An 86,104-nucleotide genomic window follows, 5' to 3' on the forward strand; every position below is an offset into this window, starting at 1 on the left:
CGGCCGGCATTCCGACCTCGGCCCGGCCACCGCAAGGGCTCCCGGGGGTCACGCGCTCACGATGGATACAACGACCGAGGCCCCCGACCCATGCCCACCGACCCAGTGACCCGCCCCACCCCAAACCCCCGCAAACCAGACGAGACCGGCCCGGACGCGCTGACCCGGGGATCGCACACCATCCCCGAACCGCACAGGATGCCCGAACCGGACACAGCGCCGGAACCGCCCACCATGCCGGAGCCGCACATCCTGTCGGAATCGGACTCCGCGCCGGAGCCGCACATCCTGTCGGAACCGGACTCCGCACCCGAACCGCACGAGATGGCCGCATCGTGATCAGGACCCCATGGCGTTTTCCGGCTGCTTTACGGTCCATGAGGTTCTGATCACCATGGCTTAGCGTCGTGAACGGCAGCGGCGTTCGCGCAGGCGCTCTCGGGAGCGACGGGGCTTGTCGGCCCACCGGGCGCTCGCCGCAGAAGGGCTGGCGCTATGGGAGTGGTCCCGCGCGAGGGCAGCGGGGCCTGGGTGTCACGTCGGCGTACCGGCCGGGCCGGTCGGGCGCCTTTCGGAATTCTGGGGCGTGGCGTCCATCGGGGTGAGCCGGTCGGCTCGGGCACGCAGGTAGCGCTGCTCCGGGAGGCTGAAGGTGCGCTGGGACGCGAGCAGGTAGTCCTCCCGCGCGGCTGCCGTGTCTCCGGCGAGTTCCCGCAGGTGGGCGCGGGTGGCCGCGAGGCGGTGGTGGCGGGCCATCCGGTCGTCGGCGGCCAGCGCCGACACCATGGCCAGGGCGGCGTCCGGACCGTCGGTCATCGCCACGGCGATCGCGTGGTTGAGCGTCGCCATGGGATTGGGCGCGATCCGGCACAGCAGGCGGTACAGGAACTCGATCTGCCGCCAGTCGGTGTCGGCCACGTGGGGCGCCCCCACGTGCACGGCCGCGATGGCCGCCTGTAGCTGGTACGGGCCGAGCGGGCAGCGCAGCATCGCGTCGGTGACGAGCCGGGTACCTTCCTCGATCAGGTCGGCGTCCCAGCGGAGCCGGTCCTGTTCGCCCAGCGGGACCAGGCCGCCCTCGGCGTCGGTACGGGCCGCGCGTCGGGCGTCGGTCAGCAGCATCAACGCGAGCAGGCCGGCGACCTCACCGTCGTCGGGCAGCGAGCGGTGGATCGCCCGGGTCAGCCGGATGGCCTCCGTGGCCAGGTCGGGTCGGTGCAGGTCGGGGCCGGAGGTCGCGGTGTAGCCCTCGTTGAAGATCAGATAGAGCACGTGCAGGACGGCGCCCAGCCGTTCGGCGTACGCCGGTCCGCTCAACGTCGTGCCGGCGGCCCGGATCCGTTGCTTGGCGCGGCTGATGCGCGGACCCATGGTGGCCTCGGGCACCAGGAAGGCGCCGGCGACCTCGGCCGTGGTGAGACCGCCGACGGCGCGCAGCGTCAGGGCGACCTGCGAGGCCGGGGTGAGCGCGGGATGGCAGCACATGAACAGCAGCGTCAGGGTGTCGTCGTGGTCGCGCGGCATCTGCTCGTCGGGGCCGGGGGCGACCATCGCCTCGGGCAGTTCCCGGCTCGCGCTGGCCGCCTCCCGGTCCCGGCGGGCCCGTTCGCTGCGGATCTGGTCGATGAACCTGCGGGCGGCGACCGTCACCAACCAGCCGCGCGGGTGCTCCGGCACCCCGTCGACCGGCCACTGGACCGTCGCCGCCAGCATGGCCTCCTGGAGCGCGTCCTCGCAGGCGTCGAAGTCGTCATACCTGCGCAGCAGCGCGCCGAGGACCCGCGGTGCCAGCTCACGCAGCAGGCGCCCGAGATCCTCGCCGCCCACCCGGCCGTCGCGTGCCTGCAGCCGGCCACGGCCCGCCCGCCCGTCGTCGCGGTCGCGGCCTACCAGCGCGTCGCGGCCCGCCCGTCCGTCGTCGTGGGCAGCGGTGGGAACGCCGGTGGACCGGTCGGCGAGCACCTGGCCGCCGACCGGTACGCCCGACTCAGCTCGTCGCCGCCGCACCGCTCACCCGTACCGAGGCCGCTTCGGCCCCCGAGGAGAAGATCACCTGACGGATCTCGACGCCGAGACCCTCCACCCTGGCGTCCGGGATCAGCGCGGCCAGCTCGACGGCCCGGTCCCGGTCGGCGCACTCGATGAGGTAGTAGCCGCCGAGGTACTCCTTGGCTTCCAGGTACGGGCCGTCGCTTACCGTGGGCGCGCCTCCACGGACCCGGACGACGACGCTCTCGGCCGGCTCGGCCAGCGCGGTCGTCCCGAGCATCTCGCCGGACTCGCGGATCGTCTCGATGAACTCCTCGTGGCCCTTCATCACCTCGTTGCGTTCGTCCTCGGTGAGCGCCTCCCAGATCTGCGGGTTCATGTGCATGATCAACAGGAACTTCACGTCTGATTCTCCTCGCCCGTGGGCGTCCCGGTGACGCCGCTCGCTCAGTGGTCGTCGCCGGTCCGCCGGTCTTGACATCGTCCCCGATCCGCGACGCGAGAACGCCGCGCCGCTCCGGCCGCGTACGGAAGGGAAGAACGGGGAACGCGGGTGACGCCACCCCGGACGGCCCTCATCGTGCCGACGGCGGGGTGGTTGCGACCATGGCGGGCATGGAGATCTGGAACAACCCGTCCTGCTCGAAGTGCGCCGCCGCCCGTACCGCCCTCGACGAGGCAGGGGTCGGCTACGTGGTGCGCCCGTACCTGGACCGGCCGCCGAGCGCCGCGGAGCTGACCGAGGTGCTGCGCCGGCTCGACGCGCGCCCCTGGGACGTCTGTCGTACGCGGGAACCCGCCGCGGTGGCCCTCGGCATGGCCGACTGGCCACGGGACGAGGCGGCGGAGCCGCGCTGGATCGAGGCGATGGTGGCCGCCCCGGAGCTGATCCAGCGGCCCCTGCTGCTGCTCGACGACGGGGGAGCGCTCGTGGGACGTACCGCGGAGGCCGTGGCGGAGGCGGTGCGCCGCACCGGCGCGACGCCCGGCACCGGTGCGGAGCCCGGCCCGTCGCCGGCCGCGTCGTCGGAGGGGTCCACGCCCGCCGGGTAGCGCGTTTCCCGGCGGGTGCGGCGGGAATGCGCCGGTCACCGGCGAACGCCGGACGTCGTGGAGGAGGGGTCGGATGCCGCAGCAGGGCGTGTCCACCGCGAAGCGGCTCACCCCGGTCGCAGGGGCGCCCCTGTGGTGCGACGCGCGGGAGTTCGGGCTGCGCGGCGACGGCGTGACGAACGACCAGCCGGCACTGTCGGCCCTGGTCGACCGCCTCGGCGAGGGATACGCCGCCGACGGGCGGGCCCGGGTCATCCACTGCCCGCCGGGGATCTACTCGATCCGTGACGCCGGGACGGTCTGGCGCAGCGGGGTGTCGCTGATCGGCTCCGGTCCGGGGGCGACGCGGTTCCTGCTCAGCAACGAGGGCAACCGGGCGAACCCGACGCCGTTGGCCTTCTGGACGACGGTGCAGCACGGCGCGAGCCGCGACCGGTACATCGTCGACTGCACCTTCGCGGACTTCGAGATCGACGGCTCCGGCGTGGCGATGGTCGAGTACAACTACCTCGCCAAGGGGCTCGGCCTCCAGTACGTGGTGCGCGGCGTCTTCCGCAACCTCTACATCCACCACACCGGCGCCACCGGGCTCGGCTGCGACTTCCTCCAGGACAGCCTGATCGACGGCGTGGTCGTGGTCGGGTGCGGGCGGCTCGACAACGGCGAGGAGATGGGCGGCGCGGGCATCGGCGTCGGCATCGGCGGGTGGGGCGACGTGGAGCGTCTCACGATCGCCAACTGCACCGCCCTCGGCAACGGCACCAACGGGATCTTCCTCGAACTCCAGAAGGACTACTGGACCCCGCCACGCGGCTACCGCATCATCGGCTGCCACAGCCAGGCGAACCGCTTCGGCATCTCCGACTGGGGCGCCGACGGGCTGATCGTCTCCGCCTGCACCCTGACCGGCAACCTGGACGCGGGCTTCGACGTCTCCGGCAACGGCACGGCGGGAGTCGCCGGCCGGGGCGGCATCATCAGCGACTGCGTGATAGACCGCAACGTCCGCGACGGGATCAGCATGGGCAACACGCCCGGCCCGTACACGGTGCGCGGGAACCGGATCAGCGCCAACGGGGAGTACGGCTACCACGAGCACGACCTGGGACACGGCTACCGGGGTGCGGCGGCGGGCGTGGTCGTCGACGGCAACGACTTCTGGGACAACGGCCTGGACGCGATCCGGATCGACCGGCCGATGACCGACGCGGTCGTGGTGGGCAACCGGATCCGCAACAACGGCCGCCGGTGCGCCCCGGCCGCCACCGGCCAGGGCGAGTCGGTGCGCTACCACCACCGGTCCGTCACCGACCTGGCGGCGCACTGGCCGCACGACGGGCACCGGGGCAAGGTGGTACGGGTCGGCTCACGCACGGCGGTGGTGGTGTCGAACACCGACACCGCCCTGACGCTCGCCGAGGTGCGGGCGGACTCGTCGACCGGCTGGAACGAGGACACGCCGCCGCCCGGCGCGTCGTACGAACTGCCGGCGGCCCCACCGGTCAGGGCCGGCATCACCGTCAACGCGCCGTTCGACTCCGCCACGGTGCGCGGCAACCGGATCTGGGACCACCGCGACGAGCAGACCCAGACGTACGGGCTCTGGATCACCCCGGCGGGCAGTTGCGTGTCCTGCCGGATCGAGGACAACGACCTCGCGGGCAACGCCGTCGGGGCGGTGCGGCTGGACACCCCGCCCGTCGGCGGGCGCTGGGACCGCAACCACCACGACGTCGACTGACGTCGGCGGGGCTCAGCGCGCGTCGTCGGCGGGCGCCGTCGCCTCCGCGTGCCGGTCGCGCAGCCGGGCCCGGATCTCCTCCGGGGTGTACGCCCGACGCCGCCGTTCCGCCCGGGCGATGACCACGCCCGACGCCGCCACGCCGGCGAGGCCGGCCAGCCCGAGCACCTTCCACCACCGCATCCCTTGCCGCATCGGCCTAGGGTAGACCCCCATGAGCATCAGCCTGGACGAGGCCGTGGACCTGACCCGTACCGGTGACGTGTGGGTCTTCCGGGGCCGCAGCGTGCCCGACCGGGCCATCCAGTTGACCACGAACAGCCCGGTCAACCACGTCGGCATGGCGGTCGTGCTGGACGACATGCCGCCGCTGATGTGGCACGCCGAGCTGGGCAGGTCGCTGCCGGACATGTGGACGGGCACCCACCAGCGCGGCGTGCAGCTGCACGACCTGCGCGACGCGGTCTGCGTCTGGGCCAACCGGTACGGCCAGCGGGCCTGGCTGCGCCAGCTCGACCCGGCGGCCGACGCGGAGATGGAGAAGGCGGTGCTGCGCACCGTCGCCCGGCTGGACGGCACCCCGTTCCCGTCCACCGCCCAGCTCGCCTGGCGCTGGCTGCGGGGCCGGGTCCCGGCGGTGCGCGTGCCGACCCTGCGCGGCCAGGTCCCGGCGGTGCGCGTGCCGGCCCTGCGCCACCGCGACGGCCACCGCCCCGAGGCCCCGGCGCCCGAGCGCGCCGGAGCCGCCGCACGCGAGCGTGCGCTGGAGACGGCGTACTGTGCGGAGGTGGTCGCGGTGACCTACGAGGCGATGGGCCTGCTCCCCGCCGGGCGACGCCCCAACTGGTACGACCCGGGTCGGTTCTGGAGCGGCGACGACCTCGGCCTCGCGAACGGCGCCCAGCTCGGGGCCGAGATCGAGGTACGCATCCCGCCGCGCTGAGGTTTGGTCCGTGGTCCGGCCGGCAATTGCTGTCCCCGTGAGAGCATCCACCGATCTGGACACGCTGACCGACTTCTTCGACCGGTACGGCGTGGCGCTGACCACCGGCGACGTGGCCGCCATCGCCGGCTGTTACGCGCTGCCGGGGATGGTGGTCGCCGACACGTACAGCTTCTCGTTCACCTCGCCGGCAGCGGTGGCGCTGTCCTTCGTCGGCGCGGCCCCCGACTACCAGGAGCGCGAGCTGGTCGCGGCGCACGCGGCCATCGAGGACGTGCAGCCGATGTCGGCGCTGCTGACCATGGTGGCCGTGGAGTGGGAGTTCCTGGACAGCCGGGGCCGCAGGGTGCCCGGCGAGCGCTACCGCTACCTCCTGCGCTCCACCGACGACGGTCCGGTCATCTGCACCGTCCTGCGTACCTCCTGACCGCCGACGCGACCGCGACGCCCGAAGGCCGTGGCGGCGGCCCGCATCGCCGCGTCGCCCGTGTCGGCACCGGCCGCGTGGGAGCCGGCGCGCGGTCGCGCCGTGCGCGGACGGTCGCACCATGTCGCCGTCGACCGCTACGCTGCCCGGGACGACCGCGGGAGGATGGGCATGCCCGAGACGCGCCGAGCACCGAGCAGGTCCTACGGCACGACCGCCGTCGCGTCGTCGCCGTGGATCGTGGTGTCCGTCGGCGTCGTGGTGATGGTGGTCCTGCTCGCCATCGCGCTGGGCACCTACCGGGGGCGCGGTCCCGCGTTCGACGCACAGCCCGCCCCGCCGCTGCCGACCGTCGGCCTGGCCGACCCGGAGCCGTCGGCGACCAGCGCCACGGCCACCCGCTCGCCCCGGGCGACGGCCTCGCCGTCCGCGCGTGCCACCGCCCGCCCCACTCCGACGCGGTCCAGGCCCGAGCGCAGCAGCCGCCCGCCGTCGCCGACCCCCAGCGGCAGTGGCGCGGCGCTGATCGCGCCGCCACCGTCGCCCGCGTCGCCGCTGACGGGCCGCTACCGGGTGGTGGAGTCGTACGCGGACGGCTTCGTCGGGGAGCTGCTGGTCGGCAACACCTCGTCGACGGGTCGGGAGTGGACGGCGCGGCTGACCTTCCCGGGGGCGCGGCTGGGCAGCGCGTGGATCGAGGGCGCGCCACAGGGGACGGCGCAACGGATCGACGACGGTTTCACCTACCGCAGCGGCGGCGACCTGCCCGGGGGCGCGTCGGCCACCCTGCGCTTCTACGTCCAGGGCACCCAGAGCCGCCCGACGAGCTGCTCGGTCGACGGCGGCGCCTGCCGCGTCTAGCCCACCCCACCCTCCCCGGCCCGGCGCGAACCTCGCCGGGCCGTTTCCTTTGCAAGCCATCTGCCGTGTTACGACTTTGTTTGCAAGGCATTGCAGAACGTTTCGGCAAGGGTTAGCGTGCGGGCCAGTCAGCGACCAGAGGAAGGCGTCGATGAAACCCCCGCCGTTACCGCGCAAGGCCCTGCTCGCCCTCGTCTCCCTGCTCATCCTCACCCTCGTCGGCACCCCGATGGCCGTGCGGCAGCTCGCCGCCGACGCCCCCGACGGCACCGGCCCGCTGCTCACCGCCGGCGCCACGCAGTGGCGCGCCGAGCCCTCCGCGGAGGCGCTGCTCTCCGCCGGTGACCCGCAGGCCCGCGCCGAGCAGTTCTACTTCGTCCTGCCGGACCGGTTCGCCAACGGCGACCGGCGCAACGACACCGGCGGCCTCACCGGCGACCGCCTCTCCACCGGCCTCGACCCCACCGACAAGGGCTTCTACCACGGTGGCGACCTCAAGGGCGTCATGGACCGGCTCGACTACATCGAGGGGCTCGGCACGACGGCCATCTGGCTCGCCCCCATCTTCAAGAACCGTCCGGTGCAGGGCACCGGGGCCGACGTCTCCGCCGGCTACCACGGCTACTGGATCACCGACTTCACCCAGGTCGACCCGCACTTCGGCACGAAGGAGGACCTGAAGCGGCTGGTCGCGCTCGCGCACCGGCGGGGCATCAAGGTCTACCTCGACGTCATCGTCAACCACACCGCCGACGTCATCAAGTACGCCGAGGACAAGTACACCTACGTGGACAAGGCGACGTCGCCGTACACCGACGCGCAGGGGCGCCCCTTCGAGGACCGCAACTACGCCGACGGCAGCCGGGGCTTCCCGAAGGTGGACACGACGTCGTTCCCGTACACCCCGACGTTCGCGACCCCGGCCGACGCGAAGGTCAAGGTCCCGGCGTGGCTCAACGACCCGACGATGTACCACAACCGGGGCGACTCCACCTTCGCCGGCGAGAACAGCGAGTACGGCGACTTCTTCGGCCTCGACGACCTGTGGACCGAGCGCCCCGAGGTGGTGCGCGGCCTGACCAAGGTCTACTCCGACTGGGTGGCCTCCACCGGCGTCGACGGCTTCCGGCTGGACACCGTCAAGCACGCGAACCTCGAATTCTGGCCGCAGTTCAGCCAGGGCGTCGAGCGCGCCGCCGCGCGCGCCGGCAAGAAGGACTTCTTCATGTTCGGCGAGGTCTACAGCGCCGATCCGGAGATCACCTCGACGTACGTGCGGCGCGGCGGCCTGCCGGCCACCCTCGACTTCGCCTTCCAGGAGGCGGCGCGCGGCTATACCGCCGGCGACGGCTCCGCCAAGGCGCTCGCCGACGTGTACGCCCGCGACGACCTCTACCGCGCCCGCGACACCGACGCGCGCCGGCTGACCACCTTCCTCGGCAACCACGACATGGGCCGGATCGGCTCGTTCATCGCCGGCGGCGGCACCGACCCGGCCACCCACCTGCGCCGCGACCAGCTCGCCCACGAGCTGATGTTCCTGACCCGCGGTCAGCCGGTGGTCTACTCCGGCGACGAGCAGGGCTTCACCGGCCCGGGCGGCGACAAGGACGCCCGGCAGGACATGTTCGCCTCGAAGACCCCCGACTACCTCGACGACGACCTGCTCGGCACCGACCGCACCCACGCCAGCGACCAGTTCGACCGCGCCCACCCGCTGTACCGGGCCATCGCCGAGCTGGGCGCGCTGCGTCAGGCGCACCCGGCCCTGCGCGACGGCGTGCAGGTCGGCCGCTACGCCGCCGACGGCCCGGGCGTCTTCGCGTTCTCCCGGATCGACCCGAAGCAGCGCACCGAGTACGTCGTCGCGGTGAACAACGCCGCGACGGCGCAGACTGTCACCGTGGACACCTGGTCGGCCGGCGCCACCTTCACCGGCGTCTACGGCGCATCGTCCGCCCCGGTCGCCGGCGCGGACGGCAAACTCACGCTGACCGTGCCGCCGCTGTCGGCCGTGGTGCACCGTGCCGGCACCCCGATCGCGGCGCCCGACGCCGCGCCACGGATCACGATCACCGCCCCCGCACCCGGCGAGCCCGTCGCCACGAAGGCCGCCGTCACCGCGCAGGTCACCGGCGACCCGCTGGCCACGGTCACCGTCGCCGCCCGGGTCGCCGGCGGCAGGTGGACGCTGCTCGGCAGCGCCGAGACGGCCCCGTACACGGTGCACCACGACCTGACCGGGCTGGCCGGCGCTACGCGGATCGAGTACAAGGCCGTCGTCCGCGACGGAAAGGGCCGCACCGCGACCGCCCGGTCCACCGCGACCGTGGGCACCCCGGCGCAGTCCGCGTCCCGGGAGTGGGCCGTGGTGCACTACCAGCGCCCGGCGGGCGGCTACGACGACTGGGGCCTCTACGCCTGGGGCGACATCGACCCGGCGTACGCGACCGAGTGGCCCAAGGGGCAGCCGTTCGCCGGCGAGGACTCCTACGGCCGGTTCGCCTGGGTGAAGCTCAAGCCGGGCGCGAAGTCCGTCGGCTTCCTGGTCGTGGACAAGGCCGGCACCAAGGACGTGGAACAGGACCGGACGATCGACGTGACGCGCACCGGCGAGGTCTGGGTCAAGCAGGGCGACCCGGCGACCTACCCGAGCCGGGAGGCCGCCACCGGCGAGCCCGACCCGCCCGTGGCGGACGGCACCGCCGTCATCCACTACCGCCGCGCCGACGGCAACTACGACGGTTGGGGCCTGCACGTGTGGGACGGCGCCGCCAACCCGACGGACTGGGCCGCCCCGCTCGCCCCGGCCCGGATCGACTCCTTCGGCGCGGTCTTCCGGGTGCCGCTGGCCGCCGGGGCGACCGGACTCAGCTACATCATCCACAAGGGGGACGAGAAGGACCTGCCGACCGACCAGCGGCTCGACTTCGCCGCCGCCGGGCGGGAGGTGTGGCTGCTCGCCGGCACGCCCGGGCGGCTGCTGCCGTCCACCGCGTCCGGCGCCGCCCGGGACGTCGACATCACGAAACAGAAGGCGCACTGGATCGACCGCTCCACCGTCGCCTGGCAGGCCGGGCCCACCGACGGCAGGACGTACGCCCTGGTGGCCGCCCCGACCGGCGGGGTGACCGTTGCCGACGGCGAGCTCGTCGGGACGTACGCCACGCTGCCGTTGACCGCGCAGCGCAACGGCCTCACCGAGGCCCAGCGCGCGGCCTTCCCGCACCTGTGGGCGCACGGCGCCTTCACCCTCGACCGGCGGGACCTGGCGAAGGTGCCGGCGGCCCTGCGCGGGCAGCTCCTCGTGACCGAGCGGGACGCCGAGGGCGCCCTGCTCGCCGCGACCGGCGTGCAGATCCCCGGCGTGCTCGACGACGTCTACGCCCGCGCCACCAGCGCGCGACTCGGACCGACCTTCGCCGGCAGGGTGCCGACGCTGTCGCTCTGGGCGCCGACGGCGCGGCAGGTGTCGTTGCAGCTCTTCGACTCGCCGACCGCGACGCCGCGGACGGTGGCGATGCGCCGCGACGACCGCACCGGCGTCTGGTCGGTGCGCGGCTCCCGCGACTGGACCGGGCGGTACTACCGCTACCAGGTCCAGGCGTGGCAGCCGGCGACGCAGCAGCTGGTCACCGCCTCGGTGACCGACCCGTACTCGCTGGCGCTCGCGCCGGACTCCACGCACAGCCAGATCGTGGACCTGACCGACCCGGCGCTCGCCCCGGCGGGCTGGGCGAAGCTGCGCAAGCCGGCGGCGGTGCCGTCGACGAAGGTGCAGATCTCCGAGCTGTCGGTGCGGGACTTCTCCGTCGCCGACACCACCGTGCCGGCCGGACGGCGGGGCACCTACCTCGCCTTCACCGACCCGGGCACCGCCGGCATGAAGCACCTGAAGGCGCTCGGCGACGCGGGGGTCACCCACCTGCACCTGCTGCCCGCGTTCGACTTCGCCACCATCCCCGAGCGCCGCGCCGACCAGCGGCAGCCGGCCTGCGACCTGGCCGCGTTGCCGCCGGACTCCGAGCAGCAGCAGAAGTGCGTCGCGGCGGTCGCCGACACCGACGGCTACAACTGGGGGTACGACCCGCTGCACTACACCGTGCCGGAGGGCGGCTACGCCGTCGACCCGGCCGGGGCGAAGCGCACGACGGAGTTCCGGCAGATGGTGGCCGGCGTCAACGGCGTCGGGCTACGCGTGGTGATGGACGTCGTCTACAACCACACCTCGGCGGCGGGCGCCGATCCGAAGTCGGTGCTCGACCAGATCGTGCCCGGCTACTACCACCGCCTGCTCGACGACGGCGCCGTCGCCACCTCGACCTGCTGCGCCAACACCGCCCCCGAGCACGCCATGATGGGCAAGCTCGTCGTGGACTCCCTGGTCACCTGGGCCCGGGCGTACAAGGTGGACGGCTTCCGGTTCGACCTGATGGGCCACCACCCGAAGGCGAACATCCTGGCCGTACGCAAGGCGCTCGACGAGCTGACCGTCGCCCGCGACGGCGTGGACGGCAGGAAGATCCTGCTCTACGGCGAGGGCTGGAACTTCGGCGAGGTCGCCGACGACGCCCGGTTCACGCAGGCCACCCAGGCCAACATGGCCGGCACCGGGATCGGCACCTTCAATGACCGGCTCCGCGACGCGGTGCGCGGCGGCGGGCCGTTCGACGCCAACCCCCGCGTGCAGGGCTTCGCCTCCGGTCTGTTCACCGACCCCAACGGCGACGACGTGAACGGGTCCACGGCCCAGCAGCGGGCCCGCCTGCTGCACCAGCACGACCTGATCAAGGTGGGGCTCACCGGCAACCTGCGCGGGTACCGGTTCACCGACTCGTCGGGCCGGCAGGTCACCGGCGCGCAGGTCGACTACAACGGCTCGCCCGCCGGCTACACCGCCGCGCCGGGGGAGGCGGTCACCTACGTCGACGCGCACGACAACGAGATCCTGTACGACGCGCTGGCGTACAAGCTGCCGCAGGACACCCCGGCGGCGGACCGGGCGCGGATGCAGGTGCTGGCGCTGAGCACGGTGGTGATGGGGCAGGGGCCCGGGTTCGTCACCACCGGCACCGAGCGGCTGCGCTCGAAGTCGCTGGACCGCAACTCGTACAACTCCGGCGACTGGTTCAACCAGATCCGCTGGGACTGCGCCCAGGGCAACGGCTTCGGCGCCGGCCTGCCGCCCGAGCAGGACAACCGGGACAAGTGGCCGTACGCGAAGCCGCTGCTGGCCGACCCGGCGCTGGTCCCGGACTGCGCGGCGATCGACCTGGCCGACGCCCGCTACGCCGAGCTGCTGAAGATCCGGGGCTCCTCGCCGGTCTTCGGGTTGACCACGGCGGAGCAGGTGCAGAAGCGGGTCGCCTTCCCGCTCTCCGGCGCGGCCGAGACCCCTGGCGTACTCACGATGACGCTGGACGGCCGGGGCCTCGACGGGCGGTGGAAGTCGGTGACGGTGGTCTTCAACGCCACGCCCGAGACGGCGACGCAGCGGCTGACCGGGCTGCGCGGGGCGGACGTGGCACTGCACCCGGTGCTGCGGACCTCGGCGGACGAGGCGCTGCGGACGGCCTCCTTCGACCGGGCCAGCGGCACGTTCACGGTGCCGGCGCGCAGCGTGGCGGTCTTCGTGCAGCAGTAGTCGTGTCACACGTGTCCGGCCCCCTCCCGCCGAGCGGAAGGGGGCCGGACCGTTCTCTGTGTCAGCCGATGCCGTTCCCAGCTGATACCGCGTGACTGTCGTCAGTTGGCGCAGCCGGTGACGTTGGTGCAGTTGCGGGGTTCGTTCTTCTTGATGATGGTCTTGTTGTCGAGGTTGACGGCGGTGGCGTTGCCGTTGTTGTAGATGCCACCTGCGCCGGCGGTTTCGGAGGCGAAGTTGCCGACGATCTTGCTGTCGCGGATGGTGAGGACGGCGTTGTTGTCGTTGTAGATGGCGCCGCCCTGTTCGGCGTGGTTGCCCTTGAACTCGCTGTCGTAGAGGTTGAGGGTTTCGCCGTTGAACAGGCCGCCGCCGTTGTCGCCGGCGGTGTTGTCGGTGAAGGCGGTGTGCTTGATGGTGGCGATGTTGTCGCTGTCGTGGTAGATGCCGCCGCCGTCGTCGGTGGCCTTGTTTCCGGCGATGATGACGTATTCCAGCAGCATGGTGGAGTCGCCGTCGTTGTGGATGCCGCCGCCGTCGTCGCAGGCGGTGTTGTGGGCGATCTTGGTGCGGGTGATGGTGAGGCGGGCGTCGTCTTCGCTGTGGATGCCGCCGCCGTCGTTGCTGGCCTTGTTGTTGGTGATCTGGCTGTAGGCGATGGTGGCGATGCCGTCGTCCTCGTTGGCGATGCCGCCGCCGTTGCCGCTGACCGCGCTGTTGCCGGTGGCGGTGTTGCTGTCGATGCGGGTGTCGTGGACGGTCAGTACGCCTTCGTTGTAGATGGCGCCGCCGTTGCCGCCGTTGCCGACGCCGCGGGCGTGGTTGTTGGCGAGGACGCTCTTGTCGATCTCGACCGTGCCGAAGTTGGCGATGGCGCCGCCGTTGCCCTGGTTGCCGACGCCGGTGACCCGGTTGTCGATGAGTTTGGTGTGCTTCAGGGTGGCCTCGCCGCCCTCCTGGACCAGCAGGGCGCCGCCGTTGGCGCCGCTCGGCGGTGGCGGGGGCGCGGTCACCTGGCCGCCCTTGAGGGTGAGGTCCTTCAGCGTCAGGTCGCCGCCGGAGGCGACCTCGAAGAACCGGAACAGTGCGGTGCCGTCGTGGAAGAACGTCGAGTTGTTGCCCAGGATCGTGATCCGCTCGTCGATGACGGGGAAGGCGTTGTTCCCGGTCTCCTCGGTGAACCGGTAGGTGCAGTCCTTGGCCAGCTTGAACGCTCCGCCGTTGTCCTCGTTGGCCCTGTTCACCGCCTCGACCAGCACGTCGGTGTCGCACGGCAGTTCCTTGGCGTCCTTGCCGTCACGGCCGTCCTTGTCCTTGCCGTCGCGGCCGTCCTTGCCCTGCCAGTCCTTGCCGTCCTTGCCCTGCCAGTCCTTGCCCTGCCAGTCGTCCCGGCCACCGCGGGCGTCCTGCCCCTCCTGGCCCTTGCCGGTCTCGCCCGCCCGGTCGTCGCGACCGGCGGCGTCATCCTTGGTGACCTGCTCGGCCGTGGACCACTTCAGGTCGGTGAGACGGTCGACCCCGACGGCGCCCGCGCTGCTCGCGACGGTGACGCCGGCGAGGCTGACCACGCCGGTCAGCCCGGCGACGCCGGTGGCGAGCCACAGCTTGCGCCGGCTCTTCGGCGCGGTGTTCTCGGCGTTCTTGCGAAGGTAGTTGGACATCGGAGCTCTCTGCTCTCTCCTCGTACCAGACAGGGCTGCTCCGCCACTGCGGGCTGCCCTGGCTACAAATCGGTTGTAGCTACTGAGGACCACCGTATGAGAATCTTTTTCCCTTCACGGTCATATCCGAAAGGAACCCACGTTAGGGGTATCGCGGGTCAAGGCGTGACGGTCCGGACGGCGAGGAGTGCGCCCCGCAGTCGTGCCGAACCGGCGGCTACGCCACGAGTCGCCTCAATCGCCCCGGAACCCGGGCACCTTTCCAGCCCCGGGGCGGATTCGTCCCGGACCGGCGCCCGCACGGAAGGGATCCCTCCCCCGGGCAGGGGAAGGGATCCCTTCGTTATGTGGTGGTTCAGTTGGCGCAGCCGGTGACGTTGGTGCAGTTGCGGGGTTCGTTCTTCTTGATGATGGTCTTGTTGTCGAGGTTGACGGCGGTGGCGTTGCCGTTGTTGTAGATGCCACCTGCGCCGGCGGTTTCGGAGGCGAAGTTGCCGACGATCTTGCTGTCGCGGATGGTGAGGACGGCGTTGTTGTCGTTGTAGATGGCGCCGCCCTGTTCGGCGTGGTTGCCCTTGAACTCGCTGTCGTAGAGGTTGAGGGTTTCGCCGTTGAACAGGCCGCCGCCGTTGTCGCCGGCGGTGTTGTCGGTGAAGGCGGTGTGCTTGATGGTGGCGATGTTGTCGCTGTCGTGGTAGATGCCGCCGCCGTCGTCGGTGGCCTTGTTTCCGGCGATGATGACGTATTCCAGCAGCATGGTGGAGTCGCCGTCGTTGTGGATGCCGCCGCCGTCGTCGCAGGCGGTGTTGTGGGCGATCTTGGTGCGGGTGATGGTGAGGCGGGCGTCGTCTTCGCTGTGGATGCCGCCGCCGTCGTTGCTGGCCTTGTTGTTGGTGATCTGGCTGTAGGCGATGGTGGCGATGCCGTCGTCCTCGTTGGCGATGCCGCCGCCGTTGCCGCTGACCGCGCTGTTGCCGGTGGCGGTGTTGCTGTCGATGCGGGTGTCGTGGACGGTCAGTACGCCTTCGTTGTAGATGGCGCCGCCGTTGCCGCCGTTGCCGACGCCGCGGGCGTGGTTGTTGGCGAGGACGCTCTTGTCGATCTCGACCGTGCCGAAGTTGGCGATGGCGCCGCCGTTGCCCTGGTTGCCGACGCCGGTGACCCGGTTGTCGATGAGTTTGGTGTGCTTCAGGGTGGCCTCGCCGCCCTCCTGGACCAGCAGGGCGCCGCCGTTGGCGCCGCTCGGCGGTGGCGGGGGCGCGGTCACCTGGCCGCCCTTGAGGGTGAGGTCCTTCAGCGTCAGGTCGCCGCCGGAGGCGACCTCGAAGAACCGGAACAGTGCGGTGCCGTCGTGGAAGAACGTCGAGTTGTTGCCCAGGATCGTGATCCGCTCGTCGATGACGGGGAAGGCGTTGTTCCCGGTCTCCTCGGTGAACCGGTAGGTGCAGTCCTTGGCCAGCTTGAACGCTCCGCCGTTGTCCTCGTTGGCCCTGTTCACCGCCTCGACCAGCACGTCGGTGTCGCACGGCAGTTCCTTGGCGTCCTTGCCGTCACGGCCGTCCTTGTCCTTGCCGTCGCGGCCGTCCTTGCCCTGCCAGTCCTTGCCGTCCTTGCCCTGCCAGTCCTTGCCCTGCCAGTCGTCCCGGCCACCGCGGGCGTCCTGGACACCCCTCTTGTCGTCTTTCTCACCGGAGCCCAGGTCGGCTGTGCCAGCGTCGCTGACGTTCTGCCGCAGGGTCGACGACTGCGCGTCCGACAGCCGGTCCGCGCCGCCGGACTTGTCCTCGCGGGCGGCCAGGCCGCCCAGTGCCGCCAGGCCGACCACGCCGGCAACGCCTGCAGCCACCCAGAGTTTGCGCCGCCCTCGGGCCGGTGCGCCCGTGGGGGCGCCACCGTCGGGAGTCGTTACGTCATTGGACATCAGAGCCTTCCGCCCTTTCCTGCTGTCAGACGGGGTCGCACCATCTGAAGCGGCGCGACTAGCCACAAATGGGTTTGTAGCCTCTGATAGCCACCGTATGAGAAGGATCCTCGCGAGATGCCCTAATCCGAGAAAACCCCGTATTCCCCTCACTCTGGACGTGACGCGGCAACCCGGACGGTCCGAGCAGGAAGGGGGTGAGCAGCGCAAACGACGACGGGACCCGCGCCGGTGGCGGCGGGTCCCGTCATGTGGTCGTACCCCGGGATCAGCCGGGCAGGCGGGGACCCGCCTCGCGCTGCTCGGCCAGCCAGGTCTCCACCTCGTCGGCGGCGCGCGGCAGCCCGGCGGAGAGGTTCACCGCGCCGGTCGCGGTGACCAGGATGTCGTCCTCGATCCGGATGCCGATGCCGCGCAGCTCCTCGGGCACCAGCTCGTCCTCGGGCTGGAAGTAGAGCCCGGGCTCGACGGTGAGCACGTAGCCCTCGCCCAGCGTGCCGTCGCGGTACTTCTCCTTGCGGGCGTTCGCGCAGTCGTGCACGTCGATGCCGAGCATGTGACTGGTGCCGTGCAGCGTCCAGCGCCGGTAGACCGTCGACCCCCCGTCCATGGCCTCGTCGACGCTCACCGGCAGCAGGCCCAGGTCCGACAGCGCCTGCGCGAGCACCCGCATCGCCGTCAGGTGGACCTCCCGGAACGCCACGCCGGGCCGGATCGCGTCGATGCCGGCCTGCTGCGCGGCGTGCACGGCGTCGTAGACCTGACGCTGGAGCGGGGTGAAGCGGCCGTCGACCGGCAGCACCCGGGTGACGTCGGCCGTGTAGAGGTGGCGGTTCTCCACGCCCATGTCCATCAGCAGCAGCTCGCCGGGCCGGGTGGTGCCGTGGTTGTGCACCCAGTGCAGGATCGTGGCGTGCTCGCCCGCGCCGACGATCGAGCCGTAACCGACGTCGTTGCCGTCGTGCCGGGCGCGCAGCGCGAAGATCCCCTCCAGCAGGCGCTCCGAGACGCCCCGGTCCGCCGGCAGGGCCCGGGCCACGTCCTCGAAGCCCCGTACGGTCGCGTCGACCGCGTCCTGGAGCTGGGCGATCTCCCACTCGTCCTTGACCAGCTTCAGCTCCGAGATCGCGATCGCCAGCTCCCGGTCGCGGGCCGGCTGGCCCTCGGCGCGGTGGCCGTCGTACGGGCGCACGGCGGTGTCCACCCGCGCGTCGAAACCGCGCAGCACCCGGGTACGCCCCGGCGCCAGGTCGGCCAGCGTCCCGTCCAGCTCGGTCAGGTCCGCCGTGGGCAGGCCCAGCTCGGCCGACTTCTCGGCCAGGGTGTGCCGTCGGCCCACCCACAGCTCGCCGTGCCGGCTGCGGAAGAACTCGTCGGTCCGCCGCGACGAGCGGGGCCGCATGTACAGGGTGGCGTCGTGGCCCGACCCGTTCGGCCGCAGCACGAGCACGCTGTCCGGGTCGTGGTCGCCGGTCAGGTAGGCGAAGTCGCTGCCCGGCCGGAACGGGTGGTCGGTGTCGTTGGCGCGTACCTTCTCGCCGCCGGTCGGGATCACCAGGGTCTCGCCCGGGAAGGCCGCCGAGAGCGCGGCCCGGCGCTTGGCGTGGTTCGGCACCTCGGGCCGCGGGCCGACCGGCAGGGTGGTGTCCCGCCAGCCCTGCCGCATGAACGCCAGGAACGCCTCGGGGAAGTCCGGGTCGTGCGACTCGGTGCCGTCCGCCGGCCTGCTGTCGGTACGTCCCTCGGCCATGCTGCGCTCCCTCCGCGTCGTCGCAGGTCAGACGGTACCGCGCGCCGCCGGGGGCCGGCCGGGCCGGGACCGCCGGCAGTGTCGTGGGCGACGGATGCCACCCGTCCGGGGCGTCCACCGCCGGTCGTCGGCTGCCGACGTCCTCCCGCCCGGGCGCACGGTGCCGCGACGGGGAGAGCCCAGCGGTGCCGCGACGGCCGCTCGGGCCGCGTGGAAAGATGACGACCATGTGCGGACTCCTGGCCTTCTTCAGTGCGCGCGGCGACGCCGCCGCCCACCGCGACAACATCGCCGGGGCGTTGGAATGCCTGCACCACCGCGGACCGGACGAGACCGGTGTCGAGGTGGTCGGCGACGCCTCCGGCCGGTACGCGGACGGGGTGTTCGCGCACAAGCGGTTGGCGATCATCGACGTGGCCTCCAGCCAAGAGCCCCTGTCCTACGCGAACGGGCGCTACCTGCTCACCTTCAACGGCGAGATCTACAACTACATCGAGCTGCGCGAGGAGCTGATCCGGACCTTCGGCGCGCAGTTCGCCACCGCCGGTGACGGCGAGGTGATCGTCGCCGGCTACCACTTCTGGGGCGAGCAGGTGCTCACCCGGCTGCGCGGCATGTTCGCCTTCGTCATCTGGGACCGGCAGGAGCGCCGCGCGTTCGGCGGGCGGGACTACTTCGGCATCAAGCCGCTGCACTACCTGGAGACCGCCGACGGCCTCTACCTGGCCTCGGAGAAGAAGGCGCTGCTGCCCTTCGCCCACTCCAACTACCAGGGCGACGCCGGCATCGACACGGCCAACCTCAGCCACTACCTGACCCTGCAGTACGTGCCCGAGCCCGGCACCCTGCACAAGGGCATCAGCCGGATCGGCTCGGGCGAATACCTGACCTGGTCCCCGGGCGGGCGCATCGACGTGCGCCGGTGGTACCGGCCGGTTTTCCGGCCCACCCCGGTCGACGACGAGCAGCGCCTCTACCACGAGATCCGGGAGACGCTGCGCGAGAGCGTCCGGATGCACATGCGCTCCGACGTGCCGGTCGGCTCGTTCCTCTCCAGCGGCATCGACTCGACCGCCGTGGTGGCCCTGGCCCGGGAGTTCAACCCGAACATCCTCACCTTCACCGTCGGCTACGACGTGCCCGGCTACTCGGAGATCGACGTCGCCCAGGACTCGGCCCGGCACCTCGACGTGACCACCATCCCGACCAAGATCGGGCCGTACGACATGATCGAGGCGCTGCCGAAGATCGTCTGGCACCTGGACGACCCGGTGGCCGACCCGGCCCTGGTGCCCCTCTACTTCGTGGCCAAGAAGGCCGCCGAGCACGTCACCGTGGTGCTCTCCGGCGAGGGCGCCGACGAGTTCTTCGGCGGCTACACCATCTACCGCGAGCCGCTGTCGCTGAGCTCGGTCAACGGGCTGCCCGACGGGGTGCAGAAGGGGCTGCGGGCGGTCTCCAAGGCCATCCCGCAGGGGGTCAAGGGCAAGAGCTTCCTGGAGCGCGGCACCACCCCGATCGAGCAGCGCTACTACGGCAACGCCCGGATGTTCACCGAGGAGGAGAAGCAGCACCTGCTGCGCCGCTACGACCCCTCGGTCCGCTACACCGACGTCACCGCGCCCATCTACGCCGAGTGCACGGAGCTCGACGACGTCACCAAGATGCAGTACGTCGACCTCTACACCTGGCTGCGCGGCGACATCCTGGTCAAGGCCGACCGGATCTCGATGGCGCACTCGCTGGAGGTGCGGGTGCCCTTCCTGGACCGCGCGGTCTTCGACGTGGCGTCGCGGATCCCGGTGGACCTCAAGCTCCCGCCCCGCTCCGACGCCACCAAGTACGCGATGCGCCAGGCGCTCCAGGGCGTGGTGCCGCCGGCCATCGTCAACCGCAAGAAGCTGGGCTTCCCGACCCCCACCCGGGTCTGGCTGCGCGGCGAGATGTACGAGTGGGCCCGGCACGTGCTGTCCACCTCCGGCGCCGGTGACCTGCTCGACCTGTCGTACGCGATGCGGCTGCTGGAGGAGCACAAGCGGGAGGAGGCCGACCACTCCCGCAAGGTGTGGACGGTGCTGATCTTCTGCATCTGGCATGCCATCTTCGTCGCCAAGACCCTCGACCCGGGCATCCAGCGCAACCAGTCCGCCCTGCTCACCAAGCCGGTGGTCGGCTCCATGGTCCGCTGACCCGCCCCGCCGGCCCTCCGCCGGCCATTTCGCCGATCAAGAGGTTTGCGTCCCCGCTGCGGTTGCCGGGGACGCAAACCTCTCGATCGTTCAGCGGGGGTCGTCCCGCGGGGGTCAGCGGCCGGAGCAGGTGACCGTGGGCAGGGTGTTGGTGCCGTTGGTGGTGGCGACGAAGCCGAAGGTCGTGGTGCCCTCCGGGGGGATCGCTCCGTTGTACGGCGCGTTGGTCACGGTGACCGAGGAGCCGGACGTGCTCAGCGTGCCGCTCCACAGGCTGTTGATGCTCTGCCCGCTGGGCCACGTCCAGTTGGCCGTCCAGCCCGACCACGTCGACGCGCTGTGGTTCATGATCATGACCTCGCCCTGGAAGCCGCCGTTCCAGGCGCTGATCACCTTGAAGACCGGCATACAGTCACCGCTGTGCGGCGGCGGCGTGGTCGGGTTCGGCGGCGGCGTGGTCGGGTTGGGCGGGGGAGTGGTCGGGTTGGGCGGCGGCGTGCCGCCCGGGCCGACGCCGGTGACCTCGCCGTTGCCGCCGTCGAAGGTGACGTCCGAGCAGCCGAAGAAGTTCTCCTGGCTGTCGGAGCGCACCCAGCGCGAGTAGATGAGGTGCCGGCCGCTCTTGTTGGTGGGCAGGTTGCCGCTGAAGTAGTAGTGCCCGTCGTTGGTGCCGCTCGAGCCGCGCTGCGGCGGGTTGGTCACCGTCAGGAACGGCTCCTCCAGGTCGCTCCAGGCCAGCGGACGGTCCGGGCTCCAGCTGTCCTTCGTGACGTAGAAGTAGAACGTGCCGGGGTGGTGGGCCCAGTTGCTGTAGCGGAACTCCATCCGGGCCCCGGCCGTCAGGTGGGTCAGCGGCCAGTCGGTGCGGGCCAGGTCGTAGCCCGCGAAGCCGGGGTTGCCGCCGCTGCACAGCTTGCCGTCCGGGATGAAGCCGACGGTCCGGCCGCCGGCGTCGGAGCGCAGCACGCTGAACCAGTTGTAGAGCGAGTTGGTCCCGCTCTGGGCCACGGCGGCGGAGCAGGCGGGGTTGTTCGGCTTGATCTCGCCGGTGCTGGTGAGACCGTCCTTCCAGCAGAGGTAGGTGCGGCTGCCGGGGGCCATCGGGGTGCCGTGCGCGGCGGCGGGGTCGGGCCCCGCCGTCAGGACGACGGCACCCGCGAGAAGGGTCGCGGCCGCGGTGAGCAACGCGGCCGTACGCGATCGGTGGGACACGGGTTCTCCTCACTCGCGGGACGCGGGCGCCCCGCGGGCAACGCGCGGGGGCGGCGCTGGCCGCCCCGCTGCGACGCGGGCAAGACGGTCGCGGCGGACGTGCCCCGGCGCGGATGGCCGGCGGACGTGCGCCGTCGGCGGCCCGACTGGCGGGCCGGTGCCCTCGCGTGGATGTGAGACCCGGCGCCGGCGGCGCGGCAGCCCCCCGCACCGCCCGGCAAGCGCCATCCCACCACGGACGGCGGTGGCGCGCAATAGCCGATGCTCGATGTGTCAGTAGCGCTCGACGAGGTGTTGCCGGCCGGGCGGCGGTTCGTAGGGCTCCGGCCAGAACTCGGTCACCTCGCGGACGAGGCCGGCCTCGTCGAGGTCGAGGAAGCTCGCGACGGGAAGCTCCTCGCCCTGGTGGGCGCAGGTGAGCCAGGTGGCGGCATGCCGGCCCGAGGCGACCGCCCGCGTCACCGTGAGGTGCCAGCCGTCGGGGTACTCCTGGTTGAAGCGCAGGAAGGACTCCCGGCCCACGATCCGCTCGCGGGTCTGTGGCAGGTGGTAGACCACGTCGTCGGCGAGCAGCCGGCCGAGGGCCGCCCAGTCCCGCGCCTCCAACGCCGCCCAGTAGGCCGATACCGTGGCTTCAGCGCTCGTCATGGCGCATGACTGTGCCAGGCTGGTACGACAAGATCGTTCGGCGCGCGCCGTGGACGGAGGCCGGAATGGGATACGCGGTGGTGCTCGGCGAGGCACTGGTCGACCTGCTCGACACCGAGCGCGACGGTGAGCCCGTCTACCGGCAGGCGGTCGGCGGTGGACCGCTCAACGTGGCGGTCGCCGTCGCCCGGCTCGGCGGCGCGGTGCAGTTCGTCGGGTCGCTCGGCGACGACGTCCTGGCCGGGCGGATCCGTGCCTTCCTGACCGGGGCGGGCGTCGGCCTCGCCGGGGCGGTCACCGTCCCCGCCCCGACCGCGCTGGCGGTGGCCACCTTCGCCGGGGCGGAGCCCGACTTCCGGTTCTACGGCGAGCCGCCCTCCTACGGGCTGCTCGGCCCCGACGACCTCGACGCCGGGCTGGTCGCCGGCGCCGACGTCGTCTACTGCGGGTCGATCGTGCTGCTCCAGCCGCCGGTGCTGGCCGCCGCGCGCCGGGCCTGGGGGCTCGCCTCCGGGCTGCGGGTCTTCGATCCGAACGTCCGTCCCCGGCTGCTCCACGGGCCGGCCGCGCTGGCCGGGCTGCGCGAGGTGGTGGCGGAGTTCGCCGCCGGCGCCCACCTCGTCAAGCTGAGCGCCGCCGATGCGAAGCTGCTCTATCCCGGCGAGCCGGAGGAGGGCGTGGCGGCGTACCTGCGGGAACTCGGCGCCGGCACCGTCGTGGTCACCCTCGGCGCCGCCGGCGCGGTGCTCGCCGCCGCCGGTGCCGATCCGGTACGCGTACCCGCGCCGGAGGTCGACGCGGTCGACGCCACCGGCGCGGGCGACTCGGTGATGGGCGCGCTCGTCGCGGACCTGCTCGTCGACGGCGAGCCCACGGACCCGGCGGCCTGGCCCGAGCGGGTGGCCTTCGCGCTGCGGGTCGCCGGCCTGGTCTGCGAGTCACCCGGCGGGGCGACCGCCATGCCCACCCGCGCCGAGGTCCTCGCCCGCTTCGCCCGCTAGGCCGGCGTGCGAGCACGCAGGGCCCGGACGGACCAGTCGAGGGCCGGCGCCAGGCTCTCGGGTGCCTGCCAGCCGTTCACCACGGAGAGCAGCCGCAGATAACGCTCCCTGCGTGGGTCGTTCGCGGACTCCAGCCTGGCCAACAGCCGGCACCGGAGAGCGGCGTCCTCGGGGCGGCCGCAGAACTCCGCGTACCGGGCTAGGACCGCTTCGACGACCGCGTCGGCCTTGGGTGAGGCCGGGTCGACGCCAGCCCGCCGGACCGGTTCGGTCTGGTCACGGACCATGGCGACGGGGTCGCGGCGGACGCCGGTGGTGCGGCTGTGGGCGCGGTCGGCCGCGTGCTGCTCGGCCATCCGCCGCATGCTCGCGCGGAAGTCCGGGTCCCGGGACAGCTCGGCCAGTTCCACCCACGCCTCGACCTGCTCGACGTCGGCGTCGTCGGGCAGCTCGGGGGTCATCGAGCGCATGATCCCGGCGAACCCCGGGTCGGTGTCCAGCCCGCCGAAGGCCGCGTCGAGGAACTCGGCGACCAGGCGTCGCCGTTCGTGCTCGGAGAGTCTGGCCAGTCTGTGCACGAGTTCCATCTCCTCCGGGTCGGACGCGCGCCTGGCCACCACCGTGAGTACCGCCTGTTGGAGCCGCAGCGCCCTGACCTGTGTCGCCAGCGCCTCGGCGTGCGTCGCGGCGACCTCGGCGAGGGGGACCTCCCGCTCCACGACCCTGCGGATGGTGGCGAGGTCGAGCCCCAGCTCGCGAAGCGTACGCACCAGGTTCAGGCGCACGACGGCCGCAAGGTCGTAACGGCGGTGGCCGGTCGGGCCACGGTCGGTCGGCGGCACGATTCCCCGGTCGGAGTAGAACCGGACGGTCTTGACCGTCAGCCCGGTACGTCGGGCCAGCTCCCCGATCGAGTAGCGCGTGTCGCTGGTCATGTCCCCACCCTCGCGCCTCCTCCTACGGGAGACGCAAGCCCCCGCCGCCAGGCCGTCGCCGTCAGGCGGTGCCGTCGAGTTCGGCGTAGCCCCGGCGGGCGGCGTGCAGGGCGGCGCGGGCGCCGAAGGGCGCCTCGGCGGCGACGCGCTCGGGCGGGGCGCCGCCGGTGTGCCCGGCGCGGATGAGCCAGGCCAGCTCGACGAGCTGGGCGTGCTGCGCGCGGACGAACCCGGCGTCCACCGGCTCGCCGTGCCCCGGCACGACCACGGTGGCCGGGGTGGTCGTGCGCAACAGCTCCGCCACCGTGTCGGGCCACTGCAACGGGTACGACTCCTCGAAGGCGGGCGGGCCGCTCTGCTCCACCAGGTCGCCGGCGACCAGCACGTCGGCGTCGGGCACGTGCACCACCAGGTCGCCGGCGGTGTGCCCCCGACCCGGGTGGCGCAGCACCACGCGCCGGCCGCCCAGGTCGAGCACGGCCTCGCCGTGCACGGTGTGCGTCGGTGCCAGCAACACGGTCCCGGCGACCTCCTCGGCCAGCGCGGGCTGCGTGTCGCGCAGCTCCGCGTACGCCTCCCGGCGCAGCCGGTCCGGCTCGCGCATCGCCTCGGCGGCGATCTCGTGCGCGTAGATCGGGCGGGGCGGTTCGGCGGCGAGCGTCGCGTTGCCGAAGCAGTGGTCGAAGTGGTGGTGGGTGTTGACCACCGTCCACGGGTGCGGGGTGACCGCCCGCGCGGCGGCGGCCAGCTCGGCGGCCTGCCCGGCGGTGGAGAGCGTGTCGACCAGCAAGGCCGCCTCGTCGCCGACGACGAGGGTGACGTTGACGTGCAGCGACGGCTCGCGCAGCACGTGCACCCCGTCGGCGACCTGCACGAAGCGGGCGGTCACGACGACCGCGCGGCGCGTTCCACGAAGCGCTGCCGATCGACCAGCACCCGCTCCACCCGGCCCTCGGCGACCGTCTCGTCGCCGTCGCTGACGCTCACCTCGAAGTGCAGCCGCCGCCCGTCGACCGCGCTCAGCCGCGCCTGCGCCACCACCGTCCGCCCCACGGGAGTGGCCGCGCGGTGGTCGAGCTCGACCCGGGTGCCGACGGTCGTCGACCCGCCCGGCATCCGGGTGGCGGTGGCCGCCACCGTGGCCGCCTCGGCGAGGGCGAGCACGCGGGGCGTGCCCAGGACGGGCACGTCGCCGGAGCCGACCGCCTGGGCGGTGTCGGCGTCGGTGACGGTCAGCTCCACCCGGGCGGTCAGCCCCGGGGTCAGCGCGGATTCCGGCTGCTCCTGCATGGCCAAAGCCTAGACGAGACGGCACCGGGCGGCGGGTCGCCCGGGAGGGACCGCGGTGGTCGGCGTCGGTCGATGCCGCCCACGCCGTTAACCTTGACCGCGATGTCTGTCGCGACCGACCCCCAGCCCCCCGCCCGGACCGAGCCGCCCGCCTCGCCCGACGGCGGGCGTCGCCGCGTGGTCGCGATGACGGTGTGGGGGGTCGCCTTCGTCGCCGGCTGGCTCGGCATCGGCCTGCCGACCGACCCGGCGTACGCGTTCCTGTGGATCTGGGCGGCGACGATCGCCTGGAACAGCAGCCGGCCGTGGCGCAGCCACCTGCGCTTCGCGCGGGACTGGGTGCCGGTGGTGCTGCTGCTGGCCGTCTACAACCTGTCCCGGGGCTTCGCCGACAACGGCGCCACCCCGCACGCGTACGAGCTGATCGTCGCCGACCGGGTCATGTTCGGCTGGGCCACGGGCGGGCAGGTGCCGACGACCTGGCTCCAGGAGCACCTCTACCGGCCCGAGGTGCACTGGTGGGACGTCGCCGTCAGCTGGGTCTACTTCTCCCACTTCGTGGTGGCCCTGGCCGCCGCGGCGGTGCTCTGGCTGCGGGACCGGGGGCGGTGGGCGGCCTTCATGCGCCGCTGGGGCTTCCTCTGCGCCACCGGCCTGATCACCTACTTCCTCTACCCGGCCGCCCCGCCCTGGTGGGCGGCGCAGAACGGCCTGCTGGAGGAGGTCGCCCGGATCTCCACGCGCGGGTGGAAGGCGTTCGGCATGCACGGCGCCGGCAACCTGCTCAACGCCGGGCAGATCGCCTCCAACCCGGTGGCCGCGATGCCCTCGCTGCACACCGCGTTCGCGCTCTTCGTGGTGCTGTTCTTCCTGCGGCAGACCCGCCGCCGCTGGTGGCCGCTGCTGCTGGCGTACCCGCTGGCGATGACGTTCACCCTGGTCTACTCGGGCGAGCACTACGTCATCGACGTGCTGGTCGGCTGGGCGTACGTCGGGATGACCTTCCTCGCGGTCGGCCTGGCCGAGCGCTGGTGGGCGGCCCGCAAGGCCCGCCGGGCCCCGGCGGAGCCCGACGCCGCGCCGACCGACCCGCAGGCCTCCGCCGAGCCGCCGCCGGTGACGGCGGCGCGCTGAGCGGTCCGGGCGACCTCAGCCCGCCCGACGGGCGGCGTGCGCGCGGGCCGTCAGCTCCGCCGCCAGGGCCCACGCCTCGGTGACGTCGCGGTCCCGGGCGGCGGCGCCGGCGCCGCCCGCGGTGTCGGCGTGCACCGTCGCCAGCCGCAGCCGCCGCTGCGCCGGCCCCTGCACGACCCGCACGCTCTGGATCCGGGCGTACGGCACGAGCGCCACCTGCCGGGTGAGCAGGCCGGAACGGACGGCGAAGACCCGGGGGTCGAGCCCGGCGCCGAGCACGCCCCGGCTCAGCGGGTTGAGCCAGCGGGCCCGCGTCGGCGGCGGGCTCAACGGCAGCGCGTCGAGCCGCACCCCGGGCAGCACCTCGGCCACGATCGCCTCGCCGGTCGCCAGGTCGCCGACGGGGAGCAGCCGGTCCGGCCGGTTGCGCTCGTCGGCCTCACCGGCGGAGTAGCCCGCCACCTCCAGCCGCAGCCGCAGCCAGCCCTTGACCCGCCACAGCAGCGGCCAGGTCACTCCGACGGTCTGCACCCGGTCCAGCGGCACGGTCTGCGCGCGCGTCTCCAGCAGGCCGTTGCGGATCCGCAGCGTGCCCTCGTCCCGGGCGAGCCGGAAGTTCCAGTCGTCGAGCACCCGCCGTACGGGTTGCAGCAGCACGCCCGCCATGGCGGTGAGGGTGCTCGCCACGGCGATGAACGACCAGGTGTCCTCGGAGAGGAACTGCGCCACCACGAACGCCACGCCGAACGGGATCATGAACGCCTGCGGGGTCAGCAGCTGGCTGACCAGCAGGTCGTTGTTCGCCACGGCGTGCAGGGGCCGGCCGGGTGGCGCTGCCGGCGTCGCGGACGGAGCGGCGGCCACCCCGGCCGGCGACGGCGGGTGCGTCTCGGCCGCGACCCGCCCGGCGAGGGCGAGCAACCGCTGGCGCAGCGCGTTCGCCTCGACGACGCCCAGGTAGGCCAGCGGCGCCTCGGTCTTGCCCCCGCCCACCACCTCCAGCCGCAGCTCGGCCAGGCCGGTGAGCTGGGCGAGCAGCGGCCGGACCACCTCGACGGCCTGGAGCCGTTCCAACGGGATCGCCCGGGTGCGCCGCCAGAGGAGCCCCTCGTACACCCGCAGCTCGCGGCCCACCACGTGGTAGCCGGTGTAGTACCAGCTCACCACGGCCAGCACGGTGGCGCCCAGGGCGAGCACCGCCGCCATCAGGGCGAACCAGCCGAAGCCGACGCGGGACAGCGTCGACCAGGACAGCCCGGCGATCACCACCACCAGGGACTTGGCGCCGTGCAGGGCGGGGCTGAGGGGATGCAGCCGCTGCCGTGGCTCGGCGTGCTCGGGTTGCCCTGCGTTCTCGGGTTGCCCTGCGTTCTCGGGTGGCCCTGCGTGCTCGGACGGTCCGGCGTGCTCCGGCGACCCGGGGAGCGCGACGGGCTCCGCCCCGGGATGGGCGGCCCTCTCCGGCGGGAAGCGGGCGTCCTGCGGGACGGGGCCGAGGGTCTCCGGTCGGGCGCCGGGTTCCGCCGGCATCGGCCCGGGGCGGTCCGTGCCCCGGGCGGCCGGGTCGCTCACAGTCCCTCCGCCCGGTCCTCGCCCAGGGCGGTGAGCCGGTCGCGCAGCCGGGACGCCTCCGCCGGGCGCAGCCCCGGCACCCGGGCGTCGGTCGCCGCCGCGGCCGTGTGCAACTGCACGGTGGCGAGCCCGAACGCGCGCTCCAGGGGGCCCGCGCTGACGTCCACGAACTGCATCCGGGAGTACGGCACGATGGACAGCCGCCGCACCAGTAGCCCGTGCCGGACCAGCAGGTCGTCCTCCCGCTCCGCGTAGCCCCAGGCCCGTACGGCGCGCACGATCGCCACGCTGCGCAGGCCGCCGAACAGCAGGACCAGGCCGACCGCCGCGCCGAGGAACCAGCTGCCGCTGACCGCCCAGGCGACGCCCAGCCCGAGGGCCAGGACGATCAGCACCATCGCCAGGCGGATCAGCTCCACCCAGATCTGGTCGGACGAGATCGACTGCCAGCGGACGGTGTCCGGCCACGGCTCCAGGGGGCCCGCCGGCGGGAGGGACGGCGCCGGTGGCGGGCCGGCGGACCCGTCACCGCTCACCGGGGAAGTCCGTTGTGCGCGCTCACCCTTCGAGCGTAGGCGATCCGGGGGCCGGTACGACCTCCCGGAGGAAGCCACGGGCGTCGAGGAAGTCGCCGAGGGTGGCGCGGTGCGCCGTGCACGCCAACCAGGTCTTGCGCCGGTCGGCGTCGTGCAGCCGCGGATTGTTCCACCTCAGCGCCCATTCGGCCGGGGCGCGACAGCCGCGGGACGAGCAGATCAGCGGCTCGTCGGCGGGGAGGGGGGTGCTCATCCCGGCCAGTCTAGGGCGGCGGCACCGGAAGTTTGAGCGCCGGGCGGCCACGGGGGGAGCCGCCCGGCGACGGGGTGAATGGTACACGCGCCGGACCGGTCCGTGTCCACCCGTGATCGGCGATTCCGTGCCGCGCGACGGCGTGGCGGGCCGGCCACGTGCCACCCGTGACGGTACGGCGAAAATCGCCTTCTCCCCACCTCGGCACTCAGCCGGGCATGCGAGTCTTGATACGCACCACGCCGCGCGACAACCGATCATGCTGTGGAGGACCGGTGGCCCAGCCGACCACGCCCGACGCCCCGATGCCGAACGGGACGGGCCCGGAGACACCCGAGCCGGTGACCACCCCGGCCGAGGACGCGACCCTGCTCGAGCGGGCGCTGTTCGAGATCAAACGGGTGATCGTCGGGCAGGACCGGATGGTGGAGCGGATGTTCGTCGCGCTGCTCGCCCGGGGCCACTGCCTGCTGGAGGGCGTGCCGGGGGTGGCGAAGACCCTTGCGGTGGAGACCCTCGCGAAGGTGGTCGGCGGCTCCTTCGCCCGCGTGCAGTTCACCCCCGACCTGGTGCCCGCCGACATCATGGGCACCCGCATCTACCGGCAGTCGAGCGAGAAGTTCGACGTCGAACTGGGGCCGGTGTTCGTCAACTTCCTGCTCGCCGACGAGATCAACCGGGCGCCGGCCAAGGTGCAGTCGGCGCTGCTGGAGGTGATGAGCGAGCGGCAGGTCTCCATCGGCGGCGAGAGCCACCAGGTGCCCGACCCGTTCCTGGTGATGGCGACGCAGAACCCGATCGAGCAGGAGGGCGTCTACCCGCTGCCCGAGGCCCAGCGGGACCGCTTCCTCATGAAGATCGTCGTCGGCTACCCGACCGACGCCGAGGAGCGGGAGATCGTCTACCGGATGGGGGTCGCCCCGCCACAGCCGGCGCCGGTCTTCACCACCCCCGACCTGATCGCCCTGCAACGCAAGGCGGACCAGGTCTTCGTGCACAACGCCCTGGTCGACTACGCGGTCCGGCTGGTGCTGGCCACCCGCGCCCCGGCGGAGCACGGGATGCCCGACGTCGCCCAGCTCATCCAGTACGGCGCCAGCCCGCGCGCCTCGCTGGGTCTGGTCCGGGCCACCCGCGCGCTGGCGCTGCTGCGCGGGCGCGACTACGCCCTGCCGCAGGACGTGCAGGACATCGCGCCGGACATCCTGCGCCACCGGCTCGTGCTCAGCTACGACGCGCTCGCCGACGACGTGCCCGCCGACCACGTGGTGCACCGGGTGATGTCCACCATCCCGCTGCCCTCGGTCGCGCCCCGGCAGCAGGCGACCCCCACGCCGACCGCCACGCCGCCGGGCGCCGGTTGGCCCGGGCAGCGCCCGTGACCTCACCCGCCCGTCGGCCTGCCGACGTCCCCTCCGACCGCACCGAAGCCGTCCTGTCGCGGCTGCAACTGATGGTCACCCGCAAGCTCGACGGCCTGCTCCAGGGCGACTACGCCGGCCTGCTGCCCGGCCCGGGCAGCGAGGCGGGGGAGTCCCGCGAGTACCGCCCCGGCGACGACGTACGCCGGATGGACTGGCCGGTCACCGCCCGCACGACGATGCCGCACGTGCGCCGTACGGTGGCCGACCGGGAGCTGGAGACGTGGCTGGCGGTGGACCTCTCGGCGAGCCTGGACTTCGGCACCGGGCGGTGGCTCAAGCGTGACGTCGTGGTGGCCGCCGCGGCGGCGCTGGCCCACCTGACCGTGCGCGGCGGCAACCGGATCGGCGCCGTGATCGGCAGCGGCGGCGGCGCGAGCGCCCCGGCCCGCCGGTGGCGCGCCGCGCCGCCGGTCGCCGGCCCGGACGTCTTCACCCGGCTGCCCGCGCGCTCCGGCCGCAAGGAGGCCCACGCGCTGCTGAGGGCGATCGCCGGCACCGAGATCCGTCCCGGGCGCAGCGACCTGGGTGCGCTGGTCGACATGCTCAACCGGCCGCCCCGGCGCCGGGGCGTGGCGGTGGTGATCTCCGACTTCCTCGCCCCGCCGCAGCGGTGGGCCCGGCCGCTGCGTAAGCTGCGCGTCCGGCACGACGTGGTGGCGATCGAGGTGGTCGATCCCCGGGAGCTGGAGCTGCCCGACGTCGGGGTGCTGCCGGTGGTCGACCCGGAGACCGGTGAGCTGCACGAGGTGCAGACCGCCGACCCGCGGCTGCGCCACCGCTACGCCGAGGCGGCGGCCGCCCAGCGGGCGGAGATCTCCGCGGCGCTGCGCGGCGCGGGTGCGGCCCACCTGCGACTGCGTACGGACCGAGACTGGCTGCTCGACATGGTGCGTTTCGTGGCCGCGCAGCGGCACGCGCGCACCAGGGGGACGACACGATGATCCGCTTTCTGCAACCGTGGTGGCTGCTGGCCGTGCTGCCGGTGCTCGCTCTCGCCGCCCTCTACGTCTGGCGGCAACTGCACCGCCGGTCGTACGCGCTGCGGTTCACCAACGTGGACCTGCTGCGCACCCTCGCGCCGAAGGGGCTGGGCTGGCGGCGGCACGTGCCGGCCACGGCGTTCCTGCTCTGCCTGCTGGTGCTGGCGACCGCGCTGGCCCGGCCGTCGGTCGACACCCGGGAGCCGCTGGAGCGGGCCACGGTGATGCTGGCCATCGACGTGTCGCTGTCCATGCAGGCCGACGACGTGTCGCCGAACCGGCTGGAGGCGGCGCAGGAGGCGGCCAAGCAGTTCGTCGGCGAGTTGCCGGAGAGCTACAACCTGGGGCTGGTCTCGTTCGCCAAGTCGGCGAACGTGCTGGTGCCGCCGGGCAAGGACCGGGACGCGGTGACCGCCGCGATCGACGGGCTGGTGCTGGCGGAGGCGACGGCGACCGGGGAGGCGGTCTTCACCTGCCTGGAGGCGATCCGGTCGGTGCCGGCGGACGGCGCGGCGGGGATCCCGCCGGCCCGCATCGTGCTGCTCTCCGACGGGTACCGCACCTCGGGCCGGGCCGTGGAGGAGGCGGCCGCCGCCGCGCAGGCGGCGAACGTGCCGGTCTCGACGATCGCCTTCGGCACCGACTCCGGCCAGGTGGACATCGGCGGCCAGCTGCAACGGGTGCCGGTGGACCGGCTGGCCCTGGCCGACCTGGCCGAGGCCACCGAGGGCTACTTCTACGAGGCGGCCTCGGTGACCGAGCTGAAGCAGGTCTACCAGGACATGGGCAGCTCGATCGGGTTCCGCACGGAACCGCGCGAGGTCACCCAGTGGTACGCGGGGGTGGCCCTGCTGTTGGCGCTCTGCGCCGGCGCACTCAGTCTGCTGTGGTCCTCGCGGATGCTCTGACGTGCCCGACGACCGGCGGCGTCAGTGGGCGGCGCCGCCGGCGAGGACGAAGACGACGGCCACCCAGACGGCGGCGAGGGTGAAGCCCAGCGGGGCGACGTAGCGGCTCATGGACGGCTCCGGGTGGCGGCTGGACGGTCCGCGCGTGCGGGGGCGGACCGCAGGGGGTGGATCAGGACGCGCACACGAAGTCGTGACCGGGCGGCTCCCGGCGGGCCACCCGGGCGGCGGGCGGCGGCACGGTCGTCCGGCGCGGGGCCGGTGAACCGGGCGGAGGCGGGGAGCGGAGCTGGGTCAGCTCACCTGCTGAGTCGTGGCTCAGCGGGGCTGACGTTCGGCCCGGCCACGACTGGGAGGATCGCTATCTCGCACAGCGATCACCTCCTGCGGTCGGCGGGGCCCGGAACGCGGGCCGCACGGCCCGCAAACGCGGATCATCGTACACCCGCCGGTCTCCGCCGCCGCACTCGGCCGAGCGGCCGGACGGACCTCCTCCGCGGGGCCGGCCGCGCGGGGCGACGGGCGCGACGCCACCGGTCCGGACGTGCCCGGCGTTAGCGCTTACCTGCCGGTAACGCCTAGGCTCCGACCGACCGGGAGATCACTGAACTACAGGGGGAACCGTGGCCCGTACCGTCCTGGTGACCGGCGGCAACCGGGGGATCGGCCTGGCCATCGCGCAGGCCTTCGCGAAGCAGGGCGACCGGGTGGCGGTGACCCACCGCAGCGGCGAACCCCCGGAGGGGCTGTTCGGGGTCCGCTGCGACGTGACCGACTCCGCGTCGGTCGACGCCGCGTTCACCGCCGTCGAGGCCGAGCTGGGGCCGGTGGAGGTGCTCGTCGCCAACGCCGGGATCACCGACGACACGCTCCTGCTGCGGATGTCCGAGGAGCAGTTCACCCGCGTGCTCGACACCAACCTGACCGGCGCGTTCCGGTGCGCCAAGCGCGCCTCGGGCAAGATGCTGCGCGTCAAGTGGGGGCGCATGATCTTCATCTCCTCGGTGGTCGGCCTCTACGGCGGCCCCGGCCAGGTCAACTACGCGGCCAGCAAGGCCGGCCTGGTGGGCGTGGCCCGCTCGATCACCCGCGAGCTGGGCAGCCGCAACATCACGGCGAACGTGGTCGCGCCCGGCTACGTGGAGACCGACATGACCGCCGGCCTGCCCGAGGACCGCAGGTCCGAGTACCGCAAGGCCATCCCCGCCAACCGCTTCGCCCAGCCGGACGAGATCGCGGGCGTGGTCACCTGGCTGGCCGGCGATGCCGCCGGCTACGTCTCCGGCGCCGTCATCCCGGTCGACGGCGGCCTCGGCATGGGCCACTGACAAGCGGCACTGAGAACTACGGAGGATCCCTGCATGTCCGGACTGCTCGCCGGTAAGCGGCTGCTGGTCACCGGCGTCATCACCGACGCCTCGATCGCCTTCTCGGTGGCGAAGCTCGCCCAGGAGAACGGGGCGCAGGTCGTGCTCACCGGCTACGGCCGGCTCTCCCTGGTGGAGCGGATCGCCAGGCGGCTGCCCGAGCCCGCCCCGGTGATCGAGCTGGACGTGACCGACGCCGACCACCTCGCCGGGCTCGGCGACCGCGTGCGCGAGCACGTCGACGGCCTCGACGGGGTGGTGCACTCGATCGGCTTCGCCCCGCAGAGCTGCCTCGGCGGTGGCTTCCTCGACGCCCCCTGGGAGGACGTGGCGACCGCGTTGCACGTCTCCACGTACTCCTACAAGTCGCTGGCCATGGCGGCGCTGCCGCTGATGTCCGCCGGCGGCGCGGTGGTCGGCCTGACCTTCGACGCCACGAAGGCGTGGCCCGTCTACGACTGGATGGGCGTGGCCAAGGCCGGGCTGGAGTCCGCCTCCCGCTACCTGGCGCTGCACCTGGGCAAGCAGGGCATCCGCAGCAACCTGGTCGCCGCCGGGCCGCTGCGCACCATCGCCGCGAAGTCGATCCCCGGCTTCGACCAGTTCGAGGACGCCTGGACCGAGCGCGCGCCGCTGGGCTGGAGCCTGACCGACCAGGAGCCGGCCGCGCGGGCCTGCCTGGCGCTGCTGTCCGACTGGTTCCCGGCCACCACCGGCGAGATCGTGCACGTCGACGGCGGCTACCACGCCATCGGCGCCTGACGCCGCGGAAGGGTCCCCCGCCGACGCCCCCGGGCGCGGCGGGGGACCCTTCCCGCGCCCGGGACCAGGGGGCCCCGCCCGGCGGGGACGGCGACCGGGGAAGAATGGGGCCCATGGCGTACGACGCGGTGGTCCTGGTGTCCTTCGGCGGACCGGAACGGCCCGAGGACGTGATGCCCTTCCTGCAGAACGTGACCCGGGGGCGGGGTGTGCCGCCGGAGCGGCTGGCGGAGGTCGCGGAGCACTACCAGCACTTCGGTGGCGTCTCCCCGATCAACCAGCAGTGCCGGGAGCTGCTCGCGGCGATCCGGGAGGACTTCGCCGCCAACGGCGTCGACCTGCCGGTCTACTGGGGCAACCGGAACTGGCACCCGATGCTCGCCGACACCGTGGCGCAGATGCGCGACGACGGCGTCACCCACGCCCTGGCGTTCGTGACCAGCGCCTACGGCGGCTACTCCTCCTGTCGGCAGTACCAGGAGGACATCGCCGCCGCCCGGGCGGCGGTCGGTCCGGACGCCCCGGCGATCGACAAGATCCGCCAGTTCTGGGACCACCCCGGCTTCGTCGAGCCGCACGCCGACGCGGTGCGGGCGGCGCTCGGCCGGCTCGACCCGGCGAAGCGGGACAGCACCCGGCTGGTGTTCACCGCACACTCGATCCCGAACTCGATGGCCGCCAACGCCGGCCCCCACGGCGGCCGGTACGAGGCGCAGCTCACCGAGGCCGCCCGGCTGGTCCACGCGGCGGCGGCCCCGGACCTGCCCTGGGACCTGGTCTGGCAGAGCCGCTCCGGTCCGCCGCAGGTGCCGTGGCTGGAGCCGGACGTCAACGACCACCTGCGTACGCTGGCCGAGGCCGGCACCACCGCCGTGGTGCTCAGCCCGATCGGGTTCGTCTCCGACCACCTGGAGGTGGTGTGGGACCTGGACACGGAGGCGCGCCAGACGGCCGGGCAGCTCGGGCTGGACTTCGTCCGGGCCGCCACCCCCGGCGTCGACCCCCGGTTCGTGGCGATGGTCCGTGAGCTGGTGCGGGAGCGGATCGAGCCCGACGGGGTCGCCCTGCGCCGCCGCCTCGGCGAGCTGCCGATGTGGGACACCTGCCCCACGGTGTGCTGCGTCCCGGCCCGCCGCCCCGCCGCCGCCCCGGCACCCGGGAACCCGGCCTCCTGACCGCCACGCCGGCCCCGCCGGCGGCCCCGACACCCCTGGAACGAGTGACGATGCAGGACCGCAAGCCGGTGGAGAGCTGGCTGACCGACATGGACGGCGTGCTGGTGCACGAGGGCCAGCCCGTGCCCGGGGCGCCGGAGTTCGTCTCCCGGCTGCGCGCCTCCGGCAAGCCGTTCCTGGTGCTCACCAACAACTCGATCTACACGCCGCGCGACCTCACGGCCCGGCTGAGCCGGATGGGCCTCGACGTGCCGGAGCAGGCGATCTGGTCCTCCGCGCTGGCCACCGCCCAGTTCCTGGCCGACCAGCGGCCGGGCGGCACCGCGTACGTGATCGGGGAGGCCGGGCTGACCACGGCGCTGCACGCGGTCGGCTACGTGCTGACCGACTTCGCCCCGGACTACGTGGTGCTGGGCGAGACCCGCACCTACAGCTTCGAGGCGATCACCAAGGCGGTCCGGCTGATCAACGACGGGGCCCGGTTCATCTGCACGAACCCCGACGTGACGGGCCCGTCGGTGGAGGGCGCGCTGCCGGCCGCCGGGTCGGTGGCCGCGATGATCTCCAAGGCGACGGGGGTCGAGCCGTACTTCGTCGGCAAGCCCAACCCGATGATGATGCGCTCCGCGCTGAACACGATCAACGCGCACTCCGAGACGACCGCGATGATCGGCGACCGGATGGACACCGACATCCTGTGCGGGCTGGAGGCCGGCCTGGAGACGATCCTGGTGCTGACGGGGATCAGCAGCCGCGCCGAGGCGGAACGCTACCCGTACCGGCCCTCGCGGATCGTCGACTCCGTCGCCGACCTGGTCGACGAGGTCTGAGCGGTGCCGGGCGAGGTCTGAGCGGTCCCGTCAGCGCAGGAAGTCGACCAGGACGGGCGCGAGGACGTCGGCGGGCACCTGGTGCCACCGGCCGGGCAGGCTGCGGTGGGTCGCGTCGGGCAGCAGCGCCGCGGTGGTGGCGGCCATGCCGGTGAGGTCGTCGGTGCTGCCCGCGCTCTGCAGGACCAGCGTCGGTGTGGTCACCCGGGCGAGCAGCTCCGCGGTGGTGGCCTCGCTGAGCATGCTGTCGTAGGCGAGGGTGTGCGCGACCGCGACCATCGCCTCCCAGTGCGGCGTTCCCCGCATGCCCGCCACCGCCTCCATCGGCACCCCGATGGAGGTCAGGAAGAAGGTGACCGCCTCCTCGCCGGCGAGATCCCGCAGCGCCACCGTGAAGGCCCGCGCGGCGGCCGGGTCCGCCGTGTCGAGCGGCGGTTCCAGCAGCACCAGCCGGTGCACGTCGAGACCGGCCGCGGCCGCGTGCAGCGCGAGCAGGCAGCCGGAGGAGTACCCGTACAACGACACGGGCCCACCCACCTCGCCGAACAGCGCGGCGAGGTCCTCGACCTCGCGCTGGGGCGCGTACGGCGGGGTGTCGGTGCTGTCGCCACGACCCCGCCGGTCGTACCGGTGGACGGTGAACCGGCCCGCGAGCAGCCCGGCCAGCTCGCCGAGGGGACTGTTCGACCGGTGGTGCCCGGCGGCGTCGACGAGGATCAGCGGCGGTCCGCTGCCGGCGCTCTCGTAGGCGATGCGGGTGCCGTCCCGCGAAGCCGCGACGTTCATGAACTGAACCGTACAGTACAGTTCGGGGGTGCGGACGGAATCGAAACGCCGGACGATCCTCGACGCCGCGCTCGCGGAATTCCTGGAGCACGGCTACGTCGGCGCCGGGATGGACCGCGTCGCCGCCCGGGCCGGCGCCTCGAAGGTGACGGTGTACGCGCACTTCGCCGACAAGCGCGCCCTCTTCGAGGCAGCCATCACCCAGGCGGTCGCCGACGCCGAGCAGGCCGGGGCGGCGTTCGTCTCGGTGCTCGCCGAGTCCGACGACCTCCCGCACGACCTGCGGGCCTTCGCCCGTGAACACGTCACCACGGTCACCCGCCCGCACCTCGTGCACCTGCGCCGGATGCTGATCGGCGAGGCCGGTCGCTTTCCCGACCTGGCCCGCGCGTGGCACCGGGCCGCACCCGAGCGCGGCCACGCCACCCTGGCCGCCGCCATCGCCCGGCTCACCGAGCGGGGGCTGCTACGCGCGCCCGACCCGCTGCTGGCCGCGCAGCACCTCAACTACCTGATCCTGTCGATCCCGCTGAACGAGGCGATGTTCGCCGTGCGCGAGTCGTACGACGAGGCCGAGCTGCACCGGTGGGCGGACGAGGCGGTGCGCGTCTTCCTCGCCGCGTACGGCGTCTGCGGTCTATTTCATCAACCGTGACTGGCGGCGCCGGCCACCGACGCCGCCCCGCCGAGGCGGTCAGGGGCGCAGCGGGGCGTTGCAGGCGGCGACCAGGGCCTGCCGGCAGGCGGTGGTCAGCGGGCGCAGCGCGGCGTCGCGCTGCTGGGCCTCGTAGTTGTTGATCGCGCCACCCGGCGCGGCGTGCCCGGCCAGGGCGAGCACCCGGTCGAGCACGGCGGCCCGGGCGAAGAGCCGCCGGGCCCGCGGGTCGAACCCGGGCGGCAGGTCCGTCGCGCCGTCGGGCCGGCGCAGCGCCTCCAGCGCCCCCGCCAGCTCGGGTCGCCACTGGGCGACGTCCAGCCGGGTCAGCGCGGCCGTGGTGTCGTGCAGCGCCGCCGCCAGCTCCGCCTCGGCCTCGGCGGCGCCGGGCAGCGTGAGCGAGGCGGCCGGGGCGTTCGCCGGCAGCGGATAGACCCGCCAGAGCACCGTCTCGAAGGTGTCGCCGGAGCCCGACGTGTGCGTGCGCACGTGCGGGATCAGCCCGAGGCCCCCGGCGACCACCGCCTCGCCGGCCACCAGCGCCGCCCCCGCGAAGTCACCCGGACCGGGCAGCCCGCGCGGGTCGCCGGGCGCGGGCAGCACCAGCCGGATCTCGTCGGGCGAGAGCTTCGCGAGGGTGGGCAGCGCCTGGGGCAGGGGTACGTCGGTCCAGGTGCCGGGCGCGTCGGCGACCAGGTGCTCCTCGTCGCCGGCGATGGCGTCGGCCAGCTCGTCGAAGGGCACCAGCCCGGCGCGCCACGCGCGCACCCAGGCAACGAACCGGCTGGACCGGCGCGGTGTGAGAGTCGCCGCGCCCGCTGCGGGGGTGGACATGCCGAAAGGGTACGTGGTCACCGCCGCCCCTGTCTCGACTGCCGCTCCGCCCACCCCGCCGCCCCTGACCGTGGCGTGTCGGGTGCGGTGGGAGGGGTTGGGGATTAGCTTGATCGGCATGGGGCGGTATGCGGAGGACGTGCTGGCGGGGGACTGGCGGCGGCGGAAGGTCACGCCCGAGGTGGACGCCGAGCCGGATCTGGTGGTCGAGGACGCCGACTCCGGCTTCTGCGGCGCGGTGGTGGGCTTCGAGGCCGGCGCGGTGGTGCTGGAGGACCGGCACGGGCGCCGGCGCAACTTTCCGCTGCTGCCGGCGGCGTTCCTGCTCGACGGGCAGCCCGTGACGCTGCGCCGGCCGACCCGCGCCCCGGTGCCGGCCGCCCGCCGCCGTACCGCCTCCGGCTCGATCGCGGTCGACGGCGTACGCGCCCAGGTCGCCAAGGCCAGCCGGATCTGGGTGGAGGGCATCCACGACGCGGCCCTGGTCGAGCGGATCTGGGGCGACGACCTGCGCGTCGAGGGCGTGGTGGTGGAGCCGTTGGACGGCATCGACGCGCTCGACGCCGAGGTGCGCGACTTCGCGCCCGGCCCGGGCCGCCGCCTCGGCGTGCTCGTCGACCACCTGGTCGCCGGCTCCAAGGAGAGCCGGATCGTCGCGAAGGTGACCTCCCCGCACGTGCTCGTGACCGGGCACCCGTACGTCGACGTGTGGCAGGCCGTGAAGCCGGCGGCGCTGGGCATCCGGGCGTGGCCGGTGGTGCCGCCGGGGCGGCCGTGGAAGGAGGGCGTGTGCGCCGCGCTCGGGGTCGCCGAGCCGGCGGAGATGTGGCGGCACATCCTGTCCCGGGTGGACAGTTTCGCCGACGTGGAGACGCCGTTGATCAACGCGATGGAACGTCTGATCGACTTCGTGACCGCGCCGGCCTGAGCGCCGGCCCGGCGGTCGCTCAGGGCTCCTGGTCGGGGGTACGGGTGAAGACGAAGGTGGCGATGTCGAGCGCCACCGCCCGCCCCGCCTCGTCGCGCAGCACCGACAGGATCTCGCCGTTCTCCGGGCCGGAGCGGCCCCGCCAGCGGTCGGGCCCCTCCGGTACGAAGACGCTGACCCGCTCCCCGCGTACGTAGACGACCAGCTCGCCCCTGGCCGCGTCCCAGGTGACGTCGAGCGACGCCCCCATCCACCACCAGCGGCCGGTCACCTCGTCGACCTCGGCGGGCGGGGCGGTGGTGGCGGGCCGCCAGGGCTGCGGGAACGCCGGCTCGGCGTCCAGCACGGTGGTCAGGACCCGCAGCGCGAGCCCGCCGATCCCGCCGGTGCGGAAGCCGTACGAGTTGGCGAAGCCGATCACGCCGGTGCGGGACGGGCGGTGCACCGCCAGGGCGGCCACGTAGCCGGGCATCGAGCCGCCGTGCCCGACGTACACCCGCTCGCCCTGCCGGTAGAGCTCCAGCCCGAGGCCGTGCCCGCCGGTCCACGAGTCGACGTCGCTGATCGACACGGGGACGCACATCTCGGTCAGCGTCCCGGCCGCCAGCACCTGAGGCGCCGGGTCGGCCAGGAAGGCCGCCCAGCGGGCCAGGTCCTCGGCGGTCGACCAGAGCTGCCCGGCCGGGGCCATCGCCCCGGTGTCGGTACGCGGCTCCTCCCGCAGCGTGTCGTGCCAGGGGTGCACGACGTAGCCGCGGGCGAACGGCTCGGTCGCCGCGTACGTGGTGCGGCGCATCCCGAGCGGCTCCAGCACGCGCTGGCGCAGCAGCTCGGCCCACGGGGTGCCGGTGATCCGCTCCAGCACCCCGCCGAGCAGCCCGTACGCCAGGTTCGAGTAGTGGTAGACGCGGTGCGGGGGGTAGGCGATCTTCTCGGCGCCGACCCCGGCCAACACGGTGGCCAGGTCCCCGACCTCGGCGCGCTCCCACCACTGCCCGTCCGGCTCGCGGCGCAGGCCGCTCGCGTGGCCGAGCAGCTGCCGCAGGGTGAGCGCGCCCACGCCGGTGTCCGGCAGGTGCTTCTCCAGCGGGTCGTCCAGGGCCAGCCGGCCGGCGTCGCGCTCCTGCATGACCAGGGTGGCCGTCATGGTCTTGCTGATCGACCCGAGGCGGTACTGGAGGTCGGCGTCGGGGCGCGGGTGCTCGCCGGCGGTGGCGAGGTGCGTGAGCGCGCCGTCGCGCACCACGCCGACCAGCAGCGACGGCGTACGGCCGGCGGACTGCGCCGCGGCGACGAGGGCATCGACCTGGCGGGTGGTCTCGGGCAGCAGGGACACGGGCTCTCCTGAGGGTGATTCCGGTGCCGTCGGGGTGGACCGTCGGCGTGTCGCCGAGCCTACTGATCTTCGTGCATCCACCGCCGCCCCGCGCCCCCACCCGCGATCCGGTGGGCCGCCGGCACGTCGCCGGGGCCAGTTGATCTTCATGGGTGGGCTTCACGTGCGTGGACGTGTCACGATCGGGGGGTGGACGCCGTGCTGTGGATCGTGCTGGGTGTCGTTCTGGCGGTCGCTGAGATCTTCACGACGACGCTTTTTCTGATCATGTTCGCGGTCGGGGCCCTGGCCGCCGCGGGAGCGGCGGCGCTCGGCGCCCCGGTCGAGGTGCAGGCGATCGTCTTCGCCGCGGTGTCGGCGCTGACGGTGCTGGGGGTGCGGCCGACGCTGCGCAGACACCGCCGCTCGGCGCTCGAGAGCGGCGAGCAGCCCTTCGGCGTGGAGGCGATCGAGGGCAGCACGGCGCTCGTGCTGGAGCAGGTCGACACCGGGCAGGGCATGGTGAAGATCGACGGCGAGCTGTGGCAGGCCCGCTCCTACGACGCGAGCCAACACTTCGCCCCGGGCGAACGGGTGCAGGTGATCCAGGTGCGGGGCGCTACCGCCCTGGTGTGGCGGGACGACGTTTCCCCTTCCGGCGAGCTACCCGAAGCGAAAAGGTGAGTACATGGAACTTGTGATCCCGGTCCTACTGATCGCCATCGCGCTGATCGGGGTGATCACCCTGGCCAAGGCGGTGCGGATCGTGCCGCAGCAGCGTCAGGACGTGGTCGAGCGGCTCGGCAAGTACAAGCGCACGCTCAACCCCGGGCTGAACATCCTGGTCCCGTTCGTCGACGCGGTGCGCACCAAGGTCGACATGCGTGAGCAGGTGGTCAGCTTCCCGCCGCAGCCGGTGATCACCTCGGACAACCTGGTGGTGTCGATCGACACGGTCCTCTACTTCAAGGTCGTCGACTCGGTCCGGGCCACCTACGAGATCTCGAACTTCCTCCAGGCCATCGAGCAGCTCACCGTCACCACGCTGCGTAACGTGATCGGCTCGCTGGATCTGGAGCGGGCGCTGACCAGCCGCGATCAGATCAACCGTCACCTGTCGGGCGTGCTGGACGAGACCACCGGCCGGTGGGGCATCAAGGTCACCCGGGTGGAGCTCAAGGCGATCGAGCCGCCGGCGAGCATCCGCGACTCGATGGAGAAGCAGATGCGCGCCGAGCGGGACCGCCGGGCGGCGATCCTGAACGCCGAGGGGCACAAGCAGTCGCAGATCCTCACGGCCGAGGGTGAGAAGCAGTCCGCGGTGCTGCGCGCCGACGGTGACCGGCAGGCCCGCATCCTCCAGGCCGAGGGTCAGGCGAAGGCGATCCGGACGGTGTTCGACGCGATCCACCAGGCGAATCCGAGCCAGAAGGTGCTCGCCTACCAGTACCTCCAGGCCCTGCCGCAGATCGCCAACGGCACCTCGAACAAGGTCTGGATCGTGCCGGCCGAGCTGACCAAGGCGCTGGAGGGCATGGGCGGCGCGCTGGGCGGGCTGAGCCGGATGGTCGGCGACGAGCCGACGCCGGAGGCGTCCGGCAGCGCGAGCGAGGTGGAGCGCGAGGCGGCCGAGGCCGCGCAGGCCGCGGCGGCCGCCGCGCAGCAGATCCACGACGAGGTACGCGTCGCCGAGGCGCAGGCCTCCGGCGGCAAGCCGCAGGGACTGCCGGCGCCCGAGCCGGTCTCCCCGGCGAGCCTGCTGCGCGACCCGGCCAACCAGCGCGAACAGGGCTGACCGGCCCGGGCGACGACCGCCCGAAAATGCGAGAAGAACTCATGGGGCGCTCCGTCGCCTGCCACCATCGGTCCTAGGACGGGCGGTGAGCAGGCATCGGGGCGCCCCGGCGCGTCCCGCACCGCTCGTCGGACGAGCGAGGTGACGCATGAAGGATCCGGCGAAGCGGGTACGCTCCTCGGCCCCGGTGCCCGGCGCGCACGACCCCACCGGGCCGCTCGGCAGCCGGCGCACCGGCGGGGGGTTCGGCGTACTGCCCTTCGTCGAGCCGACCCCGGTCGGGCCGGCCACGAACGCCACCTGGGCCTGGTCGCTGCGCCGGCTCGCCCGCGGCGCGGTGTGGCTGCTGCCCGCGTACGCCATCCTCTACGCCGTCGTGGCGATGGGCAGCGACGGCGGGGTGGGCAACGACCCTTACCCGGCCGACGGCCGGCCCCTCTACCTGGTGGGCTGGGTGGCGGCGGTGTGGCTCGGGCTGCTCGCCCTGCTGGCGCTGACCGGGCTGCTGGCGGCGACCCGCAGCCGCCGGGCGGCCGTCGCCGGCCTGCTCGTGTCGATCGCCGGCACGGTGCTGATGCTGCCCTTCGCGGGCCTGGCGGAGCAGACCCCCGTCTTCGGCACCACCGCCCGCACCCTCGTCCTCGTGGGCGCCACCTGCTACAGCCTGGGCTGGCTGCTGACCGGCTGGTCGGTGGCCCGTTCCGGGACGTTCAGCATCGGCGACGGCGCCATGCTGATGATCGCCGCTCCGCTGCTGGGCGTCGGCGGCGCGCTGATCGGCTCGTTGCAGACCTTCGGCGCGATCTTCGTGCTGATCGCCGGCATCGGCATCGGCTACCGCTCCGGCCGGCTGGTGCCCCGGGACATCGCCCGCGACGCCGCCAGCGCGAGCCTCACCGCCGCCCCGGCCGCGCCCGGCCCGAACGGCGCCCTGCCCACCTGAGCGGCGCGCCGGCGGGTCCGGTGGGGCCACCGGTGCCGCTGGGGCACCGGGGATGGAAAGTCGCTGGCAGCAGGCGGTGAAGTTGCTGACAGCAGGGCTTCAGGGGTGGTCGGTTGGCCGCTTCCGTGGCAATCCTGGGGACCATGGCCCCACCCCGCCCGCCGCTGTCGCGGCTGTTCACCGTGCTGCTCGCCGGCGTGCTCGCCGGCCTCGTCCTGGCGGTCGCCGCGCTGCCGGGAAACCTGCTGCTCGGGTTCGCCGCCAAGGCCGCGGTCGGTTCGTACGCGGCGCTGCCCGAGGCACTGCGCACCCCCGCCACGCCCCAGCGCTCCTACCTCTACGCCAACGACGGCAGGACGCTGATCACCACGTTCTACGACGTCAACCGCACCGACGTGCCGCTCGACGAGATCGCCCCGGTGATGCGGCAGGCGATCGTGGCGGCCGAGGACCGGCGCTTCTACGACCACGGCGGGGCCGACCTGCGCGGGCTGCTGCGGGCCGTGGTGTCGAACGTCTCCGGCGGTGGCCAGCAGGGCGGCTCCACGCTGACCATGCAGTACGTCCGCAACGTGCTCAAGACCGACCCGGGCCGCACCGCCGAGGAGCGCGCCGCGGCCACCGAGCAGACCGTCGGGCGCAAGATCCAGGAGATCCGGTACGCCACGGCGCTGGAGCAGCGCCTCAGCAAGGACGAGATCCTCAACCGGTACCTGAACATCGCGTACTTCGGCTCCGGGGCGTACGGCATCGCGGCGGCCAGCCAGCGCTACTTCGCCAAGCCCCCGGCGGAGCTGACCCTCGGCGAGGCGGCACTGCTCGCCGGCCTGGTGCAGTCGCCGGAGGCGTACAGCCCGATCGACGGCGACGCGGACGCGGCGCTCCAGCGGCGCGGCTACGTGCTCGACTCGATGGTCTCCACCGGAGCGATCAGCGCCGAGGAGGCCGCGCGGGCCCGGGCCGAGAAGCTGACCCTGCGCCCCACCGCCCAGCCCAACGGCTGCACCGCCGTCGCCCAGGGCCACGACGACTGGGGCTTCTTCTGCGACTACCTGCGGCAGTGGTGGCTCGCGCAGCCCGAGTTCGGGGCCAGCGTCGAGGAGCGCGAGCAGGCGCTGCGCCGGGGCGGCTACACCGTGGTGACCTCGCTGGACCCGCAGGTCCAGGCCACCGCGCAGAAGGAGGCCACCCGGGTCTACTCGTACGACAACAAGCGCGCCCTGCCGATCGCCGCCGTCGAGCCGGGCACCGGCCGGGTCCTGGCGATGGCGGTCAACCGGCACTACAGCCTCGATCCCAACCCCGACGGGCAGGCCAACCACCCCAACACCGTCAACCCGCTGATCTCCGGCGGCGACAGCGTGGACGGCTACCAGGCCGGCTCGACGTTCAAGCTCTTCACCATGCTCGCCGCGCTGGAGGCCGGCAAGCCGCTGTCCACCGGCTTCGACGCGCCCAGCCGGCTGCCCACCCGGTACGCCGCCGAGGGCGAGGGCAGCTGCGACGGCCGGTGGTGCCCGGCCAACGCCAACCCGGAGTGGATGGACGGGTACCGGATGATGTGGGACGGCTTCGGCCGTTCGGTGAACACCTACTTCGTCTGGCTGGCCGAACAGGTCGGGCAGGAGAAGGTGGTCGAGATGGCGAAGCGCCTCGGCATCACCTTCCGGGCCGACGCCGACGCCACCTTCGCCGAGAACGACGCCGCCGACTGGGGCTCGTTCACCCTGGGCGTGACCGCCACCACCCCGCTCGACCTGGCCAACGCGTACGCCACCGTGGCCGCCGAGGGCACCTACTGCGCGCCGCTGCCGGTGGTCTCGGTGACCGCGCCGGACGGCGAGCGGGTTCCCGTGGGCGACCCGTCCTGCCGGCGGGTGCTCGACGCCGACGTGGCCCGGGCCGCCACCGACGCGGCCCGCTGCCCGGTCGGTCAGCAGTCCACGCTCGCGCAGTGCAACGGGGGCACGGCCACCTCCGTGAACCGGATCCTCGACGGCCGGCCGGTGGCCGGCAAGACCGGCAGCTCGGAGCGCAACGCCACCGAGACCTTCGTCGGCTTCACCCCGCAGGTCGCGGTCGCCGGCATCGCCGCCAACCCCGACGACCCGACCGACTCGGTGGGCGCGGCGGTGCAGGCGAAGGTGATCGACGCGGTCGCCCGGGTCATCGGCACCGCCGTCGCGGGTGAGCCGGAGAAGGCCTTCGCCGCCCCGAGCCGGGAGCTGATCGGCGACCCGCGCCGCCCGGTGGAGCGCCCGCCGGTCGAGCAGCGCCGCCCGTCGGAGGAGCGCCGTCCGTCGGAGGAGCGGCGGCCGTCGCCCTCGGACGATCAGCGCCTGTCCGACCTGCGCCGCTGGCTGGAGCGCCGCGGCTGACCGCGGGCCGCGAGGTGACGGGCGGGGCGTCGGAGTGCCGCGCGCCGGTCGCGGCGCCGCCCCGCCCTGCCCGGTCTGCCCCATCCGTGGGGGGCAGCTCGACAGCGCGCAGCCGGAGCCTCCGCCGGCCCTCAGCTTCGACACCAGTCGCGGAAGGTCCCGAAGAAGAGTCGTCCGGGGATGTCAAAGCCGGCGCCGCCGCTCCGACCACCTGGCGAGGACGCCCACGAGGGGCGTCGCGACGCCAGCGGGAGCAAGACCATGCGAGAGATCATCTACGGGGTGCACCAGTCGCTCGACGGGTTCATCGAGGGGCCGAACGGCGAGTTCGACTGGCCGCAGATGGGGGACGAGCTGTCCGCGTACTCGCTGGCGCAGTGCGAGCAGGTCGGCGCGTTCCTCTACGGCCGCCGGGTCTGGGAACTCATGGCCGGGTACTGGCCGCAGGTCGAGTCGATCTCCGACCACCCGCACGACCTGGCGTTCGCGCCGATCTGGCGGCGTACGCCGAAGGTGGTCGTCTCGCGCACCCTCACCGGGGCCGAGCACGGCGCGCAGGTGGTCGGGGGTGCCGACCTCGGCAAGGAGGTCAGCGCGCTGAAGGAGCAGCCGGGCGGCGACCTGCTGCTCCTCGGCGGCGCCGGGGCCGCCGGCGCGCTGACCGGACTCGGCCTGATCGACGAGTACCAGATCTTCGTGCACCCCGTGGTGCTCGGCGGCGGCAAGCCGGTCTTCGCGCCCAGCGAGCGGATGGGCCTGCGCCTGGTCGACTCGCGGGTCTTCGACGGCCGGTCGGTCCTGCTGCGCTACCGCCGGGAGGGCTGACAGTCAGCCCCGTCCGCGTCCCGACCGGAGGGTGGCGACCGCCGTGGGCAGGCCCCGCCGGATGATGCCCGCCCAGTCGGTGTCGCCACGCAGGACGGCGGCGGCGGTGTTGCGGGCCTGCTCGGCGGTGAAGTGCGGCGGCAGCATCAGCTCGGCCGGGTCGACCAGGGCGTTGACGACCACCGGCCGGTCCGCGCTCAGCGCCCGCTCCCAGACGCCCGGCACCTGCTCCGGCGCGTCGACCAGCTCGCCGCCCAGGCCCAGCACCTCCGCCCACCGGTGGTAGGCGATGTCGGGCAACTGCTGGCTGTCGGGGAACATCGGCGTCCCCTCGCTGGAGCGCTGCTCCCAGCTGACGAAGGCGAGGTCCCGGTTGTTGAGTACCAGCACCACGAACCGCGGGTCCGACCAGCTCCGCCAGTACTTGGCCACCGTGATCAGCTCGTTGACCCCGTTCATCTGCATCGCGCCGTCGCCGATCAGGGCCACCAGCGGGCGGTCCGGGTGGGCGAACTTGGCGGCCAGCGCGTACGGCATCGCGCCGCCCATCGAGAGCAGGGTGCCGGAGAGGTTGGCCAGCATGCCGGGGCGCACCTGGACGTGCCGGGCGTACCAGGCGGTCGTGGTGCCGCAGTCGACCGCGATCATCACGTCGTCCGGCAGCCGGTCGTTGAGGGTGGCGAAGAGCAGTTGCGGGTTGACCGGGTCGGCGGACTGCCCGGCCAGCTCCCGCTGCGTACGCCGCCAGGCCGTGGTGGCCTCGCCGATCGTCGCCCGCCAGCGGGTCGGCCCCGGGCCGGGCCCGAGCTCGCGCAGCAGGGCCCGCAGAGTCGGCCCGGCGTCTCCGGTGAGGTTCACCTCGGTCGGGTACCGCAGCCCCAACTGCGTGCCGTCCCGGTCGATCTGCACCGCGCGGGCCCGCCCCTGCGGGGGGTAGAACTCCGAGTAGGGCATGTTGCTGCCCACGATCAGCAGCCGGTCGCACTCGTTCATCAGCTGCCAGCTGGGCCGGGTGCCGAGCAGACCGATGGCGCCGGTCACCCAGGGCTCCCGGTGGTCGACCGCGGCGAAGCCGAGCAGCGCGGTCGCCACCCCCGCGCCGAGCCGGTCGGCGACGGCGCGGACCTCGTCGACCGCGCCGAGCGCGCCCTGCCCGACCAGCATGGCGACCCGTTCGCCGCCGCCCAGCACCTCGGCGGCCCGGCGCAGGTCGGCCTCCGGCGGCACCGTCGGGCCGGTGCCGGGCACGTCGCTGGTGCGGTAGTAGCCGTGCGCGTGCGGCGGTTCCGGCACGGCCGGCGCGTCCTGGATGTCCGACGGGAGCACCAGCGCGGTGACGGTACGCCGCGCCAGCGCCGTGCGGCAGGCCCGGTCGACCAGGTGGCGTACCTGGCTGGGGTGGTCGAGCTGGGCCAGGAAGGCAGCGGCCACGTCCTTGTAGAGGGCGAGCAGGTCCACCTCCTGGTAGTAGCCGCCGCCCTCGGCGGTGAGCGCGGTGTGCCCGACCAGGGCGACCACCGGCTGGTGGTCCAGCTTGGCGTCGTACAGGCCGTTGAGCAGGTGGATCGCGCCGGGACCGCTCGTCACCAGCGCGCAGCCGAGCGGCCCGCCGCCGTACTTGACGTGGGCCGAGGCCGCGAAGCCGGCGGTCTCCTCGTGCCGGACCTGGACGAACTGCGTCCGTTCCCCGGTGCGTTGCAGCGCCGAGGTCAGGCCGTTGATGCCGTCGCCGGGATAGCCGAAGTAGCGGCGTACGCCCCAGCCGGCCAACCGGTGCACGATGTGGTCCGCGACGGTGGCGTCGCGCGGCAGCGGGCCCAGGTCGACGCGCCGTCCGTCCGGGAGTTCGGCGGCCGGCTCCGGCATGCCCATGGGACGTACGTTCACCTGGCTGTCCTTCCGTCGGTCCGACCGCTCCGGCCCGCCATTCCCCTTCTTACCCGGACATAACGCCCCGGGGTGCCCCGGCGTCGGGCGGCCCGGGGTGGCCGCCGCGCGTCCGGCAGAATCGGCGGGTGCCCATCCACCCCATCACCGACCCCGACGACGACCGGATCGCCGACTACCGGGCGCTGACCGACGTCGAACTGCGCACCCGCTGGGAGCCGCCGCACGGCCTGTTCATCGCCGAGGGCGAGCTGGTGCTGCGCCGGGCGCTGCGGGCCGGCTACCCGGCCCGGTCGTACCTGGTGGACGCCAAGCGGGTCGATCAGCTCGCCGATCTGGACACCGGCGACGCCCCGGTCTACGCCGCGACCCAGGACGTGCTGCAGCGGGCCACCGGCTTCCACGTGCACCGGGGCGTGCTGGCGTCGTTCCGGCGCAAGCCGCTGCCGGTCGCCGCCGACGTCCTGGCGGCGGCCCGACGGGTGGTGATCCTCGAGGACGTGAACAATCACACCAACCTCGGGGCGGTCTTCAGGGGCGCCGCCGCGCTCGGCATCGACGCGGTGCTGCTGTCGCCGTCCTGCGCCGATCCGCTGTACCGGCGCAGCGTCCGGGTCAGCATGGGGGAGGTCTTCGCGGTGCCGTACGCCAAGCTCGAGCAGTGGCCCGCGGGCCTGGACCAGGTGCGGGAGGCGGGCTTCACCGTGCTCGCCATGACGCCGGCCGCGGACGCCGTACCGATCCAGCGGCTCACGCCGACGCAGCGTGAGCGGGCGGCGCTGCTGCTCGGGGCCGAGGGCCCCGGCCTCACCGCGGCGGCCCAGTCCGCCAGCGACGTACGGGTGGTCATCCCGATGCGGCGCGGGGTGGACTCGTTGAACGTGGCCGCCGCGGCCGCGGTCGCCTTCTGGGAGCTGGGCCGGGACGACTTCGCCTGACGCGGCGGCGTGGAGGCGCCGTTATTTGCATGCCCATGCGGCCTGGTGCATAATATTTCCCGTGTCCAAGGTCCTCACCTCCCTGCCCATCGGTGAACGTGTCGGCATCGCCTTCTCCGGCGGCCTCGACACCTCGGTCGCGGTCGCGTGGATGCGCGACAAGGGCGCCGTGCCCTGCGCCTACACCGCCGACATCGGCCAGTACGACGAGCCCGACATCGCCTCGGTGCCGGGTCGCGCGCTGAGCTACGGCGCCGAGGTCGCCCGGCTGGTCGACTGCCGCGCCGCCCTGGTCGAGGAGGGCCTGGCGGCGCTGACCTGCGGGGCCTTCCACATCCGCTCGGGCGGGCGGGCGTACTTCAACACCACCCCGCTGGGCCGGGCCGTGACCGGAACCCTGCTGGTGCGGGCGATGATCTCCGACGACGTCCAGATCTGGGGCGACGGCTCGACGTTCAAGGGCAACGACATCGAGCGGTTCTACCGCTACGGCCTGCTGGCCAACCCGCAGCTGCGCATCTACAAGCCGTGGCTCGACACCAACTTCGTCGCCGAACTGGGCGGGCGCAAGGAGATGTCGGAGTGGCTGCTCGAACGCGGCCTGCCGTACCGGGACAGCACCGAGAAGGCGTACTCCACCGACGCCAACATCTGGGGCGCCACGCACGAGGCGAAGACCCTCGAGCACCTCGACACCGGCATCGAGACGGTCAACCCGATCATGGGAGTCCGGTTCTGGGACCCGTCGGTGGAGATCCCGACCGAGGACGTCACGATCGGCTTCGACCAGGGCCGCCCGGTGACGATCAACGGCAAGGAGTTCGGCAGCCCCGTCGACCTGGTGCTGGAGGCCAACGCCATCGGCGGCCGGCACGGCATGGGCATGTCGGACCAGATCGAGAACCGCATCATCGAGGCCAAGAGCCGGGGCATCTACGAGGCGCCCGGCATGGCGCTGCTGCACGCCGCGTACGAGCGGCTGGTCAACGCCATCCACAACGAGGACACCCTGGCCAACTACCACAACGAGGGCCGCCGCCTCGGTCGCCTGATGTACGAGGGCCGCTGGCTGGACCCGCAGGCCCTGATGCTGCGCGAGTCGTTGCAGCGCTGGGTCGGCACGGCGGTCACCGGCGAGGTGACGCTGCGGCTGCGCCGGGGCGAGGACTACTCGATCCTCGACACCACCGGCCCGGCGTTCAGCTACCACCCCGACAAGCTGTCGATGGAGCGTACGGAGGACTCGGCGTTCGGCCCGTCGGACCGGATCGGCCAGCTCACCATGCGTAACCTCGACATCGCCGACTCGCGGGCGAAGCTGGAGCAGTACGCCACCCTCGGCATGGTCGGCGGCCCGACCCCGCAGCGGATGGTCGGCGCCGCGCAGGCGGCCTCGACCGGGCTGATCGGTGCGATGCCGCAGGGCGGCGCGGAAGCCATCGCCTCCCGGGGCGTCTCGTCCGGCGACGACGAGGCGCTCGACCGCGCCGCGATGGAGTTCGGCGTCGACTGAGTGACGCCGGACGTTCCCCGAGGGCCCCTCGGCGGGAGGGGCCCCCGGGCCGCGTCGCTCGCGTTCTACCCGACCCTGAGGGCCAGCTTCCCGACGTAGTGATCGTTCAGGGCGCGATGCGCGTCCCCGGCCCGCTCCAACGGGAAGGTCCGGGCGATGTGGACCTCGAAGTGGCTCGCCTCGATGATCGCGTTCAGCCGATCGGTGGCGGTGCGGCTCCGATCCCCGTCGTAGTGGGACAGCGTCGCGCCCGGCGACGTCATCGGCGCGGGCAACACACCGTTCGGCCAGGCGATCCGTCCCGACTTCCTGATCGCGCGGAGGGATCGTTCGGCGACCTCGCCGCCCACGGTGACCAGAGCAGCGTCGAGCCCGCCCGGTGCGAACTCGAACGCCGCAGCCAACACGTCGTCTCTGCGACCGTCGACGGCGTCGTCGGCGCCCAGCCGCCGGGCCAGGGCGACCCCGTCGTCACCGGAGGCCACGGCCAGCACCCGGATGCCGCTGTGCCGCGCCAGTTGCACGGCCATGTGCCCGATACCCCCGCTGGCCCCGAAGACCATGAGCGTCTCGTCCGGCCGCAGGCCGAGCAGATCGAGACCGCTCAGTGCGGTCAGGGCGTCCCAGGGCATCGCGCCGGCCTGTCCGGTCGACAGCCGGTCGGGCACGCGAGCCACGAACTCCGCCTCGACGACGGCGTACTCGGCGTAGGAGCCACCACGCGGCACCGGCATCGTCGCGGCGTAGACCCGCTCGCCCACGTCGAACCGCGTGACGTTGCGGCCGACCGCGGCCACCGTGCCCGCCGCGTCCCAGCCGAGGACATAGGGGAAGGTCGACGCGATACCGAAAACGCCGTCGTATTCCCCCTCCCGCTCGCCCGCGTCCCAGGACCCGACCCCGGCGAACTCCACCCGGATGAGGACGTCGTCGTCGCCGACCTGCGGGAGCGGTATCCGGCGCGACGAGAGTTCGTCGACTCCGCCGAACCGGTCAAGGACGACCGCGTTCATCTGCGGCACCACGATCGCGCCGCCCGTTGTGCGCTCGACTCTGCTCTCCATCGGCCCCCCTCGTTTGCTTGAGTGCATCAAGGATCATTGGACCACAGGTATTTGAGTGAATCAAATAAATCATCTAGGCTGGGGACATGGCGCTGCCGAACGGACCCGTGACCGCCTCGTCCGAGGCCGAGGCCGTCCTGTTCGACCTGGTCGACGTGTACGACCGCGCCTACGAGGCGGCGGCAGCCGAGCTGTCGCTCAGCCCGGCGCAGGCATGTGTACTCGGGCGGCTCGACGAGCGACGGGGCATGGGCGCCCTGGCCGAGGAACTGGGCTGCGATGCCTCCAACATCACCCAGATCGTCGTGCGTCTCGAAGCGCTCGGCCTCGTGGCCCGCGAGCCGGATCCCCGGGACCGTCGCGCCCGACTCGTCGGGAGAACCCCCCGGGGAGACGAGGTCAACCAACGGTTCGCCGAGGCCTTCACGTTCGCCCGCACGGCGGTCGGACGACTCTCACCCGACGAGCAGGACCAGTTGACGGCGCTGCTGCGCAAGGCGCTGGGCTGACCCGCACCCCCGGCCGCACCCCGTCACGCTGGGAGACGACGCTTCACGCGGGCGGGCCGTAGCAGGCCGGGACCGAGCAACGTGGTCCGATACTGGGCGGCGCGGGCCGAAACCCGAGCGGCTGTCCGTGCGGAATTGACATCACGGACGGTAGCGTGTCGCCCGTGTTCCCTACCGTCCGTGAGGTACTCGCGCTGGACCCGGTCCGCCACGGCGCTCCGCGCCTGGTCGCCGGCGAAGCCGGCCTCGACCGCCCGGTGCGCTGGGTGCACGTCACCGAGGTACCCGACATCGCCCCCCTGCTCGGCGGCGGGGAGCTGGTGCTGACCACCGGCATCGGGCTGCCCGCCGACGACGCCGGGCTGCGCGCGTTCATCGGCGACCTGGCGGACGTCGGCGTCTCCGGTCTGGTCGTCGAGCTGGGCCGCCGGTACGCCAGCGCGGTGCCCCGGGTGATGGCCGCCGCCGCCGAACGGCGCGGGCTGCCCCTGGTCGAGCTGCGGCGGGCCACCCCGTTCGTCCGGATCACCGAGGCCGTGCACGCGTTGATCGTCGACGCCCAGCTGACCGAACTGCGGGCGACGGAGGAGATCCACCAACGCTTCACGGAGCTGTCGGTGGAGGGCGCCGACCCCGGCGAGGTGGTCCGGCAGGCCGCCGAACTCTCCGGCTGCCCGGTGGTGCTGGAGAACCTCTCCCGGCAGGTGCTCGCGTACGACCCGGCGGGGGAGAGCGCCGAGCTGCTGCTGGACTGCTGGGAGCAGCACTCCCGGCGGATCCGGCCGGCGGGACGGACCGCGTACGACGCCGACAACAGCTGGCTGGTCACCACCGTCGGCGCCCGGGGACAGGACTGGGGCCGGCTGCTGCTGCGCTGGCCGGGCGGGGGCGACCTGGCCGCCGACCGGCGCGGGTTCGAACCGGGCGAGGAGGGCGGCGCGACCGTCGGCATCGCCGCGCCGCCGACGGCCCCGCCCACCCGGCTGACCATCCTGGTCGAGCGGGCCGCCTCGACGCTGGCGCTCGGCCGGCTGATCCGGCGCGACGCCGAGGGCCTGGAGCGGCAGATCCACCGTACGCTGCTCACCGCCCTGCTCGACCACTCGCTGCCGGTCGACGAGGTGGCCCTGCGGGCCCGGGCGCTCGGCGTGGTGCTGGAGCGCCGGCACCTGGTCGGGGTCATGGTGCGGCATCGCGGCGACGACCAGGCGGGGGAGGGCGGCCCGCTCGCGGAGCCCGGCCACCCGGCTGAGGCCGGCGCGGCTGGCCCGCAGGCCGGCCCGGCGCGCCTGCGGGACCTGGCCGAGGCCGTCGGGCAGGCGTTGCGCGAGGCGAAGCTGACCGGGCTGACCAGCGCCGTCGACGACCAGGCGGTCGGGGTGCTGCTCGCCCTGCCGGAGCCGGCGGCCGAGGAGCGGGCGTTGGCCGCGTTCGCCGCCGCCCTGCGCCGCACCCGCCCGGACGCCCACGGCCGCCCGAACGGCGCGCCGCCGCAGGGCTGGGCGGTGCTCGTCGCGGCCGGGTCGGGTGTGGCCGGCCTGCGCGAGGCGCGACGGTCGCTGATCGAGGCCCGGCAGATCGCCGACGCCGCCCGCCGGGACCGGCGGGACCTGCCGGTCTTCCGGCTGCCGCACGTGGGGCTGGCGGGGCTGCTGCACCTGCTGCGCGACGAGCCCCGGTTGCAGACCTTCGTCGAGCGGGAACTCGGCGCGCTGCTCGCCTACGACGCGCAGCACCCCCGGGAGCAGTTGCTCGGCACGCTGCGCGCGTACCTGGAGCAGGGCCGGAACAAGTCGGCGGCGGCCGGCGCGGCGCACCTGTCCCGGCCGGCGTTCTACGAGCGCCTGGCCCGGATCCGCCGTGTCCTGGACGTGGACCTCGACTCGGTGGAGGCCTGCCTCTCCCTCCACGTCGCCCTCCTGGCCCTGGACGCCATCCGTACCCGCTGACGCTCCCGCCCGCCGCGCCTCCGTCCGGGACGGGGCGGGCGGTCAGGGGAGGGGAGTGAGGGCCTTTGCGTACGGTGGGGGGACGTGGTTCGGGCCGCCCGGGGTGAAGACGTCCGAGGCGGACGCCGCCGACCAGGCCGTCGCCGGAACCGCGTCGACCAGGGCGCGTACGACCGGGGCGTCGCGCCACTGGCCCTGCTCGGCGAGCAGGCTCAACGCCACCACCGACTCCTCCACCTCGCCGACGCACTCGAACGGCTTGTGCCCGTCCACGCCGAGCAGCTCCCGGTAGCCGGGGATCTGCGAGGAGTCGGCGAGCAGGTCGCCGCCGAAGATGTGGGTGACCCGCTCGCGGGACATGAACGGCGCCATGGCCAGGAAGACGAACCGGCACTTCGGGCAGTCGCGGCACCAGCGCTCGCTGGCGTCGCGCAGCTTGAACGCGGCGTTGCAGCTGGTCACGACGTCGTCGTAGCGGTCGATCTCGGCGAACGCGCGGGCGATGTGCAGCTCCGACAGCGAGCGCAGCAGCGAGAAGTACGGCTCGGTCAGCCCGGCGTGCCCGGCCAGCGCCGCCCGCAGCAGCCCCTCCGCCTCCACGCCCTTGGACCACTGGTGGTTGATCTCGTGGCCGTTCCAGACCAGGTTCGGGTCCGACGCCGACCGCTCGTTGGACATCACCACCGGGCCCAGCCCGTGCAGCACCGCCGTGGCGACCGCGATCAGCGAGTTGATCGCGGTGACCGGGATGTGGCCGTTGCGCGCCCCGGCTGCGTTCAGCTCGAACAGCACCGGGTCGATGCGCCGCCGGGCGGCGAGCGGGGTGAGCCCGGACGCCTCGTTCACCGCGACGATCACGTGGTTGGGGTTGACCGAGAACGGCACCGGGTCGAAGCCGGCCCGGCGCAGCGCCTCCAGGCTGACGATGGAGTCCTTGCCGCCGCCGACCGCGGAGAGCGGACGCCGGTCGGAGTCGTCGTACACCCGGGGCGCGGACACCTCGCCCGCCGGCACCTCCGGACGCAGCTCGAGCACGTGCGGCAGCTGGTTGCGGTACGCGTACTCCGCGAGGCCCTTGGTGTAGACGGCGGTGACCAGCTCGGCGGCGGCCGTGCCCAGCGGCGCCGGCAGCACCAGGCGGGGCGGCGCGGCGGCCTTGTAGTAGCTGACGCCGGCGACGACGTGCAGCAGCTCCAGCACCCGGCCGAGGGTCGCCACGGTCTCGTCCGACGGTGGCGCGTCCGGCAGGGGGAGGGTGACCACCTCGGTGAACCGCTGCTCGCCGTCGGGGCCCGTGAGGGCGTAGTCGAACAACACCTCCCCGGTGGAGAGGTCGATCGAGTAGGACGGGAAGGTGAAGGCGTCCATCCGCCGCAGCTGCTCATTGGGCACACGCCATACTAGGCCCTGGTTCGTCCGGCCGTGTCCGGCTGCGGCGGACCCGCCCCCGTCTCACCGTCGAGATCCCCCGAGGAGAGCCCGTGCGCCTGTCTGACCTGCGCGGACGTACCGTCGCCGTCTGGGGGGCCGGCCGGGAGGGCCGGGCCGCGGTGATCGCGGTCGCCGCACACGGCCCGGCCGACCTGGTCGCCGTCGACGACAGCGCCAACTTCCTCAGCCTGCCCTGGGAGGGGCCCCTGGCGGAGGCGGCGCCGCTGGTCACCGGCGAGGAGGGCTTCGCCCGGCTGGCCGCCGCCGACGTGGTGGTCCGCTCGCCCGGCGTGCCGCAGACCCACCCGTGGCTGGTCGAGCTGCGCCGGCGCGGCGCGACCGTGACCCAGGGCACGGCGCTGTGGATGGCCGACCACGCCGCCCGTACGGTCGGCGTCACCGGCAGCAAGGGCAAGAGCACCACGTCCAGCCTGCTCAGCCACCTGCTCGCCGCCGTGGACCGGCCGAACGTCTTCGGCGGCAACATCGGCGTGCCGACGCTGGACCTGCCGGAGGCGGAGCTGTACGTGCTGGAGCTCTCCAGCTACCAGTGCAGCGACCTGACGGACTCGCCGCGAGTGGCGGTGGTCACCTCGCTCTTCCCCGAGCACCTCGACGCGCACGGCGGCGAGCGTGAGTACTACCGCGACAAGCTCAACCTGCTGGCGCACGGGCCGCGGACCGTGGTGGTCAACGGCGCCGACCCGAGGCTCGCCCTCGAACTGGGCGACCGCGCGGCGGTACGCGCCGGCCTGCCGGACACCGTCCACGTGGCCGGCGGCGCGGACGGTACGCCCTGGTTCCACCTCGGCGACCGGCCGCTGTTCCCGCGCGCCGTGCTGCCGCTCGTGGGCCGGCACAACGAGGGCAACCTCTGCGTGGCCCTCGCCGTGCTCGACGCGCTCGGCGTCGACGTGGTGGCCCGCAAGGACACCCTGGCCGTGGCGGTCGCCGGGTTCCAGGGGCTGGCCCACCGGCTCACCGAGATCGCCGACCCGTCCGGCCTGACCTTCGTCGACGACACCCTCGCCACCAGCCCGTACGCGGCCATGCACGCCATCGACGCGTACGAGGGGCGGCCCTTGACGGTGATCGTCGGCGGCACCGACCGGGGCCTGGACTACACGCCGCTGCGCGAGCACCTCGCGGAGCGCGAGCTCACCGTGCTCGGCATCCCCGACAGCGGCGCCCGGATCGTCGAGGCGCTCGCCGGGCTGCCGAAGGTGCGTACCGAGGTGGTCGACGACCTGGTCGCCGCCGTCCGGCTGGCCCGCGAGCTGACCCCGGCCGACGGGGTGGTGCTGCTCTCCCCGGCCGCGCCCAGCTACGGGCGGTTCCGCAACTTCGAGCACCGCTCCGAGGTCTTCGCCCAGGCGGTACGCGACACCGCCGGCTGACTCAGCCCCGCTCGGCCGGCGTCGGGTCCGGCGTACGCGCGCCCGGCAGCAGCGCGGTGCCGTCGTCCCTGTCGTCCTCGTCCTCGTCCGTGGTCTCCGGCCCGTTTGCCGGGGGCGTCGCAGTGGCGTCGGCCGGTTCGCGCCGCTTGTCGGGCGTCCAGGCGAAGGCGAGGGCCCCGCCGACGAGGGCAAGCAGCATCCCGATCAGGAAGCCGCCGAGGTTCGAGGTCAACCAGGAGACCAGCCCGAGCAGCAGCGACAGCACGGCGTAGAAGACCCGCTGCTGCGGCGTGGCGATCAGCAGCACCCCGCAGAGCACCAGGACGGCCGGCACCAGGTACGCGGCCAGCCCCTGCGGCCCGACGTGCAGCAGCACCCCGAGCGGCGCGCGCAGCGTCACGAGCATCTCCACGCCGCCGAGCGCGATGAGCACGCCGGCGGTGAACGGGCGGCCCCGCCGCCAGCGGCGCCAGCGCCCGCCGGGGCGGCGGGCGGCCGGCACCGGGTGGTGTCGTCCGGCGGTCACGTCAGCATCCGTCGGAGGTGAATGCCATGCGCAGGTTGGGCAGGTTGAACACGGCCGCCGTGGTGGCGTAGTTGTTCTGCCGCAGGTTGGTGATGGTCACCGTGTCGGCCTGCTGGGCGAAGACGCCGGGGTTGCCCCTCACGCCGGGCACCTGGTCGAGGGTGCTGGCGTCCTGCCCGACGTTGATGTTCCGGAACGAGGCGTTGCCGGCGACCTCGTCGCCGTCGACGACCAGGGTGCGGGCGGTGACCGGCTTGCCGTCGCCGCCGGCGGTGATCTTCAGGTACACGCCGCCCAGGTTGATGCTCTGGCAGAGGTTGGTCAGCTCGGCCTTGTCGATCGCCGACACGATCACCAGGACCTGCCCGCCGGTGTCGCCCTGGTTGGGGCTGTCCGGGATCATCTGGTCGAGGGTGGCGAACTGCTCGAATCCGGTGCCGGTGAGCTTGTCGGCGGTGACGGTGAACGGCATGCCGGAGATGGCGAACTGGGCGCCCAGCACGCCCTGGGCGGTCAGCACGACCATGCCGGCGGCGCCCGCCACGACGGTGCCCAGCGTGACGGCGAACCGGCGCCAGCGCACGCCGCTGCGCGGCGGATCGGGTTCGACCGGTGCGATCTGCTCCGACATGACGGCTCCCTTTCGAGATCAATTCATCCACGACAATGGGAAATCAGCTTGAGCGTTTGCGCAGGCTGAAGTTACCGCCGAGTAAATGGCTGGTCAACGGCTGGCGGGTACTGGTTGAGGCGGTATCTGCCAAATGCGGCCAAAGTGAAAAACCGCTGCGGTTTCAGACCCGGCGTCAGGGGAGCGCGGCCGCCTCGCCGGTCGGCGCGCACGGCGCGGTGGTGCCCGGGCCGTCGGCCGGGCGGGCCAGCCGCGTCGCCCGGGCCGCGTCGTCGGGGCCGAGGAAGGGCGCGGTGGCCGCGTAGGTGAGCACCGGCAGCAACTGCGGCAGCTCCGCCGCCCGGCCCCGGGCCACCCAGCTGCGCACGGTGGCGTGGATCCCGCCGACCACGGTGGACACCAGCGCGTCGCGGTCCACGTCCACGGCCGTCGGGCCGGGGCCGGCGTCGGCGAAGAACCGGCGGAAGCTGAGGAGCAGCGCGTCGCGCTCCCGGCGGGCGTCCGGGCCGGCCGCGTCCACCTCGACGAGCGCCATGCGGGCGAAGGCGGGCACGCTCGCCAGCACCTCCAGCAGGGTGCGCAGCGCGGCGCGGGCGGCGTCCGACCACGCCGGTCCGGCCTCGCGGTAGGCGCTCTCCATGAGCTGTGACAGCACGGCGATGCCGTGCCGGTACGCGGCGAGGAAGGCGTCCTCCTTGCCGCTGAAGAGGGCGTAGAAGGCCGGCCGGGTCACCCCGGCGGCGTGGCAGATGTCGGTGACCCGCGCGTTGTCGTAGCCCTTCGTCGCCACCTCCCGCACGAGCCCGTCGAAGAGGCGGTCCCGCTGGGTGGCGGCCACCGCCTCGGCGGAGAGCCGGCGCGGACCGCGCTTGATCGCGCGGTCGGGGTCGCGGCCGGGGCGTGCGCCCGGCAGGGGTGCCGGATGCGGGCGGCGCGGCGTGGTCAACGTACCCACCTCTCGATTCGATTGACTTTGAGACCCTCCGGGGTTTATAACTTTCTGCACGCTCAGTCGGGATCCCATCACCTTGGGTGATCTTCCGGATGGTCACCCTTCGACTCGTCGAAGGAGGGTTCGATGGCCGCCATTATCGCGGAACAGGAGCGCCCTCCCAAGGCCGGAAAGACGCAGGTGACGCCGCTACGCCGCGGCACACCACGCCGACCTGCCCGCTGAGGTCGCGACACCACCACCACCGCCGCCCGGCCCCGACGGCCGCCCGGCATCCTCCACCGCCGTCCGCGACGCGACGGCCCCCGACGCCCGCGCGGGCACCCCCGCCCGCGCCATGTCGATCACCCCGTCCCCCGAAAGGAAGAACCATGCTCAGGTACGGACGAATCGGCGTGGGTCTCGCCACCCTCGCGCTGCTGACCGGCCTCGGCGCCGCCCCGGGCTCCGCCGCCGCCCCGGCACCGCTCGCCAACAACGTGCTGACCTACCCGACGCCGGGTGGCACCGCCGTCGCCGTCAACGATATGATCCAGGCCAGCCTCAGGACCGGCACCAACGCCACCTTCTACTCCTCCGCCACGGGCACCACCGGCGTGAAGTGCGCCGTGTCCAGCTTCAGCGCCAAGGTGCTGAGCAACCCGGCGGCCCCGGGCACCGCCACCGAGAGCCTGACCGCCCAGTCCTTCACCAGCTGCACCACCAACGTCATCGGCACCACCGGGGTGCAGAGCGTGACCGTCCAGAACCTGCCCTACGCGACCTCGGTCACCAGCGCCGGGGTGGTCAAGATCAGCGGTACGGCGACGGCGCCGATCCAGAGCACCGTCGTGCTGAACTCGCTGCTCGGCCCGATCACCTGCGTGTACCGGACCGGCACCAACAGCCTGACCGGCACGGCGACCAACGCCAACAACTCGATCACCTTCACCAACCAGACGCTGACGAAGTTCTCCGGCCCCAGCCTCTGCTTCGGCACGGCGTACTTCTCCGCGGCGTACTCGCCGGTGCGCGACGCCACCAAGGGCAACAGCCCCGTCTACGTCAACTGACCGCGCTCCACCGGGCCGGCGTGCGGCGCTGCGTCGCGCGTCGGCCCCCGGCCGTGCGTCGACCAGCCGTCGCCCAGCGTCGCGTGCAGGGCGCGCATCGACCGGATGGCCGAGCGGATCTCCTGGAGGTAGCGGCCCGGGGTGAGCGCCGGCTCGGGCAGCCCGGCCACGTCGGGCAGGGCCGGGTCGACGCCGACGGTCTCGATCGCGCAGCCGTACGGCCCGGCGAGGGTGCGCAGCGCGTCGCAGTGCTGGAACGGCACGTAGACCGGCGCGGTCACCGTCAGCACCGGATCGCCGGCGCGCAGGCGGACGTGCTCGGCCCAGAACCGCTGGGTGTCGGCGGTGTGCGCGCGGCGCCGCGCCGGATCACTGGACGGCGCCGCCAGCACCCGCACCGGCGGGCCGTCCGCCGGCCGGTACGTGCGCGACGACCAGGAGTGGTGCGGGTGCCCGGCGTCCCGACCGTCGTCCTCGGCCGGGGCGGCCACCCCGAACTCGCGTCGCACCGCGGCGTCCAGCGCCGCCACCTCCGTGTCGCAGGGCGGTACGCCGGCCGCGTCCAGGGCCCGGCACTCCACCTCGGACAGGGGGCGGAAGCTGCCCAGCACCGCCACCTCGCCGGTGACCCGGGTGCCGGCGCGCAGCAGGTGCGCCGCGTACGCGACCCGGCGCTGGCAGGCGTGCGCCAACCCGCCGAGCACGACCAGGTGGGCGTAGCGCGGCCGGGCCGGCGCCGCCGGACGCACCATGCCGAGCGCGGCGGCGGTGGCGAGCACCAGTCGCGCGGTGGCCGGGTCGAAGGCCGGCTCCCGGGCGTCCGGGCGCTCGCGGCCACCCCGGAAGTCCCAGTGCCGGGCCGAGAAGTCGTCGAGCCGGGCCAGCACCGCCGCCAGGTCCCCGTCCGGCCAGTCGCCGCCGAAGTGCCCGACGAGGCCGCGCAGCGGCGCCGAGCCCACCCAGGCCCGTACGCCGGCCGTGATCGCTTCGGCGCTCGTGCCCGCCGCGCCGCTCGGGAGCGCCACCTCACCGGTCTGCACCGCCGGATCGTACCGGCGGCCGGGCCGCCGGGCCGGCGCACGGGCGGGTCGTCGCCGGCCCGGGGCGACGACGGTGTCGGGCGGCCCCCGAGCCGGGGGCACACCGACCCTTGTCCCCGCCGCCGGGTGGTGGCAGCGTGCGGTTACCGCGAACGCCGCTGAGAGGGTGCGACGATGACCACCGACGATCTGCCCGCCCGGCACCGGGTCGTGCTCCCGTCCTGGATGCCGCTCTACCACGACGAGCCGAGCGAGCTGGTCTCCGGCTCCCGCGAGGCGGCGGGGGTGGCGGCGTGAGCGCGTCGGAGCACGACGTGGACGTCATCGGGCACTTCGTCGACGGCAAGCCGTTCAGTGGCTCGTCCGGGCGGCACGGGGACGTCTTCGACCCGGCGACCGGTCGGCGTACGGCCCGGGTGGAGCTGGCCTCGGCGGCGGACGTCGCGGTCGCGGTGGAGGCCGCCGGGCGCGCGGCCCGGCTCTGGCGGGACGCGTCGCTGGCCAGGCGCACGGCCGTGCTGTTCGCCTTCCGGGAGCTGGTGCGCGCGCGGCGGGACCGGCTCGCCGAGGTGATCACCGCCGAGCACGGCAAGGTCCTCGCCGACGCCGCCGGCGAGGTACAACGCGGCCTGGAGATCATCGAGTACGCCTGCGGCATCCCCTCGGCGCTGCGCGGCGGATTCAGCGAGAACGTCTCCACCGAGGTCGACTCGTACACCCTGCGGCAGCCGCTCGGCGTCGTCGCGGTGATCTCCCCGTTCAACTTCCCGGCGATGGTGCCGCTGTGGTTCCTGCCGATCGCGGTGGGCTGCGGCAACGCGGTGGTGCTCAAACCGAGCGAGAAGGACCCGAGCGCGGCGCTGCTGCTGGCGCAGTGGTTCGCCGAGGCCGGACTGCCCGACGGGGTGCTCAACGTGGTCAACGGCGACGCCGAGGCCGTGGACGCGCTGCTGGAGCATCCCGGCGTGAAGGCCGTCTCGTTCGTCGGCTCCACCCCGGTCGCCCGGTACGTCCACCAGCGCGGCACCGCCGCCGGCAAGCGGGTGCAGGCCCTGGGCGGGGCGAAGAACCACATGGTGGTGCTCCCCGACGCGGACCTGGACCTGGCCGCCGACGCGGCGGTCAACGCCGGTTTCGGCTCGGCGGGGGAGCGGTGCATGGCGATCTCGGCCCTGGTCGCGGTGGAGCCGGTCGCCGACGCCCTGGTGGCCCGGATCGCCGCGCGGATGCGCCGGCTGCGCACCGGCGACGGCCGGCGTGGCTGCGACATGGGCCCACTGGTCACCGCCGCGCACGCCGCCCGGGTGCGCTCGTACGTCGAGGCGGGGGTGGCCGCGGGCGCGGTGCCGGTGGTGGACGGCCGCGACGTCGAGCCGGACGGCGACGCCGACGGGTTCTGGCTGGGCCCGACGCTGTTCGACCACGTCACCCCGGACATGTCGATCTACACCGACGAGATCTTCGGCCCGGTGCTCGGCGTCGTGCGCGTCGGCTCGTACGACGAGGCGGTGGAACTGGTCAACGCCAACCCGTACGGCAACGGCACGGCGATCTTCACCAACGACGGCGGCGCGGCCCGGCGCTACCAGCACGAGGTGGAGGTCGGCATGGTCGGCGTCAACGTGCCGATCCCGGTACCGATGGCCTACTACTCCTTCGGCGGCTGGAAGGCCTCGCTCTTCGGCGACCTGCACGCGCACGGCGAGGACGGGGTGCGCTTCTTCACCCGGGGCAAGGTGGTCACCAGCCGCTGGCCGGACCCCCGGCAGGGCGGGGTCAACCTCGGCTTCCCCACCCAGACCTGAGTAGGCGCAGGGTGCCAGCCCCGACCAGGTACGCCACCAGCGCCGCCGCCGGCAGCCCCATCGGCTCGGGCGCCGACCTCGGCGTCTGGGCGTTGACCATCAGGGCGTACACCACGGCGGCGAAACCGGCGGCGGTGAGCGCGCTGCGCGCGGTGGCCCGCCACCCGGGGTCGGCCGGCGTGCGGCCCGACGTGGCCGCGCCGTCGGTCCGCCGACCCTGCCCGGCGCGGTGGGCCCGCCGGCCGTTCCCGTCGCGATCGGCGCTGCCGCCGCGTGCGTCGCCGTCGGTCCGGCCCTGCCCGGCGCGGCCGGTACGGGCCTCGACGGGGCCGAAGACGGCGACCAGGGCGGCCAGCACCACGGTCAGCATCAGCACCCAGGGCGCCCGCCAGGCCAGCCAGGCGGCCGACCCGACCGGCGGGGTCGGCAGCACCCCGGCCGCGTCCAGCGCCCCCACCAGCAGGATCGCGGCGCTGAGGTGCCAGAGGAAGACGGTGAGCACGACGGCGTTCACCGCGATCACCGCCTGCCACGGGCGGGGGCGGCGCAGCCAGCGCTCCGCCGGGTCGCGCAGCAGCAGGATCAGCCCGAACTGGGCGACGGTCAGCGTGAGCAGGGCCAGGCTGGGCGGGGCCGCGTTGTCGAGCCGCTCGCCCGGCACGTTGAGCATGCTCACCGGGTACGGTCCGACGGTGGTCAGCAGCACCGTCGCCACCAGCCCGCCCAGCAGCGCCGCCGCGCCCGCGCGGCGCGACAGCGGCAGCCGACGTCCCCGCGCCCGGTCGCGCGCGGACGCGGGGCGCGGCGGGTGCCCGCCCGCCGCGTCCGGGTGGGCGTCGTGACGCCCGGCGTCGGCGTCGCGCCAGGCGATGCCGAGCTGGTGCACGGCCAGCCAGCCGAAGACGTAGTTCGGCAGCGCCAGCTCGGCCGGGCCCAGCGCCCGCCCCACGTCGCCGGCGACGACCAGCGCGGCCAGTGCCGCCGGCACGAGCAGGCCGAAGCGCCGGTGCAGGGCGAGCATCGCCGGGGTCAGCGGCACCACGATCAGGTAGGCGGCGAGGAACCAGAGCGGGATCGTGGCGAACCACGCGACCGTACGCACCAGCGTCGCCGCGACGCCGACGAGCGACGCGAGCGCGGCCGCTGCGGCGATCACCAGCAGCAGCGCGGTCGTGGGGCGCAGCAGCCGGGCGCCCCGGCCCAGCAGCCAGGCGGTGGCGTCGACGCCGGCGGCCCGGCGGGAGGTCAACGAGGCGGCGTTGGCGTACCCGCCGACCAGGAAGAAGATCGGCATGACCTGGGCGATCCAGGTGAGCGGGTACGCCCACGGCAGATCGGGCAGCGCGGAGCGTCCGGTCGGTCGGCCGGCGGCGTCCTCGCCGATCGCGGCGACCGCCCAGTGGCCGAGAACGACCATGCCGATGGCGAGCGCCCGGAGCAGGTCGACGTAGCGTTGCCGACCAGCGGGGGTGCGCGCGGCGAGTTGCCGCAGGCGGCGCATGGCCCCGAGGGTACGTCAGGTGCGGGCTGGCCGCTGCTGATAACGGTTCGGTCCCCGGGGGTTGAAGTCCGCGCCCTCCTGCCGTAGAAATTCTTCAGCAACATATTGCTAACTGAAGACAAATTCCCCCTGCGCCTCGTGTGGCGGTCGCCATCCCCCATCCGGCGCCCGCCCGGACCGATCCGAGGAGAGACCCATGAACAGGCGTGACATCCTGCGGCGCACCGCCGCCGCCGGCCTCCTGGCCACCCCCGCCGCCGGCCTGCTGACCGGCTGCGCCACGGGCGGTGGCGACGACGACAAGGGCGACGCCGGCACCTACAAGGGCACCAAGAGCGAGCAGAACCCGCTCGGTGTCAAGGAGGACGCGCCCCTCGAGGTGGTGATCTTCAACGGTGGCTTCGGCGAGGAGTACGCGAAGGCCCACGAGGCCATGTACACCGAGAAGTACCCGAAGGCGAAGATCAACCACTCGGCGACGCAGGAGATCGCGAAGACGCTCCAGCCGCGCTTCGTCGACAACACCCCGCCGGACGTCGTCAACAACTCCGGCGCCAACCAGATCGACTTCAACGGTCTGGTGTCGCAGAACGCCATCGCCGACCTGGGCGAGCTGCTCGCCGCGCCGAGCCTCGACATCCCGGGCAAGACGGTCAAGGACACGCTGCTGCCGGGCGCCGTCGAGGTCGGCTCGTACGACGGCAAGTTCCTGGTGATGAACTACACCTACACCGTCTACGGCATCTGGCACTCCACCAAGCTCTTCGCCGAGCGCAAGTGGGAGTACGCCAAGACCTGGGACGAGCACATCGCGCTGTGCAAGCAGATCAAGGCCGCCGGCATCGCCCCTTGGACGTACGCGGGCGCGCACCCGCGCTACATGAGCTGGCCGGTCATCTCGACCGCCATCAAGTTCGGCGGCCCCTCGGTCGCCACGGCGATCGACAACCTGGAGCCCAACGCCTGGAAGTCCGACGCGATGAAGACCGCGGCCGACGCCTGGCACCAGATCGTCAAGGACAAGTTCATCCTCGAGGGCTCGCCCGGCCTCGACCACAAGCAGTCGCAGACCGCGTGGTGCCAGGGCAAGGCGGCCTTCATCTCCTGCGGTTCCTGGCTGGAGAGCGAGCAGAAGGACGTCACGCCGGCCGGATTCAACATGACGATCCAGCCGACCCCGAGCCTGGGCAGCGGCGACAAGCTGCCGTTCGAGGCCGTCCGGGGCACCGCCGGCGAGCCGTTCATGGTCCCGGCGAAGGCGAAGAACGTCGCCGGCGGCCTGGAGTTCTTCCGGGTCATGCTCTCCAAGAAGGGCGCACAGGACTTCACCAAGAAGGTCTCCAGCCTGACCGTGGTGGCCGGCGCCAGCGAGGGCGTCGAGCTGCCGTTCGGGCTGAACACGGTCGTCAAGGCGCTGGAGGCATCCGGCAGCAACGGCTTCAACTGGGTCTACAACAACTACTACCGCAAGCTGGAGCGCAACCTCGTCGACGCCGCGTGCGGCGAGTTCTTCAGCGGTCGGATCGGCCCGGCGGAGTTCCTCGACCAGTGCCAGAAGGGCGCGGACTCGATCGCCCAGGACAGCTCGATCAAGAAGTACAAGCGGGCCGTCTGACATCCCGGCCGGTGGGGGCGGGGACGTCCCGCTCCCACCGGGCCGACGCTGAAGAGGTAGGACCTCATCGTGAGACATGGCAAGTACCCGCTGATCGTCACCTTCCTGGTGCCGCCGGTGCTGCTCTACGTCATCTTCGTCGTGTCGCCGTACCTGCAGGCGTTCCAGATCTCCACCACCGACTGGCTCGGCTACTCGGCCGACGCCAACTCCGTCGGGCTGGCGAACTTCAAGACGCTGTGGAACGACGACTACGTCTGGAACGCGTTGAAGAACAACGCGATCCTGCTGGCGCTGGTTCCGGTGCTGACGATCGTGCTCGGCCTCTTCTTCGCCGCCATGCTCAACATGGGCGGGCGCAAGGGGCGGGCGGGGGTCAGCGGGGTACGCGGATCGTCGTTCTACCGCACGGTCTACTTCTTCCCCCAGGTCCTCTCCGTCGTCATCATCGCGCTGCTGTGGAAGGAGGTCTACCACCCGAACAAGGGCCTGCTCACCAGCGCCCTGAACAGCGTCGGTCTGGGCGCGCCCACCTGGCTGGGGGATCCGAGGACGGCCTTCTGGTGCGTCCTCGCGGTGATGATCTGGAGCAACGTCGGCTTCTACGTGGTGCTCTTCGGCGCGGCCATGTCGGCCATCCCCAAGGAGATCTACGAGGCCGTCATGCTCGACGGCGCCTCCCGGCTGACCACGCTGTGGAAGGTGACCATCCCGCTGCTGTGGGACACCGTCCAGGTCGCCTGGGTCTACCTGGCCATCTTCGCCCTGGACGGGTTCATCCTGGTGCAGTTGATGACCAACGGCGGCCCCAACTTCTCCACCGACGTCATCGGCGTGCGGATGTACGACACGGCGTTCGGCAGCGAGACGAAGTTCGGCTACGCCTCGGCGATCGGCGTGGTGATGTTCTTCCTGACCCTCACGGTGGCGGTGCTGGCGCTGCGGGCCAGCAAGCGAGACAGGATCGAGTACTCGTGACGACTCTGGACAAGCCCGCCCCCGTGGCCCTGCCCCGCGAGCCCTCCGGCCCCGCCGACCGCCCGGTGCGCCGCGAACTCGGCGTCGCCAACGTGCTGTCGCACGGCTTCCTGCTGTTCTGGGGCGCGCTGACCGTACTGCCGCTGCTCTGGATGTTCATCAGCTCGTTCAAGAGCAACGCGGAGATCCTGGCCGACCCGTGGTCGCTGCCCGGCGCGCTGCGCTTCGACAACTGGTCGCGGGCGTGGAGCGGTGCGCACATCGGCCAGTACTTCCTCAACAGCCTGGTGGTGGTCGCGGGCTCGGTCACCCTGACCATGCTGATGGGGGCCACCGCCGCGTACGTCTTCGCCCGCTACGAGTTCCGCGGCAAGCAGGTCGTCTACTACCTGTTCGTCGGTGGGCTGATGTTCCCGGTCTTCCTCGCCCTGGTGCCGCTGTTCTTCGTGGTGCGCAACGCCGGCCTGTTCGGCACCTGGACGGGTCTCATCCTGGTGTACGCGGCCTACTCGCTGCCGTTCACGGTGTTCTTCCTGACCGCCTTCTTCCGTACCCTGCCCACCGCCGTCGCGGAGGCGGCCCTGGTCGACGGCTGCGGTCACTTCCGGCTGTTCTTCCAGGTGATGCTGCCGATGGCGCGTCCGGGACTGATCAGCGTCGCCATCTTCAACTTCCTCCAACACTGGAACCAGTTCCTGCTACCCCAGGTGCTCATGCAGGGCGACGAGTCCAAGTGGGTGCTGGCCCAGGGGCTCGCCGCGCTCTCGGTCAACCAGGGGTACGCGGGCGACTACGCGCAACTCTTCGCCGGTCTCACGATCGCGGTGGTCCCGGTCCTGCTGGTCTACATCCTCTTCCAGCGCCAGGTCCAGTCCGGCCTGACCGCCGGCCAGCTCAAGTAGCTCCGTCGGCTGCCGGCGACGGCCTCGTTCGTCGGCGCGGGCCGAGACCGATTCTGATCCCATCGCCCCGGGTCTGCCGGACGTCGCCGACCCGGAGCGGCGAGCGGAGCCGGTGGGGTGCCTCGGCCGCTGTCGAGCTGCCCCGTCCATGAAACCGCGACGTCGGACCCGCCGGCCCGCCACGCTCAGCCCGGCGTCCGGCGTCCTCGTCCGGCGTCGGGCGTCCGGCGTCGGGCGTCCGGCGTTCTGCGTCCGGCCGTCCGGAGTCCTCCGCCCGGAGTCCGCGTCGAGGGTGGTCCTGTGCGCGGGGCAGCTCGACAGCGGCCGATCGCCCTCCACCGCGCCGGGGCGCCGACGGCGGTGGCGGGCAGCACGTCCGGCCGCGCGGGTCAGGCCGTCGGCGGCACCAGCAGGGCGTGCAGGGCGACCGGGTCGGTCACCTCGGGCAGGTCGAGCGCGGCGAGCCACGCCGCCGCGGCGGCGCCGTCGCCGGCCGAGTGTAGCGGCGCGTCCGGCCACTGCCGACCGACCTGGGCCCGTACCGCCGCGGCGAGCGGGGTGTCGCCGGTCAGCAGGCCGCCGCCGAGGACGATCGGGGAGGCGTCGCCGGCCGGGCGGATCCGCGCGGCGCTCTCCGCCAGGTGCGCTGCGGCCTCGTCGATCAGTCCGCCGGCGACCGGCTCCCCGTCGACGGCGGCGGCGACCACGAGGGGCGCGAGCCGCGCCAGCTCCACGGGGGGCCGGCGGGTCACCGCCTGGACCAGGGCGTCGACCGTGTCCCGGGGGCGGGCCGCCACGTCGGCGGAGCCGAGCAGTTCGGTGAGCACCTGCGCCGCCAGCCGGCCCGGCGCGTGCCCCCGGTCGAGGTCGGCCAGCAGCCGGCGGACCGCCTCGCGGCCCAGCCAGAAGCCGGATCCCGCGTCGCCGAGCAGCCAGCCGTGACCGTCGGCGACCCGTTCCAGCCGTAGCTCGCGGACCCGGGCGGCGATCGCCCCGGTGCCGGCGATGAGCACCGTGCCGTCGGGGCTGGCGGTGCCCGAGGCGTACGCGACCAGCGCGTCGCCGTGCACCGCGTACGGGCAGCGCAGGCCGGCGTCGCGCCAGGCACGGTCGAAGGCGTCGCGGCCCGCCGGGTCGGCGAGCAGCCGGCCCGCCCCGGCCAGCCCGATCGTGCCGCCCCGCACCCGGGCGGGATCGACGTCGGCGAGCGCCTCGCGCAGGGCGGCCAGCAGCTCGCCGGCGGCCCGCTCGGCGCCGTGGCTGGTGGGGTTTCCGCCGCCCGCCCGGCCGCTGCCCAGCCGCCGCCCGTCCAGGGCCAGGGCGGTCGCCCGGGTGGACGTACCTCCGACGTCGAGACCGACCACGACGCTGCCGGACATCCGCACCCACCCCTCGATCGACGCCGCGTTCATGCTGGTCGGCCCGGCGGCGGCCGGCAAGGGGCGGACGGGTTCCCGGGCTGTGCGCCAGGTAACAGTTTGAAAACTTCGCCCACGGTCTTGACACGGAGGGGCTTTCAGTAAGAACTTTTACCACTAACAGTTAACACTCTTTTCCGAAAGGTGCCCCATGGTTGATCACGAGGTGGACACCTCCGCGGGGACCGCGGTGGTCGACGCCGGCGCGGTCGACCGGCGGGGGGCGCTCGGGGTCGGCTCCGACGGCGTGCTGGCCCGGGTCCGGGCCGGCGCGGGCGAGCTGACGGGGGCACTGCGCCGCGTCGCTGAGCACGTGCTCAGCGACCCGGAGGCCGCCGCCAGGGCGACCATCGTGGAGCTGGCCGAGCGCAGCGGCACCTCCCCGGCGACGATCACCCGCTTCTGCCGGGCGATGGGCTTCGACGGCTACGCCGACCTGCGACTCGGCATCGCCGCCGAGACCGGCCGGGCCCGCTCCGCCGGCTGGACCGTCGACATCGGACGCGAGATCCAGCCGAGTGACCCCCTCGCCCGGGTGCTCGACCAGATCATGGCCGCCGACACCCGCGCCATGCACGACACCGCCGCGCTGCTCGACCTCGCCGAGGTCGAACGGGCCGCCGTCGCCATCGCCGGGGCGTCCCGGGTGAACATCTTCGGGGCCAGCGGCAGCGCCCTGGTCGGCGAGGAGATGCAGTTCAGCCTGCACCGCATCGGGGTGGCGGCCTGGGCCTGGAACGACGTGCACGAGGGCCTCGCCAGCGCGGCCCTGCTGCGCCAGGGCGACGTGGCGCTCGGCATCTCGCACACCGGCCAGACCCGGGAGACCATCGAGATGCTCGCCGAGGCCGGCAGCCGGGGCGCGACCACCGTGGCGCTGACCGGGTTCCCCCGCTCGCCGCTGGCCGAGCTGGCCGACATCGTGCTGCTCACCGCCAGCCAGGCCACCACCTTCCGCCCCGACGCGCTCTCCGCCCGGCACCCGCAGCTGGTCGTGCTCGACCTGCTCTACATCGCCGTCGCCCAGCGCACCCACGACCGCGCCCACGCGGCCTTCCGGCGTACCGCCCAGGCCGTCGACGGGCACAAGGCCGCGAAGGGGGCCACCGCATGATCAGTGCACAGGGGTACGCCGACGCCGTCCGCCCGGTGCTCGACCGGCTCGTCGACGCCAGCGCCGACGGGATCGGCGCCGCCGCCGACCTGATCACCACCAGCCTGCGCGCCGGCGGGGTGCTCCAGGCGTTCGGCGCCGGCCACTCCGAGGCGTTCGCCGCGGAACTGGTCGCCCGGGCCGGCGGACTGGTGCCCACCAACCGGCTCTCCCTGCACGACCTGGTGCTGCACGGCGACGCCCCGCGCGACGTGCTCGCCGACCCCAAGCTGGAGCGCGATCCCGCCGTCGCCCACCAGCTCTACGTGCTGGCGGCCCCGCAACCACGCGACGTGTTCGTGGTGGCGTCCCAGTCCGGCATCAACGGCTCGGTGGTCGAGCTGGCGACGCTGGTCACCGGACGCGGCCACCCGCTGATCGCGGTCACCTCGGTCGCGCACACCGCACGGGTCGCCCCACGGCACCCGTCCGGCCGGCGCCTCGCCGACCTCGCCGACGTCGTGCTGGACAACGGCGCGCCGTACGGCGACGCACTGCTGCCGCTCGAGGGCGGCGGCGCGGTCTGTGCGGTCTCCTCGGTCACCGCGGCGCTGCTGGCGCAGCTGCTGACCGCCGAGGTCGTACGACGGTTCCACCAGGCCGGGGAGGTACCCCCTATCTACCTCTCCGCCAACGTCCCCGGCGGGGACGAGCACAACCACGCCCTCGAGTCGCGGTACGCCGGGCGCCTCCGGCGCACCGCCTGACCCGAACACACAAGGAGAGACGACGATGTCGATTACCCCCGACAACCCGGCCGACCTGAGCCGCCGGACCGTGCTGCGTCGGGCCGCCGCGGTGGGCCTGCTCGCCACCCCGGCCGCCGGCCTGCTGAGCGCCTGCGCGACCAGCGGCGGCGACGAGAAGAACGAGCAGGTCGCGGGCGGCACCAAGAGCGCCACCAACCCGCTCGGCGTCGCCGAGGACGCCCCCATCGAGGTGGTCATCTTCAACGGTGGCTACGGCGAGAAGTACGCCACCGACGTGCACCAGCCGCTGTACAAGAAGGCGTTCCCGAAGGCCGAGGTCAAGCACCAGTCGACCCAGGCCGTGTCCACGGTGCTCCAGCCGCGGTTCGCCTCGGGCAACCCGCCGGAGTTCGTGAACAACTCCGGCGAGAAGCTGATGGACTTCGGCGCCCTGGTCGCCGACGGCCAGCTTCAGGACCTCACCGAGCTGTGGGACGCCCCCTCGGTCGACGACCCGAACAAGAAGGTCCGCGACACCGTGGTGCCGGGCACCGTCGACGTCGGATCCTTCAACGGCAAGCCGTACGTCCTGTACTACGTCTCCACCGTCTTCGGCATCTGGTACTCGGGCAAGCTGTTCAAGGACAACGGCTGGGCGCCGGCGAAGGACTGGTCGGAGTTCACCGCCCTGCTCGACAAGATCAAGGCCAAGGGCATCACCCCGTACGGCTACGCCGGGGCGAATGCCGCGTACTACCAGTGGAACGTGATCCTCACCCACGCGGCGAAGATCGGCGGCACGGACGTGCTGAAGAACATCGACAACCTGGAGGACGGCGCCTGGCAGCAGGACGCGGTCAAGCAGGCCGCCGAGGCGTGGGCCGAGATCGGCGCCAAGTACGTCGACAAGAGCTTCGAGGGGCTCAAGCACACCGACGTGCAGCTGCGGCAGAACCAGTACAAGCTGGCGTTCTACCCCAGCGGCGACTGGCTGGAGGGCGAGCAGAAGAAGGACACCCCGTCCGGCTTCGAGTACCAGGTCATGCCGGTGCCGAGCCTGTCCGCGTCGGACAAGCTGCCGGCGACGGCGCTGCGGGCGACCGCAGGCGAGGGCTACTTCGTCTCGGCCAAGAGCAAGAACCCCAAGGGCGGCCTGGAGTACATGCGCCAGATGCTCTCGGTGGCCGGCGCGAAGGGCTTCACCGAGGTGGTCAAGGCCCCGACCGTGGTCACCGCCGGCTCGGAGGGCTTCGCCTTCCCGCCCGGCGTGGCCAGCTCGCAGGCCGCGCTCAAGGCCGCCGGGCAGGACGTGTTCAACATCTACTTCGACGGCTGGTACAAGGAGCTCGACACGGAGGTCCGCACGGCCACCAACGAGCTGATGTTCGGCCGGATCAAGGCCGACGCCTTCGCGGAGCGCATCCAGAAGCGCGCCGACGCGATCAAGAAGGACAGCTCCATCACCAAGTTCAAGCGCTGATCGATCGGAGCGTAGGGGTCATGCGGCACGGCAAGTATCCGTTCGTGATCGGGTTCCTCTTCGTCCCGGTCACGCTGTACGTGGTCTTCGTCATCGCGCCGTACGCGCAGGCGTTCCAGATCTCGATGACCAACTGGCGAGGGCTCTCGGCCCCGCAGTGGGTGGGCTTCGACAACTTCCGGAGGTTGTTCGACGACGACAACTTCTGGAAGGCGGTCCAGCACCACGGCGTACTGCTGCTTGCCCTGCCGCTGATCACCATCGCCATCGCGCTGTTCTTCTCGTTCCTGCTCAACGTGGGCGGCAAGAGCAGCGGTGGGCAACGCCAGGGGGTCTGGGGGTCGAAGTTCTACCGGGTGGTGTTCTTCTTCCCCCAGGTCCTGGCGGTGGCCATCATCGCGGTGCTGTTCCAGATGGTCTACCGGCCCAACGAGTCCGGCCTGATCAACGGCGTGCTGATGAAGCTCGGCTTCGACCCGGTGCTCTTCCTGGTCCGGCCGAACCTGGCGCTCTGGTCGATCATCGGCGTGCTGGTCTGGCAGGCGGTGGGCTTCTACGTGGTGCTCTTCTCGGCGGGCATGGCCTCCATCCCCGGCGAGATCTACGAGGCCGCCGAGGTGGACGGGGCGAACCGGGTGACGCTCTTCTTCCGGGTCACCCTGCCGCTGCTCTGGGACACCCTCCAGGTCGCCTGGGTCTACCTGGGCATCGCCGCGTTCGACGCGTTCGCCATCGTCTCGGTGCTCTCGGTGGACGGCGGCGGCCCTGACGGCGCCACCACCGTCCTGGCGATGGAGATCTACCGCAACGCCTTCGTCTACTCGAAGTACGGCTACGCCTCGGCCATGGGCGTGGCGCTGTTCTTCCTCACCCTCACGTTCGCGGCGTTGACGCTGCGGCTGACCAAGCGGGAAAGCGTGGAGTACTGATGAACCCGCAGACGACGCTGCCGCCGACACCGGCGGCGCTACCGCCGAAGACCGTGAAGCCGGGCGCCGCGGGTGGGCGCGGAGGCAGGGGCCGACGGGAGGTACGGCTCCTCGCCAACCTCGGGCACGTGGCGCTCGCGGTCTGGGCGGTGATCGTGATCGTGCCGATCCTCTGGACCTTCCTCGCCTCGTTCAAGAACACCACGGAGATCTTCAGCAGCCCGTGGACCATGCCGGCGGAGCTGCGGTTCGAGAACTACGCCCGGGCGTGGACCAAGGCGAACGTGGGGCGCTACTTCCTCAACAGCGTGATCGTGGTGGCGTGCAGCACCTTCGGCACCATGCTGCTCGGCTCGATGGCCGCGTACGTGCTGGCGCGCTACAAGTTCTGGGGCAACCGGGCGATCTACTACCTGTTCGTCTCGGGGCTGGCGTTCCCGGTCTTCCTGGCCCTCGTACCGCTCTTCTTCGTGGTGAAGAACCTGGGGCTGCTGGACACCCACACCGGGGTGGTACTGGTCTACATCGCCTACTCGCTGCCGTTCACGGTGTTCTTCCTGGCCGCGTTCTTCAAGACGCTGCCGTCGTCGGTCGCCGAGGCGGGGATGATCGACGGCTGCTCGCACACCCGGCTCTTCTTCCAGGTGATGATGCCGATGGCGAAGCCGGGCCTGATCAGCGTCGGGATCTTCAACATCATCGGCCAGTGGGGGCAGTACCAGCTGCCGCTCGTGCTGCTCTCCAACGCCAAGGACAAGTGGGTGCTCACCCAGGGCATCGCGGACATCTCGGTGAACGCCGGCTACGAGGCGGACTGGTCCGGCCTCTTCGCCGCCCTGACCATCGCCATCCTCCCGATGATCGTCGTGTACGCGATCTTCCAGCGCCAGATCCAGTCCGGTCTCACCTCCGGCGCGGTGAAGTAGATCCGGGCGGGTCAGGGGTGCCAGGAACGCCACAGGGCGGCGTACGGGCCGTCGGCCCGGACCAGCTCGTCGTGACTGCCGAGCTCGGTGATCCGGCCCCCCTCCAGCACCGCCACCCGGTCGGCGTCGTGGGCGGTGTTGAGGCGGTGCGCGATCGCGATGACGGTCCGCCCGGTGAGCAGGGCGGCCAGGGCCCGCTCGGTGCGCCGGGCGGTGGTCGGGTCGAGAGCGGCGGTCGCCTCGTCGAGGATCAGCGTGTGCGGGTCGGCGAGCACCAGCCGGGCCAGCGCGAGTTGCTGGGCCTCGGCCGCCCCGAGCTGGTGCGCCCCGTCGCCGAGGAGGGTGTCGAGGCCGTCGGGCAGGCGGGCGTACCAGTCGGCGCCGACCGTGGCCAGCGCCGCGCGCATCCGGTCGTCGGAGGCGTCCGGGGCGGCGAACGCGAGGTTGTCGCGTAGCGAGCCGATGAAGACGTGGTGCTCCTGGGTGACCAGGGCGATGCGCCGCCGGCGCTCGGCCGGGTCCAGGTCGGTCACGGGGCAGCCGCCGACGCTGACGACCCCCTCCCGGGGCGTGTCGATCCCGGCGAGCAGCCGCGCCAGGGTGGACTTCCCGGCCCCTGACGGCCCGACGAGCGCCAACCGCTCGCCGGGCCGCACCTCGAGGTCGATGCCGTGCAGCACGTCGGGTCCGCCGCCGTACGCGAACCGGGCTCCCCGGACGACCAGCCGCTCGTCCACCGGCGCGGCGGCCCCGCCGGGCCGCTCCGGCGGCACCTGGCCGACGCCGAGCACCCGGGCGAACGAGGCGAAGCCGCGCTGCGCCTGCTCCGTCCACTGGAGGATCCGGTCCAGCGGCTCGATCGCCTGCTGCAGATAGAGCGTGGCGGTGACCACCGCGCCGAGGGACACCTCGCCCCGGGTGAGCAGGAGCCCACCGACCAGCAGCAGCGCGGCCACGGGCAGCGGGTAGCTGGCCTCCACCACGGTGAAGAACACGGTGCGCAGCGCCAGGGTCGCCCGCCGGGCACGCCAGACCCGGGCGATGCGCGCGGTGCCGTGCCCGATCCGTTCGTCGGCGAGGCGCAACGCCTCGACCGTACGGGCGCCCTCCGCAGTGGTCGTCAGCGTCTCGGTCAGCTCGGCGGCGGCGGCCCCCTCGGCCAGGTACGCCGGGCTGGCGCGCCGCAGGTACCACCGGGTCACCAGCGCGATCGTCGGCAGCCCGGCGAGCGCGGCCAGCCCGAGCAGCGGGTGCAGCAGGAACACCGCGCCGAACAGCAGCGTCAGCTGCACCGAGGCGATGACGATGGTGGGCACCACGTCCCGGACGGTGGTGCCGACCGTCGCCACGTCGACCGAGCTGCGGGTCGCCAGGTCCCCGGAGCCGGCGCGCTCGACGACGCCGACGGACAGGTTCAGTGTGCGCTCGACGAACTCCTCGCGCAGCCGGGCCACGGCGCGCTCGCCGAAGCGGTGGCCGGCGTACCGCGCGTACCGCGACAGCAGCGTCTGGACCAGCACGGCCCCGCCGATCGCAAGGGCGAGCCGGTCGACGGTGGCGACGCCGGCTCCGGCGGACACCCGGTCGACGATGGTGCCGAGCAGCCACGGCGGGGCGAGCCCGGCGACCGTGGCGGTGGCGTGCAGCGCCAGCACGACCGCGACGGCGCGTCGGTCCCGGGCGATCAGCCGGCGCGTCGCCCGGCGCACGGTGGCCCGGTCGGCGACCGGCAGCCCGCTCACCGCAGCGCCTGCTCGGCGTCGGCGTCGCCACGGGCCACGAGCCGCCGGTAGTCCGGGTCCCGGTCGAGCAGGTCGGCGTGGGTGCCGGTGGCGGCGACCCGCCCCGCGACCAGGTGCGCGACCTCGTCGGCCCGCCCCAGCAGCAGCGGTGAGGTGGTGAGCACGAGGGTCGTCCGTCCGGCCCGCGCGCGGCGCAGCCGCTCGGCGATCCGCGCTTCGGTGTGCGCGTCCACCGCCGAGGTCGGCTCGACGAGGATCAGCACCTCCGGTTCGGCGAGCAACGCCCGGGCCAGCCGGATCCGTTGCCGCTGCCCGCCGGAGAGGGAGCGGGCGCGGGTGTCCAGCGGGGTGTCGAGCCCGCGCGGCAGGGCGTCGACGACGTCCTCGGCCGACGCGGCGTGCAGGGCGGAGGCGATCCGCTCGCGGTCACCGTCGGGCCGGGTCCCGCGCAGCACCTCCCACAGTGTCCCGGCGAACAGGTACGCGTCGTGGTCGGCGACCAGGATGCGGGCCCGCACCTGCTCCAGCCCGACGCCGGTCAGCGGCACGCCGCCCCAGGTGGCGTCGCTGACGGTGTACCGGCCGAGCCGGTCCGCCAGCGCGAGGGCGTCGGCCGGGTCGGCGGCGGCGAGAGCGGTGAGGCGGCCGGCCCGGACGGTCAGCCCGCTCGACCGGTCGTGCAGGTCGGCGGGGCCGCCGGGGGCCGCGAGCGGGCCAGCGGGGGCCGGGACCGGGATGGCGGGGTTGCCGGGGGCCGTGAGCGGGGTGGCGGGGCCGGCGGGGGCCGGTACCGGGGTGGGGCTGGCCGGCTGCCGGCTGCCGGGAACCGTCGCCACGCCGGCGCGGGTGGGTGTGTCGCGCGGCCCGCCGACGTCGTCCGGCGTGACGGCGAGCAGGGCGACGATCCGGCGGGCCGCGACCCGGCCCCGGATCAGCTGGTGGCCGCCCTCCAGCAGGAACCAGACCGGCACGACGAGTGTCGCGACGTAGCCGTAGACGGCGACCAGCTCCCCGACGCTGATGTCGCCGGTGACCGTCATCCGGGCTGACAGCCACACCACCGCAGCGAGGAACAGCCCGGGGACGGCCACCGTCGCCGCGTCGATCCAGCTGTTCACGGCGCCGACCCGGTATCCCTCGACGAGCAGGTCGCGGGAGCGGGCCGCGTACCGGCGGGCGAACAGGCCCCGGCCGCCCACCCCGGCGAGCACCCGCAGCCCGGCCACGATGTCGCCCGACCGGGCGGTCAGCTCACCCTGCTGCTGCCGGTAGACCGACTCCGCCCGTTCCAACCGGCGCAGCAGGGGAGCGACGACCAGGACGACCGACGGCACGCCCACCAGCACGCAGAGCGCGAGCAGGGGCGAGATCGACCAGAGCACGACGGCGACGACGAGGTACGCGACCACCGCGCCGACGCCGGGCCCGGTCACCGTCATCACCTGTGCCGCCCGGTCGATGTCGGTGCCGCCGACCGTGGCCACCTCGCCCGCCGCGGCCCGGCGCGGCAGTACGGCGCCGACCCGGGACAGCTGGCGGAGCACCACGGCGGCGGAGCGCGCCTTCGCGTCCTCCCGGATGAAGGTCATCGTGCGGTGCCGCATGATGCCCAGCCAGGACAGCGCCACGCCGGCGACGACGATCGCCGCCACCCACAGGGCCAGAGCCCGGGTGTCGCCGGTGCGCAGTCCGTCGTCCACGGCGCGGGAGATCAGGTAGGGCCGGACCGACAGGGCGGTCATCCAGGCCGTGCCGAACAGGCTGCCGCGCAGCACCCGCCACGGCTGGCAGCGGACCAGCCACCACAGGTACCGCAACGGGCCCCGGACGTCCGGAGTGCCGGGCTCGGGATGGGGGATCCGTGGTGGCACCGGCCTACGCTAACGAGCCGGGCACCGCCGCACCGCCCCGTTTCCGCCGAACCGCCCGCCGACGTCTCGTCCGGCGGTCGCGGCCGACCCGCTCGGCCCGGGGGACGGCGGCGGGTGAAGTGTCGCAGGGGCGAGGCAGAATCGCATCCGTGCTGGTGGCGGTGGTCTCGGACGAGCGGGGCGGGGGAGCGCTGCAACCCCTCGACGCCGCCGGGCTGCCCGCCGGCCCGGTGCGGCCGGTCACCGACCTGGCCGCCGCCGTCGCGGCGTGCGAGGCGGCGGAACGGCCGCGTTGGGTGTGGGCCTGCGGCGCGACGCTCTACCCGGCCCTGCTGCGCGCCGGGGTGCGGGTCGAGCGCTGCCACGACGTCGAGCTGACCGAGGCCCTGCTGCTCGGGCACGCCGGCCGCTGGGGCGAGCCCCGCTCGTTCGCGGCGGCCTGGGCCCGGCTGACCGGCGCGCCGGTGCCGGCCGATCCGCCGCCGCGCCCGGCCGCGCCGCCCGGGCACGGCCAGGGCGCGCTCTTCGACGCCCTGCCCGGCCCGCCGGGCCCCGGCGTCGAGGCCCTGACCAAGGTGTACGCCGACCAGCTCGCCCGGATCGCCGTGACCGAGCACCCCGGCCGGTTCCGCCTGCTGGTCGCCGCGGAGTCGGCCGGCGCGCTCGTCGCGGCGGAGATGGGGGCGGCCGGGCTGCCCTGGCGGGTCGACGTGCACGACGAGATCCTCGCCGAACTGCTCGGCGAGCCGTCGCCGGTGGGCGGCCCGCCGCGCCGGCTGGCCGAGCTGGCCGCGCGGATCGCCGACGCGTTCGGCGTACGCCAACTGCACGCCGACTCCCCGGCGGAGCTGTTGCGGGCGTTCGCCCGGGCCGGCGTGGAGCTGCCCAACACCCGGGCCTGGGTGCTGCGCGGGGTGGACCACCCGGCGGTGCCGCTGGTCCTGGAATACAAGGAGCTCTACCGGATCTGGACGGCGCACGGCTGGGCGTGGCGCGACGCCTGGGTGCGCGACGGCCGGTTCCAGCCGGAGTACGTCCCGGGCGGGGTCGTCTCCGGCCGCTGGGCGACCCGGGGCGGCGGCGCGTTGCAGATCCCCAAGGTGATCCGGCGGGCGGTGGTCGCCGATCCGGGCTGGCGGTTCGTGGTCGCCGACGCCGGCCAGCTGGAGCCGAGGGTGCTCGCCGCGGTCTCGGGTGACGCCCGGCTCGCCGCCGCCGGTGGTGCCGGTGACCTCTACGCCGCCCTCGCCCAGGACGCCTTCGACGGCGACCGTCCACGGGCCAAGGTGGCGCTGCTGGGCGCCATGTACGGGCAGACCGGCGGTGCCGCGGTGCCGGCGCTGGCGGTGCTGCGGCGCAGCTACCCGACGGCCTTCGGCTACGTGGAGGCGGCCGCCCGCACCGGGGAGGCCGGCGGCCTGGTGCGTTCCTGGCTCGGGCGCACCTGCCCGCCCGGCACGGCCGGGTTCGGCGATCCCGACGCCGACCTGCCCGTCGGCGGCGACGACCCGCAGTCGCCGCGGGCCCGGGCGGCCCGGTCCCGGGGGCGGTTCACCCGCAACTTCGTCATCCAGGCCACCGCCGCCGAGTGGGCCTCGACCCTGCTGGCGACGTTGCGCGGTCAGCTCGCCGGCACCGGTGCCGAGCTGGTCTTCTTCCAGCACGACGAGGTGGTCGTGCACTGCCCGGCGGAGCGGGCCGACGCGGTCGCCGACGCCGTCGCCCGGTGCGGGGAGCAGGCCACGGCGCTGCTCTTCGGCGACACCCCGGTCCGCTTCCCGCTGGACCTGTCCGTCGTCGACTGCTACGCCGACGCGGCCTGACGGGGCGCGTCGCCCACCCGCCACCGTCTGCGTGGGCAGGCACCTGCCGGGTCAGGAGACGCCGGAGTCGGGGTTGGCGGCGTCCCACGCGTGCCGCGACTGCGCGATGGCGTCCTTGTGCGCCAGCGACCAGTCCGCCAACTGCCTGACCAGGTGCGTGAGGCTCCGCCCGCGCTCGGTCAGCTCGTAAGTGACGGTCACCGGGACGGTCGGGTACGCGGTGCGCAGCACCAGCCCGTCGCGTTCCAGCCGGCGCAGGGTCAGGGTCAGCATCCGCTGCGAGATGCCGTGGATGGCCCGTTGCAGCTCCCGGAACCGCCGGACGCCCGAGGAGAGCTCGACGATCGCGAGCACCGACCACTTGTCGCCGATGCGGTCGAGCACGTCGCGGATCCCGCAGTCGGGGTGCTCGGGCAGGCCGCAGGGCGCCAGCGCGTCGGTTACCGCCGTGTGCCCTGCCGACATCGAAGTGCCTCCTTGTGACCGCGTTCGTGGTTCCCGACGATGAGGCTAGTTCCGATTCGGTACCACCGAAAGGCTCGCCACATGCTGCTGGTCACCGGTGCCTCCGGGCACCTGGGTTCCCTCATCCACGCCGGGCTGGTCGAGCGGGGGCTCGCCCCGCTCGCCGGCACCCGTACGCCCGGCCGCTTCGGCGACGCCGGGCGTCGCGTGGACTTCGACGACCCGGCGGGGCCGGACCTGGCGGGCGTACGCGTGCTGGTGCTGGTCTCCGCCGGCTACGGCGAGGACGACGTCGTCCTCGCCCGCCACGACCGGGCGATCGCGGCCGCCGAGCGGCACGGGGTGCGGCACGTGGTCTACACGAGCCTGATCGGCGCCGGCGACCACCTGGCCTTCGCGCTCGCGCACCGGTGGACCGAGCGTCGGCTCAGGGGGAGTCGCCTGGGCTGGACGATCCTGCGCAACGGGCTCTACGCCGAGCTGTTCGGGCAGTTGGCCGCCCCGGTCGGCGGCGCGGTCACGGCCCCGTTCGGCGCGGGAGCGCTGGCGGCGGTGGCCCGGCAGGACCTGGCCGACGCCGCCGTGCGGGTGGCCGCCGACCCCGCCGCGCACCACGGCCGCACGTACGAGCTGACCGGGCCGGTCGCGCTCACCGCCGCGGGTCTCGCCGCCGAACTGGGGGTGCCCTACCGCCCGGAGCCGCTGGGCGTCCGGCGCGCCGCGCTGTCGGGCGCGGGCCTGCTGCCCTTCCAGCCGGCCATGCTCATGTCGATCTACTCCGCCACGGCGGGCGGCTTCCTCGGGCGGACCCACGGCGACCTGGCGTGCCTGCTGGCGCGCCCGCCCCGCGACCCGATGCCGCTGGCGGTCGCCGCCGCCGGTCAGGTTCAGCCCCGGTAACAGTTGCACTATTTTCCCTTTTCGCCCCGCTACCCGGTCCGCCTTGTCCTCGTTGCTCCCGATGTCCGTACGACGGAGCGGGCCGTGCCCTCGTGCCACGGCCCGCTCCACGGTGGAGGGGGCCCAGCTGAACCGGATCGCAGGAATGATCATCGCCGCGGGTGGGGGGCGCCGCATCGGCGGCCCGGAGGCCCTGCTGCACCAGGGGGAGAAGCCCCTGGTGAACCAGATGATCGACACGATGACCGAGGCGGGCTGCGAGCGGATCGTGGTCGTGCTCGGCGCCGCCGCCGACCAGGTCCGCGAGACGGCGGACCTGAGCCGGACCACGGTGGTGATCAACAGGGCGTGGGGGACCGGCGTCGGCTCGTCCATCCGGGCCGGCCTGGCCGCGCTCGACGACGACGGCATCGAGGCGGTCGTGGTGGTGCCGGTCGACATGCCCGGCCTGACCGCCGCCGCCGTACGCCGGGTGGTCGCGCTGCCCTACCCCGACGTGCTGGTCTGCGCGACCTACGACGGGCTGCGCGGCTACCCGATGCTGTTCGGACGCCGGCACTGGTCCGGCATCGCCACCCTGGCCAGCGCGGACGTCGGCGCCCGGCCCTACCTGCTGGCGCACAAGGATCAGATCGTCGACATCTCCTGCGACTCGGTGGCCGACGGCAGCCGGGTCGACACCCCGGAGCTGATGGCGCTCTACGGGCTGACCGTCCCGCCCCAGCGCGTCGGCGTCTGACCCGCCCCCACAGCGGCTGGCCCCCCTCCGCTAGCGTCGGCCGGGCGCGGCTTGCGTCGCGCGACGCCGGCCGGCCGCGGCCCGGCGGCGGGGGAGGCTCGATGGTCGCCACGATGGTCCGGCACGCAACCGGGACGGGCGTCGCCTGGCTGATGTGCGTCGCCGAAGGGCTCCTCGGGTATCTGGCGCTGTTCACGTTCGCCCTGTTCACTCCCGGCTCCGACCAGGGCGGGCCGCTGGCCGGCCCGGTCATGGTGCTGGGCGCCGCCCTCCTGGGTGCCGTCCTGGTGCCGCTGGCGGTTGCGCCGGCGGTCGCGATCGCCGAGGCCACCCTCGCCCGCCGTGGTGCGTCCGCCCGCACGCTGGCCGCCTGCGGCACGGCCGCACTGCTCCTCGGGCTGTACGCCGCCGGCATCGCGGCGGCCACCGGGGCGACCGTCGCCAGCGCGGCGCTGGGCTGGTTGCTCACGACGGTGTTCGTGCTCTGCCCCGTCGTGGCCTACGCGAGCGTCGTGCGCGGGGCGCGGGCGGTGACCGGACGGCTGGCCCGGTACAGCGGCAGCGATCCGCCCGCCCCGGTCACGTCTCCGCAGCAGAGCCCTGGCGATCGCGAGGACCCGGTGACCGGGTCCCGCCCGGCGACCGACCTCGTCCCCGCTGACGTGCTGGCCGAGCAGCTCACCCACAACATCCTCAACGGGGTGACCGGCGGCATCTGGCGTACCCGCCGCGACGGGCGGCCGGCGATTCTGAAGCTGGTCACCCCGCCCGGGCGCCCCGGGCCGGCGCACTGGGCCGGCAGCGACGAGCCGGGGCACTGGAACTACTGGCGCCGCGAGGTCGAGGCGTACCGCAGCGGGCTGGCCGCCGCCGCGTACGCCGACGCCGGGCTGGCCGCGCCGGCGGCGCTGGCGGTCGAGGACCGGCCGGACGGCTCGGTCGCGCTGTGGCTGCCCGAGGTGGCCGGTCGGCCGGGCATCGCCTGCACGCCCGCCGACCTCGGCGAGGTGGCCGTCCGGCTCGGCGCCGGGCACGCCCGGTGGCTCGGCGACCCCGAGGCGCGGGAACTGGCGCCCGACGGTCGCCCGCCGGGCTGGTTGGCGCGCGACTGGTTGCGTGACTACACGCTGAGCCGCCCGGTGGCCGCGCCGGTGCCGTGGGAGCACCCGGTCGCCGTCGCCGCCTGGCCGCGCCCCCTGCGCGACGCGCTGCGGGTGCTGTGGGAGCGGCGGCACGACGTGCTGGCAGCCACCGACAGGCTGCCGCGTACGCTCTGCCACCACGACTGCTGGCCGATGAACCTGGTGTTCGCCGCCGACGGCCCGGTGCTGCTGGACTGGTCCGGCGTCGGCCCGGGGCCCCTCGGCGAGGACGCGGCCAACCTGGTGCTGGACACGTTCCTCGACGGGCTGGTCGACGTCGCGCTGCTCGACGAGGTGGCCGCCACCGTGCTCGACCGGTACGCCGAGGGGCTGCGCGGCGCCGTCGCGTCGGGGGAGGTGGCCCGTGCCGTCCGGCTCACCGGGGCGGCGAAGTACTTCTGGCTGGCGCCGATGATGCTCGGTCGGCTGGGCCGGTCCGCCATCAGCGGCACCTACGACGCCCGCGACGAGGCGGAGATGATGGCGGGCCGCCGACCCGTGCTGGAGTTGCTGGCCCGCTGGGCCGCCGAGCCGTGGGACTGATGGACGGGGGAGAGCCGTCAGACGTCGATGTTGAAGCGTTGCAGCACCGACGGGGCGACCAGCCCGGCCGCCGCGAGCACCGAGATCGCGGTCAGTACGGTCCGGACGACCACCACCTCGGTCTTGCCGCCGGCGCGCAGGGCGATCTTGTTCGGCAGCCCGATCGGCGTCCACATCCGACGCTTGATCGGGATGGGCCAGAGGATGGGCACCCCGGCCCGGGTGATCATGTCGCCGAGGATGTGCACGAAGCAGCCCACCCCCACGGCGGTGCCGATCAGCGGGTAGCCCCGGCCGCCGGGCAGGTTGGCGAAGGTGTACCAGGCGGCGGCGGCCGAGGCGAGGGTGACGATGACCCAGCCGGCGCGCTCGGCCCACTTGTCGAACAGGCCGCGCAGCGCCAGCCCGAACATGAAGAAGAGGATGCCGATGACGGCCCACTTGCCGTACGCGGCGCAGAGCGTGGTGGTGCCCCAGCCGACCAGCAGGGTGAACGGGATGGTGTGGGTCAGGGTGCGGTGGCCGTTGTTGCGGCGCGGGTCCTTGCTGAGCTTCGTGGCGTAGTAGACCCCGAGCGAGACCTTCTCCATCACCTCGGCGATGAAGAGCGAGAACACGCCGAAGGTGCGGGCGACGGTCGCCCCGCCCTGGTTGCGGGTCACCTTGCCGGAAAGGTCCAGGTCGGGGAAGAGCGCCCCGCCCGCGCAGACGGCGGTCCCGACGGCGAGTTCCAGCGGCGACTGGTGGTAGTCGGCGAACTGTTGCAGCGCCCAGGATCCGGTCAGCCACACCGCCGCGCCGGACAGCGCGTGGGACGGTCCCATCATGTCGGCTCACCCTCCCCAGGGATCTTGAGCGCCAAAACTACGCCACTGTAGTTCGCCGGTGCGGCGCAGGGGCATCACCCGGACGGTCCACCTGGGACAGTGCCGGGAGGGGATGGGTGACGCTGGGCGTACCGGCAGGAAGTATGCCGTGCCGGGCGGCGGTCGCGGGCCGGTCTGTCGGCCACCCGACGGGAGGGGGCTCCTCAGCGGGCGGCACCGACGGCGAGCAGATTCCCCTCGGGGATGGTGATCGTCCGGCGGGTCTCGCCGAGCCGGGCGGCGGCGCGCCGGGCCTGCGTCGGGCCGTGCTCCCGGCCGGCCGTCGCGTACGTGCCGGCGGTCCGGGCGGCGATGGTCGCCCAGCCGTACCGCCGGCCGACCATGGTGCGCGCCTGCCGGGCCACCCGCCGCGCGAAGACCTCGTCGCCGAGGAGCTGGTCGACCGCCTCGCCGAGGGCGTCCGGGTCGCTGTGCGGGAACGTCACCCCGGTCACGCCCGGCTCGACGATCTCGGCGAGGCCGCCGGTGCGGGCCACGGCCAGCGGCGCGCCGGCCGCCGCGGCCTCCAGGGCGACCATCCCGAACGGCTCGTAGAGGCTGGGCACCACGGTCGCGTCGGTCGCGCCGAGCAGCGCGGGCAGCCGGGTCGAGTCCAGGAAACCCGCGAAGCGTACGGTCTGGGAGAGCGCGAGGCGTCGGGTCTCCTCCTCCAGCTCGGAGCGGTAGGGGCCGTCGCCCGCGATGACCACCCGCAGCCCGGGGTGCCGCTCGCGCAGGTACGGCACGGCGTGCACCAGGTGCTGCACGCCCTTCTCGTAGACCAGCCGGCCGGCGTACCCGACGAGCGGGCCGTCCCCGGCGAAGCGGGCCCGGGCGGCGGTGACCGCCCCCGGCCGGGCCCGCCAGGCCCGGTCGTCGACCCCGTTGGGCACCACGTCGATCTGCCCGGACGGCACGTCGAAGAGCGTGGTGACCTGGTCGCGCATGTAGCCGGAGCAGGCGATCACCCGGACGGAGGCGTTGCTCAGCCAGTGCTCGACGCCGTGGATGGTGCGGTTCATCTCCTCCGGCAGCCAGCCCTGGTGCCGGCCGGCCTCGGTGG

At 73.4% G+C, this 86,104-nt stretch carries 74 protein-coding genes; 43 read left to right on the top strand and 31 right to left on the bottom strand.

What is annotated here, in order from left to right; translation table 11 throughout:
• Positions 1 to 534 precede the first annotated feature (534 nt).
• Together ACTMS2_RS27585 and ACTMS2_RS27590 are read right to left on the bottom strand one after the other, a co-directional pair.
• Positions 535 to 1,827 (bottom strand): RNA polymerase sigma factor, encoded by a 1,293-nt coding sequence (locus ACTMS2_RS27585; protein WP_441178053.1) that lies wholly within the window; start codon positions 1,825 to 1,827, stop codon positions 535 to 537.
• Between the two features lie 160 nt (positions 1,828 to 1,987).
• Positions 1,988 to 2,392, bottom strand: coding sequence for a YciI family protein (locus ACTMS2_RS27590; RefSeq protein ID WP_441178002.1), 405 nt, complete (start codon positions 2,390 to 2,392; stop codon positions 1,988 to 1,990).
• A 212-nt stretch (positions 2,393 to 2,604) separates the two neighbouring features.
• Here ACTMS2_RS27590 and ACTMS2_RS27595 point away from each other — a divergent pair, with 212 nt between their 5' ends.
• On the top strand, positions 2,605 to 3,042 hold the full coding sequence (locus tag ACTMS2_RS27595; protein ID WP_441178003.1) for an ArsC/Spx/MgsR family protein: 438 nt from the start codon (positions 2,605 to 2,607) through the stop codon (positions 3,040 to 3,042).
• A gap of 73 nt (positions 3,043 to 3,115) precedes the next feature.
• Complete coding sequence (locus ACTMS2_RS27600; RefSeq protein WP_441178004.1) at positions 3,116 to 4,783, top strand: right-handed parallel beta-helix repeat-containing protein; 1,668 nt, start codon at positions 3,116 to 3,118, stop codon at positions 4,781 to 4,783.
• A 12-nt stretch (positions 4,784 to 4,795) separates the two neighbouring features.
• On the opposite strand, the gene ACTMS2_RS27605 is transcribed toward ACTMS2_RS27600, so the two are convergent.
• Positions 4,796 to 4,978, bottom strand: coding sequence for a hypothetical protein (locus ACTMS2_RS27605; RefSeq protein ID WP_363900470.1), 183 nt, complete (start codon positions 4,976 to 4,978; stop codon positions 4,796 to 4,798).
• A gap of 19 nt (positions 4,979 to 4,997) precedes the next feature.
• Here ACTMS2_RS27605 and ACTMS2_RS27610 point away from each other — a divergent pair, with 19 nt between their 5' ends.
• From ACTMS2_RS27610 to pulA, 4 genes are all read left to right on the top strand, one after another.
• The gene (locus tag ACTMS2_RS27610) at positions 4,998 to 5,726 is read left to right on the top strand and encodes a hypothetical protein (protein ID WP_441178005.1); all 729 of its coding nucleotides are present in this window, start codon (positions 4,998 to 5,000) and stop codon (positions 5,724 to 5,726) included.
• Positions 5,727 to 5,763: 37 nt separating this feature from the next.
• Complete coding sequence (locus ACTMS2_RS27615; RefSeq protein WP_441178006.1) at positions 5,764 to 6,153, top strand: hypothetical protein; 390 nt, start codon at positions 5,764 to 5,766, stop codon at positions 6,151 to 6,153.
• 171 nt (positions 6,154 to 6,324) lie between these two features.
• Entirely contained in the window at positions 6,325 to 7,014 is a 690-nt protein-coding gene (locus ACTMS2_RS27620) for a cellulose binding domain-containing protein (protein WP_350823439.1), read from the top strand.
• 151 nt (positions 7,015 to 7,165) lie between these two features.
• On the top strand, positions 7,166 to 12,658 hold the full coding sequence (gene pulA, locus ACTMS2_RS27625) for a pullulanase-type alpha-1,6-glucosidase (protein ID WP_441178007.1): 5,493 nt from the start codon (positions 7,166 to 7,168) through the stop codon (positions 12,656 to 12,658).
• Between the two features lie 101 nt (positions 12,659 to 12,759).
• Here the strand turns inward: pulA and ACTMS2_RS27630 are convergent, their stop codons facing one another.
• From ACTMS2_RS27630 to ACTMS2_RS27640, 3 genes are all read right to left on the bottom strand, one after another.
• Positions 12,760 to 14,319, bottom strand: a complete 1,560-nt coding sequence (locus tag ACTMS2_RS27630) for a hypothetical protein (RefSeq protein ID WP_441178008.1) — start codon at positions 14,317 to 14,319, stop codon at positions 12,760 to 12,762.
• Between the two features lie 355 nt (positions 14,320 to 14,674).
• On the bottom strand, positions 14,675 to 16,165 hold the full coding sequence (locus ACTMS2_RS27635; protein ID WP_441178009.1) for a hypothetical protein: 1,491 nt from the start codon (positions 16,163 to 16,165) through the stop codon (positions 14,675 to 14,677).
• Positions 16,166 to 16,508: 343 nt separating this feature from the next.
• Positions 16,509 to 17,990 (bottom strand): aminopeptidase P family protein, encoded by a 1,482-nt coding sequence (locus ACTMS2_RS27640; protein WP_441178010.1) that lies wholly within the window; start codon positions 17,988 to 17,990, stop codon positions 16,509 to 16,511.
• Positions 17,991 to 18,217: 227 nt separating this feature from the next.
• Between ACTMS2_RS27640 and asnB the strand changes: the two genes are divergently transcribed.
• Positions 18,218 to 20,179 (top strand): asparagine synthase (glutamine-hydrolyzing), encoded by a 1,962-nt coding sequence (gene asnB, locus ACTMS2_RS27645; protein ID WP_089003352.1) that lies wholly within the window; start codon positions 18,218 to 18,220, stop codon positions 20,177 to 20,179.
• Positions 20,180 to 20,293: 114 nt separating this feature from the next.
• Here asnB and ACTMS2_RS27650 read toward each other — a convergent pair whose 3' ends face one another.
• Together ACTMS2_RS27650 and ACTMS2_RS27655 are read right to left on the bottom strand one after the other, a co-directional pair.
• Positions 20,294 to 21,391 carry a lytic polysaccharide monooxygenase gene (locus ACTMS2_RS27650; RefSeq protein ID WP_441178011.1) on the bottom strand — a complete coding sequence of 366 codons (1,098 nt, stop codon included), beginning with the start codon at positions 21,389 to 21,391 and terminating at the stop codon, positions 20,294 to 20,296.
• Between the two features lie 273 nt (positions 21,392 to 21,664).
• Positions 21,665 to 22,039: a nuclear transport factor 2 family protein gene (locus ACTMS2_RS27655; protein WP_441178012.1), complete on the bottom strand. Its 375-nt coding sequence runs from the start codon at positions 22,037 to 22,039 to the stop codon at positions 21,665 to 21,667.
• A 65-nt stretch (positions 22,040 to 22,104) separates the two neighbouring features.
• On the opposite strand from ACTMS2_RS27655, the gene ACTMS2_RS27660 reads away from it, so the two are divergent.
• Positions 22,105 to 23,040, top strand: a complete 936-nt coding sequence (locus ACTMS2_RS27660; RefSeq protein WP_441178013.1) for a PfkB family carbohydrate kinase — start codon at positions 22,105 to 22,107, stop codon at positions 23,038 to 23,040.
• Here the strand turns inward: ACTMS2_RS27660 and ACTMS2_RS27665 are convergent.
• The 3 genes from ACTMS2_RS27665 to ACTMS2_RS27675 all read right to left on the bottom strand — a co-directional run bounded on the left by ACTMS2_RS27665 (position 23,037) and on the right by ACTMS2_RS27675 (position 25,271).
• Positions 23,037 to 23,975 carry a MerR family transcriptional regulator gene (locus tag ACTMS2_RS27665; RefSeq protein ID WP_441178014.1) on the bottom strand — a complete coding sequence of 313 codons (939 nt, stop codon included), beginning with the start codon at positions 23,973 to 23,975 and terminating at the stop codon, positions 23,037 to 23,039. The genes ACTMS2_RS27660 and ACTMS2_RS27665 overlap by 4 nt on opposite strands.
• Positions 23,976 to 24,036: 61 nt before the next feature.
• Positions 24,037 to 24,864: an MBL fold metallo-hydrolase gene (locus ACTMS2_RS27670; protein WP_441178015.1), complete on the bottom strand. Its 828-nt coding sequence runs from the start codon at positions 24,862 to 24,864 to the stop codon at positions 24,037 to 24,039.
• Positions 24,861 to 25,271, bottom strand: coding sequence for a thioesterase family protein (locus ACTMS2_RS27675; RefSeq protein ID WP_441178016.1), 411 nt, complete (start codon positions 25,269 to 25,271; stop codon positions 24,861 to 24,863). The genes ACTMS2_RS27670 and ACTMS2_RS27675 overlap by 4 nt, the downstream gene beginning before the upstream one ends.
• A gap of 96 nt (positions 25,272 to 25,367) precedes the next feature.
• Between ACTMS2_RS27675 and ACTMS2_RS27680 the strand changes: the two genes are divergently transcribed.
• On the top strand, positions 25,368 to 26,399 hold the full coding sequence (locus ACTMS2_RS27680; protein WP_441178017.1) for a phosphatase PAP2 family protein: 1,032 nt from the start codon (positions 25,368 to 25,370) through the stop codon (positions 26,397 to 26,399).
• A 15-nt stretch (positions 26,400 to 26,414) separates the two neighbouring features.
• On the opposite strand, the gene ACTMS2_RS27685 is transcribed toward ACTMS2_RS27680, so the two are convergent.
• The 3 genes from ACTMS2_RS27685 to ACTMS2_RS27695 are packed head-to-tail and all read right to left on the bottom strand — an operon-like array spanning position 26,415 to position 28,760.
• Entirely contained in the window at positions 26,415 to 27,929 is a 1,515-nt protein-coding gene (locus tag ACTMS2_RS27685; protein WP_441178054.1) for a PH domain-containing protein, read from the bottom strand.
• Positions 27,930 to 27,967: 38 nt separating this feature from the next.
• Positions 27,968 to 28,507 (bottom strand): PH domain-containing protein, encoded by a 540-nt coding sequence (locus ACTMS2_RS27690; protein WP_441178018.1) that lies wholly within the window; start codon positions 28,505 to 28,507, stop codon positions 27,968 to 27,970.
• Between the two features lie 22 nt (positions 28,508 to 28,529).
• Positions 28,530 to 28,760, bottom strand: a complete 231-nt coding sequence (locus ACTMS2_RS27695; protein WP_363900520.1) for a hypothetical protein — start codon at positions 28,758 to 28,760, stop codon at positions 28,530 to 28,532.
• A gap of 275 nt (positions 28,761 to 29,035) precedes the next feature.
• On the opposite strand from ACTMS2_RS27695, the gene ACTMS2_RS27700 reads away from it, so the two are divergent.
• From ACTMS2_RS27700 to ACTMS2_RS27730, 7 genes are all read left to right on the top strand, one after another.
• A complete protein-coding gene (locus ACTMS2_RS27700) occupies positions 29,036 to 30,142 on the top strand; it encodes an AAA family ATPase (RefSeq protein WP_441178019.1) in 1,107 nt (368 codons plus the stop codon).
• Positions 30,121 to 31,125 (top strand): DUF58 domain-containing protein, encoded by a 1,005-nt coding sequence (locus ACTMS2_RS27705; RefSeq protein WP_441178020.1) that lies wholly within the window; start codon positions 30,121 to 30,123, stop codon positions 31,123 to 31,125. The genes ACTMS2_RS27700 and ACTMS2_RS27705 overlap by 22 nt, the downstream gene beginning before the upstream one ends.
• On the top strand, positions 31,122 to 32,072 hold the full coding sequence (locus ACTMS2_RS27710; RefSeq protein WP_101411557.1) for a VWA domain-containing protein: 951 nt from the start codon (positions 31,122 to 31,124) through the stop codon (positions 32,070 to 32,072). Before ACTMS2_RS27705 ends, ACTMS2_RS27710 begins: the two co-directional genes overlap by 4 nt.
• 623 nt (positions 32,073 to 32,695) lie before the next feature.
• On the top strand, positions 32,696 to 33,400 hold the full coding sequence (fabG, locus tag ACTMS2_RS27715) for a 3-oxoacyl-ACP reductase FabG (protein ID WP_441178021.1): 705 nt from the start codon (positions 32,696 to 32,698) through the stop codon (positions 33,398 to 33,400).
• A gap of 33 nt (positions 33,401 to 33,433) precedes the next feature.
• Positions 33,434 to 34,201 carry an enoyl-ACP reductase FabI gene (gene fabI / locus ACTMS2_RS27720; protein ID WP_088999425.1) on the top strand — a complete coding sequence of 256 codons (768 nt, stop codon included), beginning with the start codon at positions 33,434 to 33,436 and terminating at the stop codon, positions 34,199 to 34,201.
• Between the two features lie 113 nt (positions 34,202 to 34,314).
• A complete protein-coding gene (locus tag ACTMS2_RS27725) occupies positions 34,315 to 35,376 on the top strand; it encodes a ferrochelatase (RefSeq protein ID WP_441178022.1) in 1,062 nt (353 codons plus the stop codon).
• A complete protein-coding gene (locus tag ACTMS2_RS27730) occupies positions 35,295 to 36,206 on the top strand; it encodes an HAD-IIA family hydrolase (RefSeq protein ID WP_441178023.1) in 912 nt (303 codons plus the stop codon). Before ACTMS2_RS27725 ends, ACTMS2_RS27730 begins: the two co-directional genes overlap by 82 nt.
• A 30-nt stretch (positions 36,207 to 36,236) precedes the next feature.
• Here ACTMS2_RS27730 and ACTMS2_RS27735 read toward each other — a convergent pair whose 3' ends face one another.
• The gene (locus ACTMS2_RS27735) at positions 36,237 to 36,992 is read right to left on the bottom strand and encodes an alpha/beta fold hydrolase (protein ID WP_441178024.1); all 756 of its coding nucleotides are present in this window, start codon (positions 36,990 to 36,992) and stop codon (positions 36,237 to 36,239) included.
• A 28-nt stretch (positions 36,993 to 37,020) separates the two neighbouring features.
• On the opposite strand from ACTMS2_RS27735, the gene ACTMS2_RS27740 reads away from it, so the two are divergent.
• A complete protein-coding gene (locus ACTMS2_RS27740) occupies positions 37,021 to 37,647 on the top strand; it encodes a TetR/AcrR family transcriptional regulator (protein WP_441178025.1) in 627 nt (208 codons plus the stop codon).
• A 39-nt stretch (positions 37,648 to 37,686) separates the two neighbouring features.
• Here ACTMS2_RS27740 and ACTMS2_RS27745 read toward each other — a convergent pair whose 3' ends face one another.
• Positions 37,687 to 38,481, bottom strand: coding sequence for a hypothetical protein (locus tag ACTMS2_RS27745; RefSeq protein ID WP_101411551.1), 795 nt, complete (start codon positions 38,479 to 38,481; stop codon positions 37,687 to 37,689).
• Positions 38,482 to 38,599: 118 nt separating this feature from the next.
• On the opposite strand from ACTMS2_RS27745, the gene ACTMS2_RS27750 reads away from it, so the two are divergent.
• Positions 38,600 to 39,409, top strand: coding sequence for a DUF3097 domain-containing protein (locus ACTMS2_RS27750; RefSeq protein WP_441178026.1), 810 nt, complete (start codon positions 38,600 to 38,602; stop codon positions 39,407 to 39,409).
• A gap of 19 nt (positions 39,410 to 39,428) precedes the next feature.
• On the opposite strand, the gene ACTMS2_RS27755 is transcribed toward ACTMS2_RS27750, so the two are convergent.
• The gene (locus ACTMS2_RS27755; protein ID WP_441178027.1) at positions 39,429 to 40,745 is read right to left on the bottom strand and encodes a serine hydrolase domain-containing protein; all 1,317 of its coding nucleotides are present in this window, start codon (positions 40,743 to 40,745) and stop codon (positions 39,429 to 39,431) included.
• Positions 40,746 to 40,934: 189 nt separating this feature from the next.
• Between ACTMS2_RS27755 and ACTMS2_RS27760 the strand changes: the two genes are divergently transcribed.
• The 5 genes from ACTMS2_RS27760 (at position 40,935) to ACTMS2_RS27780 (ending at position 46,665) form a co-directional block, all read left to right on the top strand.
• Positions 40,935 to 41,408: an NfeD family protein gene (locus ACTMS2_RS27760; protein WP_363900547.1), complete on the top strand. Its 474-nt coding sequence runs from the start codon at positions 40,935 to 40,937 to the stop codon at positions 41,406 to 41,408.
• A 4-nt stretch (positions 41,409 to 41,412) separates the two neighbouring features.
• Entirely contained in the window at positions 41,413 to 42,519 is a 1,107-nt protein-coding gene (locus tag ACTMS2_RS27765; RefSeq protein WP_441178028.1) for an SPFH domain-containing protein, read from the top strand.
• 148 nt (positions 42,520 to 42,667) lie between these two features.
• A complete protein-coding gene (locus ACTMS2_RS27770) occupies positions 42,668 to 43,462 on the top strand; it encodes a hypothetical protein (RefSeq protein WP_441178029.1) in 795 nt (264 codons plus the stop codon).
• A gap of 143 nt (positions 43,463 to 43,605) precedes the next feature.
• Positions 43,606 to 45,840: a transglycosylase domain-containing protein gene (locus ACTMS2_RS27775; protein ID WP_441178030.1), complete on the top strand. Its 2,235-nt coding sequence runs from the start codon at positions 43,606 to 43,608 to the stop codon at positions 45,838 to 45,840.
• 261 nt (positions 45,841 to 46,101) lie between these two features.
• Positions 46,102 to 46,665, top strand: a complete 564-nt coding sequence (locus ACTMS2_RS27780) for a dihydrofolate reductase family protein (protein ID WP_441178031.1) — start codon at positions 46,102 to 46,104, stop codon at positions 46,663 to 46,665.
• A gap of 3 nt (positions 46,666 to 46,668) precedes the next feature.
• On the opposite strand, the gene ACTMS2_RS27785 is transcribed toward ACTMS2_RS27780, so the two are convergent.
• Positions 46,669 to 48,531 carry a thiamine pyrophosphate-requiring protein gene (locus tag ACTMS2_RS27785; protein WP_441178055.1) on the bottom strand — a complete coding sequence of 621 codons (1,863 nt, stop codon included), beginning with the start codon at positions 48,529 to 48,531 and terminating at the stop codon, positions 46,669 to 46,671.
• A gap of 80 nt (positions 48,532 to 48,611) precedes the next feature.
• On the opposite strand from ACTMS2_RS27785, the gene ACTMS2_RS27790 reads away from it, so the two are divergent.
• Together ACTMS2_RS27790 and argG are read left to right on the top strand one after the other, a co-directional pair.
• Positions 48,612 to 49,490, top strand: a complete 879-nt coding sequence (locus tag ACTMS2_RS27790) for a TrmH family RNA methyltransferase (RefSeq protein WP_441178056.1) — start codon at positions 48,612 to 48,614, stop codon at positions 49,488 to 49,490.
• Between the two features lie 61 nt (positions 49,491 to 49,551).
• Entirely contained in the window at positions 49,552 to 51,003 is a 1,452-nt protein-coding gene (gene argG, locus ACTMS2_RS27795; RefSeq protein ID WP_088999437.1) for an argininosuccinate synthase, read from the top strand.
• Between the two features lie 65 nt (positions 51,004 to 51,068).
• Here argG and ACTMS2_RS27800 read toward each other — a convergent pair whose 3' ends face one another.
• Complete coding sequence (locus tag ACTMS2_RS27800; RefSeq protein WP_441178032.1) at positions 51,069 to 52,067, bottom strand: quinone oxidoreductase family protein; 999 nt, start codon at positions 52,065 to 52,067, stop codon at positions 51,069 to 51,071.
• A gap of 86 nt (positions 52,068 to 52,153) precedes the next feature.
• On the opposite strand from ACTMS2_RS27800, the gene ACTMS2_RS27805 reads away from it, so the two are divergent.
• Both ACTMS2_RS27805 and ACTMS2_RS27810 read left to right on the top strand, forming a co-directional pair.
• Positions 52,154 to 52,576, top strand: coding sequence for a MarR family winged helix-turn-helix transcriptional regulator (locus ACTMS2_RS27805; RefSeq protein ID WP_357093949.1), 423 nt, complete (start codon positions 52,154 to 52,156; stop codon positions 52,574 to 52,576).
• Positions 52,577 to 52,731: 155 nt separating this feature from the next.
• Entirely contained in the window at positions 52,732 to 54,525 is a 1,794-nt protein-coding gene (locus ACTMS2_RS27810) for a PucR family transcriptional regulator (protein WP_441178033.1), read from the top strand.
• A 42-nt stretch (positions 54,526 to 54,567) separates the two neighbouring features.
• On the opposite strand, the gene ACTMS2_RS27815 is transcribed toward ACTMS2_RS27810, so the two are convergent.
• Positions 54,568 to 55,917, bottom strand: a complete 1,350-nt coding sequence (locus ACTMS2_RS27815; protein ID WP_441178034.1) for a hypothetical protein — start codon at positions 55,915 to 55,917, stop codon at positions 54,568 to 54,570.
• An 89-nt stretch (positions 55,918 to 56,006) separates the two neighbouring features.
• On the opposite strand from ACTMS2_RS27815, the gene murD reads away from it, so the two are divergent.
• Entirely contained in the window at positions 56,007 to 57,353 is a 1,347-nt protein-coding gene (gene murD, locus ACTMS2_RS27820) for a UDP-N-acetylmuramoyl-L-alanine--D-glutamate ligase (RefSeq protein ID WP_441178035.1), read from the top strand.
• A gap of 1 nt (position 57,354) precedes the next feature.
• On the opposite strand, the gene ACTMS2_RS27825 is transcribed toward murD, so the two are convergent.
• The 3 genes from ACTMS2_RS27825 to ACTMS2_RS27835 all read right to left on the bottom strand — a co-directional run bounded on the left by ACTMS2_RS27825 (position 57,355) and on the right by ACTMS2_RS27835 (position 59,465).
• A complete protein-coding gene (locus ACTMS2_RS27825) occupies positions 57,355 to 57,879 on the bottom strand; it encodes a DUF6114 domain-containing protein (protein WP_441178036.1) in 525 nt (174 codons plus the stop codon).
• A 1-nt stretch (position 57,880) separates the two neighbouring features.
• Positions 57,881 to 58,510 (bottom strand): DUF6230 family protein, encoded by a 630-nt coding sequence (locus ACTMS2_RS27830; RefSeq protein WP_441178037.1) that lies wholly within the window; start codon positions 58,508 to 58,510, stop codon positions 57,881 to 57,883.
• Positions 58,511 to 58,685: 175 nt separating this feature from the next.
• Positions 58,686 to 59,465, bottom strand: a complete 780-nt coding sequence (locus tag ACTMS2_RS27835) for a TetR/AcrR family transcriptional regulator (RefSeq protein WP_441178038.1) — start codon at positions 59,463 to 59,465, stop codon at positions 58,686 to 58,688.
• Between the two features lie 368 nt (positions 59,466 to 59,833).
• On the opposite strand from ACTMS2_RS27835, the gene ACTMS2_RS27840 reads away from it, so the two are divergent.
• A complete protein-coding gene (locus tag ACTMS2_RS27840) occupies positions 59,834 to 60,514 on the top strand; it encodes a Tat pathway signal sequence domain protein (protein ID WP_441178039.1) in 681 nt (226 codons plus the stop codon).
• Here the strand turns inward: ACTMS2_RS27840 and ACTMS2_RS27845 are convergent.
• Positions 60,502 to 61,554 carry a hypothetical protein gene (locus ACTMS2_RS27845; protein WP_441178040.1) on the bottom strand — a complete coding sequence of 351 codons (1,053 nt, stop codon included), beginning with the start codon at positions 61,552 to 61,554 and terminating at the stop codon, positions 60,502 to 60,504. The two genes, ACTMS2_RS27840 and ACTMS2_RS27845, sit on opposite strands and share 13 nt — an antisense overlap.
• A 174-nt stretch (positions 61,555 to 61,728) precedes the next feature.
• Here ACTMS2_RS27845 and ACTMS2_RS27850 point away from each other — a divergent pair, with 174 nt between their 5' ends.
• Together ACTMS2_RS27850 and ACTMS2_RS27855 are read left to right on the top strand one after the other, a co-directional pair.
• A complete protein-coding gene (locus ACTMS2_RS27850) occupies positions 61,729 to 61,851 on the top strand; it encodes a hypothetical protein (RefSeq protein ID WP_441178041.1) in 123 nt (40 codons plus the stop codon).
• Between the two features lie 17 nt (positions 61,852 to 61,868).
• Positions 61,869 to 63,359 (top strand): CoA-acylating methylmalonate-semialdehyde dehydrogenase, encoded by a 1,491-nt coding sequence (locus ACTMS2_RS27855; protein ID WP_441178057.1) that lies wholly within the window; start codon positions 61,869 to 61,871, stop codon positions 63,357 to 63,359.
• Here the strand turns inward: ACTMS2_RS27855 and ACTMS2_RS27860 are convergent.
• Positions 63,331 to 64,860, bottom strand: coding sequence for an acyltransferase family protein (locus tag ACTMS2_RS27860; protein WP_441178042.1), 1,530 nt, complete (start codon positions 64,858 to 64,860; stop codon positions 63,331 to 63,333). The two genes, ACTMS2_RS27855 and ACTMS2_RS27860, sit on opposite strands and share 29 nt — an antisense overlap.
• 196 nt (positions 64,861 to 65,056) lie before the next feature.
• On the opposite strand from ACTMS2_RS27860, the gene ngcE (ACTMS2_RS27865) reads away from it, so the two are divergent.
• The 3 genes from ngcE (ACTMS2_RS27865) (at position 65,057) to ACTMS2_RS27875 (ending at position 68,355) form a co-directional block, all read left to right on the top strand.
• Positions 65,057 to 66,475: an N-acetylglucosamine/diacetylchitobiose ABC transporter substrate-binding protein gene (ngcE, locus tag ACTMS2_RS27865; protein WP_441178043.1), complete on the top strand. Its 1,419-nt coding sequence runs from the start codon at positions 65,057 to 65,059 to the stop codon at positions 66,473 to 66,475.
• Positions 66,476 to 66,544: 69 nt separating this feature from the next.
• Positions 66,545 to 67,453 carry a carbohydrate ABC transporter permease gene (locus ACTMS2_RS27870; RefSeq protein ID WP_101411517.1) on the top strand — a complete coding sequence of 303 codons (909 nt, stop codon included), beginning with the start codon at positions 66,545 to 66,547 and terminating at the stop codon, positions 67,451 to 67,453.
• Entirely contained in the window at positions 67,450 to 68,355 is a 906-nt protein-coding gene (locus ACTMS2_RS27875; protein ID WP_396869862.1) for a carbohydrate ABC transporter permease, read from the top strand. Before ACTMS2_RS27870 ends, ACTMS2_RS27875 begins: the two co-directional genes overlap by 4 nt.
• 389 nt (positions 68,356 to 68,744) lie before the next feature.
• On the opposite strand, the gene ACTMS2_RS27880 is transcribed toward ACTMS2_RS27875, so the two are convergent.
• On the bottom strand, positions 68,745 to 69,734 hold the full coding sequence (locus tag ACTMS2_RS27880) for an N-acetylglucosamine kinase (protein ID WP_441178044.1): 990 nt from the start codon (positions 69,732 to 69,734) through the stop codon (positions 68,745 to 68,747).
• Between the two features lie 190 nt (positions 69,735 to 69,924).
• On the opposite strand from ACTMS2_RS27880, the gene ACTMS2_RS27885 reads away from it, so the two are divergent.
• The 5 genes from ACTMS2_RS27885 to ACTMS2_RS27905 are packed head-to-tail and all read left to right on the top strand — an operon-like array spanning position 69,925 to position 74,950.
• Entirely contained in the window at positions 69,925 to 70,887 is a 963-nt protein-coding gene (locus ACTMS2_RS27885; protein WP_441178045.1) for a MurR/RpiR family transcriptional regulator, read from the top strand.
• Positions 70,884 to 71,633, top strand: coding sequence for a sugar isomerase domain-containing protein (locus ACTMS2_RS27890; RefSeq protein WP_441178046.1), 750 nt, complete (start codon positions 70,884 to 70,886; stop codon positions 71,631 to 71,633). Before ACTMS2_RS27885 ends, ACTMS2_RS27890 begins: the two co-directional genes overlap by 4 nt.
• Before the next feature lie 25 nt (positions 71,634 to 71,658).
• Positions 71,659 to 73,095: an N-acetylglucosamine/diacetylchitobiose ABC transporter substrate-binding protein gene (gene ngcE / locus ACTMS2_RS27895; protein ID WP_441178047.1), complete on the top strand. Its 1,437-nt coding sequence runs from the start codon at positions 71,659 to 71,661 to the stop codon at positions 73,093 to 73,095.
• Between the two features lie 20 nt (positions 73,096 to 73,115).
• Positions 73,116 to 74,024 (top strand): carbohydrate ABC transporter permease, encoded by a 909-nt coding sequence (locus tag ACTMS2_RS27900; RefSeq protein WP_088999454.1) that lies wholly within the window; start codon positions 73,116 to 73,118, stop codon positions 74,022 to 74,024.
• On the top strand, positions 74,024 to 74,950 hold the full coding sequence (locus tag ACTMS2_RS27905) for a carbohydrate ABC transporter permease (RefSeq protein WP_425692089.1): 927 nt from the start codon (positions 74,024 to 74,026) through the stop codon (positions 74,948 to 74,950). Before ACTMS2_RS27900 ends, ACTMS2_RS27905 begins: the two co-directional genes overlap by 1 nt.
• A gap of 11 nt (positions 74,951 to 74,961) precedes the next feature.
• Here the strand turns inward: ACTMS2_RS27905 and ACTMS2_RS27910 are convergent, their stop codons facing one another.
• Both ACTMS2_RS27910 and ACTMS2_RS27915 read right to left on the bottom strand, forming a co-directional pair.
• Positions 74,962 to 76,692 (bottom strand): ABC transporter ATP-binding protein, encoded by a 1,731-nt coding sequence (locus ACTMS2_RS27910; protein ID WP_441178048.1) that lies wholly within the window; start codon positions 76,690 to 76,692, stop codon positions 74,962 to 74,964.
• Positions 76,689 to 78,467 (bottom strand): ABC transporter transmembrane domain-containing protein, encoded by a 1,779-nt coding sequence (locus ACTMS2_RS27915; protein WP_441178058.1) that lies wholly within the window; start codon positions 78,465 to 78,467, stop codon positions 76,689 to 76,691. The genes ACTMS2_RS27910 and ACTMS2_RS27915 overlap by 4 nt, the downstream gene beginning before the upstream one ends.
• Positions 78,468 to 78,682: 215 nt before the next feature.
• Here ACTMS2_RS27915 and ACTMS2_RS27920 point away from each other — a divergent pair, with 215 nt between their 5' ends.
• Positions 78,683 to 80,386, top strand: coding sequence for a bifunctional 3'-5' exonuclease/DNA polymerase (locus ACTMS2_RS27920; RefSeq protein ID WP_441178049.1), 1,704 nt, complete (start codon positions 78,683 to 78,685; stop codon positions 80,384 to 80,386).
• A 51-nt stretch (positions 80,387 to 80,437) separates the two neighbouring features.
• Here ACTMS2_RS27920 and ACTMS2_RS27925 read toward each other — a convergent pair whose 3' ends face one another.
• Positions 80,438 to 80,851, bottom strand: a complete 414-nt coding sequence (locus ACTMS2_RS27925; RefSeq protein ID WP_357719929.1) for a winged helix-turn-helix transcriptional regulator — start codon at positions 80,849 to 80,851, stop codon at positions 80,438 to 80,440.
• 81 nt (positions 80,852 to 80,932) lie between these two features.
• Here ACTMS2_RS27925 and ACTMS2_RS27930 point away from each other — a divergent pair, with 81 nt between their 5' ends.
• The 3 genes from ACTMS2_RS27930 to ACTMS2_RS27940 all read left to right on the top strand — a co-directional run bounded on the left by ACTMS2_RS27930 (position 80,933) and on the right by ACTMS2_RS27940 (position 84,175).
• Entirely contained in the window at positions 80,933 to 81,751 is an 819-nt protein-coding gene (locus ACTMS2_RS27930) for an NAD(P)H-binding protein (protein WP_441178050.1), read from the top strand.
• Between the two features lie 145 nt (positions 81,752 to 81,896).
• Positions 81,897 to 82,490: a nucleotidyltransferase family protein gene (locus ACTMS2_RS27935; RefSeq protein ID WP_088999460.1), complete on the top strand. Its 594-nt coding sequence runs from the start codon at positions 81,897 to 81,899 to the stop codon at positions 82,488 to 82,490.
• A 101-nt stretch (positions 82,491 to 82,591) separates the two neighbouring features.
• The gene (locus ACTMS2_RS27940; RefSeq protein WP_441178051.1) at positions 82,592 to 84,175 is read left to right on the top strand and encodes a phosphotransferase; all 1,584 of its coding nucleotides are present in this window, start codon (positions 82,592 to 82,594) and stop codon (positions 84,173 to 84,175) included.
• 17 nt (positions 84,176 to 84,192) lie between these two features.
• Here ACTMS2_RS27940 and ACTMS2_RS27945 read toward each other — a convergent pair whose 3' ends face one another.
• Both ACTMS2_RS27945 and ACTMS2_RS27950 read right to left on the bottom strand, forming a co-directional pair.
• Positions 84,193 to 85,002: a metal-dependent hydrolase gene (locus ACTMS2_RS27945; protein ID WP_101411499.1), complete on the bottom strand. Its 810-nt coding sequence runs from the start codon at positions 85,000 to 85,002 to the stop codon at positions 84,193 to 84,195.
• Positions 85,003 to 85,205: 203 nt separating this feature from the next.
• Positions 85,206 to 86,104: glycosyltransferase family 4 protein (locus tag ACTMS2_RS27950; protein WP_441178052.1), on the bottom strand; the 899-nt coding region annotated here is incomplete at its 5' end.

Source organism: Micromonospora sp. SD12, assembly GCF_052068495.1.
In the GTDB taxonomy this organism is placed as follows: Bacteria; Actinomycetota; Actinomycetes; order Mycobacteriales; family Micromonosporaceae; genus Micromonospora; species Micromonospora echinofusca.

What these genes read in the sequence shown, in the direction of transcription:
- ACTMS2_RS27595 (WP_441178003.1), top strand. Translation starts at nt 2,605, where the DNA reads ATGGAGATCTGGAACAACCCGTCCTGCTCGAAGTGCGCCGCCGCCCGT.
- ACTMS2_RS27600 (WP_441178004.1), top strand. Translation starts at nt 3,116, where the DNA reads ATGCCGCAGCAGGGCGTGTCCACCGCGAAGCGGCTCACCCCGGTCGCA.
- ACTMS2_RS27605 (WP_363900470.1), bottom strand. Translation starts at nt 4,978, where the DNA reads ATGCGGCAAGGGATGCGGTGGTGGAAGGTGCTCGGGCTGGCCGGCCTC.
- ACTMS2_RS27610 (WP_441178005.1), top strand. Translation starts at nt 4,998, where the DNA reads ATGAGCATCAGCCTGGACGAGGCCGTGGACCTGACCCGTACCGGTGAC.
- ACTMS2_RS27620 (WP_350823439.1), top strand. Translation starts at nt 6,325, where the DNA reads ATGCCCGAGACGCGCCGAGCACCGAGCAGGTCCTACGGCACGACCGCC.
- pulA (WP_441178007.1), top strand. Translation starts at nt 7,166, where the DNA reads ATGAAACCCCCGCCGTTACCGCGCAAGGCCCTGCTCGCCCTCGTCTCC.
- ACTMS2_RS27630 (WP_441178008.1), bottom strand. Translation starts at nt 14,319, where the DNA reads ATGTCCAACTACCTTCGCAAGAACGCCGAGAACACCGCGCCGAAGAGC.
- ACTMS2_RS27640 (WP_441178010.1), bottom strand. Translation starts at nt 17,990, where the DNA reads ATGGCCGAGGGACGTACCGACAGCAGGCCGGCGGACGGCACCGAGTCG.
- asnB (WP_089003352.1), top strand. Translation starts at nt 18,218, where the DNA reads ATGTGCGGACTCCTGGCCTTCTTCAGTGCGCGCGGCGACGCCGCCGCC.
- ACTMS2_RS27655 (WP_441178012.1), bottom strand. Translation starts at nt 22,039, where the DNA reads ATGACGAGCGCTGAAGCCACGGTATCGGCCTACTGGGCGGCGTTGGAG.
- ACTMS2_RS27660 (WP_441178013.1), top strand. Translation starts at nt 22,105, where the DNA reads ATGGGATACGCGGTGGTGCTCGGCGAGGCACTGGTCGACCTGCTCGAC.
- ACTMS2_RS27665 (WP_441178014.1), bottom strand. Translation starts at nt 23,975, where the DNA reads ATGACCAGCGACACGCGCTACTCGATCGGGGAGCTGGCCCGACGTACC.
- ACTMS2_RS27680 (WP_441178017.1), top strand. Translation starts at nt 25,368, where the DNA reads ATGTCTGTCGCGACCGACCCCCAGCCCCCCGCCCGGACCGAGCCGCCC.
- ACTMS2_RS27685 (WP_441178054.1), bottom strand. Translation starts at nt 27,929, where the DNA reads ATGCCGGCGGAACCCGGCGCCCGACCGGAGACCCTCGGCCCCGTCCCG.
- ACTMS2_RS27695 (WP_363900520.1), bottom strand. Translation starts at nt 28,760, where the DNA reads ATGAGCACCCCCCTCCCCGCCGACGAGCCGCTGATCTGCTCGTCCCGC.
- ACTMS2_RS27710 (WP_101411557.1), top strand. Translation starts at nt 31,122, where the DNA reads ATGATCCGCTTTCTGCAACCGTGGTGGCTGCTGGCCGTGCTGCCGGTG.
- fabI (WP_088999425.1), top strand. Translation starts at nt 33,434, where the DNA reads ATGTCCGGACTGCTCGCCGGTAAGCGGCTGCTGGTCACCGGCGTCATC.
- ACTMS2_RS27725 (WP_441178022.1), top strand. Translation starts at nt 34,315, where the DNA reads ATGGCGTACGACGCGGTGGTCCTGGTGTCCTTCGGCGGACCGGAACGG.
- ACTMS2_RS27735 (WP_441178024.1), bottom strand. Translation starts at nt 36,992, where the DNA reads ATGAACGTCGCGGCTTCGCGGGACGGCACCCGCATCGCCTACGAGAGC.
- ACTMS2_RS27745 (WP_101411551.1), bottom strand. Translation starts at nt 38,481, where the DNA reads ATGTCCACCCCCGCAGCGGGCGCGGCGACTCTCACACCGCGCCGGTCC.
- ACTMS2_RS27750 (WP_441178026.1), top strand. Translation starts at nt 38,600, where the DNA reads ATGGGGCGGTATGCGGAGGACGTGCTGGCGGGGGACTGGCGGCGGCGG.
- ACTMS2_RS27765 (WP_441178028.1), top strand. Translation starts at nt 41,413, where the DNA reads ATGGAACTTGTGATCCCGGTCCTACTGATCGCCATCGCGCTGATCGGG.
- ACTMS2_RS27770 (WP_441178029.1), top strand. Translation starts at nt 42,668, where the DNA reads ATGAAGGATCCGGCGAAGCGGGTACGCTCCTCGGCCCCGGTGCCCGGC.
- ACTMS2_RS27775 (WP_441178030.1), top strand. Translation starts at nt 43,606, where the DNA reads ATGGCCCCACCCCGCCCGCCGCTGTCGCGGCTGTTCACCGTGCTGCTC.
- ACTMS2_RS27780 (WP_441178031.1), top strand. Translation starts at nt 46,102, where the DNA reads ATGCGAGAGATCATCTACGGGGTGCACCAGTCGCTCGACGGGTTCATC.
- ACTMS2_RS27785 (WP_441178055.1), bottom strand. Translation starts at nt 48,531, where the DNA reads ATGCCGGAGCCGGCCGCCGAACTCCCGGACGGACGGCGCGTCGACCTG.
- ACTMS2_RS27800 (WP_441178032.1), bottom strand. Translation starts at nt 52,067, where the DNA reads ATGGAGAGCAGAGTCGAGCGCACAACGGGCGGCGCGATCGTGGTGCCG.
- ACTMS2_RS27805 (WP_357093949.1), top strand. Translation starts at nt 52,154, where the DNA reads ATGGCGCTGCCGAACGGACCCGTGACCGCCTCGTCCGAGGCCGAGGCC.
- ACTMS2_RS27830 (WP_441178037.1), bottom strand. Translation starts at nt 58,510, where the DNA reads ATGTCGGAGCAGATCGCACCGGTCGAACCCGATCCGCCGCGCAGCGGC.
- ACTMS2_RS27840 (WP_441178039.1), top strand. Translation starts at nt 59,834, where the DNA reads ATGCTCAGGTACGGACGAATCGGCGTGGGTCTCGCCACCCTCGCGCTG.
- ACTMS2_RS27850 (WP_441178041.1), top strand. Translation starts at nt 61,729, where the DNA reads ATGACCACCGACGATCTGCCCGCCCGGCACCGGGTCGTGCTCCCGTCC.
- ACTMS2_RS27860 (WP_441178042.1), bottom strand. Translation starts at nt 64,860, where the DNA reads ATGCGCCGCCTGCGGCAACTCGCCGCGCGCACCCCCGCTGGTCGGCAA.
- ngcE (WP_441178043.1), top strand. Translation starts at nt 65,057, where the DNA reads ATGAACAGGCGTGACATCCTGCGGCGCACCGCCGCCGCCGGCCTCCTG.
- ACTMS2_RS27880 (WP_441178044.1), bottom strand. Translation starts at nt 69,734, where the DNA reads ATGTCCGGCAGCGTCGTGGTCGGTCTCGACGTCGGAGGTACGTCCACC.
- ACTMS2_RS27885 (WP_441178045.1), top strand. Translation starts at nt 69,925, where the DNA reads ATGGTTGATCACGAGGTGGACACCTCCGCGGGGACCGCGGTGGTCGAC.
- ACTMS2_RS27890 (WP_441178046.1), top strand. Translation starts at nt 70,884, where the DNA reads ATGATCAGTGCACAGGGGTACGCCGACGCCGTCCGCCCGGTGCTCGAC.
- ngcE (WP_441178047.1), top strand. Translation starts at nt 71,659, where the DNA reads ATGTCGATTACCCCCGACAACCCGGCCGACCTGAGCCGCCGGACCGTG.
- ACTMS2_RS27900 (WP_088999454.1), top strand. Translation starts at nt 73,116, where the DNA reads ATGCGGCACGGCAAGTATCCGTTCGTGATCGGGTTCCTCTTCGTCCCG.
- ACTMS2_RS27905 (WP_425692089.1), top strand. Translation starts at nt 74,024, where the DNA reads ATGAACCCGCAGACGACGCTGCCGCCGACACCGGCGGCGCTACCGCCG.
- ACTMS2_RS27925 (WP_357719929.1), bottom strand. Translation starts at nt 80,851, where the DNA reads ATGTCGGCAGGGCACACGGCGGTAACCGACGCGCTGGCGCCCTGCGGC.
- ACTMS2_RS27930 (WP_441178050.1), top strand. Translation starts at nt 80,933, where the DNA reads ATGCTGCTGGTCACCGGTGCCTCCGGGCACCTGGGTTCCCTCATCCAC.
- ACTMS2_RS27935 (WP_088999460.1), top strand. Translation starts at nt 81,897, where the DNA reads ATGATCATCGCCGCGGGTGGGGGGCGCCGCATCGGCGGCCCGGAGGCC.
- ACTMS2_RS27940 (WP_441178051.1), top strand. Translation starts at nt 82,592, where the DNA reads ATGGTCGCCACGATGGTCCGGCACGCAACCGGGACGGGCGTCGCCTGG.
- ACTMS2_RS27945 (WP_101411499.1), bottom strand. Translation starts at nt 85,002, where the DNA reads ATGATGGGACCGTCCCACGCGCTGTCCGGCGCGGCGGTGTGGCTGACC.